Genomic DNA, 102847 nt, shown 5'->3' on the forward strand with positions numbered 1-102847 from the left:
TGTGGTGCGGATCAGCGGCGGGCTGGCTGGTCTATTCAAACGGCGGGCCAGCAAGGGGGCGAGGCTGGGTTCCTGCCGCGGCGCCAGCCACAGCGGCTCTTCCAGCGCCTCGGCCACACTGCCTTGCGGCCATACCTTGAATTCGGCCAGGCGCCTGAGAACCTTGTCGCGCGCCAGCTGTGCGCGCTGCGGGTGACGGTCCGGGCGCAAGCGGCTCGGCGCCTGCGGCAGCACCGCCAACAGTGCAGCCTCAGCGCGGGTCAGGTTCTGCGGCGACTTGCCCAGATACGCCCAACTGGCGGCAGCCACACCTTGCAGCGTGCCGCCGAACGGCGCCCGGTTCAGGTACAGGTCAAGGATCTGATCCTTGGATAAATGCCACTCAAGCTGCACCGTGCGCCATAACTGGCGAAGCTTGCCGGGCAGGGTACGTGAATGCGGATCAAGCAAGCGGGCAACCTGCATCGACAGCGTGCTGCCCCCTGAAAAAACCCGGGCCCCACTGAGGTTTTGCCAGCTGGCACGCCCCAGCGCCAGCGGGTTCACGCCGGGGTGGCGGTAGAACCAGCGGTCTTCGTAGGTCAGCAGCGCTTCCAGGTAATACGGCGAAACCTGTTCATGAGTGACCGGATAGCGCCAGACGCCGCTGGCATCGGCAAAGCGCCACAGCGGCGTGCCGTCTTCAGCCAGCACGACCCGCGCCAGATCATCCTTGGGTAGCGGCAGTGGCCACACGCGATCAGCCAGCCAGAGCAGCGCGATCAGCAGCAAAGTACCGCCTGCCAGCCATTTGAGTTTTTGCATGAGGCGCAGAAGAAATTCAGGTTTCAACACAAAGAGCCTTTATGATCCACGGAACCTGACACGCCTGGCGACGGCCAAAGCGAGCAGATCATCTTCTTCACGACCCCAATCAGGACGCACATATGCAGGTAGAAGGCTTTTTTGAATGGCTCGGACAAGCCATCGGCGCGGTGATTCGCTTCTTCATCGATGGCCTGGCGTGGCTGTTCAACGGGTTTACCCATGCCGGCGGAAACTTTGTCGACGGTCTGTCGCGTACGCTGGGCATGGACACCTCGCTGATCAGCATCGTTGCGCTGATCATTGGTCTGATGCTGCTGTATTCGGCCGTCAGGGCATTCATGCGTGCTTCGATCATCCTCGGGATCATTTGGCTGGCCCTGGGCCTGTGGTTGCTGAGCTGGATTATTCATTGATGGGTTGAGATGTCACCAGTGCGCTCCCTCTGCGGGAGCGAACGTGTTTGCGAAGGCTCTATTGCGACCGGTATATCTTCAGCAGATGTACCGGCCCTTTCGCGAACACGCGAAGCCTCGCCTGGTTCGCTCCCTCAGTTACACATTCGGATAAATAAATTAGCGATCATTTCCCCTTCACTACCATCTGCGCAGGCGTTTCACCCAGAGCCTGCCAGTTCGGGCGATACATCGACTCCACTTGCGGCGGCGGTACGCGGTAAGTGCCGGGCGTGACGGCCCGTGCCAGGTAGAGCAGATGCACGCTGCTGCTGCCGTCGATATCCAGCGCGGCCACGTAGCGATCGCCGCGGTATTCCTGATGCTTGATTCCGGCGTTTTCCATCGAAGCCCGGATGGTCTTCACCTCTTCGCTGGCGTCTTCCAGGCTGGCCGAGCTTTGCGCCAGGTTCTGGTTTTCCAGTTCCAGGCCTGCCGGCAGCAAGTCCACTACCAAGGCATCTGGCACACGCTGCTTTGCACCGATCTCCAGATGCACCAGCACCAGTTGCCCGGTTTTCAACGCGCCGACATTCAGCGGCGCGCCGCTCAGGTTTAGGTATTCTCGACGAATGCTCAGGTTCTCACCGCCGGACGCAGGTGCCTGGGCCGGATAGCCCGAGACCGTCAGCTGCTGATAGAGCGGCTCGCGTGCCTGGTTGTGAACCGACAGGGGCGAGGCCAGCAGAGCGCCATCCAGCTTGAGGCCTGGCTGCTTGTTGCTCAGTTCGCGGGTTTCGGTGCCGCTGGCGATACTTGCGGTCCAGTCCTGCTCCGGTTTGCTCAGCAGGTTACGACCGGCGAGGAACAGCGAGTTGCTTTCCTGAGTGGACAGGTAGCGGTTGGCCGCGACTTCATCGGCCAGGGCAAACAGACGCTCTTCGCGCTTGTCCTTGGCAAGGTCGTTCTCTTCCAGCAATGCAAGAATCAGCGCCTGATCGCGTAGCGAACTGCCATAGTCGGCCAGCCACTCGTTCTTGCGACCAACCGCCAGACCTGCAGTCAGGGCCAGATCGGCACGCGGCTTGTCGCCCATCTTCTCCAGCGCAACGGCCAGCTGCACCAGCGGCAGACCTGAGCGCGCATCGCTGCGGCGGTCGAACAGGCTGCGTAGCGCCGCCAGCGGCGCCTGTTGACTGCGCGACAGCACCAGACCTGCATACGCCTGGACCGCAAAGCGCGTATGTTCGGCGTTCTGGCTGTAATTGACCTGAATCTGCCCTGCATCCTGCAAATAGCGCAGCAGGCGTTCGTTGGCTTTTTTCAGCGCATCCGGCGGCACGGCAAAGCCCTGATCGCGGGCGCGCAGCAAGAAGTCCGTGACGTAGGCAGTCAGCCAGTACTCTTCTTCGCTGTCCGAGCCCCACAGCCCAAAGCTGCCGTTATAGCGCTGCATGCCCAGCAGGCGCTCGATACCGATCTCGACTTTGCGCTTTCGCTCGGCCTCCGGCTCGCCAGTCAGGCCCAGACGCTTGAGGGTTGCAGCGTCGGCATACAACGACGGGTAGAGGCCGCTGGCGGTCTGTTCCAGGCAACCGTATGGATAGGCTTTCAGTGCCCGGATCTGTTCGCCAAGGTTCAGCGGCGGACGGCTTGACAGCGACAGCAGCGCTTCACGTCCGGCAGGCTCGAAGGCCTCCAGCGCGCCTTCCGGCAGGCTCCAGGGCTGATCATTGAGAGTGGCACGGTAATGTTTGAGCATCGCCGGGTAGGCAGGACGCACGCCGACGGTCCATTCGCGGGTAAAGGCCGGCAGGTTTTCGCCCGGCAGATCGAGGCCTTCTACCTGCACCTTGATTTTGCCCTGACCCAGGCCGCCTTGCGCCAGCACTGGCACTTTCAGGGTGATGCGCTGGCCCTGTTTGAGCTGCAAGGGCTTGCTCTGATCACCCCCAGGGATGCTCAACTGGCCTTCGGCACTGATTTTCACGTCCAGTTTCTGCGCTTTGCCCGACAGGTTCGAAATATCCAGCGCAACGCTGGTCTGGTCGCCACCAGCCAAAAAGCGTGGCGTCGACAGTTCGGCGATGATCGGCGCAGCTACCACAGTTTTCGCTTCGGCCATGCCGTAACGGTCGTCGGTCCAGGCCTGAGCCATGATGCGCAGCTCACCGTTGAAGTCCGGTATATCGACGCTGGCTTCACCTTCGCCCGCCTCGTTCAATGTCACCGGCGCACTTTGCAGCGCGACGATGGTGACACTGGTATCCGGGCGTTTACCGCCCTTGGCCAGCGCATCGCCGCCAAACGCCATGCTGGCAAGACGACCCTGGCCCGCTTCGATCAACTGGCCATAGATATCCAGTTGGTCAGCACCGTACTGCTTGCGCCCGAACAGGCTGGCAAACGGATCGGGCGTTGCATAGCGGGTGATGTTGAGAATGCCGACATCCACTGCCGAAACCAGTACTCGTACCTCTTTGGGCACGCTGCCGTCAGCGTTTTTGGCGACAACCTTGAGCTTGAGCGGCTGTTTGGGACGCATCTTCTCGGGCGCGGTGACACTCAGCGCCAGTTTGCGCTGCGCGCGGTCCAGCGGCAGATGCAGCACGCCCACAGCACGCTTCGGCGTGACGTTGGCCTTGCGCTCGCCGGGACGAATCACCAGTGCGGTGACATACAGGTCATGACGCGTCCATTGCTTGTCCAGCGGGATTTCATACGACTTGCCTTCCGCAGGTACGTCGATTTCCTTCCACCACAGCGGGCCTTCGCTGGACTCGATCAACAGATAGCCCTTGCCCGCGGCCGGAGGCGTAACCGTCACTTTGGCGGTATCGCCATCGTTGTAGGCCGGTTTATCTAGCGCCAGCTTGACCTGATCCGGCCTGACCGCGCCGCCGTCGGTGTTGTCCTGCCAGCGATAGCCTGCCCAGAAGCGCAGGCTGCTGACCATGCCGGTGGACGGGTCTTCCACTTCTACGCGGTATGGACCCCATTCGACCGGGAAGCTGATTTTGGCGCTGGAATCCTTGGCGACAGTGAGGGTTTCCTCATTCAGGTTGAGGAATTTCTCGTTGAAATGGTAACTCCAGCCATCATCGGCCGAGTAGTTCCAGTAGTAGTCGCGGCGTTCACGTATCAGCCTGACCTTGACGTTATCAGCGGCCAGCTTGTTGCCCGCAGCGTCAGCCATCACGATTTCGAACTCGGCCGGGCCATCGCCATTGGTCTGGGCTTCGCCCTTTCCGGCTTCGTCGTCGTAATCGTCGTCGCCAGTGCTGCTGCCGAATAGCGCACGTACGCCGGGCAAATGCTCGGCGGGCCAGATTGGCTGCACCAGACGGCGGGTAATCGGACGACCGCCGGACTCCTGCAGGCTGGCCTGCAGAATCAGTTGCAGCGGAGACCGGGCCTGTGCCCATTGGCTCTGCACGGAGAGCGTCGCGTGACCTTCGGCATCCAGTGTGAAGGGTTCAAGCTCCAGGTCGTGCTTGAGGTCTGCTTCGGTGATCGAGCCGAACTGATAGCCCGGCAGTTTGCCCACCGCTTCGCGCAATGGACGGACGTAAACCTGGCCTGTCAGGGTGTTGCCTGAGGCTGGCGCGCCGTACAGGTAGCGCCCGGTGACGTCGAATTGAGGATTTTCAGCTGGCGCGACTGGCTCGTCGCTGCCTTTGAGTTCCAGCGCCAGGCGCTCTGGAAGAAAGTCTTCGACCTTGAACTCGTAGAGCTGAGGCTTGCCATCACCGAGGTCGAACACCAGCTGCCAGCGTCCGGTCGGTGCCTCCTCGGCAAGCTGCAATTGATATTGGTAGAAACCATTGCTGTCGGCTTCCCAGACAAACTTGCGGCTCACCTGATCGTCAGGACGGCGAACTTCGACGGTGATCGGTTGTGGTTTGACGTTTTTGCCATCGCCGTCGCGCAGCAGGCCGTTGAGCAGCACGGTTTCGCCGGGGCGATAGAGGTCTCGCGGTCCGAAAATGAAGAATTGCAGCGGATGTGCCTGCGGGCCGGAGATGTCGAACTCGGCCAGGTCCAGCGCCGAGCTGTTCAGGCGCAGCATGCTGGTCTGTTCATCCTTGTGCGCCAGCACCACCGCAGCCTTGGCAGGCAGCGGCAGTTGCGCATGGCCATCGCTGTCGGTCTTGCCCTGAGCGACGACCTTGCCACTGTCGTCATACACATCGACGTTGATATCGCCCAAGGCCTTGCCGCCCTCAAGCGCCTGAGTGAACACATCCAGGCGATTGCTGTAACGATGCACCGACAGACCGATATCGCTGAGGGTAAGCAGAGTGGCCGGTTGCGAGTAGCTGTAAGTGCCCGAGGCGCGCATCACCGCCAGGTAGACGCCTGGTTGTTGCAGGGCCTTGATACCGGCAATCGGCAGCAGTACGGTTTCGCGGGTATTGCGCGCGGGCTTAAGGTCGAAACGGCCGCTATAGACCAGATCGGCCATGGGCAGCAGTTCTTCCGAACTGTAGCTGGACAGGCTCGACGCGCCGTCCCATTGGGCAAGGAAGTTCGGCATCGAGTCGGGTTTGACCCGGAAGAACTCGACATCCACTTTATCGACGTTCAAGGCGATGACCGGCAGACCTTCAGCCAGTCGGGTCGGCAACAGGCTGCCACGGCTGGCAAAGCCGACGGTGGCTTGCAGGTCGCGGGTTTCCAGACGGCTGATGTATTCGTTTGCCAGTCCGGCCTTGTTGACTGCTTGCAGGCCTGCATCGACGGTCAGCACCAGCTTGCGCTGCGGCTCCAGATGGCGCAGACGCAGCTCCATGAGGTTGTCCGACAGCTCCCAGGCGCCATCGACCTTGCCGCTCTTGCTGTCCACCAGATGAAGTTTTTCAGCGAACTTCTGTTCCGGGTCCAGCGGCACGGAAAAGCTCACCGACAGCGCGCTGGCGCCGTCCAGCTGTATTTCCGATACGTCGATGACAGTCAGCTCACGACCCGCGTAACGCTTGCTGAGCGCAGCGAGGTCGACAGCGGATTTGGGCTTTGTATCGGTGATCGCTGCCTGTGTCGCAGGCGCCCCGGCGGCGGACGGTTTGTCCGTGCTGGAAGAATCACAGGCACTCAGCAGCGCGAGCGCGCAGGCCAGAAACAATCCTTTGTTTAACATGGGGCACTCGTCGGCAGCGGTGGAGAGGAGGCGACTATATAACAGTCGTGATGACAAGTATTACTGTCAGATTCAGCAGTCTGTGCCCGGACGCAGTTGCGCAGAGCGTGGGAAGGGTAGTCGGGATTATCTTTCCTTGCGCTCCAGCACAGGAATGCCTTGGCTGACGCTCTACGTCACAAATCTGCGCTTCCTCGTTACAATGCCCGCCTTGCCGGGAGTTCTTATGTCCACGTTGCTCACTGACTGGCGTCATCGTCCAACCCATCGTCGTGTCTGGTCGCTGGCGACGCCGATGATTCTGTCGAATATTTCCGTTCCGCTGGTGGCGCTGGTCGACAGTGCGGTGATCGGCCATTTACCCCATGCTCATCAGTTGGGTGCCGTGGCCGTCGGAGCGACGCTGTATACCTTTCTCGCCTGGGCGATGGGCTTTCTGCGCATGGGCACTACCGGTTTTGCCGCGCAGGCGGCGGGGCGTGGGGACAGTGCAGCGCTGCGCCGGATTCTCTTGCAGGGGTTGCTGCTGGCCGTCGGGTTGGCGTTCCTGCTGGGCGTTATCGCCTTGCCGTTCAGCCACCTGGCGCTGGCAATGATGCAGCCGTCTGCCGACCTGCAACAGATGACCCTGGATTTCTTCCACACCCGCCTGTTCGGTCTGCCTGCGGCGTTAGCCAGTTACGCACTGGTTGGTTGGTTTCTGGGCGCACAAAACGCCAGAGCGCCACTGGCCATTCTGCTCGTCACCAACCTGGTGAATATTGTGCTCAACCTCTGGTTCGTGATGGGGCTGGACTGGGGCGTGGTTGGCTCTGCACGTGCGTCCGTGCTGGCGGAATGGACCGGTGTGGTGCTCGGTCTGGTGCTGGCTCGCAAGACACTGCGCGCTTGGCCGGGCCGGATTGTATGGTCGGCCCTGAAGCTCTGGAGCAACTGGCGACCGTTGCTGGCGGTCAATCGCGACATTTTTTTGCGCACACTGGCCCTGCAATCGGTGATGTTTCTGATTACCGTGCAGGGCGCTCGTCTGGGTGACGCAACGGTTGCTGCCAATGCGCTGCTGCTCAACGGCCTGCTGTTGACGGCTCATGCGCTGGACGGGCTGGCGCATGCGGTCGAAGCGCTGTGCGGCCACGCCATAGGCGCGCGTGATCGCGACACCTTGCGGCGCTCGCTGGTAGTGGCGGGGGGCTGGTCGCTGATTGCCAGCGTGGGGTTCGCCTTGCTGTTTCTGATTGGCGGGCATGGTTTCGTCAGCCTGCAGACCGACATTCCCGAGGTCCGGGCAACGGCGATGACGTACCTGCCTTATCTGGCGCTGATGCCTTTGCTGGCTGTCTGGAGCTATTTGCTGGACGGTCTGTTCATCGGTGCCACTCGCGCCCGAGAAATGCGCAACGCGATGTTACTCAGCGCGGCAGGCATCGCGCCCTTCGCTTGGCTGGCTTCGAGCCACGGCAATCACGCGCTGTGGCTGACATTCCTGGCATTCACCCTGCTGCGCGGCCTGAGCCTTGGCATGATCGCCTGGCGTCTCACGCGCAAAGACGGATGGTTCGTTCACTGAGGCTTCGGCTTCGATTCTTCGGCTTCAGCATGTGTTTGAGGGGTGTGTTTGACGAACATGTCCACTTCGTCGGCCACCGGCGCCAGGCGACTCAACAGTTTGGCGAATGCGCCGACCAGCGTGCCGTGATTGGTGCGGGAGAAATACAGATCGCGCACCGGAACGCCCGCAGCACGCAGCTTTTGGGCCAGACCGCCGGTGTTGCGCTTGGGGTTGACCAGCGAGTCGGTGTTCGAGGCCATCAGCAGCGCAGGCGGCGCGTTGGCCGTAACGTGGTTGATGGGCTGCGAATCCGGCGGCGAGGCGGGAAAGAAGAACACCGGTTTCACGTCCGGGTTTTCGATGGGCAGGAAGTCGTAAGGCCCGGCCAGCCCGATCCAGCCGCTGAGAATGGAGGGTGATAACCCTTCACGAGCCAGCCAGCGAGGATCGAGTGCCAGCATTGCAGCGTTGTAAGCGCCTGCGCTGTGGCCCATCACGTATAGCCGGTCTGGGTCGCCGCCGTAGGTTTTTGCGTTTTTGTGAGCCCAGGCCAAGGCCTTGGCCGAGTCCTCCAGAAAACTCGGGTAACGCACCTGCGGATAGAGCCTGTAGTCGGCAATCACAACCACCATGCCACGTGCCGCTAGCGCTTCTCCGACGAAGGCGTAGTCGGCTTTCGAACCGCTGTTCCAGCTGCCGCCGTAAAAAAACACCACGACCGGCGCGTCGGCCGGTTTCGATTTAGGCGTGTAGATATCAAGCGAATTGCGCGGGTCCGGCCCGTAGGCGACGCCGTAGACGTGGTCGACCGGACCTGTCGGATTCAACGAATTAAGCAGCTTCAGCGGTGAACAGCCGGACAACGCTGCCAGTACTGCACCGGTCATCAGTGTCAGGAAAATCGCTCGGATCATGTAAAAGGGCTCTGGCAGGTAGTTCGGACAGTTCTGAGACAACCTCTCTGCGCCTCAGTGCCAAACAATTACCCCCTACGTCATTGGCTGGCTTCTGGATCACTTTCGATGTCGTTCGTTTTGCTGGTGAAGCTGATGCGCGGGCTGCTCAGCGTCATGCCGTCATGGTCGATGTGTACATGGCTGGCACCTGTGTCTACCGTCAGGCTGCTGCCTTCGTCGAGGTATACGGTTGGACCGTCGCCCAGTTGCAGCTCGGTCCCGGAGGTCAATGGCCAGTCGAGATGAATGTGCAGGTTGTCGATAGATTCTGAAGTAGCCTCGACAGGAACCTCGAGTGCCTGCTCTGGCATGTAACCGATGATCTGTGGCGGCGTTCGGTCGGCGTCGGGAAAGCCTATCAGCACGGCCATGCCGCTCCGGCATTCAAGGCTCAGGCCCGGAGCAAGGTGCAGCCAGCAGCTATCGGGTTTGCTTGCAGGCTGCGAGCACCATTCGAGGTGCACCGGTACGCGGCCCGAGGTATCAGGCCGTGTCGGTTCATCGCGGGTGCCGACGATCCAGCCCTGCTGCAAGGGCGCAACCGGATGGCGTGGCAGCGGTGCCGGCGTGCTGAACCCTGCTTCCCACGGTATGGCTTCAAACCGGTTCAGGTAACGTTCGGCTCCGCCTTCAGTAGCAGTAAAGCGGTGCCGGACCCCGGTGATCAGCCACAGACGATTCCAGCTTTTTTCCGGGTGCCCGGCCAGCGGCAGCAGTTGCCCGCAGGACACAAATGGCAAGGTGCTGCGCCCGGTGGCGTGCTGGCCTGCGCGGCTGCCGGGAACAGCGCTGTGCGCATCGGTGACGGCAAAGCGCGTCACCCCCGACTGCCCGGCAAACTGGCGCCAGGGTGCGATGGGGCTTCGCTGAAACCCGTGCAGGCCTGTGCCGAAAATCAGTTCGTGGCGGCGTCTGGAATGAATAAAGAGGTAGTGGATGTTTTCTTCTGCACACAGGCGCTGGACCAATTGCAGGTCGGACTCTTGATACTGAACGCAGCTTTCGCGTTCGTGGCAGTCGGTCCGCAGGTCAAAACGGAAGCTCTTTTTCAGGCCATGTTCTTCCATCACCTGAGTGATGATGCGAACGGCGCTCATGTGCTGGAACAGGCGCGAGTTGTGACGTAACCCGAGGCAGTTCAGACGTGGCCCCAGCCTCACGGTGTAACACTCCGGCCCGCTCTGATAATGCTTGCGTGTCGCCGCCTGGATCTGCCCGTGTGTGCCGTGCTGGTTGCCGAAGTTCAGGAAGGCAGGCAGGTACATGATGCTGGTCAGGTCCAGATAGAAGCCGTCGCCGATAATCTCTATCTCAAACAAAAACGGCTGGCTGATGGCTTCGGTCGCAGTGAATGAGAGCACTTCAAAACGGCGCTGCAGCCGGGCGATTTCCAGGCAAAGGAGCGGCACGCTGGCTGGGTCGGTCATAAAAGGTGTCTCTTCCGGGAATGCGGTCGAGGATTCTGGCGGAGAAGGCGGGTGGTGCAGCGCGAAGCGAGGTAGAAAAGGACGTTGCCTACAGAAATGGAGGCGGGGGACTACGCTGAATGGCTTGGCGAGCGGGACGAACGAGAAGCGTCCGGGGGGAATTCTCGTTCCCATCAGGCATGGGAACGAGAAATGACGAGCCTTTCCCTTAAATAGGGGGTCAGGACGACAGGTACGATGAACGCGTCAGCCCCAGACGCAAGGCGTCGAGGAAGTAGGTGCGCTCGCGCGGGGTGATCTTGGCGCTGGCGACTTTGTCCCGGTAATGGGTCATGAGTTCTTCCGGCGACAAATGCACGTAGCGCAGCATGTCTTCGATGGTGTCGTGGGTTTCGATACCGGCGTGGTAAACGCTGCCGTCCGGGTTCTGGTAGATGTTCACCGAATCGGTGTCACCGAACAGGTTGTGCATGTCGCCCAGAATTTCCTGATACGCGCCCACCAGGAAGATCCCCAGCAGGTAGTCTTCGCCTTCGTTCAGCGAATGCACCGGCATGCTGGTCTCGATGCTCTGCTCGTCGACGTATTGCTTGATCTTGCCGTCGGAATCGCAGGTCAGGTCCTGAAGCACGGCGCGGCGTACGGGCTCTTCGTTCAGGCGGTGCAGTGGCAGGATCGGCAGCACCTGGCCGATGGCCCAGGTGTCCGGCAGGCTCTGGAACACCGAGAAGTTGCAGATGTACTTGTCGGCCAGCTTGTCGTTGAGTTCGTCCAGCACCTGACGATGCGAGCGCTGACGGGCTTTCAGCGAGTTGTACAGGCGGCGGCAGACGGCGAAGTAGCATTGCTCGCCCAGTGCCTTTTCGGCCAGGCTGATCTTGCCGTCGGCATACTGGGCGGCGATGTCGCTCATGTAGTGCGTGGCGCGCCAGTAGGTTTCTGTGACCATCTCGATGTCGGTCGGGCCCAGCAGATCAACCAGCCATTGCACGGTTTCCGGCAGGCTTTCCTTGTCGGCGATTTCCGGAACTTCGTCGTTATGCTTCTCGACGTCGGTCACCTGAACCACCAGCATGGCGTGGTGAGCAGTCAGCGAGCGACCGCTTTCCGAGAAAATGTGCGGGTGCGGCAGGCCCTGCGCGTCGCAGAACTCCTTGAGCATGCCGACCACGACACCGGCGTAATCGTCCATGTCGTAGTTGATCGAGCTGGCGTTGCGCGAGTGCGTGCCGTCGTAATCGACGCCCAGACCACCGCCAACATCGATGTAATCCACTGGCAGACCAAGTTTGCGCAGTTCGCCGTAATAGCGGATCGCTTCCTTGAAGCCGTGCTGGTAGTCCGCCAGGTTGGCGATCTGCGAGCCCATGTGGAAGTGCAACAGACGAATGCCCTGATCCAGGCCTGCCTTGCGGAAACGCTCGACCACTGACAGCAATTGCGCGGCCGACAGCCCGAATTTGGATTTTTCACCGCCGGTGTCGGCCCACTTGCTGGACGCCAGAGAAGACAGGCGCACGCGAAGGCCGACCTGCGGGGCGACTTTCAGCTCGGCGGCTTCTTCGATGACCAGCTCGACTTCGGATTCTTTCTCGATGACGATGAAGACGTTGTGGCCCAGCTTCTGGCCCATCAGTGCAAGACGGATGAACTCGCGGTCCTTGTAGCCGTTGCAGACGATGGTGCCGCCTTTGGGAGCCAGTGCCAGCACGGCCATCAGCTCGGGCTTGGAGCCGGCTTCCAGGCCAATGGACACGTTTTGCGTGGCGATGATGTTTTCCACCACCGCTTCCTGCTGGTTGACCTTGATCGGGTACAGCGCGGTGTACTGGCTCTGGTACTCGAGGCGTGCAATGTTGCTGTCGAACGCCCCGGTCAGTTGACGCACGCGGTCTTGCAGGATGTCTGGGAAACGCACCAGCAAAGGCAGCGAAAGGCCGCTCTTGCGCAGGTTGTCGACCTGCTCGTAGAGGTCGATCGGCGAGCTGTCTGGCCCATTGGGACGAACTTCAACGCGACCGGCCTCGTTGATCGCAAAATAACCAGCGCCCCAATGGCGAATGCCATAAACGCTGCGGCTGTCTGCAACGGTCCATTGGCTGCCATCGTCTTTACGTGTGCGTCGTACGGACATCGAAGTCCCCTATAAAAAGTCGTTGCGCCAGCCTCAAGCCGGCTGGGCGCATTGTAATGAGTTGAAATGACGATTTGATTCGCGGGTTCAGCCGCCGGACTTTTTAGCCTTGAAGCCTTTCTTGACCAGCTCTGCCAGCAGTAATTCGACATGGTCGCCCTGAATCTCGATCACACCGTCCTTGAGCGATCCGCCAGTACCGCAGCGCTGCTTGAGGGCCTTGGCCAGCTCCTTGAGCGGCTCTTCGGCCAAGGGCACACCGCTAATGGTCGTGACAGTCTTGCCGCCACGCCCCTTGCTTTCACGGCGGACACGGGCAACACCATCGCCCTCCGGGAGAGCCGTCTGTTTGCACGTGCAGTCGGCAACGGGATGACGACAATCGGGGCAATGACGCCCTGCGTCGGTCGAAAATACCAGGCCACCCAAGGCAGCGAGGGAAGCGGCTTTTTTAGCCACGTAACATCCTCTTGTTGAGGACTGAAGACGGGTCGGGCCTTTAACAGCCATCGACCGCGAGGCCCCACTCTGGCAGGGGCAGCGCTACTGCAACGGCAGGGCCGATACAGTTTGAAAAGGTCGCGCAGTGTAACGGCAAACAGGCCCGTTGCTAAGGGGCGCAGGGTCCAATTTACTGAACCGCTGCTTTACCGGGCACTTCTTTACTGCCCCACCGGGATTTGCACCAGATAACGCTTCAGCGCAGCCAGCGAGTCCGGGCAGTAAGGCATTTGCCCGGCCTGACGCAGCACTTCAGGAACAGGCATGAAACGCGCTTCCTGCACTTCTTCAGGCTGGAGTATCAAAGGGCCGTCCCACACCGCCGAAAAGACCGCGCACCACAGGCGGTTACCCGGCTGATCAAAGAAAAACCGCTCATGTGCCTGCAACAGCACGTCACGTACACCCAGTTCTTCTTCCAGCTCGCGAGCAGCAGATTCGGCGTAGCTTTCATCAGGCTGGACCATGCCGCCGGCTGCCACGTCCCAGTAACCGGGATAAATAGCCTTGCTGAGGGTGCGTCGATGAACGCACAGTTCGCCTGCACTGTTGAACAGCAAAATGTACGTGCCGCGCCCGATCAGGCCTTGGTCGCGCAAATCGGAGCGAACCATCGGACCCAGCAGACGATCCTGCTCATCGACCCACGCGATTTGCTCGGCGTCCGAGGCGGCGCGGTGCGCGGCCTCGTTTGGCGGGATAGGCATCAGCCCTGGTTCAGCAACTGGCGAAGGTCGATCACGGCAGCATTGGCGCGTGAAATATAGTTAGCCATCACCAGCGAGTGGTTGGCGAACATACCGAACGGGCTACCGTTGAGGATCACCGGACTCCACATGGGTTCCTGCGAGGCCTCCAGCTCACGGATGATCTGGCGCACGCTGACCGTCGCGTTCTTTTTGGCGAGCACGTCCGCGAAGTCGACTTCGATGGCGCGCAACAGATGCGAAAGCGCCCAGGCCTGACCGCGTGCTTCATAGAACACGTTGTCAATGTGCAGCCACGGTGTTTCGACAATCTCTTCGTCCACCTGCGGCACTTCGCCCGGCTTGACTGAGATGTTGCTTTCGGTCTTCAGCGTACTGTTGAGCTTGACCCGGCCAACACTGGCCGACAGGCGTTGCGACAGCGAACCCAGGCGGGTACCGACATCGCCCAGCCAGTTGTTCAGGTTGTCGGCACGAGCATAAAACAGCGCGCCTTTTTGGTTGGGATCGGACAACCGCGCCTGATAACGGCTGAGGGCCTTTATGCCTTCTGCGTACTGAGACTCGCTGGACGGGAACATCCAGGTATCGTCCTTGACGTTGAAGAGCGGTTCGGCGCGGGCCAGATCGCTGTCTTCAGCAGACTGGGACTGCGAGCGGGCGAAGTCCTTGCGCAGCGCACGGCTCAGGTCGCGAACCTGGACCAGTACGCCGTATTCCCAGCTGGGAATGTTATCCAGCCATACGCCCGGCGGCAGCTTGTCATTCAGCAGGTAACCACCCGGCTTGTTAAGCAGGGTGCCGGCCACGGACTTGAGCGTCTCGACCGTGGTGTAGCCGATGACCATCTGTTTGCCTTCGCGCTCGGCTGCAGCCTGTGCATTTTGCTGCACAGGGAAGAGGGCGGGTTCCTTGCTCCAGTACCAACCGACCAATAATGCGACCAGCAGATAAATCAAGATCAGGGCGCCCAGAGCACGGCTGTAGAACAGGTTGCCCAGGTAACCGCGGCGTTTGACCGATGACGTATCAGCGGTGCGCTCACCCGCGCTGCCTGCGCGGTTTTTCCAATCCAGCATGGTAGGGTCCTTTCGATCTGATCTTGAGTTTAATGCTTCACGTGGTGTTCGACCGCAACCTTGTCTCAAGGTGCCAAGGTATCGAGTTTCAGGCTTGAAGTGGCAAGCCGGCAGGGCGATTTACTTGCAGCATTATTCTTATAGTCAAAGCCTATCAGCTCATTGATTTTGAGTAATGGCCAAGCGCCATCAAAATGTTGTCAAATAACTGGCTCACGACATCTTTAATGCGTATCCAAGGTGCTAGCATAGCGCCATCCTTCATCATGCCCAGCAAAACCACAGTAGCCCGAATATGACCGAGCCAGAAGATCCTAGCCGAGATCGCCTCAAGCATCATTTTGCACAACGGGTCATACACCAGGCGCGCCAGATTCTGGAAACGTGGCAGCGTCTGCAAAAAGCCGAGTGGTCGGCATGCCACATGGCTGAGCTCAAGGAATCGACACTGCGTCTGCAGCGTTTTGCCGAGCGTTTCGAACAGGCTGAACACATCGCTCTGGCGAACGAAATCTCTCAGGTGCTGGACGCCGTCGAAGCCAATCGCGGGCGCTTGAACAGCCACGTCATCACCGAACTCAATCGCTTGATGCAGCGGCTGTCGCGCACCGGGCTGCGGCATGGTGACAGGCTTGAGCAAACCTCGCTGCCTCCATTGCGCAAGCCTGTCTATATTGCGTTGCAGGACCATGAGCGCGCCGAGCGTCTGGCCAGGCAGCTCGAATTCTTCGGCCTGGCTGCCATGTCGTTGCACACGGTTAGCGATTTTTTGCACGCAATGGCTCAACGCCTTCCGGCGGCGATCGTCATGGATGTCGACTTCAATGGGCCCGGTCAGGGGCTCAAACTGGCTTCGCAGGCCCAGGAAGGGCTAGAGCACAAGCTGCCTCTGCTGTTTTTCAGTCTTAATGAAACGGACACGCCCACCCGGCTGGCGGCTGTGCGGGCGGGTGGTGAAGAGTTTTTGACCGGCACGCTGGAAGCTTCGAGCCTGCTCGAGAAGATTGAAGTGCTGACCTGCGTGGCCCAATACGAGCCTTACAAGGTGCTGATCATCGATGACTCCCGCGCTCAGGCGATGCACACCGAGCGCGTGCTGAATGCCGCCGGGATTGTCACGAAGGTCTTGCTCGACCCGATCAAGGCAATGTCCGAGCTGGCTGAATTCCAGCCGGACCTGATCATTCTCGACATGTACATGCCAGGCTGCACCGGGACTGAACTGGCCAAGGTCATTCGTCACAACGACCGCTACGTCAGCGTGCCGATCATCTACCTGTCGGCAGAAGACGATCAGGACAAACAGCTCGATGCCATGAGCGAAGGCGGCGATGACTTTCTCACCAAGCCGATCAAGCCGCGACACTTGATCACCACGGTTCGCAATCGTGCCGCCAGAGCGCGAAGCCTCAAGGCGCGGATGGTTCGCGACAGCCTGACCGGGCTCTATAACCACACGCATATCCTGCAATTGTTGGAAGATTGCAGTTTTAGAGCGCGACGCGAGGGCAAGCCGCTTTGCTTCGCCATGCTCGATATCGATCACTTCAAGAAGGTCAACGACAGCCATGGTCACCCGATGGGCGATCGGGTGATCAAAAGCCTTTCACTGTTTCTCAAGCAGCGCCTGCGCAAGACTGATTTTATCGGCCGCTACGGCGGTGAAGAATTCGCTGTGGTCATGCCGGACACCGATATCCATAGCGCTCACAAGGTGCTTGATGAAATCCGCCTGCGTTTCGCAGAAATCCATTATCCGGCGCAGCCTGCGGACCTGTCCTGCACCTTCAGCGCCGGGGTGGTGTCGCTTGGCGCGCATGTCGATAGTCTTAGCCTGGCATCCCAGGCTGACACGGCTCTGTATCGGGCCAAGCATGCGGGTCGCAATCAGGTGCATTCAGCCTTGGCGAGCGTGACGTTTCACACGGCGCGGTCGGAAATAGAGGCCTGAACCCGCTCAGCCCTGGCTTTCGGTCAGGTTATGCCGTTCACCGGACTGTCCCGGCGAAAAGGCCAGTGCCAGCTGGGTACGGTTGTGCATGTGGGTCAGGCGCAACACCTGCGATACATAAAGTTTTACAGTATTTTCAGTAATACCCAGCTCGCAGGCAATCTGGTAGTTGGTCAGCCCGGTGCTCACCAGGCGCGCCACGTCCTGCTGGCGGCGTGACAGCTTGGCCAGCGTTACGCGCATCTGCGCGTCGTTTTCCGGGCGTGGAGCGATTTTTTTCTCAGGCGGCGGCTTGCTCTGGACGTTATCCATATTTTGATAAATGTCCTCGATCGAAGCGGCCAGAAATCGCAACTTCTCGTTAAGCAGGCTTAATTGATGGTAATTGCGTTGCCGCTCGTTGAGCGCTTCGACCTGCAACTGGACGCCCTCCAGTAACTCGTCGAGATTCACCGGCTTCTGATAGTAATCGGCTATGCCGGCTCGCAAAGCCTTGATGACGTCCTTTTTCTCGGCTTGCCCGGTAAGCATGATGGCTTCGAACAGGTGCGACTTGCCGCCCGCCATCTTCATGGCTTCGACCATCTCGATACCATTCATGCCGGGCATTTCCAGATCACAAAGCACGATGCCGACCGTACTGTCATGAATGAAATGCTCGATGGCCTCAAGGCTGGAGTAACAGCGCACGCATGTATAACCATTGCCTTCCAGAAACTCGCAGAGTTCGTCGACAATTAACGGCTGGTCATCCACCACAAGCACTTTCATGTCCGGGAAGTTATTCACGTGCGACTCCATGCTGTTAAATTCAGTCAACCGTGACCTTTATCCATTCAGCAAACACCCACCGCAGAGTTGTTGCTGTACGCGACCGTACGTCAACGCAATGCATTAACCGTAGCTCTACTTTCCGACTATGTACATAGCATTGGTTTTACGTTCGATTAATGGAGCAGCCCGGCGCTGAGTAGCAGGCCGATCAATAAAAAGGGAGAAAAGGGAAGTTTGTCCGACGTCCTCGGGTTCAGGCAGGCGTAACGCTGCGTTACCCGCTGTGGCATGTGAGGCCATAGGTGTTTTCCTATAAAAAGCCACAGCAGCAGGGCGACGCCTGCGCTAACAAAAGTGCACAGCAGGTAGGCACTGTCGGAGGCAAGCGCCATGGCTGTCATCAGTTTGACGTCGCCAGCGCCCAGCCTGCCCATCATGTACCCGGGCAGCGTCAGGGCCAGCGCCAGTACCAGTGCCAGCCCAGCCTCGCTGGCTGGCGCACCCAGCCAGGCAACCCCTGTGAAACTCAGATACGCGGCGGCCAGCACCGCGCCGCCTATTGTCAGCCGGTTGGAAATTTCCTTGCGTCGCGCGTCCTGTTCGGCGCAAATTACAAACCAGGCCAGCAGCAGAAATAATTTCATCACGCAAAACATACCGGGTTCTCTAAAGAATCTATGCTGTGCTTAATCGCCAATGTCAGGGTAGACGTTGATATGAAAACCATTCCCATACATACACTGTACCGTCAGCAACGAGGGGCCGCCGCTATTGAATTTGCGGTGGTGTTCGTGGTGTTCTTTTCAGTGTTCTACGCGATGGTGAGTTACAGCCTGCCGTTGCTCATGATGCAGTCATTCAATGCTGCTGCCAGTGAGGCCGTGCGCCGAAGTGTGGCGCTAAGTCCGGCAGCTGCCAATTACAATGAGCTGCTGGTCGGTCAGGCGCAGAGTGCAGTGATGAACCAGTTATCCTGGATACCGCCCGCGCTGGGTTTCAGTGCCGATCACACTCATGTGACCTACACTGCGGGCGTGTTGACTGTCAGTATTCAGTATCCCAAAACCAGATTGACCCAAGTCCTGCCGCTGTTGAAGCTGCCCGGCGTCGGTGAGGTCCCGCGTCTGCCGACCTACCTGACTGCACAAGCGAGCCTGCAACTTGCCCCCTGAAAAAAATCGACTGAGCCGTTGGCTGGGCCGTGGCGAAACGCCGCCCGCAAGTCAGGCGGTGCCCGCTCCGAGCGAACCCGAACCGATCGGTGCCGACCTTTACGTGTTGCTCGATGACGAGGGCGCGATCAAAAGCGTCAGCCCGCACCTCGCGGCACGACTGGGCCTGGCTGCGCCGGCCTCTTCGACGCAACGGTTAATGAACTTGCTGTTGCCCAACAGCGCGCTGGTGGTTGAAGGCGTGCCGTCTGACTGGCAGGGGCATATGCTCGATCTGGATTTCAAAAGTGCTGACGCACATACCTTGCACGCCCGTGGATGGGTGCAGGCGCGGGGCAAAAGCTGGTTGTTGCAACTGCTTGATATCAGCGACCTGATGGAAGAGGCCAGTGCCGCCCGCAGCCGCCAGCAATGCTTGCGTTTTGCCGGGCAGATGGCCGAGCGCGTGCGTGTTTGCAATGTCGATCGCTTGACGGCTGTGGTCACCGAGCAACTGGAAGAGCTGGCGCAGTTGTGGCGCATCCCCTGTGTGGCGCTGGTTTTACCCGAGGTCAGTGGCGTTGGCTGGCGCGTCTATTGCCAGTACAGCGCGCATACAGCGCCTGAGTTATGGCAGGTCGGGCAGCGCTTGGGCATCGCGCTGGATATGTTCGATGCCGATGCCACCCGCCAATTGAGATTTGCTGACGGCATCGATCAAGGGCCGCTGCAAAGTGCCTTCGGTAACGCTGATGGTTTTCTGATCCCCCACAGCCGCGACAACGTTGCCAAGGCCTGGCTGATGTTCGGCTTCTACAATCCGCAGCAGCAGGCGCCGGACCTCGGGGAGCGCGAGTGGCTTAACCTGTGCTCTGCGCTGGCCGGCCCGGTGCTGTTCCGCTTGTCCGAGCAGCACAACCGTCACCATGTAGAACGTCTGGCGGTACTTCAGGATTTGCTCGGCACAGGCTGGTGGGAACTGATACCGGCCCGCGACGAAGTATTGCTGGCGCCGCAACTGGCCCGCAGCCTGCGCCTCGGCAACCGGGTCGAGAGCCTGTCGCGTCCGGACTGGCTGGCGCTGATTCATCCGGCCGATCGTCAGGAGCTGTCCAGTCGTCTGGCGCAGTTGCGTGACAAAGGCACGCCGCTGCTGCTCTGCGTTCGTCTGGCACAGAGCGACCCAGCTCAGGACATCCTCTGGTTCCGGATTCAGGGCCAGGCGTTGATCAGCGGGCAGGTGCAGCGTGTACTCGGTTTCATGCTGGATGTCAGTGACATAAAAAATCAGGAAACCGAGGCAGCTGCGGCGCACGCCAGGCTGGACAATCTCATCGCCAGTTCGCCAGCCGTGATTTACGTGCAGCGTTACGACCACGGCAATCTGGAACCAACCTTTTTCAGTGACAGCCTCACGCCTCTGCTGGGCTGGACGTTGGCCGAGTGCGTCGAGGGGCAACTGGCGGAATACATTCACCCCGAGGACCGGGACATCTGGTTCGAGCGCACCCGGCAATTGCTGCGAGAAGGGTTGGTCAGCAGGCGCTACCGTTTGCGTGACAAGAGTGGCAACTATCACTGGCTGCTGGACGAGGCGCGATTGCTGCGTGACGACCTCGGCATGCCGGTGGAAGCAGTGGGTCTGTGGCTGGATGTGACCGAAGCAACGCTGGCGGCCGAGCAAGTGCGCCAGAGCGAAGAGCGCTACCGCATTCTGGTCGAGGATTCTCCGGCGATGATCTGCCGCTATTCTCCGGACCTGGTGCTCAGTTTCGGCAACCGGCCGTTGGCCAACTACATGGAATGCACCCCCGAGCAGCTCACCGGCGTCAATCTGGGGGACTGGCTATCGGCAGAGCAGCGCGAGGCGTTCCTGCGACGAATCGGCCAGTTGACGCCGGAAGCACCGCTGAGCACCGAGGAGATCTGTATCGAGTTGCCCGGTCGCGAGTACGCCTGGTGGGTATGGGCCGACCGGGGGATATTTGATGAGCAAGGCACTTTGGTCGAGGTTCAGGCCGTGGGCCGCGACAACACCGATGTGCGCCGCTCCAGAATGCAGTTGAACCAGAGCGCGAAGATGGCGACTTTAGGGGAGATGTCCACCGGTCTGGCTCATGAGATCAATCAGCCGCTCAATGTCATGCGCATGGCCGTGGTCAACGTTCTCAAGCGACTGGGCCGTGGCGACGTGGATATCGACTACCTTACCGAAAAACTCAACCGTATCGACACCCAGGTGCAGCGCGCTGCGCGGGTGGTGGATCACATGAGGGTGTTCGGTAGGCGTTCTGAAGTCGAGGAGCAGCTGTTCGACCCGGCGCAGGCGGTAGAGGGCACGACCTCCATGCTCGCCGAAGGGATGAAGGGCAAGGGCGTGCAGTTGCGGGTCGGGAGCATGATCGAAGCCGTGCAGGTTCGCGGGCATGTCGATCAGCTCGAGCAGGTGCTGATCAACCTGGTGGTCAACGCCCGCGATGCCTTGCTGTCACGCCGTGAAAAAGACCGGGATTTCGAGCCGTGGATCAGCGTTGACGCCGAGCGTGATGAAAATATCATTCGGCTGGTGGTCCAGGACAATGGCGGCGGCATTGATCCGCGTTTGCTGGAACGCATCTTCGAGCCGTTTTTCACCACCAAGCCGGTGGGTGTCGGGACCGGCTTGGGGCTGTCCGTCAGTTACGGGATTGTCGATCAGATGGGCGGCCAGCTCAGCGTCAGCAATGTGGACGAGGGCGCGCGATTCAGGATCGAACTGCCGATATTCAATACCGTCTGAACGGTCATCTAGCGTGGTGTTTCAGAAACACCACGCTAGATGACAAGCGTCGCCTGACCCAGATTACAACTCAGGTTGGCGCCGACGTCGGCTGGCGCTATACCTAAGCCGAGGGCTTGAAACAGTGGGTCGACTGCCGAGGTCAGCAGCGGCTTGAGGGTGTTTTCGACAATGCCGTCCAGCGCCAGGGTCAGGCTGTTCAATATCGACGCTGTGCCGTTGATGACGGTGCCTAATACGGTGCCTGTTGCAGATTTGTAGACATTCACCTTGACGCTGGATACCACGCCGTTCAGTACGCTGCTGGGTGGTGTGGTTGCGATACCTGTCTGGAAATGCGGGACCTGGGTTATTTCCGGCAGGTTGGGCGTGCTGAAGGTCCTGTCGGTTGCCGCCGGACTGCTCAGCTGCGATTGGGAGACCGGGTCGAAGCTCAGGCCGATGCCGCCACCACCAAAAGGGACGCGCGCGGCACACGTTCCCAGTCCCGGAAGGCCCAGCGGTTTCTGGCAGACCTGGGTGCCGATATCGATCACCGGGATGGGCAGGGCTGTGACTGTCGAAGGGTCGACGCTCGCAGGGAAGGCATTGCTGTCGCTGATCTGCCCGACCTTGGCACTGAGCAATGCCGCTTCGGTGTGAACCTTGAGCGACTTGACCGTATTGCTGGTGCAGGTGAATCCGGTGACGTAGCTGTCGGCGCTGGCCAGCGACAGGCTCAGGTCGATTTTCGGCCCGGCGCTCGGCGAGGTGCTCGAGGTCAAAAACTTGATGTCGGTGACCATGCAGCTGGTCAGACCCAGCGCGCACGAGGTTGAGCCCAGCACGCCGGCAATGTTCAGGCCCAGAGCGTTGTTGAGGACCGGCGTCAGGCTGCCGACCACCGAGCCAGCCGTATTGACCAGCGAGGTGATAGTGCCTAGTACCGGCAGATTGATCGACACCAGCGCACGCATCTGTGCGGTACGTACGTAGATCCGGTTGGCACCGGTCCTGGGATTGAGCGGGTCGATCATGCTCGGGTCGCCGATGGCAGACAACTGAGGCGGCTCAACCACTTGAATGCGCGTTGTTATTTGCGCCAGACCCGCCACATTGATCTGCGTCGCGGCCGAAATGCCATTTTTATCGTTGGCCAGTTGCGCGATCCCCTGAACCAGGTCTATCAGGCGCAGCTTGGTGTTCAGAGCCGCGATGTCCGGGCTGCCTTGTATCGACAGCAACTCGCCCAGCACCACTCGGGTTGTGCCGCTGGCCAGCTTCAGTGCTTGCAGGCCGGCAATCGTTGCCGTCCCGCTCAGGGTGCCGCCAGGGTCAAGCACATTGATGGCGGTCTGGATCAACTGACTGACCGAAACGGAGGTGGCCAGTACATCGTTGTAGCCCACAGCCGTTACGTTGAGGTCGGTCTTGAGACGGTTCAAGTAGTTCAGAAGGCTTACATCGGTACTGGCGATGCCTTGCCAATTGGCGATGCCGAGGTTGAGCGAGCCGCCCAGCAGGCTGCCGATGACCGGGTTCAGAATGGCTGCACGGGTGCTGTCCACTGTCACCGCGGCGCTGCGAATGGTCAGCGCCGCCAGTGGCGCAGCACTCACGGCGACCGCCGTGGCGCTGAGCGTGATGTCCGCAGGCGTCGGCGTGCTGTCGAACAATGCACCGATACCCGCTGCAATGCTTCGTGGCACCGGGTGTGCCGCGACCACCTGAATGGCCTGAGTCTGGGTGGAATCAGCAACAAATACGCGTTTGCTCAAAAGGCCGAGAGCCAGGGCGCCGCACCGGATCACAAGAGTCCGGCCATCGGTATTCGGCGTAAAACCGTTGCGGGTGGCGCTCTGGTTGGCAAATTCCGGGGCTGTGGCCGCGCTGCCACAGGTGCCTCTGCGTCCGGAAGCTTCCAGCGCCGCGATGTCCGCGATGCGTTGCAGCGAGCGCTTCTCCAGATACAGCCTGCCGCTGTCCACTACCACCAGCGCGCACAGCAGCGCCAGGCCCAGTGTCAGCGCCGCCATCAGGCCGATTGCGCCACGCTGTCGGGCGGGTGTCGCTGTGTAATGAATCAGGTCGGACATCAGCACTCCTTCGACAACGCTGTCGCTCACTCGCCTGCTTCAGGGAGTGTAGTCAACGCGTCGAAAGAGCAATGGCAAAGTGCCGGATTTGCCAACGAGTGCCCGGTTGCACGGGCACCGTCTGGCTGAATGAATCGGCCGATGTTGCTGTTCAAATGCCGCTTAGTACTGGTAGCGCAGCACGGCATGCGACAGGGCGCGAACCGCAAATATACCGAGCAGCGCGGTCATTGCCGGCACGATCAGCCACCAGACGCGTACCGACATGGCAGGCAGGGACTGCTCGCGCTGAATGAACGCCAGGCTGGCCGCGCAAACGCAGAAGGCCAACAGCATTCCTGCCAGAATGTCCGTCGGCCAGTGAACCCCCAGGTAGACCCTCGACAAGGCAATGGCCAATGCCGGGATGCCGCCCACCAGCATCCAGGTCAGGCGCAAGCGGACCGGCTGGCCACGTCCGGCCAGCACGGCAAGCGTCATGAACAGCGCAAAGGCCGCAGAGCTGTGTCCGCTGGGCATGCTGTAGGTTGTCAGCGGGTCTACCAGCACTTCAGGGCGGGCGCGGGCAAAGAAGGTTTTCAGTACGCCGTTGGCGGCAGCGGTGCCCAATGTGGCTGCCAGGGCGAAGGCTGCATGGCGCCACTGCCTGGCGACTGCCAGTACTATGACCAGCAAGGATGCCGCCAGCAACTGGGCTTTGAAGTCACCGATGCTGGTGACGAACAGCACAATGTTCTGCGCGGCTTCGCTGCGGTGTTCCTGGATGAGTTTCATCAGGCCATTGTCGAAATCCGCCAAGTAAGGCCAGCCGATGAACAATGCTGCAACCAGTGTCAGGCTGAGCGCGGAGATCAGCTTGGTGGCGTAGCGTTTCTGGCGAATGCTGCTTTGAATGCTTAGCCCGAAGAGAACCGCAAGCCCAGTGCCGACCACAGCAGCTTCAGGCCAGAAGCCCTCCGGCAATGGCAGGCGAATGGCCGCACCGGCCGCCCAGCCCGGCATCAGATAGGCAATCGACCAGCCAGCCGCAGCCAGCACGCTGACGGCGGCGAAGCGCGGCAGCGGCATGTCGCACATGCCGGCGATCATCGGCAGCATGGGGCGCAAAGGGCCGATAAAGCGGCCAACCAGCAGGCTGGCTATGCCGTAGCGATGGAAGTAGCTCTCGGCACCGGCCATCCATTCGGGGTGCGTGCGCAGGCCCGGTAGTTGACGGATATTCTGATGAAAGCGGCGGCCGATGAAGTAAGAGACCGCATCCCCCAGCAGCCCGCCAAGAAAGCCCAGCAACAGCACTTCGCTCAACGGCAGAATGCCACTGCCAGCCAGGGCTGCGATGGCGAACATGATCACCGTGCCCGGCACAACGATCCCGACAATCGCGACACATTCCACAAAGGCCACTAAAAAGATCGCCACCGCCACCCAGGAGGGGTTCGCCGTCAGCCAGCCGGTCATGCCATTGAGCAGGTCGCCCATGGGTCAGTTTCCTTGATCATCGAGAAATAGATAGTCGCGGCCTTCGACCTGACCGCGTCTGAGAGGGTTCCGTGTGCAGAAACGGGCATAGCCCGAGTCCACGAAGCGATACATCAAATGCTCGTCGCGACCGCTGGGGATGCCCAGGCGGGTGGTCTGGATAATGCGTTCGGGCCTTTGGCCGACATCCTCGACCAGCAGCTTTTGCGGATCGAAACGCCTGGCGTCCCATTCGGGTACTTTCAGGCCGAGCGCTTTGCACAGCAGGGTCTGGCCAGCGCAGAGCCGTTGCGCCGGACGGATCGCGCCGCTGGCGTCAGGATTGTTCAGTTGCATCTGTGCCAGAGCGTTTTCGTCGCTGGTCGCGTCGGTCCAGGGGAACGCCGATTTGATCAATACCGCGTTGCCCGGCCCTTCGGCGCTGAAATTCAGGGAGTCGCCGCCGCGTGCGTAGTACATATAGATGTGGCCGCCGTCGAGGAACAGGGCCTTGCGCTTTTCGGTGTAACCCAGCGATGCGTGGCTGCCTTTTTCGGCGCAGTAATACGCTTCCGTCTCAATGATGCGCGCGGCCAGCCACAGTTCGCCTACCTTGTGGCGGATGACCTTGCCCAGCAGGTCACGGGCAAGTATTTGGGCATCGCGTTGGAAGAACAGGTCTGGAAGGGCTGTGGGCATGATCAGGCAGTACGTTGACAAGGTGCCCGATCATAACAAGCACAACTTTAATTGCAGCTGAATGTGTCGGTATTAAAAACTTTGTTGTTTCTTTAAATGACGAAATCGTGACATGCCATCCTGCCTGGTTCCGCATCTTCTGTACGAGCGCCGCTTGGTCATACCGCCGACGCGGGAAGCAGGACCAAAGTGGCGAGCGCTATCGAGCGAAGTGAATATGCGCACTGATATCGACCTTCCGCCTGTCCGCGCTGTCGTTCGCGCCCTGCGACAGCTATAATCAGCCGCTTTCCTCTTTGCCAAGACCTCTGAGACCATGACTGAGTCCGTTCTTGACTACATGACCCGCCTGGGGCGCGCCGCCCGCGAAGCATCGCGCGTGATCGGTCGTGCCAGTACTGCGCAGAAGAACCGTGCCCTGCAAGCCACTGCGGCCGCGCTGGACGAGGCTCGCGACGAATTGTCCGCGGCCAATGCGCTGGACCTGGCCAACGGTCAGGCTAATGGCCTTGAGCCTGCCATGCTGGAACGTCTGGCCCTGACCCCCGCACGCATCGACAGCATGATCGTCGGGTTGCGTCAGGTCGCCAGTCTGGCAGACCCGGTGGGCGCGATCCGCGACATGAGTTATAGGCCTTCAGGTATTCAGGTCGGCAAGATGCGTGTGCCGCTTGGCGTTGTAGGCATCATCTACGAATCGCGTCCGAACGTGACCATCGATGCGGCCAGCCTGTGCCTGAAGTCGGGCAATGCGACCATCCTGCGCGGCGGCTCTGAAGCCATTCACTCCAATCGTGCCATTGCCGCCTGCATCGAGCGCGGTCTGGCCGAGGCGGGTTTGCCTGCTGCCGTGGTGCAAGTCGTCGAAACCACTGATCGCGCTGCGGTCGGTGCGTTGATCACCATGCCCGAATACGTCGATGTGATCGTTCCGCGTGGCGGCAAGGGGCTGATCGAACGTGTCAGTCGCGACGCACGCGTGCCGGTTATCAAGCACCTCGACGGCATCTGTCACGTCTACGTCAGTGCCCACGCCGACCTGGCCAAGGCCCAGCAGATTGCCTTCAACGCCAAGACCTACCGTTATGGCATCTGTGGCGCGATGGAAACCCTGCTGGTAGATCAAACCGTTGCCGCAGAGTTCCTGCCGCCGATGGCTGCACAGTTTCGCGAGAAGGGCGTCGAGCTGCGCGGCTGCGAGCGCACCCGTGAGCTGATCGACGTCATTCCGGCCACCGAGGAAGACTGGCACACCGAGTATCTGGCGGCCATCCTGTCGATTCGCGTGGTGTCCGGGCTGGACGAAGCCATCGAACACATCAATCATTATGGCTCGCATCACAGCGATGCCATCGTTTCCGATCACCAGAGCCAGATTCGCCGGTTCATGGCCGAGGTCGATTCCAGTTCGGTCATGGTCAATGCGCCAACGAGTTTCGCGGATGGCTTCGAATACGGATTGGGTGCCGAGATAGGCATCTCTACTGATAAGCTGCACGCCCGCGGTCCTGTGGGGCTGGAAGGCCTGACCTGCGAGAAGTACATCGTGATCGGCGATGGCCAATTGCGCGGACAAGCCTGACTTGAAAAGCCCCATGACAGCGCTGCCCAGACGTATCGGCATGCTCGGGGGCACGTTTGACCCGGTTCATATCGGCCACTTGCGCGGTGCGCTCGAAGTGGTCGAATTGCTCGAACTCGATGAGTTGCGCCTGACGCCCAGCGCCAGGCCACCGCATCGTGACATGCCGAGCGTTACGGCTGAGGACCGTCTGGCGATGGTCCGCAGTGCGGTTGCAGGTGTGTTGCCCTTGACGGTGGATGACCGTGAACTGAAGCGGGACAAGCCGTCGTATACCCTCGACACACTGGAATCGATGCGCGCCGAGTTGGCGCCTCAGGACCAGTTGTTCCTGTTGCTGGGTTGGGATGCCTTTTGCGGGCTGCCAACCTGGCACAGGTGGGAAGAACTGCTGGAGCACTGCCATATCGTGGTGCTGCAACGCCCGGACGCAGACAGCGAGTCGCCGGATGCCATGCGCAACCTGCTGGCGGCACGCGCAGTCAGCGACCCGAAGGCCCTGAAAGGGCCGGGTGGACACATTACATTCGTCTGGCAGACGCCTTTATCGGTGTCTGCCACCCAGATCCGTCAACTGCTGGCCAGCGGTAAGTCGGTACGTTTTCTGGTGCCAGACGCGGTACTGGCCTATATCGATGCGCGCGGGCTTTACCGTGCGCCGAACACTGATGGGTCGTCCTGAAACTGCTTTGATCGATAAGCGTTTGGACGGTCCCACACATACGAGCTGAATGAGTTTTATATGACAAAGCAAAAAATGAGCAGTGAAGAAGTCATCAATGTTGCGATCGCAGCGCTTGAAGAGGTCAAGGGTGCCGACATCCTGACCATCGACGTGCGCGACAAGACCAGCATCGCCGACTACATGCTGATCTGCACCGGTACGTCCAACCGTCAGTTGAACGCACTGGTCGACAACGTTCGTGACAAGGTCAAGGCTGCCGGCCTGAAATCGCTGAGCGAAGAAGGCAAGGGCGACAGCGACTGGGTTCTGCTGGACCTGGGTGATGTGATCGTTCACGTGATGACCGCTGCAGCACGCCAGTTCTACGACCTTGAGCGTCTGTGGCAGGGTGCCGAACAAAGCCGTGCTGCCAGCGCTGCGCACCACACTCCGGGCAACGAATAAGGCCTTGATGTGCGTTTGCGTCTGATTGCTGTCGGTTCGCGCATGCCCAAGTGGGTGGAAGAAGGTTGGCATGAGTACGCCAAGCGGATGCCCTCAGAGCTTGCGCTTGAACTGGTGGAAATTCCGCTCAATACCCGTGGCAAGAACGCTGATGTCGCGCGCTTTATCCGTCAGGAAGGCGAGGCGATGCTGGCCAAAGTGCAGCCGGGTGAGCGAATTGTCACACTGGAAGTGCATGGCAAGCCGTGGAGCACCGAACAGCTTGCGGTCGAACTCGATCGCTGGCGCCTCGATGCACGCACGGTCAACCTGATGGTGGGCGGCCCCGAGGGGCTGGCGCCTGAGGTCTGCGCGCGCAGTGAGCAGCGCTGGTCGCTGTCGCCGCTGACCTTGCCGCATCCGCTGGTGCGCATCCTGATTGGCGAGCAGATGTATCGCGCCTGGACAGTCCTGTCCGGGCACCCTTATCACAAGTAGCATCGCCTTTATTGTGAACACGGCCTAAATGTCTCAACCGATCCGCCTCAAAGACCACGAAAAAGACGCACGTCTGGTGCGCGGCAGGGTCGTGTTCGGTGCAGTGGCGGTCGTGTTGCTGGTGTGCGTCCTGATCGCGCGTCTGTATTACCTGCAGGTCATTCAGTACGACTATCACTCGACGCTGTCGGAAAACAACCGCGTTCACGTTCAGCCTATTCCGCCCAGCCGAGGGCTGATCTACGACCGCAACGGCGTTGTGGTGGCAGACAACCGGCCCAGTTTCAGCCTGACCATGACCCGCGAGCGTGCCGGTGAGTGGTCCAGCGTGCTCGACACCATCGTTGAGATCCTGCAGCTCACCCCCGATGACCGGATCATTTTTGAAAAACGCATGAAGCAGGGGCGCCGACCCTTTGAGCCAGTGCCGATCCTGTTCGAGCTGAGCGAAGAGCAGATCGCGCTGATTGCGGTCAATCAGTTCCGCCTGCCAGGCGTCGAAGTGGTTGCGCAGTTGGTCAGGCATTACCCGCAAGGGCCGCACTTTGCCCACTCGGTCGGCTACATGGGGCGGATCAACGAAAAAGAGCTCAAGAGCCTCGATCCGATCAACTACAGCGGCACCCACCATATCGGCAAGACGGGCATCGAGCGCTTCTACGAGCCTGAGCTGCATGGTCAGGTCGGCTACGAAGAGGTCGAGACCAACGCTCGTGGTCGCGTGCTGCGAGTGCTCAAACGTACTGATCCCATTCCCGGCAAGGACATCGTCCTGAGCCTGGACATCAATCTTCAGGAAGCTGCCGAGGCCGCGCTTGGCGGGCGTCGCGGTGCAGTGGTGGCCCTGGACCCTGCTACCGGAGAAGTGCTGGCGATGGTCAGCGCTCCCAGCTTCGATCCCAACCTGTTCGTGACCGGCATCAGCTTCAAGGCTTACGCCGAGCTGCGCGATTCCATCGACCGGCCGCTGTTCAACCGCATTCTTCGTGGCCTGTATCCGCCGGGTTCGACCATCAAGCCTGCCGTGGCAATTGCAGGTTTGGACTCCGGCGCTGTGACGCCTGGCTCGCGGGTATTCGATCCAGGGTATTACCAGTTGCCCAACTACGATCACAAATACCGCAACTGGAACCGTACCGGCGACGGCTGGGTAGATCTTGATACAGCGATCATGCGTTCAAATGACACGTACTTCTACGATCTTGCGCACAAAGTAGGTATTGATCGGCTTGCCACCTACATGAACAAGTTTGGCATCGGGCAAAAGGTGTCGCTGGACATGTTCGAGGAATCGCCAGGCCTCATGCCTTCGCGTGAGTGGAAGCGCGCCACGCGCCGTCAGGCCTGGTTCCCTGGCGAAACGCTGATTCTCGGGATCGGTCAGGGCTACATGCAGGCGACACCGCTACAACTGGCCCAGGCAACTGCGCTGGTGGCCAACAAAGGTGTGTGGAACCGTCCGCATCTGGCCAGAACCATCGAAGGCAAGGCGCCTGTCGACGAGAACCCGATGCCGAACATCGTATTGCGTGATCCGGCCAACTGGGAACGCGTCAACCACGGCATGCAACAGGTCATGCACGGTGCGCGAGGCACGGCACGCAAGGCTGCCGTCGGCGCGCAATACCGGATTGCCGGCAAAAGCGGTACGGCGCAGGTCGTCGCCATCAAGCAGGGCGAGAAGTATGACCGCACCAAGGTTCAGGAGCGTCACCGCGACCACGCCTTGTTCGTGGGGTTTGCTCCAGCCGACAACCCTAAAATCGTCGTCGCGGTGATGGTCGAGAACGGCGAGTCCGGTTCCGGCGTTGCGGCGCCTGTGGTGCGGCAGGTCCTGGACGCCTGGCTGCTTGACGAAAACGGCCATCTCAAGCCTGAGTACGCCGGTTCCCTGAATCTGGAGGCTGCGGCCCGTGAAGAGTAATTTCGACCGCATCCTGTCCAGCGAAGACGTGATGCGCCGCCGCGCCACGTTCCTGCAGCGCATTCATATCGACGGTCCGTTGTTGATTCTGCTGCTGACCCTCGCGGCAGGCAGCCTGTTCGTGCTGTATTCGGCCAGCGGCAAAAACTGGGACCTGCTAATCAAGCAGGCCAGTTCGTTCGGTATCGGTCTGGTCGCGATGGTAGTAATTGCCCAGCTCGAGCCAAGGTTCATGGCGCGCTGGGTGCCCGTGCTTTATGTGATCGGCGTTCTGTTGCTGGTGGTTGTGGATGTAATGGGCCATAACGCGATGGGGGCGACCCGATGGATCAATATTCCCGGCGTGATCCGTTTTCAGCCTTCGGAATTTCTGAAGATCATCATGCCGGCGACCATTGCCTGGTACTTGTCCAAGCGCACGCTGCCGCCGCACCTCAAGCACGTAGCGGTGAGTCTGGCCCTGATTGGCGTGCCGTTCATTCTTATCGTGCGTCAGCCCGATCTTGGCACGTCGTTGTTGATTCTGGCTTCCGGCGCTTTCGTGCTGTTCATGGCGGGCCTGCGCTGGCGCTGGATTCTAAGTGTGCTGGCCGCAGCCGTGCCCGCAGCAGTCGCCATGTGGTTCTTCTTCATGCACGACTATCAGAAGCAGCGCGTACTGACGTTTCTGGACCCGGAAAGCGATCCGCTGGGCACCGGCTGGAACATCATCCAGTCCAAGGCCGCCATCGGTTCAGGCGGGGTATTCGGCAAGGGTTGGTTACTCGGCACCCAGTCGCACCTCGACTTCCTGCCGGAAAGCCACACCGACTTCATTATTGCGGTACTGGGCGAGGAATTCGGGCTGGTGGGGATCTGCGCGCTGCTGATCATCTATATGCTGCTGATCGGTCGCGGGCTTGTCATTACCGCGCAGGCCCAGACATTGTTCGGAAAACTGCTAGCCGGGGCGTTGACCATGACGTTTTTTGTTTACGTTTTCGTCAACATCGGTATGGTCAGTGGCCTGATGCCCGTGGTGGGGGTGCCGTTGCCCTTCATTAGCTATGGCGGAACTTCGCTTGTGACCCTACTGTCAGCGTTTGGGGTTTTGATGTCGATCCACACACATCGTAAATGGATCGCTCAGGTTTGATTAAGGTGAACAACTCAATGCAAGCAATGCGTAACTGGGCTCGATATGCTCCGGTGGTCGGCCTGGTGGGCATCCTTGGGTCGGTGCAGGAAGCGCTGGCCGGTGACTATGACGGCTCGCCCCAAGTGGCTGAGTTCGTCGGTGAAATGACCCGCGATCATGGCTTTGCCGGTGAGCAGTTGATGGGCCTGTTTCGTGAGGTCGAGCGCAAGCAGGCCATTCTCGATGCAATTTCCCGCCCGGCCGAACGGGTCAAGCTGTGGAAAGACTATCGTCCGATGTTCATCACCGATACGCGCATCGCGCGAGGCGTGGACTTCTGGCGGCAACACGAGGCTGCGCTGGCACGTGCCGAGCAGGAATACGGCGTACCTGCGCAGATCATCGTCTCGATCATTGGCGTTGAAACGTTTTTCGGTCGCAACACCGGCAATTACCGGGTGATCGACGCCTTGTCGACACTCGGTTTCGATTACCCGCCACGCGCTCCGTTCTTCCGCAAGGAGCTGCGCGAGTTTCTGCTGCTGGCTCGCGAGCAACAGGTTGATCCGCTGACCCTCAAAGGCTCGTACGCCGGGGCGATGGGGCTGCCGCAGTTCATGCCGAGCAGTTTCCGCGCTTACGCAGTGGACTTCGACGGCGACGGTCATATCAATATCTGGACCGATCCGGACGACGCTATCGGCAGCGTCGCCAGCTACTTCAAGCAGCATGGTTGGGTCGCGGGTCAGCAGGTGGTCAGTCGTGTCACTGTACGCGGCGATCGGGTTGACGAGGGCTTGAGTCCTGCGCTTGATCCGGTAATGTCGGTTGGGGAGTTGCGAGGGTTGGGCTGGGCGAGTCATGATGCGCTGCGCGACGACATGCCGGTGACGGCGTTCCGTCTTGATGGCGATAATGGTCCTGAATACTGGCTGGGTCTGAACAATTTTTATGCAATTACCCGTTATAACCGCAGTGTGATGTACGCCATGGCCGTGTATCAGCTGTCTGAATCGTTGGTTCAAGCTCGAGGCGTCAAGTAATGCGGGCAATGCCAATCCGTCAATCATTAAAGCTGCTGGCGTTGAGTGGCCTCGCGTTGCTGGTTGCCAGTTGCTCCTCGCCATCGCGCACGACCAGTACGCAAGCGCCGAAAGGCGGTGCCGTCGTGCGCTCGATGCCGGGGCTGGACATCAACCGTGCCCACAAGGACGGCGCGCCGTGGTGGGACGTGGATGTTTCACGCATCCCCGATGCGACGCCGACCCTGCACACGGGTGTCTATAAGGCCAACCCGTATACCGTGCTGGGCAAGACCTACTTTCCGATGAGCGATTCCAAGCGCTACGTCGCGACGGGCACCGCGTCCTGGTATGGCACCAAGTTTCACGGGCAGAATACCGCCAATGGCGAGGTGTATGACCTGTACGGCATGAGTGCCGCACACAAGACCCTGCCGTTGCCCAGCTACGTCAAAGTGACCAATCTGGACAACAACCGCACTGTGATTCTGCGCGTCAACGACCGCGGCCCGTTCTATTCGGACCGGATCATCGATCTGTCCTACGCAGCAGCGAAAAAACTCGGTTATGCCGAAACCGGCACTGCACGGGTCAAGGTCGAAGGTATCGACCCTCAGGAGTGGTGGGCACAACGTGGCCGACCGGCACCGTTGCTGCTTAATCAGCCGCAGGTGACTGCCCAGGCCACGCCGCCCGCGCTGTCCACCTCGACCGGAATCGTCGAGCAGTACACGCCGCCACCCCAGCAGCACGCAGCACCCGTCGTGCCCTTGCAGGTTGACGCAAAAAAAAACGCTTCAGGACAAGCCGCTGGGCTGTTTCTCCAGGTGGGAGCCTTCGCCAATCCGGACGCTGCGGAACTCCTGAGGTCGAAACTGAGCGGGATGGTTCGAGCGCCGGTCTTCGTCAGCTCGATAGCTCGCAATCAGCAAACGCTCTATCGGGTGCGGATGGGACCGATCGACACGCCGGGTGAAGCCCAGCAGCTGCAAAACAGCGTTAGGTCGGCCAATCTGGGTCAGCCAAGCGTAGTGACATCGGATCAGTAAGTTTTTTCGACAGTCGCCCTCCGGCAATATCGGAGGGCGAAATGCAGTCGCAGGCGGCGCACATTTGCCCAAGGGCAGGCGTTGCAGGTAACTGCCACAAGGTCGTGTGTCGAACAGGCGACTTTGTCAGCCAGGGTAACAGCCTGGCGCCACGAGCCGTACCGAGGCCTTTTCGTCTCGCCGGTCTGTTCAGTTTTGCCCGCAAGGGCATGTTTGCCCATTAGGATTCTCGAGAGACGGATGAACATCACCACCTTTGCAAAACGCTTGTGCCTGCTTGTTCCACTGATAATCACCCCGGCTGCGTGGGCTGCTGAGCAGATGACGCCTGCCGCACCGCAACTGGCGGCCAAGGCCTACGTGCTGATGGACGCCACCAGCGGTAACGTTCTGGTCGAGAACAACGGTGACCAGCGTCTGGCGCCTGCCAGTCTGACCAAGCTGATGACCGCTTACATCGCGACCCTGGAAATCCGTCGCGGCCAGATCGGTGAAAACGATCCGGTGACCATCAGTGAAAACGCCTGGCGCACAGGCGGTTCGCGGATGTTCATCAAGGTGGGCAGCCAGGTAACCGTCAGCGATCTGCTGCACGGCATCATCATCCAGTCGGGTAACGACGCCAGCGTCGCTATTTCCGAGCACATTGCCGGTAGCGAAGATGCGTTTGCCGACATGATGAACAAGACGGCTGCCGACCTTGGCATGACCAACAGCCACTTCATGAACCCGACCGGTCTGCCGAATCCGGAGCACTACTCGTCGGCTCATGACATGGCGATTCTGGCCCGTGCCATCATTCACGAAGACCCGGCTCACTATGCGATCTATTCGCAGAAGGAGTTCTTCTGGAACGGCATCAAACAGCCTAACCGCAACCTGCTGCTGTGGCGTGACAAGACTGTTGATGGTCTGAAGACCGGTCACACTGATGAAGCCGGTTACTGCATGGTTTCTTCGGCTGTTCGTGACGGCATGCGTCTGATTGCCGTGGTGTTCGGCACCAACAGCGAGCAGGCTCGTGCGGCCGAAACCCAGAAGTTGCTGACTTACGGCTTCCGTTTCTACGAAACCCAGAACTTCTATCAGAAGGGCACCGAGCTTGCTCAGGCCACTGTCTGGAAAGGCACCGAGCGTCAGGTCAAGGCCGGTCTGGCTGAAGATCTGAGCATGACCATGCCGAAGGGCGACATGAAAAAGCTGTCTGCCAGCATGACCATGAACCCGCAACTGGTTGCACCTATCGCCAAGGGCGACGTAATCGGCAAGGTTGAAGTCAAGAAAGACGATCAGGTGGTTCGCACCTCCAATCTGGTCGCGCTTGAAGCCGTCGAGGAAGGTGGCATTTTCCGCCGCGTGTGGGATAGCATTCGCCTGTTCTTCTACGGCCTGTTCAACTGACCTTCCAGTAACTACTGCCGACCTTCTCGCCGCCCGCTCATGATCTGAGTGGGCGGCGTGTCCGTCGTCACGGCTTGTGAGACCTTTACTGCCATGACCGATACCGACATCAAGTCGCACAAAATCGAATTTCCCTGCAATGACTACCCGATCAAGGTGATCGGCGACACCAGTGTGGGTTTTACGGCTGCCGTGATGGAAGTGCTTGAAAAGCACGCCACGGTCGACCTCAAGACGCTCGCTGAACGTCAGAGCAGCAACGGCAAATACACCACCGTCCAGTTGCACATCGTCGCCACTGGCGAAGATCAACTGCGCGATATCAATAGTGCCCTTCGCGCTACGGGTTTCGTGCACATGGTGCTGTGATGGGCGGTGCCTTGGGCTTTCGTGATCTGGGGCTGATCGATTACGAAACCGTTTGGCACGCCATGCAGCGCTTCACCGACGGACGTGGCCGGGACGCTGCTGATGAGGTCTGGCTGGTCCAGCACCCGCCAGTCTTCACCCAGGGACAGTCCGGCAAGCCCGAGCATTTGCTGCTGCCGGGCAATATTCCTGTCGTACAGGTCGATCGTGGCGGCCAAGTGACTTATCATGGCCCGGGCCAACTGGTGGCTTACCTGATGCTTGACGTCAGGCGCCTTGGTTTCGGCGTGCGCGATCTGGTCACCCGGATCGAGAACACGCTGATTGCCCTGCTGGCCGATTATGGCGTTGCGGCAGCCGCCAAAGCCGACGCTCCGGGCGTGTACGTCGATGGCGCTAAAATCGCGTCGCTCGGCCTGCGTATCCGCAACGGTTGTTCGTTTCATGGTCTGGCGTTGAACGTCGACATGGATCTGGAGCCGTTCCGCCGCATCAATCCTTGCGGCTACGCCGGACTGGCCATGACCCAACTGAGCGATCAGGCAGAGCAGATAGAATTTTCCGAGGTAAGTGTCCGACTGCGCATGCAGCTCGTCAAACACCTCGACTACGCTGAGCAGGCGACCCTTACGGGCGGAATAAACCATTATGACTGACACCGTGCAAACCCTGATCCCGACGCTTGACGTTTCCGAGCGTGTGGCCCGTCCGAAAGTCGAAGCGGGCGTCAAGCTGCGCGGAGCGGAAAAGGTTGCGCGCATCCCGGTCAAGATCATTCCAACCGTCGATCTGCCGAAAAAGCCCGACTGGATCCGCGTTCGTATCCCGGTTTCTCCGGAAGTCGACCGTATCAAACAGTTGCTGCGCAAGCACAAGCTGCACAGCGTCTGCGAAGAAGCCTCCTGCCCCAACCTGGGCGAATGCTTCTCCGGTGGCACCGCGACCTTCATGATCATGGGCGACATCTGCACCCGTCGTTGCCCGTTCTGCGACGTGGGCCACGGCCGTCCGAAAGCACTCGACGCCGACGAGCCGAAGAGCCTCGCCATTGCGATTGCTGACCTGGGTCTGAAATACGTGGTGATCACCTCGGTAGATCGCGACGACCTGCGTGATGGCGGTGCTCAGCATTTTGCCGACTGCATCCGCGAGATCCGTCTGTTGTCACCGGGTGTCCAGCTTGAAACGCTGGTACCCGATTACCGTGGGCGGATGGACGTGGCGCTGGAAATCACCGCCGCCGAGCCGCCTGACGTGTTCAACCACAACCTGGAAACCGTGCCGCGCCTCTACAAGGCTGCGCGTCCGGGGTCGGACTATCAATGGTCGCTGACACTGCTGCAACGCTTCAAGCAGATGGTCCCGCACGTGCCAACCAAGTCCGGGCTGATGCTGGGGCTGGGCGAGACCGACGAAGAAGTCATCGAAGTCATGCAACGCATGCGTGAGCACGACATCGACATGCTGACCCTGGGTCAGTACCTGCAGCCTTCGCGCAACCACCTGCCTGTGCAACGCTTTGTCCATCCGGACACGTTCGCCTGGTTCGCCGAAGAAGGCTACAAGATGGGCTTCAAGAACGTTGCTTCAGGCCCGCTGGTACGCTCTTCGTACCACGCCGACGAACAGGCCAAGATCGCCAAGGCGATGCTCTGACAGCGAGCGCTAAAACAAAAAGGGTCAGGTAGCGATACCTGGCCCTTTTTTGTTTTATCTGATCATCGTGCCCATGCTCCGCGTGGGCATGCAGTTCTGGACGATCTGCGTCCTCTCGGTTACTGCCCGACAGGCTTGCGAAGCGCTTCCAGCAACTCATGCGTCGGATACCCGTCTGCAGGCCAGCCGAAGGATTGCTGGGCGCTGCGGATTGCCTTGCGTGTATTGGCCCCGATAATGCCGTCTGGCGCGCCTGCGTCGTATTGACGGGCCGTGAGGAGGGTTTGCAGTTCGATGCGCTCAGAGCGGCTCAGCGGCAGGTCTCCGCGCGGCCAGCTGCCTACCACATAGCCTGCGCCCTTGAAGCGGTCGGACAGCAGGCTGATCGCCAGCGCGTATGACGTGGAATTGTTGTACTTGAGGATGGCGCGAAAGTTATCCAGTACCAGAAATGCCGGACCACGGTAGCCGGCAGGCAACAGCAAAGCGGCCTGCTGCTGGCTGGCCGCAACCGGGATCGCTGAGCCGTCGGGCTGTTTCAGGCCCAGTTGCTGCCATTCGGCAAGGCTCTTGCGGGTGGTCGAGTCGGCCAGGGAATAATCGAAACCAGTGCCCAGCACCACTTCAAAGCCCCATGGCTGACCACGCTGCCAGCCAGAGCTTTGCAGGTAGTGAGCAGTGGAGGCGAGGGCGTCCGCCGGTGTATTCCAGATATCCCTGCGGCCATCACCGTCAAAATCCACGGCGTGTGTGTTGTAAGTGGTCGGTATGAACTGGGTCTGGCCCATCGCACCGGCCCATGAACCGAGCATCTTGTCCGGGGTAATGTCGCCATGCTGGATGATCTCCAGCGCGGCCAGCAACTGGCTCTGTGCGAAACCTGGGCGACGCCCCTCATAGGCCAGTGTCGCCAATGAACGGATGACGGACTGCGTACCCTGGAACGAGCCGAAGTTACTCTCCATGCCCCACACCGCGACCAATGCCTGACGGTCCACGCCATACTGTTGCTCGATTTTTTGCAGATCATCGGCGTACTGCGAGAGCAGCGCCTGACCCTTGCGCACACGCACAGCGGAAATCGCGCCGTCTAGGTATTCCCAGACCGGGCGGCTGAACTCTGGCTGGCTGCGGTCTGCCTTCACTACGCTCATGTCGGGTGTGACGCCGGCAAACGCCAGGTCGAATACGTCTGCACGGATACCTGCTTTCAACGCCTGAGCGCGAAAGCCGGCCTGCCATTCGCTGAAGCTGACGGCGGGCTGAATGGTGAGGGTGTCATCGACGACCAGCGCTGGCGTGGGGGCCACGGCAGGAGGGTTTGTCTGCACTTTGCTGGATTGAAGAGGCGTGGCATCGGCTGCAGTGGGTTTTTCTGCGCAGGCTACCAGGGCAATAAGGCTGGAGGCAGCGATGAGTTGGCGCAGCTGCGGGCGATGGGTAAAACGAGAAGGCATGCTTGAGTCCAAGGGTATTACCGGTAGGTGCAGACCATAACACGGCTAAGCGGTGGAAAGCGCCTCGGAGATGTTGCTCTATATCACGCAGCCATAAAGCAGGAAGCCTCCCAGCTTTTAGACTGGAAGGCTTCGCGGCGGTAGCTGCCTTTGCCCTTGGAGGGTTGTTCCTGACGACTGCGGAACAATGGCTGGGCGATGATCGATTTGGCCTTGTTCGGCCGTTTTGGCTTGCTCATGGCGGGTACTCCTGATGGGTGTTGTAAAGCGCCGCAAATCATCAGGCAGATCCGCGGTTGTGTCTAATAGTCGTGTGCTATGGCGATCAGCGCAGAGCGTAGGGACGAGAGGATACGCGTAGTGTCAGGTCCATGCCCTAAGTCAGGCAGGCGGCAGACTGAACTGATGAAACAGCGCCATTATGATGAGGGCCAAGATGGCCATTCCGACTCCGGTTGCCCAGTTCGCGGCCGGGGTTTCTGTAAACCAGGAGCCTTTTGCAGGGTATTTGCCAAGCGTCAGGAGTTTTACGATCGGCCATCCGACCGGATAGAAAATGGCACGACCAACGACTTCAAAAAGACCTGTAGGTATGTCGCACATGAGGCCTACTCCGCAGGCAACGCCAGTCGCTGTCCGGCCATCAGCAGCGCCAGTCTGCTCAGGCTGCTCCACGGCGAACCTGCCGCCTGGCCTTTGATCTGCGCGTCAATGCGCTGTGCATCCATCAGCAGCTGGCTCCAGCGTTTCGCCGAATGGCGTTGCAAGGCTTTGCTCATCAGCGGCTTGCGCTTGTCCCAGATCGGTGGGCGGGCCGAGCTGAACACCTTGTCGAGCGGCACGCCCTGGCTGAACTGCTGGGACATGTTGGCCAGCGCACGCAATTCGCGGGTCAGCGCCCAAAGGATCACGGGTGTTTCTACGCCTTCGCCGCGCAGGCCTTCGAGCATGCGTAACGCGTGGGCTGCTTCGCCGTTTAGCACCGCATCGGTCAGGCCGAATACGTCGAAACGCGCACTGTCAGCGACGGCAGCCTGCACCGTCTCGACAGTAATCTGGCCTTCTTCGGCCATCAATTTGAGCTTTTCGATTTCCTGCGCGGCGGCGAGCAGATTGCCTTCAACCCGAGCTGCGATCAGCTCTACCGCATCCTGGGTTGCGGCCAGTCCGGCCTGAGAAAGACGCTGGCGAATCCATTGCGGCAACTGGCCGATGTCCACTGGCCAGATTTGCACGAATTGGGTTTGCGCACCGTCGATCAGTGCCTTGCCCCATTTGGTCTTTTGCGCGCTGCCATCGAGCTTGGGCAGGCTGATCAGCAGTAGCGTGTCTTCGGCAGGCCGTGCGCAGTATTCCATGAGCGCCGCAGCACCTTTGTCACCGGGCTTGCCCGAGGGCAGGCGCAGCTCCAGAAGACGACGCTCGGCAAACAGCGACATGCTCGCGCCTGCCTGTAGCAGGGTGCCCCAGTCGAAGCTGGCGTCAGCGCTGAAGACCTGGCGTTCATCGAAGCCTTGCTGACGTGCGGCGGCGCGAACTGCGTCGGCTGCTTCCTGGCAGAGCAACGGGTCGTCGCCGCTGATCACATAGACAGGCGCAAGCGCACCTTGCAGGTGCTTACCCAATTGGGCGGGGGCGAGTTTCATGAGTCAGAGCATGTCGGGGCCAGATCACTGGCCCCGGACACTTACCTGGCCGGAACTTCGACAGGCGACTGCTGAGGCGTCTCGTCACGGATCCGCTGAGCGGCTTCCAGTGCGTCGGCTTCGGCCTTGGCAACCGCATCGGCCTTGGCCTGCAGTTCGTCAAGACGTGCCGGGGTCAGCTGTTGCAGGCGTGCCATCAGCTTCTGGATCAGGTCATTGCGCATTTCCTGACGTACCTGCGAAGCTTCCTGATCGGAACCGGTCAGGTTATTGCCGTCGTGTACGTAGGAGCGGTCCGCGCTGACTTTGCTGTCCAGCAGTACACGATCCCGGTCGCCATGCACTTCATAGGTCAGGGTGGTGGTCAACTGGTACTCGGCAGAACGGCCCGAACCGGAATAGCTGATGGTGCGCTGGGTTTCAGCTTCGTTGGTCAGGATCAGCTTGTAAGGCGCGCCGGTATAAACCTTGACGCCGGAACTGGTCAGCAGGCGTGTCAGTTGGGTCACGGTCTCGCCGTAGGCGTTGCGCGCGCTGACATCCAGCTCTTTGAGCGCAAGCTCTGTCGTACCGGTGCCACGCAGATGGAAGCCACAGGCACTCAACAGAACAGCCAGGCCCATCACCAGCAAATTGCGTTTGATCATCTTGATGCTCCCCTTGAATCCGTTTGGGCCGCAGTGCGTGCCCTGGAAATATAGTCGGCGCCCGGCATTCGCAGGGCGCCCGATCCAATCAGCTTGCGACGATGTTGACCAGTTTGCCAGGCACGACAATCACCTTGCGTATGGTCAGGCCATCAGTGAAGCGCAATACGTTTTCGTTGATGCGTGCGGCCGCCTCGACTTCTTCACGGCTGGCGCTGGCAGGCATCTCGATATGGCCGCGCAGCTTGCCGTTTACCTGGATGACCAGTTGCAGGCTGTCCTGCACCAGAGCCTCTGCGTCGAACACTGGCCAGCCCGCATCGATGACCGGCTCGCCATGGCCCAGTTGGGTCCACAGCTCGTGGCTGATGTGCGGCGTAATCGGTGCCAGCAACAGGGTGACCGTTTCCAGGCCTTCCTGCAGCAATGCGCGATCCTGCGCAGTGGCCTGCGGGGCTTTTTCCAGCACGTTCATCAAGGTCATCACTTGCGCGACGGCCGTGTTGAATTTCTGGTTCTGGCCAATATCCTGGCTCGCCTGTTTGATGGCCTGATGAATCGAGCGGCGAACGGCTTTCTGTTCGTCGGTCAGTGCTGCAACGTCGAGCGAGCCCGGCGCGCCCTGGCCGACGTGTGCCTGTGCCAGACGCCACACACGACGCAGGAAGCGATGCGAACCTTCTACGCCCGAATCAGACCATTCGAGGCTCATGTCAGGTGGCGAGGCGAACATCATGAACAGGCGGCAGGTGTCGGCACCGTACTGGTCGATCATGGTCTGCGGGTCGATGCCGTTCTTTTTCGACTTCGACATCTTTTCAGTGCCGCCGATTTCAACCGGCAGACCGTCGCTGGTCAGTGTGGCGCTGATGACCTTGGCCTTGGCGTCTCTTTCGAGGGTGACGTCGGCCGGGTTGATCCAGGTCTTCTTGCCGCTGGTTTCCATGCGGAAATAGGTTTCGGCGTTGACCATGCCTTGAGTCAGCAGGTTCTTGAACGGTTCGTTCGACGTCACCAGGCCTTCATCGCGCATCAATTTGTGGAAGAAGCGAGCGTAAAGCAGGTGCAGGATTGCGTGTTCGATACCGCCGATGTACTGATCAACCGGCAGCCAGTGGTTGGCAGCGTTCGGCTCGACAAGGCCACCTTCGTAATGCGGCGAAGCATAACGCGCGTAGTACCAGGAAGACTCAACGAACGTGTCCATTGTGTCTGTTTCACGCTTGGCCGGTGCGCCGCACTTCGGGCAACTGCATTCGTAGAACTCGGGCATGCGCGCCAATGGTGAGCCTGCGCCGTCCGGCACCACGTCTTCGGGCAGGATAACCGGCAACTGGTCTTCAGGGACCGGCACGTCGCCGCAGGTGTCGCAATGCACGATCGGGATCGGGCAGCCCCAATAACGCTGACGGCTGATGCCCCAGTCGCGCAGGCGGAACTGGGTGCGCGACTGGCCCAGGGATTTCTTGACCAGCGCGGCTTCGATGGCATCGAATGCGTCCTGAAAATTCAGGCCGGTGAACTCGCCGGAATTGATTAGCGGGCCTTGTTCGTTGTACTCGGCTTGCCACGGCGCAGGCGTTTCATCGCCAGCACTGGTGCGTACTACGGGTTTGATCGGCAAGTCGTATTTGCTGGCAAATTCGAAATCGCGCTCATCGTGCGCAGGGACTGCCATGACAGCGCCATCGCCGTAATGCATCAATACATAGTTGGCGACCCACACCGGCAGTTTTTCGCCGGTCAGCGGGTGCTCGACGAGCAACGAGGTCGGCTGGCCTTTCTTTTCCTGCGTGGCGACGTCTGCTTCAGCAACGCTGCCGCCTTTGCACTCATCGATGAAAGCCTGCAGGGCCGGGTTGCCCTGCGCAGCCAGGGTGGCCAGCGGGTGTTCAGCGGCAACGGCAACATAGGTCGCGCCCATCAGGGTGTCCGGGCGGGTGGTGAAGACTTTCAGTGCGCCTGCTTCGCCAATGGAGGCCTGATCGTACGGGAACTGCACCTCCATGCCGCGCGACCTGCCGATCCAGTTGCGCTGCATGGTCTTGACCTGTTCAGGCCAGCCCGGCAGCTCGTCGAGGCTTTCGAGCAGCTCGTCGGCGTAGGCAGTGATCTTGAAGTAGTACATCGGGATTTCGCGCTTTTCGATCGGCGCGCCGGAACGCCAGCCACGGCCGTCGATGACCTGCTCGTTGGCCAGTACGGTCTGGTCGACCGGGTCCCAGTTCACGGTGCCGTTCTTGCGATAGATCACGCCTTTTTCGAACAGGCGAGTGAACAGCCATTGTTCCCAGCGATAGTAATCGGGCTTGCAGGTAGTGACTTCACGTGACCAGTCGACCGCCAGACCCAGGCTCTTGAGCTGGTTCTTCATGTAGGCGATGTTTTCGTAGGTCCACTTTGCTGGCGCGACGTTGTTGTCGATCGCGGCGTTTTCAGCCGGCATGCCGAATGCGTCCCAGCCCAGTGGTTGCAGGACGTTCTTGCCCAGCATGCGCTGATAGCGGGAGATCACGTCACCGATGGTGTAGTTGCGCACATGGCCCATGTGCAGCTTGCCGCTCGGGTAAGGGAACATCGACAGGCAATAGAAGGTGTCCTTGCCTAGCTGTTCACTGACTTCAAAAGACTTTTGCTCATCCCAGAAGGTTTGGGCGGCGGCTTCGATTTCGCGGGGCTGATAGAGTTCGTGCATGGCTACTTTTGACTAAAGATTAGTGACCCTTGACCTCTTCATTGCTTCGCCGAGTCAGGTCGGCACCGCGGGACGGACAATTGCAACTGTCTGTGCGGTGCGTTCGGGCTCAAGAGCACGGAAGTGGAATTACAGGAAGCGCCGTAGCATACATGAGGGCCGTCTATCGAGGGAAACCCTGATTGCCTCTGACAAGGGCAAAGCCCGTCTGACTGCTCTATCTGGCCGTTGGTCGCAGTCCCCGGCCTGTTTTCGAAGCAGCGCTAAGCTCAACGTCGAGGGTGATGATTATCTTCGAAGAGGTGAGCGGATGACTGAGTTGCAGCACGCGGTAAGTACATCTGAGCTTTACGAACGTTTGATCGATCGTCTCGGGCTTGCACTTGAAACGGCACGTACATCGTTGCGGCTCCGAAACGAGTTGCCCGCCGAGCTTGAACTCCAGGGCTTGAGTTGTGCCGAGTTCGAGTGGATAAAGGCCTATCTCGAGAAGGACGTGATGGCGACCAGTGCAACTGCCAGCATCAAGGGCAGCTACGCGACATCGTCAGAGCATAGCCGGTTGATCAATGCGCCCAAAGCAACGGCCACTATCATCTGGCTGAAAGACAAGCGGCGGGCGAAGGCGACGGTGCGGCTGGGCCGTCACAGCTAAGCTTTACATTTCTGTCTATCACGCGGGCTGAGGGCCTGCTCCTTCCGGCATTGTTGCCAGGCTTCAAACATTCTAGGCTGCGGACATCTCTGGAGATGTCCTGATGCCTTTGCGCTATTTGCTCAAAACCCTCTTGCTGCCGCCCGGCATTCTTTTTCTATTGCTGATCGCCGCCTGGTGGCTGCGCCGATCTCGCCCGCGTCTGGCCGCTGCCTGCTTTATCGTCGGGCTGGGTGGGCTGTGGCTGATGAGTCTACCGGTGGTGGTGGAGTTTTCCGCTCGCCAGCTTGAGCAAACAACCCCGTTACCCCGACAGCAATGGCCGATATTGGCGCAGCAGGCCGACGCTATCGTGGTGCTAGGCAATGGGCGTGAACGCAACTCTCCGACCTGGGGCGCTGACAGGCCCACCGGTCTGGGGCTGGAGCGGCTGCGTCTGGCGGCTCGCCTGGCGAAAGAATCCGGGCTGCCGATCATGACCGCGGGCGGCCTGCATTTTGATCAGCCGCCCAGCGAGGCGTCCATCATGGCGCAATCGCTGCAGGAGGACTTCGGTGTGACGGTGCGCTGGCAGGAAGGGCAGAGCCGCACGACATGGGAAAACGCCACGATGGCCGCCAGGGTTTTGCAGCCGTTGGGCATCAAGCGTGTGGTGCTGGTTACTCAGGCCTGGCATATGCCTCGCGCTCGCTGGAGCTTCGAGCAGGCCGGTTTTACCGTGGTGAGTGCGCCGGTCGGCTTTCTTGGCGTGGACAATGCCCGGCCTTTTGGCGGCTGGCTACCCGAGAGCCGGGTGTTTACTCAAAGTGGGGTGTTGCTCAACGAAGCGGCTGGCCTGCTGGTGTACCCGTGGATCTATGAAAACAAGCACTGACCTGAAGCCGATTCCACCTGAAGACAGGCGAAACCGGCGTCATGTCTTTCACTCAGACCGTCTTGGAGATCCGTGCCGCCATCAACGCCCAGCCAAACAGCAACAGGCAGACGATTGCCAATGGCCATGAACGCCATTGCAGGTAAGGCGTGAGCTGGTGCATGGGCACCACTTCTCCATACAGCACGCCGCGCTCGAATTGCGGAATCTGTACCGTGATTTTGCCAAACGGATCGATCAGCGCAGTCACGCCGTTATTGGTGGCACGAATCATCCAGCGACCGGCTTCGAGGGCGCGCATCTGGGCCATCTGCAAGTGCTGCAGCGGGCCTATAGAGGTGCCGAACCAGGTGTCATTGCTGACTGTCAGCAACAGGTCGCTTTGCGCCGACAGGCCTGCGGCGAACTCGGGGTAAACCACTTCGTAGCAGATGAACGGCGCAATCTGATAACCCTTGGCCTGCAACAGCGCCTGATCGTTAGGGCCTCGAGCGAAGTCCGACATCGGCAGGTCGAAGAAAGAGATCAGCCCGCGAAGCAGGTCTTGCAGCGGCACGTATTCACCGAACGGGACAAGCTTTTGCTTGTAATAAGTGCCATCGCCCTGGCCCGTTACAGTGATGCCGTTGTAGTAGCGATACTCGCCACGCCCTGTCGGTTCGCGCACTGGCACGCCGGTGATCAGCGCCGCGCCACGGTCCGAAGCGAACTTGCCCATCATTGCCAAGTAGCCCTCAGCGCTTTCCTTGAGAACCGGTATGGCGGTTTCGGGCCAGACGATCAGGTCTGCCTGTTGCGAGCGGAATGTCATGTCCCGATACAGCGCCAACTGGTCGTTGAGCTTTTGCGGGTCCCATTTCATGCTCTGTTCGATATTGCCTTGCAGCGCCGCGACCTTCAGCGGTGGGCCGGAAGGGGAAGTCCACGCATGATTCTTCAGGGCCAGCCCTGTGACCCACGGGGCCAGCAACAGCAGCACGCCCATGGCCAGAAACGATTTGCGTACCCGTAAGCGGTGCAGGTTGCACAGCAATGCCGCAGTCAGGCCGAGTGCAAACGAAATCAGCCAGACGCCGCCCAGCGGCGCGAGCCCGGCGAGCGGTGCGTCAAGCTGGCTGTAACCGGAATAAAGCCAAGGGAAACCGGTAAGAAACCAGCCGCGAAACGCTTCCTGCCACAGCCATAGCGCTGCAAAGGCCAGTGAATCAGCCAGAGGCGCTTCATTGCGCCGCAGCCAGCGCGCCCAGACCCAGGCGGGCAGGGCGAAGAAAAAGGCAATGGCGGCGATGAACAGCAGCATCAGCAAGCCTGCCAGCAGCACCGAAGCCCCGCCGTAGGTATGGATGCTCACGTAGATCCAGCTGGTGCCAGCGCCATACAGACCGAAGCCATAACACCAGCCGCGCACCAGGGCCTGGCGCGGATTCAGCTCGCGCAACCCCAGATAGAACATCGCCACCGCCACCAGCACCAAGGGCCAGATGTCGAACGGCGCCAGGGCCAGTGTCGTGAGTCCGCCGGCCGCCAGGGCCAGCAGATTACCGGGCCAGCCGGGGCGGGTTATCCAGCGCATGTAGATTCCTTAAAACGGCATCAAGTTGTTGCAGACGGTGATCACGGGCGTGAGATCGGGCTTACACGCAGCAAATGAATGCGACGGCTGTCGGCGCTCAAAATGCGGAAACGATAGGCGCCTATCTCGGTGATTTCGGCGCGCTTGGGCAGATGGCCGAACGCATTCATCACCAAACCCCCTACGGTGTCGAACTCGTCATCCGAAAAGCTGCTGTCGAAGAACTCGTTGAAATTCTCGACCGGCGTCAGCGCCTTGACCAGGAAGTCACCGCTTGGCAGGGGCTTGATGTAGCTGTCTTCCTCGACATCGTGCTCATCTTCGATGTCGCCGACGATCTGTTCCAGCACGTCTTCGATGGTCACCAGGCCTGCCACGCCGCCGTACTCGTCGATGACGATGGCCATGTGGTTGTGGTTGGCGCGGAACTCGCGCAGCAGCACGTTAAGACGCTTGGATTCGGGCACGAAGGTAGCCGGACGCAGCAGCTTCTTGACGTCGTCGCTGTCACCGTCAGCCTTGAGGATAAGTGGCAGCAGGTCCTTGGCCAGCAGCACGCCGAGCACGTCGTCGTGGCTTTCGCCGATCACCGGATAGCGCGAATGCGCCGCATCGATGACCGCAGGCAAGAATTCGCGGGGTGTCTGGGTCGCCTTGATGCTGATCATCTGCGAGCGCGGCACCATGATGTCGCGCACTTGCAGGTCAGCCACCTGAATGGCGCCCTCGACGATGGCCAGCGCTTCGCTGTCCAACAGTTTGTTCTGATGGGCTTCGCGCAGCAGCTCAAGCAGCTCCTGGCGGTTTTTCGGCTCATGGACAAAGGCCTGGGTCAGTTTACCCAACCATGACTTTTGCCCGTTGCTCGATCGATCTTCGCTCATAGCCCTTACTCGTGGTCCTTGCTGGGTGTGTCTGAATGGGGGAGGTCGGCACTTTCGTCGTCGGCATAAGGGTCGGGGTAGCCCAACTCCTCAAGCAACGTTCGTTCCAGTGCTTCCATTTCTTCTGCTTCTTCATCATCGAGGTGGTCGTAACCCAACAGATGAAGGCAGCCATGAATGACCATGTGCGCCCAGTGCGCGTCGATGGACTTGCCCTGTTCGGCTGCTTCGCGGTTGACCACCGGTACGCAGATGACCAGATCGCCCAGCAACGGGATGTCCAGCATGTCATCTGGAACGTCCGCCGGGAAAGACAGCACATTGGTGGCGTAATCCTTGTGCCGCCAAGTGTGATTGAGCTCGCGGCCTTCGGTTTCGTCAACCAGCCGGACAGTCAGCTCGGAATCGGCACTGCGCTGGCGCAGGCCCATTTCACACCAGAGGCGGAACTGGGCTTCGCTGGGTGCGCTTGTTTCGCTTGCGACCTGCAGATCCAGCTCAAGCATCGCGGTTCTTGTCCCGTGAGTAGCTGTTGTTGCCCGACGGGCCATCGCTGAGCCGGTCATCGAAGCGCTCGTAGGCTTCCACGATGCGCTGCACCAGCGGGTGGCGAACCACATCCTTGGGTTTGAAATGCGTGAAGCTGATGCCCGGCACATCCTTGAGCACATCGATGACGTGCGTCAGACCCGACCGGGTGCCCTTGGGCAGGTCGACCTGGGTGATGTCACCGGTGATCACGGCTGTGGAGCCAAAGCCAATACGGGTCAGGAACATCTTCATCTGCTCGACGGTGGTGTTCTGACTTTCGTCGAGAATGATGAAGCTGTTATTAAGGGTGCGTCCGCGCATGTAAGCCAGCGGTGCGACCTCGATGACCTGTTTCTCGATCAGTTTGGCGACGTACTCGAAGCCGAGCATCTCGTACAGTGCGTCATACAACGGGCGCAGGTACGGGTCGATCTTCTGCGCCAGATCGCCGGGCAGGAAGCCAAGCTTCTCGCCAGCCTCTACAGCCGGGCGCACCAGCAGGATGCGGCGGATCTGCTCGCGCTCCAGTGCATCGACTGCGCAAGCCACCGCCAGGTACGTCTTGCCAGTACCCGCAGGGCCGATACCGAAGTTGATATCGTTGCTGAGCACTTCCTTGACGTAACGCTGCTGATTCAGGCCGCGCGGGCGAATCATGCCCTTTTTGGTTCGCAGCGAGACGCCGACTTCGGCGGCAGGGTGGTTGTCCAGGCCGTCAACGCCGGATTCCTGAAGAAACAGGTGCACCATATCCGGCGTCAGCTCGGTACCTTTGGTTTCCCGGTACAGGCGGCGCAGAAGGTTCTCGGCGGATTGGGTTTGTGAGGTCTCGCCAATGAGTTCGAACTGATTGCCGCGGTTGCGGATCTCGATGTCCAGGCGTTGTTCGATCAGGCGCAAGTGCTCGTCGAGTTGCCCGCACAAGTTGGCGAAACGATGGGCCTCGAAAGGCTCGAGGGTGAAGCGATGAGGTTCTATGGGTGCGTTCAAGGTCGTTTAATGGCCGTCCGGCGGCAATTTGAATGTATTGAAGAATACCCTCTGGCGGTGGTTGTGCGAAAGCTTTGCCTCGTTAAAGGCCGCGCCAGGAGTTCACCGTGCTCAAGGGTAGGGACCGCACAGAAACGAATTCATTCGGCGATTCGTTTCTGCGGCGGGATGCACGCCTTACTGTAGCAGTGAGCCACGCAAGGAATGAGGCTGTGCATCATCGATGTGTACATCGGCAAACTGCCCGATCAGCTGGGGATTATCGCAGCGGAAGTTGACGATCCGGTTGTTCTCGGTGCGGCCTTGCAGTTCGCCCGGGTCTTTCTTCGAATAGTCGGTCACCAGAATGCGCTGTGTGCTGCCTACCATCTGTCGGCTTATCTCGAAACCCTGCTGGTTGAGGCGATGTTGCAGGGCTGCCAGGCGCTCTTTCTTGAGGGCTTCCGGCGTGTCGTCCTTCAGGTCGGCGGCTGGCGTGCCGGGGCGCGGGCTGTAGATGAACGAGAACGAGAAGTCGAAACCCACGTCCTCGATCAGCTTCATGGTGTTCTCGAAATCTTTTTCGGTCTCGCCCGGGAAGCCGACGATGAAGTCCGAACTGATGCTGATTCCCGGCACCGCAGCCCTGAGTTTGCGCAGCCTGGATTTATATTCCAGCGTGGTGTGGTTGCGCTTCATGGCCGCCAGAATGCGATCGGAGCCTGACTGCACCGGCAAGTGCAGGTGCTTGACCAGCTGCGGCACGTCGGCATGAGCCTGGATCAGGCTGTCGGAGAACTCCAGCGGGTGCGAGGTGGTGTAGCGGATGCGATCAATGCCATCGACGGCGGCAACGGCCCGGATCAGGTCAGCCAGATCTGCGACGCGCCCGTCATGGGTGTTGCCGCGATAGCCGTTGACGTTCTGGCCCAGCAGGGTGACTTCGCGCACGCCGTAGTCGGCCAGGTGAGTGACCTCGCTCAGCACGTCATCGAACGGTCGGCTGACTTCTTCGCCACGGGTGTAGGGCACTACGCAGAAGGTGCAGTACTTGCTGCAGCCTTCCATGACCGACACATAAGCGCTCGGGCCATCGACACGAGGCTCTGGCAGATGGTCGAATTTTTCGATTTCCGGGAACGAGACATCGACCTGCGGCAATCGGGTAATGCGGGCCGCGTCGATCATTTCCGGCAAGCGATGCAAGGTTTGCGGGCCGAACACCACGTCCACATAGGGCGCGCGGTCGCGAATGGCGGCGCCTTCCTGGCTGGCAACGCAACCGCCGACGGCAATTACCATCTCGGGGTTGGCCAGCTTCAGCTCGCGCCAGCGGCCGAGCTGTGAATACACACGATCCTGGGCGCGTTCGCGAATCGAGCAGGTATTGAGCAGAATTACGTCGGCGTCTTCCGCGCGAGCGGTGACTTCCAGAGCCTGATGTTCGCCCAGCAGATCGACCATGCGCGAGCTGTCGTACTCGTTCATCTGGCAACCGTGGGTTTCGATGTAAAGCTTCTTGGCCATGCGTGATCATCAACCGATTCAGTGAACCGCGCATTATAAGGATGAAGGGCTCGGGTTCCTAGCGTTGGCTGTCCGATGGACATGCTATAGTCCGCGCCCCTTTTTCATCTCTGATCGTTACCCGCCCGTTATGACCAAACGCGAAGCTCCAATCTACAAGGTGATTTTTCTCAACCAGGGACAGGTGTTTGAAATGTATGCCAAGCAGATCTATCAAAGTGATCTGTGGGGCTTTCTGGAAGTGGAAGAATTCGTCTTCGGCGAACGCACGACTGTCGTGGTCGACCCGAGCGAAGAAAAACTCAAGGCCCAGTTTGAGGGCGTTGTGCGCAGTTTTGTGCCGATGCATTCGATCGTGCGTATCGATGAAGTCGAGCGCATAGGCACGCCAAAGATCAGCGAAGCACGCGGCACCAGCAACGTGATGCCGTTCCCCGTGCCGATGCCGGAAAAATAGCAACACAGGTTATGAACAGCGATTGCCCTGAGCGAATCAGGTCAGGGCAATGGGGAGAACGGGCTGCGACCTTCGGCGGTCTGCAGTTCGAGCAGGTATTTGCGGAATATCTGGCCCAGCACTTGAGTCGCCACTTCCAGCTCGTCACGCTGCATTTTTGCCGATACTTCGTCTGCGGCATCCAGCGCTTCTTCAGAACCGTTGACGGCGGCCATTTTCAGCACGATATACGCCTGAATGTTATTGGCCTGCACACCTTCGCCACGGCTGAACATCAAGCCCAGTTGATACTGCGCCTGGGCATGGCCCTGCAGCGAAGCCTGCTCGAAGTAACTCAGCGCCTGCGGCAAATCGCGAGGTGCATTCTTGCCCTCGTAATAGAACTCACCCAACTCGTATTGTGCCTGCGCATCTCCACCCTGAGCGGCCTGCTGACAGGCTGCGAGTGCTGCGGGCAGGTTTTCTGGCTGTGTATTCAGGGTGCAACGACCCATCGCCGGAATTAACAACGAGTTGCCGCCGGCATTGGCCAGCAGAGGATAGACAAGCAACAGGCAGCCCAATACAAGGGTGCGGCCGGTGCGGTTCATGGGAGTCGACTTACCTCTGAAAAAGGTGCGGGCATGCCCGACCAGCTAAACGGGCTGGCTGCGCATTATGAAATAAGCTGAGCCAACCTTACAAAGTCTTTACGGATTTTCTGCTGCACGGCTGGAAAAAACCCGTCTTGAGTGAGGCATTGCCCTGAACAAGACTTCCTGTGCCGTGTATTTGCAGTTTGCGCACTGCATTGTAGAAGCAAAATACACACTTAACGTTCCGTTTCATTCACAAGCTTCACGTGCGCCGGTTCAATGACACCTTGCGCACGCGAGCCTGGCGAACTTATTTCAACGCAGCAAAAGCCTTTTCAGCAGCATCCAGTGTCAGCTTCAGCTCTGCATCGCCGTGGGCAATCGAGGTGAAACCGGCTTCGAAAGCACTTGGCGCCAGGTAGACACCGCCGTCGAGCATCATGTGGAAGAAGCGCTTGAAGCGGTCGGCATCACTGGTCATCACGTCTTCGAACGTTACGATTTCGCTGGCCTCGCTGAAGTACAGGCCGAACATGCCGCCTGCCTGTGTGGTGACGAACGGGATGCCCGCTGCATCGGCGCGCTGCTGCAAGCCCTCCAGCAGGCGGCGGGTGTAATCGCTCAGTTCATCATGAAAGCCCGGACGGCTGATCAGGCGCAAGGTGGTCAAGCCGGCGGCCATCGCCAACGGGTTGCCCGACAGTGTGCCTGCTTGGTAAACCGGGCCCAGCGGGGCGATGTGCGACATGATTTCTCGTTTGCCACCGAAGCAACCGACCGGCATGCCACCACCGATGATCTTGCCGAAGGTGCTCAGGTCGGGCGTCACGCCGTAGTAAGCCTGCGCGCCGCCGAGGGCGACACGGAAACCGGTCATCACTTCGTCGAAAATCAACACCACGCCATGCTCGTCGCACAGGGCGCGCAGCCCTTGCAGATAGCCCGGCGCAGGCGGCACGCAGTTCATGTTGCCAGCCACCGGTTCGACGATGATGCAGGCCACTTCCTGACCGACCTCTGCCAGCAGCTCACGCACAGCGTCCAGGTCATTGAACGGTACGGTCAGCGTGTGTTTCGCGAAAGCGGCGGGTACACCGGGGGAGCTCGGCACGCCCAGCGTCAGTGCGCCCGAACCGGCCTTGACCAGCAGACTGTCGGAATGACCGTGGTAGCAGCCTTCGAACTTGATGATGCTGTCGCGACCAGTGAAGCCTCGGGCCAGACGAATCGCACTCATGGTGGCTTCAGTGCCCGAGCTGACCATGCGGACCATTTCCATCGAAGGCACCAGTTCGCAAACCAGATCGGCCATTTCGGTTTCCATAGCCGTCGGCGCGCCGTAGGACAGCCCGTGTTCCAGCTGGTTACGGACGGCGTCGAGCACTTCCGGGTGGCTGTGGCCAAGAATCATCGGGCCCCAGGAGCCTACGTAGTCGACATAGCGTTTGTCGTCTTCGTCAGTCACGTAAGCGCCGGCAGCGTGCTTGAAGAACAGCGGCGTGCCGCCCACGCTCTTGAAAGCGCGAACCGGCGAATTGACGCCACCGGGGATGTGTTTTTGGGCGTTGGCGAAAAGTGTTTCGGAACGGGACATGATCTGGTCTCTGCTTTGAAACGGGGAATTCGTGTCTACGCTGGGGTCAGCCGAGGCGGGCAGCTTTATACCGGGCTGCTTTATTGGGTGGCGTGAGCCAGAGAAGGCGCAGGAACGCGCACTATATCAAATGCCGGGCAGCGCATGCTTGCCCCGGTCGCTCCCACAAGAGCGAGCCGGGCAGTTATCAAGAGCGTGGGAATAGTTCGCGACGCTTGGCGAGGCCTTGTGCGCGGTTAGGCGTACTGTGTCACCAGCCCGAATATTCGTGACGCAGAGCGTCACGAACTGCATGCCAACGCGGAGCATTGGCACGATGGTCAAGCGGCTAAAGTCCATCGTGGCTTGATTGATACCATAGAATCTCCAGCTGCTTCGACCAGTGTCCCAAGCGGGCTTGCAATGCTTACAACAGTGCCGTGAATGCCTTGGCCCGCCTGGTGACTTCCCGGGAAGTCTCGGCGCCGAACAGGCCGTGCACGACGGCCAGCAGGTCTGCACCGTGCTCGACCAGTTGCGGGGCGTTTTCCAGGGTGATGCCACCGATTACCGCTATCGGCAGATGGACCTTGGTGCGCACCTGAGCGATCAGGTCCAGCGGCACTGCCGGGGCGCCTGGTTTGGTCTGCGAGTTGAAGAATCGGCCAAAGGCAACGTACGTCGCGCCGTCTGCCTTGGCTCTTTCAGCCAGATCAAGGCTGCCGTGACAGGTCGCGCCGACAATTGCCTTGTGCCCCAACAAGGCGCGTGCATCCGGCAACGAGCCGTCGGTCTGCCCCAGATGTACCCCAACCCCCAGGCGCGCCGCGAGTTCGGCGTCGTCGTTGATGATCAGGCGGGTCTTGTAGCGTTCACACAGCTTCAACAGTTCGGTGGCTTCGCGCAGCCGGCGAGATTCGTCGTGGGTCTTGTCACGGTATTGCAGCAGGGTAACGCCGCCTTCCAGTGCTGCCTCGACATAAGACAGGAACCTGCCAGTCAGCAACTGGCTGTCGGTGATGGCATACAGGCCACGTAGTTTCATGCATCGAGCCTCATGGCAGTGCGTTACGAACAGAAATCCAGTGGTAAGCGACGAGGCACAAACTGCCCTCGGCCCAGCTGCTCGGCGTCCCGCAGTGTGCGCCATGTGTAGTCCAGTGCCGACTTAACGGCGCTGACCCGCTCTTCGCCCTGTGCGAGACGCCCGGCCAACGCGCTGGCCAGCGTGCAGCCCGAACCGTGATAGCTGCCGGGCAGGCGTTCGCAGACAAAGGTGTGGGTCTGCCCACCGCGTATGTAAAGACGGTTGTGAATTTGCTGCTCGTCGCCATGGCCGCCAGTGATCAGCAGGTATTCACAGAAAGGCAGTAGTTTTTCTGCGCACTCGTCTGCTGTACCGTCTGCAAGCTCGGCGAGGATGCGCGCCTCCGGAAGGTTTGGCGTGGCAATTGCACACAATGGCAGTAGCCGCTCACGCATGGCGTAGCCCACCTCGTCCTTGCCCAACCGTCCGCCACCGCCCGCTCTCAGGACCGGGTCGCAGACCATTGGCAAATGCGGGTTGGCTTGCAGCAGTTCGACAACGGTGTCGACCATCTCCAGCGAGCCGAGCATGCCCAGCTTGACGGCAGCCACACACGAGTCGTTGAGAATTGCATTGGCCTGTGCCATTACCCATTCGCGATCCAGCACGCGAAAATCGCTGACATCTACCGTGTCTTGCACAGTGAGTGCGGTAATGGCGGGAGCGGCATGACAGCCTTGGGCGAGCAGGGCTTCGATATCGGCCTGTATACCGGCACCGCCACTAGGGTCGTGGCCGGAAAGGCAGAGGACAACGGGACGGGAACTGTAGATATTCATGGTGGGCGAGCTTATCACTAAACCTTATGACGACCGCTCGCGGATACCGTGTTTTTATCAGGCCGGTGAGGCGCGCGGCCAACTGCAAGATCAGACAAATCAGCGTGAAGAAATTTCATGTTTGCGCGCAGATGTCCGATATAGAGCTGTTAAGTCGATTTTCGAGGCGGTACTGTCTTTGCGCTATTAGCGGCTATGCTTCACTGGTATGGCTGATTATCGTCGGTCTGCAGCTTTTCTTATGGCGAATTTCGCCGGTGCATATTCACGTTCAACTGTCTGTTTGAATCATTAGCCTGTTTCAAGGATAGAAATTTGCGGGACGTCGTCATCAATGGATGGATTGAATGCGACGACCTACCTTGGGGCTTCAATGCGCTATCTGTTGATCATTCTGGCTTTTTGGCTGCCGTTGCAGGTGCATGCAGTCGAGTTTGATGAAAACACTCGTTTTCTGCCGCTGGGTCGTGCCCTTCAGGTATTTGAAGACCCGACCGGTGAAGCTACTATCGAAAGCGTCAGCTCTGCAGCGCTGGCGGATGCGTTCAAGCCCTTGCGTGGCGGGACCTTCAATGCCGGTTATTCACGTTCGGCTTTCTGGCTGAAAGTCGAGCTGTCGTATCGGCCTGTCGGCACCGAAACCCATAACGAATGGCTTCTGGAACTGGCCTATCCGCCAATGGACCACATCGACTTCTACGCCCCGGATGCCAACGGAAACCCCAGACTGACCTGGCAGACCGGCGACATGCTGCCTTTCTCCAGCCGCCAGTTCGCCCAAAACAACTACCTCTTTCAACTGGACTTGCCAGCGGGGCAGACGCGTACGGTGTATCTGCGCATTCGCAGCGAAGGCTCCGTTCAGGCGCCGCTCAATCTCTGGTCCTCGCACGCCTATCTCGAATCGCAGCCCTCCAAGATTTACGTTTTCGGCCTGATGTATGGCGTATTGCTGGGGATGCTCGTCTATAACCTGTTCATCTACGTCAGCGTTCGTGAACGCGACTACCTGTATTACCTGCTGTATGTCGCTTCGTTCGGGCTTTACCAGATGTCGATCAATGGCGTGGCGATCGAGTACTTGTGGCCTGACAGCCCTTGGTGGGCGAACGCGTGCACGCCGTTTCTGATGGCGGTGGCCACTTTGTTTGCCTGTCAGTTCTCGCGCAGCTTTCTGGTCACCGCCCAGCTTGGGCGCTGGCTTGATCGCCTGTTGCTGGCGATCATTGGTGCAGCGGTGCTGGTGATGGGCATGGCCCTGTTTCTTGGCTATGGACCGGCGCTGCGCTCGGCAACCTATCTGGTGATGGCGGGCACGCTCACGATTTATCTGGCTGGCATCGTCGCCGTAATGAAGGGCGAGCGCGTCGGACGCTATTTTGTGCTCGCCTGGTCGGTCTTTCTGGTCAGCGGGCTGATTTTCATGCTCATGCTGCTGGGCTACCTCCCCAATACATTCCTGACTCTCTATGCCTCGCACATCGGCACTGTGCTGGAAATGGCATTCCTGTCCATGGCGCTGGCAGACCGTATCAACCACAACCGGCGTCAACAGGCACAGACATTGCTGGCTGCCGGTCAGGACCTTGAACGCCTCAATCTGCAACTGGCCACCAGCAACCGGTTGAAAGATGAATTTCTCGCCACGCTGACCCACGAGTTGCGCACGCCAATGAACGGCGTGATCGGTTCGCTGGAAGTCATGCAGACCCTCGATATGGACGACGAGGTCGAGATGTATCAGCAGACGGCGGCCAGTTCTGCCCGGGACATGATGTGCATGATCAACGGCATTCTGACGCTTACCGAACTTCAGGCCGGCGTGCTGTATGCCCATTGCGACGCCTTCGCGCCGCTTGATCTGGTCGACAGGTTGCGTGATCGCTTCAGTGGCGTGGCTCAGTCAAAGGGCTTGATGCTGACCCTTGATGTGGACGATAAGCTGCCTCCAGGCATTCGCGGCGATGCCGCCAAGCTCTATCAGTGCATCGAATGCCTGATGGACAACGCGATAAAATTCACTCGCAAGGGCCGGGTGCAGGTTCGCTTCAGCGGTCATCCACGGGACCTTGAGCGCATGGACCTGCGCGTCGAAGTGATGGACAGCGGTATCGGCTTCAGCCAACTGGATGACGCCGTGCTGTATCAGCATTTCTTTCAGGCCGATGGCTCGATGACCCGCGAATATGGCGGGCTGGGTATCGGTCTGGCGATCTGTCGCAAGCTGGCGGAGCTGCAGGGCGGCGAATTGAGCCATCGTTCCGAGCCTGGCAAGGGCAGTTGCTTCACGTTGAACATTCCGGTGCTGATGGTTGTGCCGGGCGCTGTGCGCAGGGCACCGCAGTTGAAAGCGCAGTGGGGCATATGAGCGCGCGGCTGCAATAACATTCCGGTATGGCTGACCGTCGAAACCTCTGACGTTTCGGCGCCTATGCCACTGTCGCCCGCATCGGGTGCGTGATTCACTATCTGCCGGGTGCGCATGCAAACAGGCAGGAGATGACCCATGACCCTGAGGCCATTCGCTGAAACTCATCTGGTCACCAATCAGCCGCCATCGCTGGACGGCGTAAATCTCTACCGCATTGACCTGCCGCTTCAGAAATGGAGCCAGCGATACGGAGCATGTTGGGCGCAGGCGCGGATCGACGCTTATGGTGCGCTGGCGGGCGGGCCCTTGATGGCTGCGGGTTTTCTGGCAAATCGGAACAAGCCTGTGTTTGCCAGCCACGACCGTTACGGGCATCGCATTGACCTTGTCGAGTTTCACCCGGCGTATCACCAACTGATGAGTACTGCCATCGAGCATGGCATTACTTCACTGCCGTGGACCGAACCGCAGCCCGGCGCTCACGTCGCACGCGCCGCGATGAGCTATCTGCACACGCAGGCCGACCCCGGCAGTGGCTGCCCGCTGACCATGACCTTTGCCAGTGTTCCGGCGTTGAGGCAGCAGCCGGGCCTGGCCGACATCTGGCTGCCCAAGGTGCTGTCCACTCAGTACGACCCCCGCAATGTCGGTATTGCGCACAAGGCCGGTGCGACCATTGGCATGGCGATGACTGAGAAACAGGGCGGCACCGATGTGCGGGCCAACACTACACGCGCTTTTCCGGCAGGTGTCGGCGGCCCAGGCAAGGCCTATGAGCTGGTGGGGCACAAGTGGTTCTGCTCTGCGCCGATGTGCGATGCGTTTCTGACTCTGGCGCAGACTGGAAAAGGGCTCAGTTGCTTTCTGCTGCCCCGCCACAGGCCTGATGACACCCGCAACGAGTTTTACATTCAGCGTCTGAAAGACAAGCTCGGCAACTGGTCCAACGCCTCCAGCGAAGTAGAATTTCGTGGCGCGCTGGCGTGGATGATCGGCGAGGAAGGACGCGGCGTGCCAACCATCATCGAAATGGTTGCGATGACCCGTTTCGATTGCATGATCGGCTCGAGCGCCCTGATGCGTCAGGCGCTGACCCAGGCCACACACCATTGTGCGCACCGAGCGGTGGGCGGTCGACTGCTGGCCGGGCAACCGCTGATGCAGAACGTGCTGGCTGACCTGGCGTTGGAAAGCGAGGCCGCGTTGGCGCTGACCTTGCGCCTGGGCCGTGCGCTGGATCATCTGGATGATGACCACGAAAGGCGTTTCGTCCGGCTAATCACGGCAGTGGGCAAATACTGGATCTGCAAGCGTGCCCCGGCCATGATCAACGAAGCCGCCGAATGCCTGGGCGGCGCGGGCTATGTCGAAGACAGCATTCTGCCCCGGCTGTACCGCGAGGCCCCGGTCAATTCGACGTGGGAGGGCTCCGGCAATGTGCAATGCCTTGACGTGCTGCGCACACTGTCCAAAGAGCCCGGCGCACTTGATGCGCTGTTCGACGAACTGGGCGACGGGCATGGCGACCGGCACTTGGCGTTGCATATCAGCAAGCTCAAAACGGCATTTCACGACACTGGCGACATTGAGTATCGCGCCCGGCAACTGACGGAAGACATCGCCGTTGCTGTACAAGGCAAGCTATTGCTGGAAGCTGGCAATGCAGCGGTCAGTGATGGTTTTATTGCTGGTCGAATAGCGTCAGTTGGGCGGGTATATGGCGCCCTGCCACGAGGGGTCGACGTAGAAACATTACTGCGAAGGTCTTCGCCGCAGGTGGCATGAGCACGCGAACCCGTTACGATGCACGACTGCAAGATCAGACAGGACATGAAACGTGACCCAAGCCTTTGTTGTCGTAGACACCGCCGAGCAAGCCGTCGAGCGGCTTGCCGAGCTGCACGAACGTGCGACCAGCGCGTTGAGCCAGGCGCTCAAGCGCTACCTGAAAGACCGCGTCGAGCCGACCGCCGAAGAACGTGCGCAGTTCCGCTATCCGGAGCTGCGCCTGGTATACAAATGCCACGGTGAAGTCCCGCTGACGACCCGCGCTTACGCCAAGGTCCAGCTGCCGGGCACTTACAGCGTCACTGTCACGCAGCCCAAGGCATTCAAAAAGTATCTGCTGGAGCAACTGGTTCCGCTGATGAGCGACTTCACCGTGACGGTTGAAGTCGGTATGAGCGAGCAGAACATCCCCTATCCCTACGTGGTGGAGCAGGGTGACGAGCTGGCGGGCACCGGCGTGACCGCTGCTGCGCTGGCGCGGGTCTTCCCGAGCACCGACCTGTCCGCCGCGACCGATGGTATTGCCGATGGCCTTTATGACTGGGCCAATGTCGATCCGCTGCCACTGGCGCTGTTCGATGCCGCACGGGTGGATTTCTCTCTGCGCCGCCTGGTGCATTACACCGGCAGCGACTGGCGTCATGTTCAGCCGTGGATTCTGCTGACCAACTACCACCGTTATGTTGACCAGTTCATTCTGCATGGCCTGGAAAAACTCCGTGAAGACCCGCGCTTCGTGCGCATGGTCCTGCCGGGCAATGTGGTAGTGGACAAGAGCATGGGCGTTGACGAAGCCCAGGCGATTGTTGCCAGCGTGGTCTGGCACCGCTACCAGATGCCGGCTTACCACCTGATCGCCGAAGACGGCCATGGCGTGACGCTGGTCAATATCGGCGTAGGCCCTTCCAACGCCAAGAACATTACCGACCACCTGGCGGTGCTGCGTCCGCACTGCTGGCTGATGATCGGTCACTGTGGTGGCCTGCGTCAGTCGCAGACCATCGGCGATTACGTGTTGGCCCATGCCTACATGCGTCGTGACGGTATTCTCGACCGCGTGCTGCCGCCGCACATTCCGATTCCGGCCCTGGCCGAGGTGCAGCTTGCCTTGCAGGAGTCTGCTGCGCAGATTACCGGCGAACGTGGCGAAGAGCTCAAGAAGCGTCTGCGCACCGGCACCGTGCTGACGTACGACGATCGCAACTGGGAGCTGCGCTGGGCGCAGGAACGGCCGTTGATCAACCTGTCCCGCGCGGTGGCGGTGGACATGGAAAGCGGCACTATCGCCGCCCAGGGTTATCGTCTGCGAGTACCTTACGGCACGCTGCTGTGCGTTTCCGACAAGCCATTGCACAGCGAAATCAAGCTGCCGGGTTCGGCCAATGCGTTTTATGAGCGTGCGGTCAGCCAGCACTTGAAGATCGGCATTGCTGCGCTGGACCTGATGCGCACTCAACTGAACTCGCTGCACTCGCGCAAACTGCGCAGCTTCGATGAGCCGCCATTTCGTTGATGGCTGTTCGTTAATAGGTTGGTATTTGCAGAAAGGGCCACTAAAGTGGCCCTTTCTGTTTTCCGATTGCCCATTCCCATGCCCCGCACTCAACGCCCTGTTTCCCGACGCGCTACTCCCGGCCCGGCGAATGCTTCCCGCCGTGTCGCCAAAGCGCCGCCAGCCGAACCGAAGCTGATCCTGTTCAACAAGCCTTTCGACGTGCTGACGCAGTTCAGTGACGAAGGTGGTCGGGCCACGCTCAAGGACTTTATCGACATTCCCGGCATCTATCCGGCAGGGCGGCTGGACCGCGACAGTGAAGGTTTGCTGCTGCTGACCAACGACGGTCAGTTGCAGGCGCGGATTGCCGATCCGAAGCACAAGCTGGCCAAAACCTATTGGGTACAGGTCGAGGGCGAGCCGAGCGAAGCCCAATTGCAGCAATTGCGCGACGGTGTCCAGCTTAACGACGGCCCGACCTTGCCGGCCGAAGCTCGGCAACTGGAAGAGCCGCAGCTCTGGCCTCGCAACCCGCCTGTGCGCTTTCGCAAAAGCGTGCCGACCAGTTGGCTGGAACTGGTGATCAAGGAAGGGCGCAACCGGCAGGTAAGGCGCATGACTGCCGCAGTCGGGTTGCCCACTTTGCGGCTGGTGCGAGTCAAAATCGGCAACTGGACGCTCGACGGGCTGGATCAGGGCCAATATCGCGAAGTCGCTGCACAGCTATGAGTCAGCTGCGCAGGTGAATCAGCGGCATTTCCGTGCTGGCCAGCACCTGATTGAGCACGAAACTCGACTTGACGCTGGTCACGCCCTCGATACGCGTCAGGTGTCCCAGCAGCAGCTTCTGATAGTGATCCATGTCCGGCACCACCACTTTCAGCTGATAGTCCGCGTCCATGCCGGTCACCAGGCTGCACTCCAGGACCTGCGGCAGATTACGGATGTGCTGCTCGAAATTCTCGAACCGCTCTGGCGTGTGTCGGTCCATGCCGATCAATACGTAGGCGGTCAGGTTCAAGCCGAGTTTCTTGCGATCCAGCAGGGCGACCTGACGCACGATGTAGCCGTCGTCCTCCAGCTGTTTCACCCGACGCGAACACGGTGAAGGCGAAAGACCAATTCGTTCGGCCAGCTCCTGGTTGGAAATGCGCGCATCCCGCTGCAGTTCCGCCAAAATGCTCAGGTCATATCTGTCGAGCTTACTCACGGTGCATCCCTTAATGAGTTCAATTGCGCTGGATTATTCATCTGAAGTCAAAAATTGCGCAAGTGATGTTTTAATCGGCAATATTAGCAATCTTCGGCCACCGCATCGGGCCTATTCTTTTAAGCGTAATCACTGCCCGGACACAGCGTCCAGCGCGACCCGCCCAATCAGGCCGGTCGCGGCCTACCACCCGACAGGGTGTGCAAGGCCCCCGGGCTACATACTGTCCAGAAGACGGCATGCGGTGAGCCGACGTCAAAAGCGTTGCGCAGGACGACGAAATATCTCAAGGGGGCCACAGGGTCCCCTTTTCTTTGTCTGCTGATAAAGTGCGCAGAACGGCGCTACGCTTCAGCAGTCTTAATAACGTCTACCCGCGTCCGAGTGAGGAAAGCATGAAATCTGGCATCTGGCAGTTTGCGGGGGTAAGTCTGTTGTGTCTGAGCATCGGCGCTCATGCATGGGCCGACGAGCGTGATGAATCTCGGCAAAACCAGCTGTATGGCAGCCCCGGTGAAAACGGGCAGCAGCGCCAGCAGCAACAGCAACAACAACAGCTCTACCAGCAGCAGAACAATCAGCAGCGCCAGATTCAGCAACAGCAGAATCAGCAGCGCCAGGTCGAGCGTGAGCAGCAACAGCAGATCAATCAGCAACAGCTCAATCAACAACGCCAGATCCAGGAACAGCAGACCCAGCAGCGCCAGGTCGAGCGCCAGCAACAGCAGCAGATTCAGCAGCAACAGCTACAGCAGCGCAACGTCGAACGTCAGCAGCAACAGCAGATCGAACAGCAGCAGCGCGATCAGCAACGTCAGATTCAACAACAGCAAAACCAGCAGCGCCAGCAGTTGCGCCAGAGTCAAGACAATCTGCCTATCCAGAGCGGGCCGAAAGAGGTCTGGCAAAGCCAGCCACCGCGTGAGGGTTACTATCAGGACATCCCGCGCGGCAATAACCGCAACTGGCAGGCCGGTCGCCCCAATGATCACTGGGAAGGTCGTCCGGACGGGCGCGGCAACGGCTGGGGGCCAGGCCCGCAATATCGTCCCGGCCATGCGATAGATCGCGTCCCGGGCGGCTATTCGCGCATTCCCTATCGCGGACAGGATTTCTACTATTCGCAGGGCTACTGGTATCGCCCGCAAGGCCCCCGCTATGTTGTGGTGACGCCGCCGTATGGCGTTCGCGTGAGCAGACTGCCTTCCTATTCACAGGAAGTATGGGCCGGCAGCAGCCTGCTGTTTCTGGCCGCAGGTACTTATTATGCGTATCAGCCTGATACTCAGGATTATGTAGTGGTCAATCCGCCGCAGAACGACGCGGGTTATCAGGCCCCGGCCGAGCAGCAGAGCAACGGCTACGACCCGGTTGCCTATCCTCAGAACGGTCAAAGCCCGCAACAAGTCGAACTTGATCGTTACCAGTGCTACCGCTGGGCCGCCGAGCAGAGCGGCTTTGACCCGGCCAATTTTTCCGGCCAGCCGCCGCCTGACGTAGTCGACCTGTATCGCCGCTCGATGGGCGCGTGTCTGGCAGGGCGCGGTTACAGCGTCAATTAGGCTCGTCAGGCGTTACTGTTCCTGACCACTTCCTGCGGGTCGGCGTGGACCAGCACTTCGGCTTTCGGGAACTGCTCGTGAATTGCATCGGCGACCTTGTCGCACAGCGCGTGGGCCACCGACAGGGTCAACGCCCCCGGTAATTCCAGATGCAACTGCACGAACCAGTGATTGCCGGAAATTCGTGTGCGCAGATCGTGCGCCCCGAGAACACCCGGCACACTGCAGGCGAGTTCCAGCATGCGGGTGCTGACATCCGCCGGCAATTCTTCGTCCATCAGCACCGAGACGGTTTCGCGGGCGATTTGCAGGGCGCTCCACAGAATGTAAAGCGCGATGCCCAGGCCAAAGTAGGCATCCAGCTGTTGCCAGCCGAAATAAGCCAGGGTCAGGGCCACCAGAATGCTGGCGTTGAGTAACAGGTCAGAGCGGTAGTGCAGCGAGTCGGCACGAATCGCTGCAGACCCCGTCGCCTTGATGACCCGCGATTGCAGAGTGAGCAGTGCCAGCGTCAGTGCGATGGAAATAACCATGACCACCATGCCCAGCAACGGCGCGCCCAAGGGCTCGGGGTTCTGGATGCGCTCGATTGCCTGAACCGCGATCAGCACGCCACTGACGGTGATGAACAGCGCCTGTGCCATGCCTGAAAGCGCTTCCGCCTTGCCATGACCGTAACGATGATCATCATCGGCGGGACGCAGCGCGTAATGCACCGCGAGCAGGTTGAGGAACGACGCTGCACCGTCGAGCAACGAATCGGTCAGACCGGCCAGCAGGCTTACCGATCCGCTCAGCCACCAGGCCACGCCCTTGGCCAGAATCAGCGTCACGGCAACCGCCAGCGAGGCCCGGGTCGCCAGACGCAGCAGTCGGGAATGTTCGGCAGTGGTGCTCATGACGCTTTTCCTTGAACGGTATGTGTATCAGGCCGCCGGGACCAGACCCAGTGAAGCCAGCTGCTCGACGCTGCCTTTGTGCTGAATCAGGCGTGGGTCATTCAATGGCAGCGAGCGGCCCAGTTCGGTTTCGATGATGGCTTGCAGCTTGGTGTTATCGACGCTGCCGTCGGCCTTGAGCGCTTTTTGCAGCTTCTGCGGATCAATCTGCGCGTGCTCGCCTGGCGCGTAATAGATTGCACCTGTCGCGAAGTCCACTGCGAACGCGATCACACCGGGGACGATGTAGAACAACAGCGCGAACGCATCCAGCGCCGCAATGGCCGGGTCAACCTTGCCATCAATCTGACCCCGGCGGTCCGGATAGAAAATACTGCCGCAGGCAGAAATCTGAGTCAGCAACGTGGCGACCAGAACGCCACCGATCAAGCGAGAAGGAATGCGCATGGAAAGCTCCTGAAATGAAGAGGGCAACTATACAAGGCAATGGCTGCAAGGCTAAGACTATTGAGCGATGGGAGTGGTTCTGCGGCTGATGAATATCGATGCTCGTGCCTGTCCTCTGTGCTGAGCGTTACACACAAGCCTTGAACGCCCTTAAAACAGGCTTCTGCCCGCAGTGCGTTTGCTGCCGGTCCCCTGCAGATCGGAAGCACGTTTATCACAAGAGCGAGCCGTGCAGTTATCAAGATCGTCCCGACGCTCTGCGTGGAAATGCAGTTCGCTACGCAGCGCGTCGCACATCAGCCGCAACGCTTGTTTCAGGCCGCACAAGATGCAGGCGCGCGCCAGGCCTGCTGCATTCTAACGCGGAGCATTGGCACGATAGTGATTGGCGTACTCCAGCCTCAAACCAGGGATAAGCGCTCAACGGCGTCAATACTGCCCTCGACGATCATCCACTGAAAACAACTGTGCTTTGCCGATGCCCCTTACCGATCACGATTAACATCTGGTTTACTGTGCCCAAGATAATTACAAAAACCCAGGAGTCATGTATGCAACCGATTCGTCTCGGTCTGGTGGGCTACGGCAAGATCGCTCAGGATCAGCACGTGCCCGCCATCCACGCCAATCCCGCGTTTCAATTAGTGGCTGTTGCTACCCAGGGTCAGCCGTGTGCCGGGGTGGAGAACTTCAAGTCCTTGAGCGAACTGCTTGAAAGCGGCCTGGACGTTGATGCAGTCGCGTTCTGCACGCCGCCTCAGGGACGATTCACGCTGGTGCAGCAGGCGCTGGCCGCAGGTAAGCATGTGCTGGTTGAAAAACCGCCCTGCGCCACATTGGGCGAAGCGATGGCATTGGTGCAGCAGGCAACGGAGCAGGGCGTCAGCGGTTTTTTCGCCTGGCATTCGCGATACGCGCCCGGTATCGAGGCCGCGCGTGACTGGTTGTCGCCCCGTACCCTGCACAGCGTACAGATCGACTGGAAAGAAGACGTGCGCAAGTGGCACCCAGGCCAGGCGTGGATCTGGCAACCTGGTGGTCTCGGCGTATTCGATCCAGGTATCAATGCCCTGTCGATCGCAACCCATCTGTTGCCGCTTCCATTGTTCGTAGCGGCTGCCGAACTGCGCGTACCCAGCAACTGCCAGTCGCCAATTGCCGCTTCGATCAAGATGTCCGATACCCGTCAACTCGATGTCCGCGCAGAGTTCGACTTCGATCACGGCCATGATGAGCTCTGGAGCATCGAGATTCGTTGCGCTGAAGGCACGTTGCGACTGGATAACGGCGGCGCGCTGTTGAGTATCGATGGCGTGCGTCAGGCCGTTTCGGAAGAGGGCGAGTACGCAGCTGTATATCGTCACTTTCAACGCCTGATCAGCAACAAGGCCAGTGACATGGACCTGCAGCCATTGAGACTGGTCGCGGACAGTTTTTTTGTCGGCAGTCGCGTGTCGGTTGAACCGTTTTACGATTAACCGCCTCTCAGGTACACGCGGGAGCAAGCATCGTGCTGGTTCTCGCCACCTCAGCCTGACTAGAGAGTGAAACGTGGACATCAAACAGCTTTGGCCATTCAGCGAGCAAGAGTTGGTGGAAGTGCGTCGGTTCAACAAAACCCTCGCACGTCTGCCACGCTTTCGAATCCGCAACCGCGTCACGCCTTTGGTGATCCAGACATTGTTGCGTGTGAGTCAGGTTGGCGGCGCCCTCAAACCTTCAAGGCATGGCCTGCGAATCGAAAAAAGAGTGGTCAGCACCAATAACGTTCCGGTGCCGGTGCGAATTATCAAGCCGCGGGGCACGCCCAAGGCCGTAGTGCTGGATATTCATGGGGGCGGCTGGGTGATCGGCAACGCGCAGATGAATGACGATCTGAATGTCGGCATGGTCAATGCGTGCGATGTAGCTGTTGTCTCGGTTGATTATCGTCTCGCGTTATCAACCCCCGTTGAAGGCCTGCTGGACGATTGTTTCTCTGCTGCTTGCTGGCTGTTGGGCGACTGTGAAGAGTTTGCCGGGCTGCCCGTCATCGTCGTCGGCGAATCAGCGGGCGGGCACTTGGCTGCCGCCACTTTGCTCAGGCTGAAAGCCAGGCCCGACTTGCTCGAGCGCGTCATCGGTACGGTGCTGTATTACGGCGTCTACGACCTGACCGGAACACCGAGCGTGCGCACTGCAGGCCCCGATACGCTGGTGCTGGACGGCCCGGGAATGGTCAGCGCAATGCGCTCGCTCACCCCCGATATCAGCGACGAAGAACGCCGCGCCCCGCCGTTATCGCCACTCTATGGCGACCTGACCGACCTTCCGCGCGCATTGATGTTTGTCGGGGAGATTGACCCTCTACTGGACGACACGCTGCAAATGGCTGAGCGCTGGTCAGACTCGGCGAACGTTGAAATGCATCTTTTGCCTGAGTGTCCGCATGGGTTTATCCACTTTCCGACCGCATTGGCGCGCAAGGTTCTTGCGCGCACTCATGAATGGATAAACGAGCGGACTGCGGCGCTGGCCTGAGCCCTTTGCCTCAGGCTATCTCCGAGACCCACTTCGATACCGGGTCGCCGCTGCTCAAACCGGGCTGCACGAGGCCGTCGATCATGAACGTCGGCGAGACGTGAATGCCGTTCTGTCGTGCATATTTGGTGTGCCACTTCACAGCCTGTTCAAGCTCGGGATTGGCAAACGCTTCGGCCAGCGCCAAGCCGCTGTAACGTTCGATTCGCGCAATGATGTCATTGGGCGTGGCATCGAGGTTTGGCCCGCCAGCATGGTGTTCAAACTCGAACTCTTCGCGATGCGAGGCAACCGCGGTCATCACCGCCTTGGCGCTTTCCTTGCCGTCTTCCAGAGTTGCTGCCGCCAGAATGCAGCGCACGATGACCCCGGAAAATATGTGCCAAGGCTGAGATTGCAGGCGAATTTTGACAGTGACCCTGTCTTCCCCGGCTTGCGCCAGCAGCTCGTCGAGCTTGAAGAAGGCCTTCACCGAAAAAGGGCAGGTTGGCTCAAGGAATACTTCGAACAGGCGAGGCCCGTGGCCCCAGGAAAGTGAGTCTGACTGCATGCTTGTGTTTCTCCTGTCGATGATTGCGCAAGAGGCGCGTGGAGACTGATTTACGCGGTCTGTCGACCCTGCGCTTTTGAGAGCTGCTCAGGCGGGGAGTTCGATTTTCAGGCCAGCAACTCGGTTATCCACCTTATCTGCTGCGCAACCTCCTGCATTTTTTCTTCGGGTACTGCCCTCTGTGCTTTGGCAAAGCTGCTCAGTGTCTTCTGTTTTTCACCCAACAACCGTTGCCATTTGAGCAAGAATGCGGGGCTGCGCGCCTGCATCTGCAGAGGGCCGAAATACAGCTCTTTTGCGGTGTACTTCACTGAGCCAGTGCATTCGGCGACGATGATTTCGTAATCGAAACGGTTTTCCCGCAGCACCTCCTCGCCGACGATGCGGTAGCCATTCTCCATCAGCCAACGGCGCAGCGGCTGTTCACCACCGTTGGGTTGCAGGATCAGGCGCTCCTGACCGCTCAGGCGCGCCTTGCCGCTTTCGAGGATGTCGCGAATCGTCTCGCCGCCCATGCCACAGAGGCTGACTGCAGTGATCCCGTCTGCCGCCTCGATCGCCGCCAGGCCATCAGCCAGACGTACGCTGATCTGTTGATCCAGATCGTTCTCGCGCACCGTGCGCTCGGCAGCGCAAAACGGCGTCAACGCTACTTCGCCTGCTACCGCCGCCGCGATGACCCCACGGTTCAACAGTGCCACCGGCAGGTAGCCGTGATCCGAGCCGATATCAGCCAGCCGCGCGCCTTTCGGCACATGCAAGGCAACGCGCTCAAGGCGCATGGACAATGTCTGTTCTTTCAATCGCCACACCTTTTAACCGGAAACATCCGACACTGTTGGCTGGATCGGGGCCGCGATTCTGTCGGGCAACGCTGCGCATTTCAACTTTCCACGAAAAAGCCCACGACTCGACCCGCCCCTGTCGCTCGCGTAGGCTTGCCGTTTTACGTACTTGGCAGAGCAGAGACCTCATGGCAAACGCAGACATTACCTTCACTCCCGACCCGGATGCGGACTCCATTTCCTCTGATGTTGCCGATTTCAACGGCCTGCTGGTCAGCACCCAGATCCCGACTCGACCCGACGGCAGCCTGGAATTGGGCGACATCAGCGAACAAAGCGAATGCACGCTTCGCGCCTTGAAAGACGCATTGGAGCGCGCGGGCAGTTCGATGGATCGAGTCATGCATCTGACCATCTACCTGACCGACATGGCAGATCGCGCGGCATTCAATGAAGTGTACAAACGCTTCTTCAAAAAACCGTGGCCTGTTCGGGCAGCGGTGGGTGTGGCTGCGCTGGCAGTGGATGGAATGCGTGTGGAAGTGACAGCGATGGCGGCCAGGGCTGGCTGATGCCCGTCGTTTCTGATTAGTGACTCTCGTGCCAATGCGCTGGTACACATTTCAGCGAATATTGTTCAGAACTGATGAGGCTTAGCGCGACTGTCAGCGTTTAGTAACAGTAAACATAAGGAGATGTATGTGAGGTCGGGCCGCAGGCTGTTGGTGATCGCCGTTGGGGTAGTCGTATCAGGTTTCATAGGCAAAGCCGTCTATGAGGCCTTGCCCGGTGATATGGGTAGTGACCATATAAATGTCGTTTGCAATGAGGTTGTTATCGGCCGCTTCGATGGCGACGGTAGCATTGATGACACCAAAAATAAAACGCGGAAGTGCTCTTCAGGTATGCGCGCTATCTCTACTAATTATGTGGTTCTTGACGACGATGTCTATTGGATGAGTCAGGTGCGTTATAAAGAAAAGCCCTGCATTACTGGGGCCGGTGATGCCTCAGGAGCGATTAGTAATTTGTCGTTTTCATGCCTGTTCTCGAAGCAAGGTCAGATCAACTCGATCGAGGCGCGTGAGCTTCATCTGGTGGCTCATAACTCGCCTGCTTTTCAGTCGATGGAGGGCAGTCTAAAGGGGCTTACTGATTGGCAGCTTGATCAGTTAGCCTATTATGCAAAGGACGATTCTTCTGTTTACTACCGTGGACGAAAGTTAAAAGGGGCAAAGCCAAATGACTTTTCGGTAATCTTCCCTTTTGGTGATGATAAGAGATGGTATAAGTACCCTGTTGCCGTAAGCGGAAAAGAAAAGTTTATCGGGGGTATGGGCGTCGGAAATATTGATTTATATAATTTCCGTCTATTTATCCCTGTTGCCTGCCCCGGGCATGGACTCTCTGTCTGTACAAGCTATAAAGACGTAAACGTTTTTTTTGAATACGGCAACTGGGATCAAGGTCTGCTGGGGCAGGTAGGGGATGATGTTATATTTCTGTATACCTACGGCGTTGAGCGGTTCGCTGATATGGCATCTTTAGACACATTTATGTTCGCGACCAGCAAGAAAATGTATCTATACACCAAGGCACAGTTTTATGAGCTGGGTACCCAATATCCTTTTGATAGGAAACTGATACCGATGGACATGAATGATTTTGAGAATAATCGTTGGTGACCCGATTCTTTTCATTTTCAACGGCACACGTTTTTCGGCGTTGACAACAGAAGGAATCCCCACCTGCTCATCGCATTGACGCTGCCTATCATGAAGCAACCTTCGCTCGCGACAAATGTGCATGGCTGATAATTGATGGCGTCGGGATTGAACAGTGGCTAGCTGTTCACCTCAATCATGCAGATGTCTCCAGATATGGTCTTTCGCTGCTTTGGCTGTTGTATGACGAAGAAGATGCCTTGGTGAAGAGACGTTTTATCCCTGGAGCGGATGGCTCATCGACAATTGTTCCGCTGCTTGTATTCAATGAGGACATGGATTTTGACAACACGACGCTGGTCACAGAGCAGGTTATAAAAGATGACACGGTGCATTGGGTGCGTTTTGGCTGGAGTGTTTCGGATGGACTGAAAGTCGGCATTTCGACTCGATGGAACGCTGGCGGTGAGCCTGTGAGCTTTGCTCTGGACGAGTTTCGGGCAGCGCTGGAAAAGCTCGATGAGCTTATCGAAACGCACGTGCCCAATCGCTGAGTCGCCGCCCCTAAAAGTCTGATGCGAATATTGATCCCACCGTGGAACCAGATCTCGTTGCTTGCCAGCAAGGCGATATCAGTTCCCGGGGAAGCCTATGATCAACCTCACCCACATTGCGTCTTCATTGGCGCGGGCAGCGCTCAGCGATTCGACAAAGCCGAAAATGGAGCGCGCGATAAACGTCGCGAGCCACATCGCTGGCAAAGTCGCGCTGCAGATCACCAGCTCATTACTGGAGCAGAAAGGTCTGCTTAACGAGCGTCAGCAGAAAGGGCTCTCGATGATTCTCAAGGCCTTGAGCGGCAAGGAGCCGTTGAACAATGTCGAGACGCACGAAGGGGGAGGCCTATTCAATCTGGCGCGAGCCGCCTTCGACGTGGCCAGCGTTGTCTGGGAGCGCGACAAGTCGATGCATAACGTGATGAGCTTTCTGGGCGTCAGCGACAGCAAGGGCAAGATGTTGTTCTCTCTGGGCAAGAAGCTGGCGGATGCAATGGCCAAGTCTGAGCCTGGCAAGGACAACAGTGAAGCCACTAATGCGCGCCTTGCCTATTTCTCCAGCAACTTGAAACTGAACAAGTTGATGAGCGACCTCACTGACCAGGTTTTCAACAAGATTCGCCAGTCGAACGGTGCTCGCGTGCGACGATCCACACCCGGCCCATCCTGGAGACCTGACGGCGCTCAGCAGCAAGCGCGTCCTGGCACTCGCCCACAAGCCTGCAGTGCGCCGCCGCCCAAAGCAGAGCCACGACCTGCGTCGGGCCGACCTGACGGCCACCAAAAGCAGGCACGCCCGGAAACACCGCCTCGTGCTCGATCGCGGGCCAATAGCACTCGGCCACCGCTGCCGAAAGCAGAACCCAGTGCAGGCGGCGAACGGCCTTCAACGGCGCGGCCTAATAACACATCGGCTGCTGACGCATCTGCCAGGGTGGGCGATTCCGCGCCTGCCAAGCCGCCCGTCAAGCCGTTGTACGAGCACCTTGGCCTCACTGACATGTCGGTAGATGTATCCGCCGTTAAAAAGGCTTACAGAGATGCCGCGCTGAAGAACCACCCTGATAAAAACCGCTGCAACGAGGCCGAAGCGGCCTAGCGTTTCAAAGTCATTTCAAATGCGTACAAGATTTTGTCCGACCCGGAGTTGCGCAAGGATTACGACAATGGCCGTATCAATGAGGCTGGTAATAGGGCATGGGTAGATGTTCCGGTCTGACTCCACGCTCAAGGCGGCGCCGTTGAGCGGCGGGTGCCGCGCGTAAGCAGTCAAGATAACTAAACGCTGCTCTTCGCCGATCACACCGAAAAGTGCTCTTCCACTGTATCGGAAAAATGCGTGCAGTTTATCCGGGCAAAACGCTGGTAATCGCGAGTCACCGAAAACGCCGAGCCCGGCATTAGCAGGATGTTGTGTTGCTCAAGTTTCGTCATGAATGGCTTCAGGTCAGGGATGTCCGGGTGATAGGCCCATATGAACATGCCACCTTGCGGCGCCATATCAAACTTCCAGCCCCGTTCAAGTAATGAGCGCTGTGTCTGTACCTGTTGGCCGATGAGCCTTTGCTGCACATTCTGCATATGCCGTGCGTAAGTACCGTCTGCCAGAATGGTATTGACGAACCGTTCGCAAAACGCTGGAACGGCGACGCAAGTCAATAGTTTCAGGCGTGTCAGGGGTTCTATGAGGCCTTGTGAGCAAGCGATATAGCCCACGCGCAACGATGCGGAAAGACACTTGGAAAAACTTCCGACATAAATCACTCGCTCCAGGTTGTCCAGCTCGGCAAACGTCTGGCGAACCACCGGGCTGAAGTCGCCGTATACGTCATCTTCGACCACATAAAACTCGTGTTCTACGGCGAGACGCAATACCTTGAAAGCGTTATGCGGACTAATGTTGCTGCCGGTCGGGTTGTGAAAAGTGCTATTGCAGAAGAAGGCTTTAACAGTGTGCTTTGCCAAGTAACTTTCCATCTCGGCAATGTCGGGACCGTCTTGAGTCCGGCGCACGCCTACAACGTGACCGCCTGCCAACTGGATCAACCTGATCAGGTTTCCATTCCCCGGCTCGTCCACGAATACATGATCCCCCGGCCTGATCAACAGCCTTGCCACCAGGTCCAGACCCTGCGTCGCCCCCAGCGTAGTAAGAACCTGCCCCGGTCTGATATCGATACGCGTCAGGCGCTTTATATGCACGCAAAGTTGCTTGCGCATTGGAAGGTATCCGGAAACGTCGCCGTATTCGGCCAGTGAGCTCTGTTCCAGCCTCGCGGTGCGCCGAATGGCCTTGGCTAGCAATTCTGTATCTCGCCATGCCGGTGGCAACCAGCCGCATCCTAATTTGTTGTAGTGGGGCCCGGCTTGCAAAAGCTTGAATAGGGGATCCTCGGCCACCCATTCGGGCTCATTGGGGGGATTCTCGTGCGATATACCTCCCGTTACAAAATAGCCGCGTCCGGGAGACGCCGTTAGGACGCCTTCGCTTACTAAACGTGCATAAGCAGACACCACATCGTGATAGCTGACGTCAGCGGATGCGGCCAGTTTTCTGATTGAGGGCATGCGTTGCCCGCCAAGCCACTCGCCTGATTCAAGGCGTTGCTTCAACGAGTCGTAGAGAGAATTTAGGCTCATAGGGGGGCAGCAGACTGATAGGAAAAACACCCTAACAGTTACCTGGAAAGCTTGTCGACTGTGTGCCTTCAAGGCGCCAGCTAATGCCAAGATGGGTCTATCGGCGTAAAGGCCGTTAAAAACCACATCCTAAAGCCCCGCAAACCAGAAAACTGGATATCGAGATAATGCCGTATCTGGACACACAGGCCGCACGGCCTTCCAGGCTCTCTGCCACACCCGATCATGAATCATTTCAGCTAATAAGGAATCTCGTCATCGCCGCGTTACTTGAGTGCTGTTCTGTTGATGAGTTTAATGAGCTGAAAAAGACACCTCTCATTGAATGTGTTACCCAGCAGGCCCATGAAGACTTAATCATGTTCGCAAGTAAAGACCCTGCGGCAGGTTCTGATCCACTCTTTATCGCAAGAACCTACACATCGTATGCTGCAGTGATGCATTACCGGCTTGCCAGCTGGGTCAATCTTAATGCTGCTCAACTGTGCATTTTCCGTAACCAGTCACTCGCTGCTGTTATTTCCAGAAGAGGAAAAATGCTTTCGGGCGCCGAAATACACTTTCGTAGTCGTATCGGCGCCCGACTAATAATTGATCACGGGTATGGAACTGTCATTGGTGAAACCTCTTCCATTGGTGACGATTGCTATATTCTTGGGGGCGTCACACTGGGCGCGCGAGGTATTAGCAGTAATGCTGCAACACCCCGTCATCCTAGAATTGGAAATCGCGTACAGATCGGTGCGTTTGCGAGTGTTTTGGGGCCTGTGGAGGTGGGGGATGATGCTTTCATTGGTCCCGGTTGTATTATCACTAAAGACATTCCCTCTGGTGCTAGGGTACAGGTTAAAACAATGTTGCAGGTGGTGACGGCGCAATGAAAAATACTGCCATAAACCAAGATGTGTTACGCAGTACCAGAAAGCTTTACTATCAAGATCAGTATTTGATGTCTGCACGTGCCACAGTGACCCGAGTACAACTTGATGCTATTGAAGTAGACCGCACCGTTGCTTATCCGGAGGGCGGTGGTCAGGAGGCGGATTTTGGTACGATCGAACTTCGCAGTGGTTTGGTGCGGTTTATAGGAGCCAAAAAACTCTACGGCACCCCTATTCGGTTAGAAGGTTTTAAAGGGGGGAAGTTGGGTGGGATTATTCTTCATATGGTTCACCCGGACGATTTGCATTTGCTTGATAAGATAAATGAAGGCATGACTGCTCATGTTAAAATCGATATTCTTCGTCGCGCGCGATTAACCCTTTCACACACCGCTAGCCATTTTTTATATGCTGCAGCAGTGAGTTTGCGCAAAGAGCTTAAACAGTGGACCCTGGGCTGTCATATTAAAGAAGATTCGGCACGGTTCGATTTCCTTGTGGAAAAACCTTTCAGTATTGAGGAGGTCAGTGAAATAGAGCGTCGGGCGAATGAGTTGATCGTCCGCAATAAGATAATCGAGAATTATGCAGTGCAAGGATTAGAGGATGCACGGATGTGGGTTTACCAAGGCATAGAGATTCCGTGTGGTGGCACTCACTTGGACTCTCCTCAAGCAATAGGGCATTTAAGCGTTCGTCGTAAGCGCTTGGGCAAATGTAAAGAGCGACTTATTTGTGATTTTCCTGGTGCGGTGATTGATTTATCTCCGTATCATGGGCAAGCCTTATGACAAGTAATCTTCCCAAACATACATATCTTTATTTCGCCGCACAATCCATCAACCTGACCACGGCAGTTATGTCAGTGACTATGGCTGCCATTGTGGGCTCAGCGCTCGCACCTGACGCCAGGTTTTCAACGGTACCGTATGGGTTCCAGTTTCTATTTTTGATGCTCGCTACATACCCTGTCTCGCGATTGATGAGTCGCATCGGTCGTAAAAAGGCATTCATGCTTGGTGCAATCCCGTTGGTAATATCTGGCATTACGGGATTTTGGGCTGTTGATCATCAGCATTTTCCAATGCTGGTGGTTAGTCATTCTGCGCTTGGAGTTTATATCGCATTTGCCAACTTCAACAGGTTCGCGGCAACCGATAATCTAGAACAACGACTAAAGCCAAAAGCTCTCTCGTTGGTCGTGGCTGGAGGAGTCATTGCCGCCTTGCTCGGGCCAGCGTTGACTGGGTTGCTTAGGGATCTGGGTGGCTACCCTCTATTTTCCCTATGCTACGCTTCATTTGTAGGGTTGGCGGCACTGTCTTTGTTTATTACCGTATTCCTGCCAAGTGATCCTATTTTACCTGCACGTTACAATGCAAATGACCGGCTTGCCAAAAACCTCCCGTGCTCAATGAAACCACCGGTAATGGTTGCCATGACAGTCGCGGCGATAAGCTATGGAATCATGAACTTGCTGATGATTCAGGCTTCTATGCACATGAAACATCTGCATCAAGATTTTTCGGATATCCGCCTTGCGATTCAGTGGCATGTGATCGCCATGTTCGCGCCCTCCTTTTTTACAGGCGCTATCATCCAAAAACTCGGAATAAAAACTACTATCTGCGTGGGCCTGATGATGTTGATTGCCTGCGCGGCCATGAACATGGTTTCAAATGGTTATGAGACACTAACTATTTCACTCATCGTTCTTGGTTTGGGCTGGAACCTGACTTACGTCGGAGGCGGTGCACTGCTGGCTCATGCCTTGCAGGATAGCCCTGGCGCCATGCAAGTGCAGGGTAAAAACGATCTCGCCATCGCCGTTTTTGCAACAATTGGCGCCTTTACTCCATCACTCTTGCTAAGTACCGTGGGGTGGGTTGGCACCAACGTTATATGCGTTGCTCTGTGCGTAGCATTGTTAGCGGTAACGGTCAGCTTGCTGAGTCGAAAGCCGGAATCAAATGGCTCATGACAGGAGGCGACAAGTGAGCAAACTTATCAGAACGGGTGGTAGAATTTTGACAAAGTTGGAGATGAACAACCCCGGAGGTAGTCACAAATACCGTGCGGCCAGTTTCATCATAGAGCACGCCTTGCACACCTGCAGGATTATCCCAGGGATTACTACGGTGATTGAAAAGACTGGCGGTAATTTTGGATTTGGTTTGATAGCTGCTTGTCACAAGCATGACATTCCAGTTGAGTTGGTAGTGGGCCTGGGTTTCAGCCAGATCAAAAGAGATCTCTTGGAATGCTTTGGCGCCAAGCTGATTGGAAAGGATATGCTGGCCGCTGGTGCATCGCCAAAAGAGGTCGTTACCTACCATTTGAAGCATCAGACAGAAATGGGAAAGTCGTACTATTACACTGACCAGTTTAACAACTATGTCGGGATCGAAGCCCACCGTTATCAGACCGCTTCTGAACTCGCATGCCAACTGGCAGAGTCTGGTGTTGGCAGACGTTTGCTGTTTGTAGGTTGCGCAGGTACTGGTGCAAGCTTTACAGGTATAACCTTGGGTTTGAAAGATTTTGGCTTTGACGTTTCGACTGTGTTGGTTGAGCCCTCTGGCTGCGATTCGAGGAGAGGTGTTTTTTTGGAACATCGTCTTGAAGGAATGGCGGTTGGCGTCTGTCCGCCTTTTTTGGACTGGTCTCTGGTGAACGTCCGACGTCATGTTAAGCATGTGGAGATGTTAGCCGCGCAACGATGTTTCTATATGCAAAGCGGTACGTTTGTTGGTAATACCTCCGCGGCTTGCCTATCAGCCGCGCACAATCTGGCCAGCCTTCCTGAATATGCTGATACCACGCTGGTTACCATTGCTTACGATTCTGGGCTTTGGTATCACGACTTGCAAAAATCTGTAACGCAGACGGCTGCTTGATTGTTCAACAGATAATGCCGGAAAGTTCGATCCGGCCGCAAACATTGACGTGTTGTAAGCATGGCGATCAATAGTTCGCCCGATTTTTGATTCTGCGTCCTGCTATAAGCCTGCTCACTCTCTTGTACTCCCACCCCGGTATACTCCCCCGCATCTCTCTGGGAGCTCCCATGATTCAGTTACCCATCGACACCGTGCTGCCAGCCCTGCGCCAGGCCCTGACCACACGCCATGAAGCCGTGCTTGAAGCCCCGCCCGGTGCGGGCAAGACCACGCGGGTGCCGCTCGCGCTGCTTGGGGAAACCTGGCTGGCCGGGCAGACCATTTTGATGCTGGAGCCGCGCCGTCTTGCTGCGCGTGCGGCGGCGGAACGGTTGGCCAGTGAGCTGGGCGAGAAGGTGGGCGAAACTGTGGGTTATCGGATTCGTCTGGAAAGCCGTGTGGGGCCGAAGACGCGTATTGAAGTGGTCACCGAGGGGATTCTTACGCGTCGTTTGCAGGACGATCCGGCCCTTGAAGGCGTAGGGCTGCTGATTTTCGATGAGTTTCACGAGCGTAGCCTGGACGCCGATCTGGCGCTGGCCCTTAGCCTCAATGGCCGCGAGCTGTTTCGTGATGATCAACCGCTGAAAATCTTATTGATGTCGGCAACGCTGGAAGGCGAGCGGCTTTCGGCGTTACTGGACGATGCGCCAGTGGTGCGCAGTGATGGGCGGATGTTTCCAGTAGCGATGCAGTGGGGGCGTCCTTTTCAGCCGGGTGAGTTTATCGAGCCGCGTGTCGTGCAGACGGTGCTGGATGCGCTGGGCAGCGAGTCCGGCAGCCTGCTGGTGTTTCTGCCGGGGCAGGTCGAGATTCGTCGGGTCAACCAGCAGTTGGCGGAAGCGCTGGGCGAGCGCGCCGATATTCTGCTCTGCCCTTTGCATGGTGAGCTTGACCTCAGTGCGCAGCGCGCGGCCATTGAGCCCGCGCCCAAGGGGACACGCAAGGTGGTGCTGGCGACCAATATCGCCGAAACCAGCCTGACCATCGACGCGTGCGTGTGGTGATCGATGCCGGATTGGCGCGGGTGCCACGTTTCGATCCGGGCAGCGGTATGACGCGCCTCGACAACCAGCGTATCTCACGGGCCAGCGCTACTCAGCGGGCCGGACGGGCAGGGCGACTGGAGCCAGGCGTTTGTTATCGGCTGTGGTCCGAGGCGCAGCACGATCAGCTGGCTGCCTACGGGGCGGCGGAAATTCTTCAGGCAGACCTCGCCGGGCTTGCGCTGCAACTGGCGCGCTGGGGCGTCACGCCTGCGCAACTGGTCTGGCTCGACATACCGCCAGCCGCAGCTTATGCACAGGCGCAGGACCTGCTGGTACGGCTTGAGGCACTTAGCTATCAGCCGGGACAACTGCCAGCCCTGATGCCCCACGGTCAGGCGATGGCCGAGCTGCCCGCCCATCCGCGCATCGCGCACTTGCTGCTGCGCGGCCATGCGTTGGGCCTGGGCGAGCTGGCCTGTGACGTGGCCGCGCTATTGGGCGAGCGCGATATCCTGCGCGGCGGCGGTGCGGATCTGCATAGCCGCCTGACCTTGCTGGCGGGCAGCGAGCGTGCTGCGCGTGGCGCACAAGGCGGCGTGCAGAGAGCCAAGCAGCTTGCGCGGCAATATCGAGGATACCTGCGCGGCGCAGCAAACAGCCCGGTCAGCGATCCTGACCATCCACGCTGGCTGGGTGCTCTACTGGCGCTGGCTTATCCGGATCGCGTGGCGCAACAACGTCGCGCTGGCGGCGCTGAATATCGGTTGGCTAATGGTCGTGCGGCTCTGTTCGCCGAGGCCGACGCACTGATGAAACAGCCGTGGCTGGTCATCGCAGACCTCGGCAGCCGCCAAGGCCAGCGCGAAGAACGCATCTACCTCGCCGCCGAGTTTGATCCGGCATTGTTCGACTCCGTGTTGGCCGAGCAGGTCATTACCTTGGACCAGATCGACTGGGACGAGCGCGAAGGCGTGTTTCGCGCAGAGCGACAGCGCAAAGCTGGCGAACTGATCATCAGCCGCGAACCACTGATCGGACTCGACGAGGCAGCCCGCAGCCATGCGTTGTTGGCGCTGGTGCGTCGCAAAGGTCTGGAACTGCTGCCCTGGACGCCGGAACTGCGTCAGTGGCAAGCGCGTGTCGCGCTGCTGCGCAACCTCGATGTCGACAAAAACGCAACAAGCGAATGGCCCGACCTGAGCGACGCACAACTGCTGGCGACACTCGAAAACTGGCTGATGCCCTATCTGGGTAAAGTCACCCGACTCAGCCATTTCGGCCAGCTCGACCTGTCATCCATCCTGCGCAACCTCCTGCCGTGGCCTCTCCCGCAACAACTCGAAGCGCAGGCCCCGCAGACCATCCAGGTGCCGTCCGGCTCGAATATCCGTATCGACTACAACGAACAGCCGCCTGTTCTCTCGGTGCGGCTGCAGGAGTTATTTGGGTTATCCGATACGCCACGCATCGCTAGCGGGCGGCAGGTGCTGAAGCTGCATTTGTTATCCCCGGCGCGTCGTCCCGTGCAGGTTACTCAGGATCTGGCTAACTTCTGGCGGTCGACCTATATCGATGTGAAAAAGGATTTGAAAGGGCGGTATCCGAAGCTATCACGCAACGTTCATCAATTGGCATATGCGTGAAACGTTGGAGTATTGACATTTTTGTTGGAAAAATATTGCCTAACGTTTATCATTGACGTTCTAGCGAATTGGGTATTCAGTGGCTGCTTACGAAAACACAGATCATGAAGGGCGTTTAGTTCTCATCCCCCAAGTAATCGATGCTTTTGCTGATCTTTGCTTTGGCGATACACCTGAGGGTTCAATCCCTGTAACCATTTTTGGTGTTGGCAGGCAAATAAACGGCTTTCAGGTAAACGAGGCAATTGGCGATACTGCAGATAGAGCCATCTTCAACATGCCTTTTTTATTTCATCGCAATGGAGAACCTTGGAAAGAAGCAAATTCTTTTCTTCTCAGTCTTGTAAAAAACAAACATGTAAGCAGTCGTCCAGCAGACGAAGCAAGACGAAAGGCTAGTCGGTTACTCGACTATTTAATATTTACTGAGAATAATAATATCCATTGGATGGACTTCTCCGGGCGACGAATAGTTCATAGACCGACGTATAAGTATCATCTGTATTTATTCCAGCTCCTAGAGCGTGGGCCTGCTGTGGCCAATCAGTATACTAGTGTTGTTTATCAGTTTTATAAATTTGTTTCAATGCATTGGCACCCTATTGATATTGCCAGGGTTGATTCGGTTCGCGAGATAAAGGTAGCTATAGAAAATAAATATGGGTTCACCCGGCAAATCACCGTAGAGAAAAGAAGTCAAACGCAGAAGACTAACAAAGGTAAGGTGGTGCCGATTGGGTTGGTGGACGACGAAGGTGAATGCCTAAGGCCATTGACGAATCCGGAACTTTCAGATTTGCTATCCCTTTTCGATTCGGGGGGGTGGGATGCGCAAGAGCGTCTCATTATCCTGTTGCCCTTGCTGACCGGGTCACGAAAACAAACTGTTCTAACGCTTCGAGTAAAACACGTTGAGGCGTTGATGCAGGGCTTGCGTACCCCTAAGGGTACGTACCTGTTGAAGGCTGGGCCTAGGACAGGGATTGATACTAAAGGCAACAAGCCTCAGACCCTACATGTCCCGGAGCAACTAGCCGAAGACTTGCTAACATATGTTAGAAGCGCCTATGCAAAAAACCGCAGGAAACGCTTTCAGTTGAACTATGCAACAGATTATCCTCATCTTAAAAGTATTCCAGACGAAGACATGTACGTGTTTTTGTCGGAGCAGGCTAACTGTTATTATATGGCTTCAAATGACCCGCGTTTTCCATTCATTAAGACTAGGCCGCTAGGTGCCGTAGCCGATACTCTTAAGAAGAAAATAAAACGCTCTGTGTCGTCCAGTTTTCCCCGAGGTTTTACTTACCACTGGCTTCGCGCAACGTTTGCTTATCAACTTTATCAGCACTTGATTCCTCTCTTGAAGGATGGGCATCTGCTGTCTGGAGAGGATATCTCCATCATTCAGTCACGCATGCATCATGAGCGCCGCGAGACCACTGAAAACTACTTAAAGCTCTTCAAAATGACGCCTGATAAGATTCGCGCCCAGGAAGATTATGAGGGTGTACTATTCAAAATGTCGTCCTATAGCGATTTGATTTTGGTTGATGATAATGCTTGATGCTTCACAGGTACGTAAACTTCATGTTGTTCGACTTCCTGAAATTGCCGATCAACGAGAGATTCTTCACCCGGAACTGATGGCCCTCAATCTCGATCATAGAGTAAGTCCGCTCGATGTTGGGATTTATGTGTATTCTGTCCGCGCAAAGACGGATAAGCCTAGAAAGTATTTGGTTGATGTGAAATCAGTGGTTCCGAGTCGACGTAAGATGCTTTTGGCTTTTTTGGAAAAACATTATGTTTCGAACTCATCCCACAAGTCGATTGAGACAGATTTCAAGTATCTTGATCGTGCTGTTAACTGGTGTGATGAAAATGGCCATTCTGCGGTGTTCTGTAATCCTGCTGCCGCTCGAGCAGCTTACGTAGAATATTCGAATTTCCTGTTTCAGGAAATTCTTAAACCCAACGGTATGGCGCCACTTACGGCACAGCTTCGCCAAGGAATTTTAAGGCGTATCCTCCAACTTCAGTTTCCAGAAGCCAGTAAAAATATTATTTCTAGTGTTCCTCCTATTAAGACGAGGCGCGATGGGCTGACGCCGCCTGAAGATGGGGATGTAAAAAAGTACATAGATATCACCTTGAATATTGCCTTTCAGTTCTCAAGGTTTTTGGTTGACGGAGCCCCCTTCCCATTTAAATTTCAAACTAATGAATATCATGCTCATCTTTTTCCTGGCAATGGAAAGCCTATTACACCTCACACTAAGGGAAAGCATGAGTATCAGGCGTATAACTACGAAGATGGGCGTATTTTTTCCACTGAAGAATTGAAGAGTACGTTTCCTAATCTTTCCTTGGGTGAACTTAAAAAGGCTGTGGAACGTGCTCAAAACCTGATGGTCGAGGTTAATGCTGATTTATATCATCCCTTCCGGTTGCGAATCGCAACCATGGCCATGAAAGCCTACGCCTGTTTGCTGAACTGCGTGGTTGGTGCTAACTCAAGTGAGTTTATTCAGTTTCTGCATGATGATGCAGTCGAGCTTGTGAAGTCTCCGTTGAAAAACGAACTGTCGGCAGTGAAGCTAAGAGCGAAAGGCTTGAATGTCACCTATACGGTCGGGCGTGGGCCTGGTATTCAAATCTTGCGCGAGTATCTCAGGTTTCGGGAGTGGTTTTTAAACGGTCGTAAGAGTGAGTTACTTTTTTTTCAGTTGCTCGGATGGCAGTATATTCCAAAAGAACCTAGGCCGTTAGAGGAAAACTTTTCGTCCACGTTTTTTAAGCGTATTGAAGGGGTGTTCGTGCCGGAAGGCACAAAAAATATCCCGCCGGTGTTGGTTCGTAAGTTTAAAAGTCTTACGCTTCATCAGTTGAAGCATTCGCCGCTTTTGGTGGGTGCGGTTATGAATCATAGTTCGCGAACTAATGTTCAGTCTTATGCGGGAACTACGAGCGCTAATTCAAGGGCGGAGTTCGGCAAATACTGGGCCGCCATTAAGAAGGCCGCTGCGCGGATTAAAGATTCAGAGCACGCTCCAGGTGTTTCTATTGCGGTAGGACACTGTGATTCAATTGATAGTCCCGAGAAAGATGTTTCGGTAGTTGCGATTGAACCAGATTGCAAAACCCAATATGGTTGTTTATTTTGTGTTCACTATGTTGTTCATTCCGATGAGTTGGATATTCATAAGCTTCTGAGCTTTCAGTACGTAATTGAGGGCGTGAGGGCCAATGCTCCCGACTTTGAGTTTTCTGAAGAGTTCTTCAAGGATGTAGTTATTCGCATTGATTTTATTTTAGAAGCTGTTTGCAAACGCTCTCCTGAAATAGCAAGTCTAGTTGGTACTATGCGGAAAAAAGTTTTCAGGTTGGGAATCCTCACGCCTTTTTGGGAAAGGCGGCTGCAGCGTTATGAAAAGATGGGGATTTATATCTGATGGTTGACTTCTATGAAGGTGTCGTTAATGAAACTCAGCCATTCGACGCAGCGGGTTCAATTCCTGTTGATCCAACTTGGAGGCCTTCGGCTGATTTCGTCATTTGTCGCAATGTCGATGGTGAAGTTACAGCATGTTACGGCGGAGCGAAGTGGGATCTTAATCCCATAAGGCTCAAGGCAAATCGCATCGCCATGATCGGGTTTAATAGCATTTTCAAAAAGTATGACTCTGGCCAGAGTTGTCTTGTAAAGGAAGTGAGGTATCTCTTGTTTTGCTTGTTTTTCTATGTTCAGACCGGACATCTAGGAAGGATGAGCGCGGGGATGCTAGGCCAATATTTTTTGACTTTACGAACAGCTGCGCGCTATTGCTGGGATCAAGAAGCCAATCCGCTGGTAGGTGTCATAAGTCTCCAGCAGTTATTTTCTAATCCGGCCTATCTTAATGCCTATAGTAAATGGATGGCTAGGGAGAATATAGGGAGTACTCAGCGAAGGCTCACTAAGTCCCTTATTTCGCATATGGTCGCCATTGGCGAAGAGCGTCTAGGCTATAAGCTGCATGGCGTCTTTAATATTGACTTTTGCGCTGTCGCAGAAGTTCAGCATCAGCATCCAGTAATTCCGACAAAGATATATCTCGGGGTAATTAATTCTGTTGGCGATTGGATGGATTTCATTTATCCAAAGAGGAAAGCTATTGAGCATTTCCTAGATTGCTTCATAAGTCCATATTACGGATATACAGAAGCCCATCAGAAAACTATGTTCGGAGGGCCGGATGTAGTCGAGCCGGAATTTGATCAGGCTTTGCGACTACATAAGCTTGATAAGATTTTCACCGGAGATTTGAATTGCGCTGGTCGAGGTGTATTGTCTTCGGCTATTCTAAAAGTGCAATGGATTCTTAAGACGGTCATTCATATCTACACAGGTATGCGTGACCAGGAAGTAATGCTTCTGCCCTACAACTGTATCGACGTCGAGGAGGTTGTTGCTGCGACTCTTGATGAGGATGGAGTGAGTCGAGATAAACCGAAAATCGTGAAGGTGCTTTCGAGTACGACTAAATTCACTGGATATCGTAAGTCCTCGTCTTGGTTGGCTACGGATGAGGTTGTACGTGCAGTTGAAATTGCTCGCTCCATTTGTCGAGCGATCTCCAATTTATTCGGAGTTCGCCCAGAGGATATGCCTCTTTTCCTCAATCCAGCGATTATTAATAGGCGTGAAACGAAAGTAGGCGTGCCGACATGGAACGACGTGTCGAAGCCGAAGTTTCTTTTGAATCAGCTAGTAATCACAGAGTCTGACTTTCAGGAGTTGCAGGCTACCGACCCTCTCCGAGATTTCTTAAGCGCGGCAGGTTTCAGTATTGGTTCGCCATGGTCATTTACAAGTCATCAGTTTCGCCGGTCGCTGGCTTTTTATGGAAGTAATAGTGGATTTATCTCTCTCCCCACTCTTCGAAAGCAGTTCAAGCATCTTTCTGTTCAAATGACGCGCTATTATGCGAATAACTTCTCAAGGCTCAAAACTATTTTTGGGTACTACGATGAGGAGGTAGGTGACTTTGTACTGCCTAAGCATCATGTGCTTTTCGAATATCAAATTGGCATGCCTTTAAATATCGCATATGATCTTCTTTCTCACGCGTTTGGAGACGGTGCGCAACTTTTTGGGGGAACTGGAAGCTACATTTCCACTCAGCGCAAAAAGATGCATGAGAGTGGTATTCATATTGCTACTCTGAGGAAGAAGACGGAAAACCAAGCATTAGATGGCAGGATCTCTTTTAAAGTTACCTTGCTGGGTGCCTGTACATACCCTGGAAAGTGCGACTCCTATCTTTTGGGGGATATTACATCATGCTTGTCTTGTGCAGATGGCATCATTGAACGAGATAAGCTGGAAGAGGCCATCGGTGACAGCGAGGCGGATCTGTTGCTATATGAGCCTGGTTCAGGCGAGTACCAGGTTGTTGAGGCCGAGTTGACAAGCTTAAAAAAATTCCACCAGAAATTCATTGCGGTTGTTGAGGTATAGCGTATGGCCGGTACTGGATTAAATGCTTGCAGGGAGGCTTTCGAGAGACTAAAGCTCGGTCAACCTCGAGTTGCAGCCCATATGGGATTGGATCCTACAAGAATTACTGCAGGTATTGTGAGTTTCGAGGCGGGCTTTGATCGTGGCTATCTGAAAAAAGACCGCAATAATCATAAGCAGTTAATTGCAGAGGTTGAAGCGTATCGCAACAGTTTCGGTACAGTCAGCTCTTCTAAAGCGTTACAAATAAAACGAGCTAATGATAAGGCAACGAAGGCTCATGCCGAGCTCGAAGTTGTGAAAGGCCAGCTTTATCAAGTCATGACGCAGAACATTCAGCTAGTGGAACGCGTGCGTTACCTCGAAGAACAACTGAAGAGCCTTAATAATATTGCTAAGCTGAATGTCACTCAAATACGAAAGTAGCCTCATTGATGAAGTGGTGTGCGCCTCTTCTTTGCAGAGGCAAGGATGTGCCAATAGCCCCATGTTCCGCTTTCTCGTGCCGAAGCTATATGTCAGGCGTCGCCTGATATTGGTTCATGATTTTCCCGTTTTATTTACCTCAAGACCGAACTGCTAATTCAGATCCACCGGGTATACTACTCTCTTGATTTGGGAGCTCCGATGATTTCTCTGCCTATCGACCTCGTTTTGCCAGACCTGCGAGAGGCGCTGGTCAACCGCAATGAAGTGATCCTTGAAGCGCCTCCAGGTGCGGGCAAGACCACTCGAGTACCTCTGGCGCTGCTGAACGAATCTTGGCTTGGCGACCAGAAGATCTTGATGCTCGAACCTCGGCGACTGGCCGCTCGGGCCGCTGCTGAACGCTTGGCGAGTGAATTGGGAGAGAAGGTTGGGGAAATTGTCGGCTACCGCATTCGCCTTGAAAGCAAGGTAGGGCCGCGCACTAAGATTGAAGTGGTCACGGAAGGTATCCTGGCTCGCCGGCTCCAAGATGATCCTGCGCTGGATGGTGTTGGCGTGGTCATCTTCGACGAGTATCACCTGCGCAACCTGCACTCTGACCTTGCACTGGCTCTTTGCCTGAGTGGCCGTGACCTGCTACGTGATGACCCACCACTGAAACTGCTCCTGATGTCCGCAACGCTGGAGGGAGCTCGTCTTTCTAAGGTTTTGAACAATGCTCCTGTGATCACCAGTGAAGGCCGGATGTATCCGGTCTCCACGATCTGGGGCAGCCCGTATCAACCGGGTGAGCGTATCGATGCGCGAGTTACGGACACCTGCTTAGCCGCCATCAATGAGCAGCAGGGAAGCATCCTGGTTTTCCTTCCTGGGCAGGCAGAGATTCGTCGAGTAGCCGATTTTCTCGAAGAGCAACTCAGCAACCGTTCAGACGTGACCGTATGCCCGCTGTATGGAGACCTTGATCTCAATGCCCAGCGCGCCGCGATAAATCCGGCACCAACTGGCTCGCGGAAGATCGTTCTGGCCACAAACATTGCTGAGACCAGTTTGACCATCGAAGGCGTAAGAGTGGTCGTGGACAGCGGCCTTGAGCGAGTACCAAAATTCGATCCTCGCAGTGGTATGACTCGCCTCGACACTCAGCGCATCTCGAAGGCCAGCGCTACTCAGCGTATGGGGCGAGCAGGGCGCTTGGAGCCAGGTGTGTGCTATCGCCTATGGTCGGAAACGCAACACGAGCAAATAGCCGGCTACAGCACCCCTGAAATCCTGCAGGCGGATCTCTCAGCCTTGGCACTTCAGTTGGCCCGATGGGGAATGAAGCCAGAGGAAATGACTTGGCTCGACCAACCTCCGTCAGCTCCCTTCGCCCAGGCCAGAGACCTGCTGAAGCGCCTAGGCGCACTCGATGCTGCTGGCCAGCTCACATCGCACGGATCCGCCATGAGCGAGCTTCCAGCGCATCCACGGATCGCTCACCTTCTCATCAAAGGCAATGCGATGGGGCTGGATGACCTTGCGTGCAACATTGCCGCGTTGCTGGGTGAGAAAGATATCCTGCGCGGTGCAGGCGCCGATCTTCACACTAGGCTGAGTGCCTTGTCAGGCGAGCATTACTCACGTCGAGGTGGTGGTTCCTTCCAGCGGGTAAAACAGTCTGCTCGGCAGTATCGATCCCTGCTGCGTGGGAGGGCCGCCATCCCTGTTAGTGAGCCCGATCACCTAAGGTGGGTAGGGTGCCTACTGGCATTCGCTTACCCTGATCGAATCGGTCTCCAGAGGCGTGCGAATGCCTCTGACTACCGTCTCTCCAACGGGCGGGCTGCTGTGTTCTCAGAGCCTGATGCTCTCACTAAACATGAGTGGCTAGTAGTGGCCGATCTGGGTAGCCGGCAAGGGCAGCGCGAGGAGCGGGTCTACCTTGCGAGCGATCTCGATCCTGCTTTGTTCGATGGCGAGCTGGCTGACCTTGTAGGGTCAGTCGATGAGGTTGACTGGGACGAGAGGGAGGGGGTACTCAAGGCTGAGCGGCAGCTAAAGGTGGGGCAGTTGGTACTGTCCGCAACACCTTTGCCAAGCCTTGATGAGCAAGCTCGTTCGCTAGCCTTGGTCAATCTGGTGAGGCGCAAAGGCATCGAACTTCTGCCTTGGAACCCTGAGTTGCGCCAGTGGCAAGCGCGGGTTGATATGCTGCGTCAGCTGGATATCCAAAATGGCCAAGCAGAAAGCAAGTGGCCTGATCTCAGCGATACCAGCCTTCTAGAAACGCTGGAAAAGTGGCTCGCACCGTACTTGGGCAAAGTCACGAGGCTCAGCCACTTCAGCCACCTGGATCTGTCATCGATTGTCATAAATCTTCTGTCTTGGCCGCTTCCACAGGAGTTGGAGACTCAGGCACCTCTGACCATCCAGGTGCCGTCTGGGTCGAATATCCGAATCGACTATTCGCAGCATCCTCCGATCTTGGCTGTGAGGCTGCAGGAGCTTTTTGGTCTGTCAGATACACCTCGGATTGCCCAAGGTAAACAGCTCCTGACGTTGCATCTTTTGTCGCCGGCGCGGAGGCCTGTACAGGTCACCCAAGATCTAGCCAATTTCTGGCGCAGCACCTACGTGGAAGTGAAGAAGGATCTTAAAGGCAGATACCCAAGACACTACTGGCCCGAAGATCCATTAGTGGCTGAGGCGACGGCCAACGCCAAGCCCCGAAAGTCCTGACCTTCGGGCCAAATCATCCTCACGTCAGGCCCGCTTCTTCGCCTACCGTCGCAGGCAAAATAGCCTAAGGCCATTAGGCGTGGACGTCACATGTGTTTTTCCATGGCCTTGGGCATCAAAAGCGATGGAAGTAGGTGATGGACTCAAGCAATGCGGGGGGCGTACCTATGCCACGCACCTGCAGGCATTGTCTTACACGACTAAGCCGGACGCCACCGATGCGGGTAGCGTCGTAGGCATCACATCCGTCCAGAACCACAATTTCGATCCACCTGATCCTTCGCCGCTTTTTGTACACCCTCCGGTGGTAGCTACTACCGGAGGGTAGCAATCTAGTAAAGTCTAGAGGATCTAATCTGTCTTTCCTTGAGATACTTTATGAACGGTGAGTTAACTGAAGAAGAAATGCGGCGCGCGCTGTTCGGTGAAACTGCTTCCCCTATTCCGGACGTCGCCCCCACACAGGTAGAGGAGGCCGTACTTGACCGGCGACAAACCTGTCTCAGCTGAGTTTGTGGCGTCCGTGCTGTCCCGGCAACTGGATGATTTGGAGCCTACCCTGACACGCCATGGCTATCGCATCAAGGATCTGGTCGAGCAGTTCGACGCCAAGCCTACCGAGATCAAGGCACTGTTTAGTAACGCACTCGATCCGGCTCGCACTACAGAACTGCGCGACTGGATGCTGGCGGCGGGGTTGCCGATCTGAGGCTCGGGCCAGTTGCAGTTGATCTGCCCGAAGCCACGCTTGTCGCAGGCCATTGCAGGTAGCATTGCAGGACAGCGCATTCAGCTAAAGAGCAGCCATGAAAGTAGGGATAGCAGTAACAATTACATTCGGGGCTTTTGTTAAGTGGATGCCGAACTCAGATACCGGCAAAGACAAAAGCCAAGACATATACAAATTTTCGCAGGGGGCTGCGATAATAGAGCAGTTCGGGAATGCCCATCTGCGCAGAGTAAAGCTCTGGCGTCGTCCACGTTTGCGGGGAACCAAATCCGCCTCAAAGTCCACTCAAGCCTACGTCATAGGAAGATACAATAAGGGATCGGAGTTTCGAGCAGCAGAGCTATTGTGCAGAACTTGTGAGCGCCGTCATTGTGCTATGGATCAATTTTTAGAGGCCGGCATGCAAACCTATATACCCTATCCAAAAAACCCTCCCACCGTTGGTACAGTTCTGCTGACTTCCTATGGCTCATTCGCCCATGAAAACGAGATACCTAAATCTTGTGCTGCCGACGCTTTAAGAGTAGGCAAAGAGCTCGCTGATGGTTTCGATGGCGAGGTTCATCATCTAGGCGCTCTGATGCTGATGATTTCCGACTTTCCAGCAGAGCCGCTGCTGAAAGCATCTGCTGCTAAGAAAGGTTCTTTGCTAGGAATTACTTCGCTTGGCTACCTATTATCCTATGGATCTACTGGTGAAAAAGCGAAGCGAATCATCGAAGCAGGTTGTGGTATTTTTCTCGTCAGAGTGAGTGGTGATATTGAAAACCCTAAAGCAAAAATTGAAGTTTATAGCTCTTGGTCTGAATACCAGAAGTTCCTTGAACCCATTTTGAAGACAGGTGACTTTTATCCAGTGAAAACGTCGTCGTTTTCCGAATAACAGTTATTGAGGGCTGGGTTGGAATCCGGCACAAAAACGTCGCCGTTACAGGTCTAAAAAGGGGATCATTGCCACTCGATGCGCGACCGGCGCAGGCCGGGCAGCCATGAAACTGCGAGGCATCAACCTATACTCTCAGCACCAATGCAAGCTTGTATTGGTCGCTGGTTTCGGTCTGCACGTACGCCTCAAGCGTTGTCCGTAAACCCTCGTGCTGCTTGGTCGGCTCGATAAAGCCACCGTCTGGTGGACTCCAAAATCATCGATTTTTCAGTCGCATTTAATCTTGGTCGGCCGCGCTCTATTGCAGGTCGAAGCGGATGAATGCGGGTTCGTTTGCAGTCAACACTGGTTCGCGGAGCCAGATAGACTCAATTAATGTCGGTCGAAAAACGCGATGATTACAGGTCGGCGCCATTTCGATTGCAGATCGTTACAGCTACAGACTGCTATTTGGTCACCAACGAACGCCCCCGGCTCTTTACGACAAACTGGCCAGCAGCTTTAAAGTCATGGTCACACTGACCTGCATCGGAATATGCTTGCGGGCTGACTTTTCAGACAACCCTAGCACACGGCAAGGAGGATAAGACGGCAAAGGTTCGTGTGTAGTATTCAAAACCCTACACATCGAGAGGGCAGCTAGAAAAAGAATATGCTTCGTCACCGGCTCAGCTGACAGGCATGACAGAGTGACCACCAAGTATTGTCTTCACTCTGCCAGGCCATCGTCGCTGCCAAACAAGGAGGCCTGTTTCCTGTAGGCATTTGCCGTGGGTCAATCCGGGACTGCCGTCGACTGGACAAGCGCAGATTTGGATAAAGCGGACATCAATAATTTTGCTTTCTCTGGATGCGTTACATCATCTGGACCTACTTGCTCTAGAACACCAAATCCCTCTGAGTGTGTAGCTTTGGGTTTAAAGAGCAGTTTCGCCGCGCCCGGGACTGAGGCCATTAATGTCAGAAGATCATACAGGTTTAGCTCCGTCACTTTAGGCCAGATATCATCAAACGACCTCTCTTTATTTTTATCCATCTGTGCTGCTTCAATCTGTGCATTCGGCATGAACGTCCGAAAGAACCACGAGTCATCCAACCCAGGAAGCAATCCAGCTTGAATACCTTCCCAGAGGCCTTTCAACGCACTCTTCTGAACGTCTCTCAGGTATTGGCCTACTGGGTGTGCAAGCATCTCGCGCTGTGCAGAAGTCAATAACGTTGGCGCACTTTTCGATCGCTCCAAAGCTGGGCTGCTCATACTTTTTTGCTGAGGAAGTGCTGATTACACGCTACTTTCCGATGGGGTACGTGATATCTGTTTTGATTGATCTAGGATGAGGCGTGAAGTGGTACAGACTGTGGTGATAGAGGCAGCCCGTGTTCAGCACGGATGGAGTTCTCTGAAGGCTTTTTTGTAACTGAATAACGATAATTCTCTAGTCCAGCGGCGTGCAGCTCCTCTTTGCCAGAACCTGTCCGGGGATTATAGCGGGCCCCGTCATCGGCTAAGGAACTGCCACTCAAAATATGTCGAGCATTGACAAACTCATGAGCCAATGTCGTTATCTTGTCCACATTGTCCATTCCGAGGTGTAACGGCGAGCTATTTTGGTTTAAGCGGATACTTGCTTTGTTTGGTGATCAGCTAATAATCGCATTGCTTCCTTCGCCCTTAGTAAAGGTTCCCTTTCGTGAAAGGTGTGATGCAATGCACTTATTCTCGGTGAGATCTTTTGGTTTGTACTTTTCCAGTTGTCTCCTGCTCAGAACAGGTTCCGTATAGCATTGGTTATTTATTTCAATCTCTTTTAGGGTTATTTTTCTTTCTTTTTGACTGCTAAGGGTAGATATTTTTCGCAAAAGTTTATCGCCAGAGGGACCTGCGTTGGTATGGTCCAGCGCCTCCTCTGCCTTTTCTTTGAAAGCGTTCGCTGCAGTAAGATCATTGCTAAGAGGCGCAATATAGATGCCTGGGTATCGCGATGGGGTTATCATAAGTTTCCCTGATAGGTGGTCAAACTAATCTAATAAGTAAGTGATTTTTGAAGCTTCTCAATGAGCGCTGAGTGATGGATGGATCTAGTTTTCTGGTAATTTTTCGAAAGTTTATTCTAAAGCTTGTGCCGCTATTGTTTTCATAGTCGCACACTACAAGTGCATCACTGTAATTGTGCTTCTGATAAGTATGTTTGCATTTTTTGAATGATATTCCATTTCACAGGTGGCCTCATTGTTTGAAAATTAACGTGCGTCGGGCGTAACTCTTATTTAACTGCGACAATGCAGATGTGGTTTCCCTCTGGAAGCCAAGAAGCCACTTCGATCTGGATTGTCGGACGTTTCGACGTAGATGCCAATAAAGCTAGTTGGATTAATGCGGGGCATGGGGGGAGTCCAGTGATCACGGAGAGGCTAAGTGGCTCCGTGTGGGAAGATAGTTCCATCCTCCATGACCTCGCTTCAACGGAATCGCTGTCGCCTTGGCTGCTCGGCTGCTCGCAGGTCCTGTAGTTTTGTAGCTGTAGTGGCTTGCAATCGAAAACGGCAATGCTCGCAATTAGTGCGCATTTCGGATCAGATAACTATGACAATCTCTGACTCATGTTAATAGTTAGTTGATTTTGTCTAGCGGACAGTAAACCGTCCAGAGCGTCGGCAAGATGAACAACCTGAATGCGTTCTGGGCTGGCGCTGGAGAACGAAGAAAACTTACTAGTGGAACTCTACGCTTGGCGATGACCACGTATGACCACGTATGACCTTGTAAAATGAGCTAATGACCCGCAGCACATAGGATATGTAGATTATGCAAATAAAGAACAGTCATCTCTATTCAGCTTCAAGAATGGTGCAGAATACTTTTAATGCCTCGCCTAAGATGGAAGTAACTAATGCAATAGCAAAAAATAATGAACCTGCTGCGCTGAGCGCTACGCAAACTGCAAAGACACACGAAGGCGATTCAAAAGGCCAATCCAGCAATAACTCTAAATTGCCCTTCCGCGCCATGAGGTACGCTGCATACCTTGCAGGCGGCGCCTACCTCTACGATAAAACTGCCAATAATTTTTTTCTTTCTACCACTTCTCTGCATGATGGCAAAGGTGGTTTTACCAGCGATGCCAGGCTTAACGATGCACAAGATAAAGCGCGAAAGCGCTACCAAAACAACCATAGCAGCACTCTTGAAAATAAAAACTCGCTTTTAAGCCCGCTTAGGCTTTGCGGAGAGAATCAGTTCTTAACGATGATTGATTATCGTGCAGCAACTAAGATTTACCTCTCCGACCTAGTTGACACGGAGCAAGCGCACACATCAATTCTGAAGAATATTATGTGCCTGAAAGGTGAGCTTACCAATGAAGAGGCAATAAAAAAACTCAACCCGGAAAAAACACCAAAAGACTATGACCTTACAAATAGCGAAGCCTATATAAGCAAGAACAAATATTCTTTGACCGGCGTTAAAAATGAGGAGACGGGATCTACTGGTTATACATCTCGTTCTATCACAAAGCCATTTGTGGAAAAAGGCCTGAAACACTTTATAAAAGCGACTCATGGCGAAAAAGCTCTCACGCCCAAGCAGTGTATGGAAACTCTTGATAACTTACTTCGAAAAAGTATCACGCTCAACAGTGATTCCCAATTCGCAGCAGGCCAGGCACTTTTGGTTTTCAGACAGGTCTATGCGGGTGAAGACGCTTGGGGGGATGCGGAACGGGTCATATTGAAAAGCCATTATAATCGGGGCACTGTACTCCAAGATGAAGCTGATAAAATAGAACTAAGTAGGCCGTTCTCAGAGCAAGATTTAGCAAAGAACATGTTTAAGAGGAATACCAGCATTGCAGGGCCAGTGCTCTACCACGCATATATTTATATACAAGAAAAAATCTTCAAGCTACCCCCCGACAAAATAGAAGATTTGAAACATAAATCAATGGCAGACTTGAAAAACCTGCCTTTGACTCATGTTAAGCTTAGCAATTCCGGTGTGGGATTTGAAGACGCCTCAGGGTTAGGAGACTCGTTTACAGCTCTCAACGCGACGTCCTGTGTTAATCACGCAAGAATAATGAGTGGTGAGCCTCCCTTGTCAAAAGATGATGTTGTGATTCTGATAGGTTGCCTCAACGCCGTATACGACAATTCGAGCGGAATAAGGCATTCTCTCCGCGAAATTGCACGAGGGTGCTTTGTGGGTGCTGGTTTTACGGTCCAGGACGGTGACGACTTCTACAAACAGATCTGCAAAAACGCCTCTAAGCAGTTTTACAACGGCTAAAGTGTGGGGACGGTCGACATAAAGCATGCCGATCGTCCCTCCGGTCTCAGGATGGTTGTCGCCTCTCAGATGTTTCCTAGGGTTTGTCTGAAAAGTTGCTTTGAATTCCCAGAGCGTCATATCGGCTGCAGTCGAAGCCGACTTTGAAAGCGCGACGCAATTCAGCCGAGGCTACACGCGGGTACCCGCTTGGCCGCTCCTCGTGTAGTCCGGCAGATCGCGGCGACTATGGTTCAGGGGGCGGGCTGACGCGGCGAGTCGCGCACAGCCAGGTCTTGATACGGAATACGTTCGGCCAACGGAGCCTCACCATATCCAAGCTTCCGAGCCAGCGCGGGAATTGCCTCAAAGCTGGCATTCATGCCGTTGACAATCGCAGATCCCACATGGCGCAGGAACTCGCTCCGGGGAGCCAGCATTTGATGTAGCTCCTCTGCGGAAATGTTACGGTCTCCAGCTTCCATTTGCTGGCTGGCCCGCGCAAGAATGGTTTGTACCACGCGTGCATGCTTTGCATTGTCGGAATCAAATAGCCCGGGAACGTTGACACGCCCTCCTAGCGCCAACGCGTTCAGAGCGATGGCTTCGATTGGATTGAAGACGGCGCTCCGAAAAATACGCAGTACCTGTTCTGACAGCAGCCCGGTTGCCTTGTTGCTGGCAATCAGTGGAATCATCCCGACAATCGATGCCAGCCCCATGGACTTGACAGCGGTGCTTTCACCCGGAGCGATATCCAGCGCATGGCGCGTCATCCGCTCAATCGTCTCTTTGGTGTCCACCCCCTCGCCGGGATGAGCCATCACGCCGTCCTTCATGCTTTGGAACAAGCCAGCACGCATCAGCTCTTCACTTTCCTTGACCTCGGGTGGAATACCGGAGGCGGCGCCAAAGATTGCCGCTTCAGTTGTCACCGAGTTTGCGGCAAGATCGCCGACTCTGGATTTGAAGCCTGCATACTGCAAAACATTATTGGGGAATGAGACCACCGATGAGATGGCGCCGGCCTTCAACGCCTTGGGGAGTAGATCGCTCATGGACCACTCCTCACCTTTCATACCCTTGATGATGGCAAGTACGCACATGGTGTCCATGGACTCGATCATCAAAGGAGGCACCGAATCGATCCCGGCCAATTGCAGGGCATATTGACTGGGTGAGAAGTTTTTGCCGAAGATGGCATTTTTCAACAGTTCCGAAGCTCCAAGCTCCCATGCCGAGCCGAGTATGCTGCTGACCCCGATGCTGCCGGCAAGACCGCCGAGTTGAAACTCTTTCTTGGTGGCGACGTGCAACAATTCCTGTGCGCCTAGGCGTACCTTAAGATCATCGTCCCCCTTCAGCTTCTGGTTGATGAACGCTGAGAGGACATCGTCATTAGACGTGATCGTGGGAGCACACGAGGCGAGAAACGCTTTCGCGCTATTCTGGCCGATCGATGCGTTTGGGCCAAATGCCGCAGCACCCTGCTCAATGGCCTTAAGCAATAACGGGATATGGATGTCTGCGTTGATATCCTCATCTGCCCGCTCCGACGAGTTTGTAACGGACATCAGTTGCGCCTTCTCCACCGTGAAGGCATCTTTGAATTTCTTAAGTGCTTGCTCAATATCTCGAGTTGGCCGCATTTCCAGCTGGACTCCGTCAATGCTAGCGGCCTGTGGTGGGAATGCCTGGTCGGCCTGCGCGAAGGCTAGCAGTGCGTGCACTACCGGGTTATCGGAAACAAGGCTGCCAGAGTCCCTGCGGACTGATCCGATATGCACGGGCTCTGGCTGTGATGGCGGACGAGAATGTGCTCGCGAGCTCAGTAACGGACTTTCCAAGCCACTGCCATCTACTGCATCTTGTGAGAGAACGCGACTCATACCTAGATGGGTCCGTTCACTCAAGGCTGAAGATGCTGAGCCATGTGCAGGCGGTGGGCTGGGCACATCGAAGGATATGGATCTCGAAGAGCCATGCAAATGGGCACTGACGATGTCGTACTCCGATTGATCATTTAATCGGGCCTGAACCGTCAGCTCGTTATTAATCAAGCGTTCGGTTCTCACGGTATCGGTATCGGTGCTGGTGTCAGCTGGCAGGCATACTGGCGCTTTATAGGTTACTTGCTTGTCGTTACTGGATTGAAATTGAAGTGTGCCATCCTGCAGAGCGTTGCGTACCAGTGATGCAATGCGTTGGTGTTCGGCATTAGCTGAAGGGCGTTTTAGAGCCTGGTGAGCGCCTGGGCTCAATTGAGAGGGTGAAATCCTTTTAGGGTGAGATTGCTGGGCCTGAGGGCCCACAGCGTCTAATGGCCGACCGCCACTGATTAGGGGAGTTGTAATGCTGTGTTGAGTAGATTGTAGAGGATTCATAGAGCTATGAGCTGTCCCGGATGAATTAATTGGATCCCATATGTGGTCACAAGGGCTCGTGGGTTCCGAAGACAAACTCAAAACTGACGAATGCGTTGATCTGGAAGCATCACGCTGACGTGGACATGTAGTGGTCAACTCATCCCGGAAACGACATTGAGTCTTTTTTCGTACAAAGCTGGTGCGAGTCCGTTATTGAACTGGTGTCACTTGCCCACCTGGCGGCGCCTATTCCAGTGCTGGTGATACTCCAGAGCGCCTGTAGGAGCAGCTTGCCGAAGGCCTATCAGCTATCGGGAAAAAGACGTCGCTCAGCATCAGCTACCACCGGCCTGACCAAGGGAGATGCACGCGGAAAGTGCTGCAGTGCCCTTCTCGGGACACCAGGGTTCAGGAATGACCCAAGAGACGCGTCTTGGGTGAGAACGTCATCGAGCGTGCTGGCTTCGTTGACCGTCTTCTGCGGCAGCCTCATTTCCAACATCAGGACCATGCTGGAACGGAACAAGGCGTGATCATCAGTGAGCAAGATCGAAGAGCTCGGGATGGACTACGTATATCTCCAGTAAAGCGTATCCCCGGAGCACTTTTGGTCAAAATGGACGATGGGCGCTAGCCCATTACGCCTTTAAGGTCGATTCATGGTTGAGCGTGGGCCGTCTCCTTGAACGATCAGATGGCTTGCATCCCGATGCTAAGCCCATGGCGAAGGTGACTCTCTTGGAAAAAAATTATGGCACCCGCTGTCGGGTTTTTGCTTTGATGTGTGGAGGGTAAAATGAGCGCCTATCTTATTGGTAAAATGAGTATCACCGACCAAGCTCGGTATGATAATTACAAGCGGCTAACGCCTGACATTGTGAAAGCTCATGGAGGCCGCTTCATCTCGAGAGGAGGCCAGAAGTTTCTTTTGGAAGGAGAGGCTGAAAGCCGTCGTGTGGTGATTGTAGAGTTCCCTTCAGTTGAGGCAGCACAGAAGTTCTACAATTCTGAAGAGTATACAAAGGCTAGATACCTCCGCGAAGGTGCAGCCGACGAGATGCAATTGTTCATTGTGGAGGGAGTGGATAACTAGAATTTACGCCATGAGCTCTTAATATAATCATGAGTAAGAAAAATGCCACTTCGGAAGATATCTAAAGTATTAACGCTATAAGAAGATCCTCGTACTAACCTGTTTGTCTTTATGCGGCCCATGCTTGCTGCAACAAAATATCCTCCTTTGGGTTTATCCAAGAGCAGTGGCAGAGAGACCCCGAACGATGCAAGCATTATCCAAACCACTACTTAACGGGACTTAAGGAAACTCTGAAGAAGACCTGATTAGCACTGTAGATGAGATGTCCTTAGTTTTCACGATCTGCATTGGTAACTCCCTGCTCGATCTCAGGGCGCGAAAAGCTCCCTCTCCTAGTGGCCAAGCCCGCCTTGTGGCGGGCTTGGTGGTGCAGCGGTTTTTCCGTTTTCTCTGTTGTCGTCTTGAATCTGTCTTCGGAACCCCACAAGCACTTATGACCACGCATTAGGATCCAATGCCTTTCGTCAGCCAATTACTCAACCGAGATAGTTCATACAGCTATGAATCCCCTGCAACCTATTCAGCACAGCATTACAAATTCCCAAATGAGTGGTGGTCAGCAATTAGAGGCGGAGGGCTCTCAGGCCCACAATTCCTATTCCCATCCTGACAGGATTTCGCTTTCCCAATTGAGCCAAAGCGCTCACCTAGCTCTAGATCACCTTTCAACTCAGCCTAATACCGATCACCAACGCGTTGCATCACTGGTACGCAACGCTGTGCAGGACGGTAAGTTCCAACTTCAATCCAGTAACGACACGCAAGTAACCTATAAAACTTCAGTCTGTCCGCCAGCTAACGCCGACACCATGGGGGCCGCCCACTTAATTAATAACGAGCTGACGGTTCAGGCCCGATTAAATGATCAACTTGAGTACGACATCGTCAGCGCTCATTTGTATGGCCCTTCGGAAGCCATATCCATCGATGCATCCAGTCCTCCCTCGGCCAACGATCTAGCGTCCTCTGGCTTGAGCGAACGTACGCATCTAGGTATGAATCGTGTCCTCTTACGCTACGCGGTGCCCCCTCGGGAAACCGAAGACCAATGTGTTATGGTGATCGACAAAATGCCCCCCCCCAAACACGGCAAAATGTCTTTCTTCCGTACCACTAATGACTTGAGCAAACTGCCTTTGGGAATGGAGACGGGCGGGTTGTCCGACCTGAAATTGGCTGGTTGTGAACGTATTTCTTCCGTCGAGCAGGTGAAGAGTATCCGCGCAGCGCTTGGAGGCGGGCCGCTCACCGTACTAGATCTGCGCGAAGAATCTCATGCGATTGTCAACGGTTTGCCTATCACCTTACGTGGCCCGATGGATTGGGCCAACGCCGGCCTATCCCAGGTTGACGGAGCGGCACGTGAAAGTGCCATGATTACAGAACTGAAGCGCACTAAGTCTTTAACGTTGGTCGATGCCAATTATGTAAAAGGTAAAAAAAGTAATCCTCAAACGACAGAACTGAAAAATTTGAATGTCCGGAGCGAGCGAGAAGTCGTTACAGAGGCCGGCGCGACCTATCGCCGCGTGGCCATTACCGACCATAACAGGCCTAGTCCGGAAGCGACCGACGAGCTAGTAGACATCATGCGCCACTGCCTGCAGGCAAATGAGTCGCTAGTTGTGCACTGTAACGGCGGTCGGGGCCGTACTACCACGGCTATGATAATGGTCGACATGCTTAAGAACGCTCGTAACCATTCCGCAGAAACCCTCATCACGCGTATGGCCAAGCTAAGCTATGACTACAACATGACGGATCTAGGCAGCATTTCTGCACTCAAGCGGCCATTCCTAGAGGACAGACTAAAATTTCTGCAGGCCTTTCACGACTATGCCCGCAACAACCCAAGCGGATTATCTCTTAATTGGACACAGTGGCGCGCAAAAATAGCGTTAGAATGATAGGCCCAGCCCTTTAGTGTTTCTCGCGCTAGCTGTCACCAGCTCTAGGTAAGGCTCATCACATGTCCACAATTAGCCTATCTGCTGGGTACTGGTGTCGCCGCTGATGCAGAGTTGACCCAGCTGCCGAAATTTCGCTGACCCAAACTTCTGCTCCGTAAAGCGTTAGCAGGTCTGACCTTGGGCTGAATACTTATGGGGCAACGCCAAGTCGGCACATGGGTCAATTCTGCTTCAGCGGTATCATCCTACGCATCGCTATGAAGCCATGAAGCTCCTTTCATAGCGTCAGCTTGATGCGTAGGCATTTGAAATTTCTATGTACCGAGGGAACGTGTCCGCTGTTACGGCCACTTAGTACAGATATTGCTATCTACGGATGTAATCATGAGCTTATCGCCGACGCTGCAAAAGCTAACTAATATATTGGGCCCGACAAAAAATGCCAAGCCTGTCACAGAGGCTATCCAGTGGCAGGAAGGCATGGATATAACGCTGCATGTCAGCGGCGACAGCCTTACCTTACTAGCTAAAATCATAGAACTGCGTACAGACCCTAAAGACGACATTTTATTGCGCAAGCTGCTTACCCATACGTTTCCGGGCCTGCGTCTGCGCCGTGGCGCGCTTACCATCAACCCTGATGAAAGTGCCCTGGTTTTCTCTTATGAACACGATTTTCACCTTCTGGACAAAGCCCGTTTTGAGAGCCTGCTGGCCAACTTTGCTGAAACGGCGCAGGAGCTTCGAGACACAGCGACACATTTTCGTTTTAACTGAGGAAAGAGTATGTTGGATAAAGTGGGGAACAGTGCTCGTGTAGATAATGCCCCGCATGTCGAAGCGCCTGCAGGGGCGGAGCCTATGCGGTTTGATGCTGCCCGAGGCCAGAAGCCCAAAGCCCCTATGGATGCACCGTCATCATTACGTTTGCGAGCGATAGCAGGTGGCATGCCCAGTGAAGAAGCAGGAACGACTGCACCTGCTGACGTGAATCAGCCTCCACCTGCTGATGTTCGTCCAGAAATGGGTGTAGGTCCTGTGAGACTCTTCGTTAAACTGATGGTAGGAACTCTGGCGCTGTCGACAGGAGTCCGTTTTGCAAGATACCCAGGTGATTTCGCGAAGGATCCGGGAGGCAGTGTATGGGCAGCAATCAATCTGCAGCATCGCTCGAGCGTCACACATCTTGAACAAGGCAATAAGACGGTTCTTGAGCGTTTCGGTGCACATATTCCAAAAGACAGTGCGTGTTTCAAAGCTCGCGCTGACGTCACACACGATGTTCCCTCAGGCGTGGCAGGGCAGTGGAACCACAAAACCCAACGGGTAAAACTGAACCCTAACATTCATTTCGAGAGCCATCCGGCACAGGTCGCCGGACATGAGTTCATACACTGTTACACGCATCCTGAGTTTGTCGAACGCCATATAAAACATCCGCACTGGAAAGCCCTGAACGAAGGGTTGACGACTCGTTTGACAGAGAAACTGCCAGACCCTAAGCGTCTCTTGCCCATTCCCTTGGCAAAGGATCCCTATCATGGTTTCAAGCTGTCCACCGGGGACTCCTGGCCGGATGCGGCCAGGCGAATCGAAGACGAAGTTGGCGAAGATGTGTTGTTGAAAGCGTTCTTTGGCGGCGATGACCAGGCTATTAGTGAAGTAGCTAAAGCCGCTGCTCAGATCTACCCCAAGATTGCCTCACGTATTACCGAGAGGGAGTTGTATCAAGCGGGCAGCATGCGTGGAGGACAACAGCTGGCCGAGTGTTACGTAGGTGCTTTGCTCAAAAACGGTCAGAAACTGCCTGACAGTTTTACGAATTATCTGCTACCTGTATTTAGCTATTCAGATATAAGCCCTGGTCACGCGAAAAAAATACAGGCGCAAGCGGAAAAAAGTCAAAAGCGGATGGGAATTGTGTTCGATACAGCGTTTTTTTCACCTGACCTGAAGACCCAGAGACTGGCACTTGGCATGCTACGGGAGGACCTGCTGATGCACTGGAAAAAAGTTATTCCGGATAGAAAGTAAATGTATAGGGAGGGTCTGAAGTAGGCATCGATTTTTGCCGCTATCATGGCCTGAGGTTTAAAAAAAGCCCGCCCGATTAGATAATCAGACGTTTTCCGCTCTTAACTCATCGAGTTTCCTACAAACAGCACCTTTACAAGGCGTTTTTCCGCATTACAGGCGCACCTCTCACATCGCCAGCAGCCGTTTTCAAACCATCCAGAGGTTCGACAAGGCAAACAGAGTGGCCTGTTGCGCGGTGTTTTTAGCCAGCCCGCGAAACCGGACTTTCGTATAACCAAACTGGCGCTTGGTGTAGAGGGGGAGCCTACAGAATTCGGAAAAAATCGTACGCTAAGGTTTTCCTACTGTCCGTCAGGGTCAACCGCGACCCACGCTTTTGCGCCGTTGTAGTCATCACCGCCTTGTGCCATGTAGACCAGCCCGGCCAGGTCCACGGCGTATGCGCCTGGTCGTTCGCTTTCTGGATCGCGCAGTTCGTTTTTCCAGCCATACACTTCGCCTTCCCACATCGCTGGCTAGAATCGCTTGGTAGACCTGCTGGGCAACCTTCTCGTATTCGGTGCTGTTATTTACGTCGAGCACTGCGGACTCCCTATCTGCTTTTGGCGGACGCGAAACCGCGCCCTGGTACTGCCAAAGCCCGCGACTGGGCGAGCTGGTAGTGCAGCGATGGAACCGTTAACGGCCCAGCGACTACACAGCTTTTTGTAAATCCAGTTCAACTGGAGTGT

Annotated in this window: 81 protein-coding genes and 6 pseudogenes; 48 read left to right on the forward strand and 39 right to left on the reverse strand. The window is 56.9% G+C overall.

The features are described from left to right. Positions 1–831 (reverse strand): transglycosylase domain-containing protein (locus ALO43_RS05245; protein ID WP_174518490.1); only part of this gene is annotated, 831 nt, incomplete at its 3' end. A 95-nt stretch (positions 832–926) separates the two neighbouring features. Between ALO43_RS05245 and ALO43_RS05250 the strand changes: the two genes are divergently transcribed. Continuing rightward, positions 927–1220, forward strand: a complete 294-nt coding sequence (locus ALO43_RS05250) for a hypothetical protein (RefSeq protein ID WP_005888694.1) — start codon at positions 927–929, stop codon at positions 1218–1220. Between the two features lie 166 nt (positions 1221–1386). On the opposite strand, the gene ALO43_RS05255 is transcribed toward ALO43_RS05250, so the two are convergent. After that, positions 1387–6336, reverse strand: a complete 4950-nt coding sequence (locus ALO43_RS05255) for an alpha-2-macroglobulin family protein (RefSeq protein WP_054997212.1) — start codon at positions 6334–6336, stop codon at positions 1387–1389. 226 nt (positions 6337–6562) lie between these two features. On the opposite strand from ALO43_RS05255, the gene ALO43_RS05260 reads away from it, so the two are divergent. Beyond that, complete coding sequence (locus ALO43_RS05260; protein ID WP_054997213.1) at positions 6563–7903, forward strand: MATE family efflux transporter; 1341 nt, start codon at positions 6563–6565, stop codon at positions 7901–7903. Here the strand turns inward: ALO43_RS05260 and ALO43_RS05265 are convergent. From ALO43_RS05265 to ALO43_RS05290, 6 genes are all read right to left on the reverse strand, one after another. Further along, a complete protein-coding gene (locus ALO43_RS05265) occupies positions 7897–8799 on the reverse strand; it encodes an alpha/beta hydrolase (protein WP_054997214.1) in 903 nt (300 codons plus the stop codon). The genes ALO43_RS05260 and ALO43_RS05265 overlap by 7 nt on opposite strands. Positions 8800–8879: 80 nt before the next feature. Further along, the gene (locus ALO43_RS05270; RefSeq protein ID WP_053481353.1) at positions 8880–10268 is read right to left on the reverse strand and encodes a type VI secretion system Vgr family protein; all 1389 of its coding nucleotides are present in this window, start codon (positions 10266–10268) and stop codon (positions 8880–8882) included. A gap of 220 nt (positions 10269–10488) precedes the next feature. Continuing rightward, positions 10489–12402 carry an arginine decarboxylase gene (gene speA, locus ALO43_RS05275; RefSeq protein WP_005888700.1) on the reverse strand — a complete coding sequence of 638 codons (1914 nt, stop codon included), beginning with the start codon at positions 12400–12402 and terminating at the stop codon, positions 10489–10491. 87 nt (positions 12403–12489) lie between these two features. Continuing rightward, positions 12490–12861: a translation initiation factor Sui1 gene (locus ALO43_RS05280; protein WP_005888701.1), complete on the reverse strand. Its 372-nt coding sequence runs from the start codon at positions 12859–12861 to the stop codon at positions 12490–12492. Positions 12862–13064: 203 nt separating this feature from the next. Next, complete coding sequence (locus ALO43_RS05285; RefSeq protein WP_054997215.1) at positions 13065–13610, reverse strand: NUDIX hydrolase; 546 nt, start codon at positions 13608–13610, stop codon at positions 13065–13067. Next, positions 13610–14689 carry a DUF2333 family protein gene (locus ALO43_RS05290; protein WP_005888703.1) on the reverse strand — a complete coding sequence of 360 codons (1080 nt, stop codon included), beginning with the start codon at positions 14687–14689 and terminating at the stop codon, positions 13610–13612. Before ALO43_RS05290 ends, ALO43_RS05285 begins: the two co-directional genes overlap by 1 nt. Before the next feature lie 295 nt (positions 14690–14984). Between ALO43_RS05290 and ALO43_RS05295 the strand changes: the two genes are divergently transcribed. Next, positions 14985–16640, forward strand: coding sequence for a response regulator (locus ALO43_RS05295; protein ID WP_054997216.1), 1656 nt, complete (start codon positions 14985–14987; stop codon positions 16638–16640). 6 nt (positions 16641–16646) lie between these two features. On the opposite strand, the gene ALO43_RS05300 is transcribed toward ALO43_RS05295, so the two are convergent. Then, positions 16647–17441 (reverse strand): response regulator transcription factor, encoded by a 795-nt coding sequence (locus tag ALO43_RS05300; protein ID WP_201769831.1) that lies wholly within the window; start codon positions 17439–17441, stop codon positions 16647–16649. 146 nt (positions 17442–17587) lie between these two features. Beyond that, positions 17588–18058 carry a prepilin peptidase gene (locus ALO43_RS05305; protein ID WP_054997226.1) on the reverse strand — a complete coding sequence of 157 codons (471 nt, stop codon included), beginning with the start codon at positions 18056–18058 and terminating at the stop codon, positions 17588–17590. 72 nt (positions 18059–18130) lie between these two features. Here ALO43_RS05305 and ALO43_RS05310 point away from each other — a divergent pair, with 72 nt between their 5' ends. Then, positions 18131–18586 carry a TadE/TadG family type IV pilus assembly protein gene (locus ALO43_RS05310; protein WP_005888708.1) on the forward strand — a complete coding sequence of 152 codons (456 nt, stop codon included), beginning with the start codon at positions 18131–18133 and terminating at the stop codon, positions 18584–18586. After that, positions 18576–21344, forward strand: coding sequence for a PAS domain-containing sensor histidine kinase (locus ALO43_RS05315; RefSeq protein ID WP_005888709.1), 2769 nt, complete (start codon positions 18576–18578; stop codon positions 21342–21344). The genes ALO43_RS05310 and ALO43_RS05315 overlap by 11 nt, the downstream gene beginning before the upstream one ends. A gap of 35 nt (positions 21345–21379) precedes the next feature. Here the strand turns inward: ALO43_RS05315 and ALO43_RS05320 are convergent, their stop codons facing one another. From ALO43_RS05320 to ALO43_RS05330, 3 genes are all read right to left on the reverse strand, one after another. Further along, positions 21380–23419 carry a pilus assembly protein TadG-related protein gene (locus tag ALO43_RS05320; protein WP_005888710.1) on the reverse strand — a complete coding sequence of 680 codons (2040 nt, stop codon included), beginning with the start codon at positions 23417–23419 and terminating at the stop codon, positions 21380–21382. A gap of 162 nt (positions 23420–23581) precedes the next feature. After that, positions 23582–24898, reverse strand: a complete 1317-nt coding sequence (locus tag ALO43_RS05325; RefSeq protein WP_024670323.1) for a bifunctional DedA family/phosphatase PAP2 family protein — start codon at positions 24896–24898, stop codon at positions 23582–23584. A gap of 3 nt (positions 24899–24901) precedes the next feature. Beyond that, positions 24902–25576 (reverse strand): DNA-3-methyladenine glycosylase, encoded by a 675-nt coding sequence (locus ALO43_RS05330; protein WP_024670322.1) that lies wholly within the window; start codon positions 25574–25576, stop codon positions 24902–24904. 316 nt (positions 25577–25892) lie between these two features. On the opposite strand from ALO43_RS05330, the gene ALO43_RS05335 reads away from it, so the two are divergent. From ALO43_RS05335 to lipA, 12 genes are all read left to right on the forward strand, one after another. Continuing rightward, the gene (locus ALO43_RS05335) at positions 25893–27158 is read left to right on the forward strand and encodes a glutamate-5-semialdehyde dehydrogenase (protein WP_005888715.1); all 1266 of its coding nucleotides are present in this window, start codon (positions 25893–25895) and stop codon (positions 27156–27158) included. A gap of 22 nt (positions 27159–27180) precedes the next feature. Beyond that, complete coding sequence (nadD, locus tag ALO43_RS05340; protein ID WP_167346611.1) at positions 27181–27840, forward strand: nicotinate-nucleotide adenylyltransferase; 660 nt, start codon at positions 27181–27183, stop codon at positions 27838–27840. A 60-nt stretch (positions 27841–27900) separates the two neighbouring features. Further along, on the forward strand, positions 27901–28287 hold the full coding sequence (gene rsfS, locus ALO43_RS05345) for a ribosome silencing factor (protein WP_002555337.1): 387 nt from the start codon (positions 27901–27903) through the stop codon (positions 28285–28287). Between the two features lie 9 nt (positions 28288–28296). Continuing rightward, positions 28297–28764, forward strand: a complete 468-nt coding sequence (gene rlmH, locus ALO43_RS05350) for a 23S rRNA (pseudouridine(1915)-N(3))-methyltransferase RlmH (RefSeq protein ID WP_002555336.1) — start codon at positions 28297–28299, stop codon at positions 28762–28764. Positions 28765–28792: 28 nt separating this feature from the next. Continuing rightward, positions 28793–30688 carry a penicillin-binding protein 2 gene (mrdA, locus tag ALO43_RS05355; protein WP_005888721.1) on the forward strand — a complete coding sequence of 632 codons (1896 nt, stop codon included), beginning with the start codon at positions 28793–28795 and terminating at the stop codon, positions 30686–30688. Positions 30689–30719: 31 nt separating this feature from the next. Then, the gene (gene rodA, locus ALO43_RS05360; protein WP_005888724.1) at positions 30720–31823 is read left to right on the forward strand and encodes a rod shape-determining protein RodA; all 1104 of its coding nucleotides are present in this window, start codon (positions 30720–30722) and stop codon (positions 31821–31823) included. A gap of 17 nt (positions 31824–31840) precedes the next feature. Beyond that, positions 31841–32848, forward strand: coding sequence for a lytic murein transglycosylase B (mltB, locus tag ALO43_RS05365; RefSeq protein WP_005888726.1), 1008 nt, complete (start codon positions 31841–31843; stop codon positions 32846–32848). Continuing rightward, entirely contained in the window at positions 32848–33876 is a 1029-nt protein-coding gene (locus ALO43_RS05370; protein WP_005888728.1) for a septal ring lytic transglycosylase RlpA family protein, read from the forward strand. The genes mltB and ALO43_RS05370 overlap by 1 nt, the downstream gene beginning before the upstream one ends. A 240-nt stretch (positions 33877–34116) precedes the next feature. Continuing rightward, positions 34117–35277, forward strand: coding sequence for a D-alanyl-D-alanine carboxypeptidase family protein (locus ALO43_RS05375; RefSeq protein WP_005888730.1), 1161 nt, complete (start codon positions 34117–34119; stop codon positions 35275–35277). A gap of 93 nt (positions 35278–35370) precedes the next feature. Beyond that, positions 35371–35646 carry a DUF493 domain-containing protein gene (locus ALO43_RS05380; protein ID WP_003340907.1) on the forward strand — a complete coding sequence of 92 codons (276 nt, stop codon included), beginning with the start codon at positions 35371–35373 and terminating at the stop codon, positions 35644–35646. Then, the gene (gene lipB, locus ALO43_RS05385) at positions 35646–36302 is read left to right on the forward strand and encodes a lipoyl(octanoyl) transferase LipB (RefSeq protein ID WP_005888732.1); all 657 of its coding nucleotides are present in this window, start codon (positions 35646–35648) and stop codon (positions 36300–36302) included. The genes ALO43_RS05380 and lipB overlap by 1 nt, the downstream gene beginning before the upstream one ends. Further along, the gene (gene lipA, locus ALO43_RS05390; RefSeq protein WP_005888734.1) at positions 36295–37302 is read left to right on the forward strand and encodes a lipoyl synthase; all 1008 of its coding nucleotides are present in this window, start codon (positions 36295–36297) and stop codon (positions 37300–37302) included. Before lipB ends, lipA begins: the two co-directional genes overlap by 8 nt. 119 nt (positions 37303–37421) lie before the next feature. Here lipA and ALO43_RS05395 read toward each other — a convergent pair whose 3' ends face one another. The 6 genes from ALO43_RS05395 to leuS all read right to left on the reverse strand — a co-directional run bounded on the left by ALO43_RS05395 (position 37422) and on the right by leuS (position 43747). Further along, positions 37422–38759, reverse strand: coding sequence for a lytic murein transglycosylase (locus ALO43_RS05395; protein WP_024670319.1), 1338 nt, complete (start codon positions 38757–38759; stop codon positions 37422–37424). A gap of 83 nt (positions 38760–38842) precedes the next feature. Beyond that, positions 38843–38998: an alternative ribosome rescue factor ArfA gene (arfA, locus tag ALO43_RS05400; protein ID WP_003376569.1), complete on the reverse strand. Its 156-nt coding sequence runs from the start codon at positions 38996–38998 to the stop codon at positions 38843–38845. A gap of 142 nt (positions 38999–39140) precedes the next feature. After that, entirely contained in the window at positions 39141–39362 is a 222-nt protein-coding gene (locus tag ALO43_RS05405) for a hypothetical protein (RefSeq protein ID WP_053481346.1), read from the reverse strand. A 5-nt stretch (positions 39363–39367) separates the two neighbouring features. Further along, the gene (gene holA, locus ALO43_RS05410) at positions 39368–40405 is read right to left on the reverse strand and encodes a DNA polymerase III subunit delta (protein ID WP_024670317.1); all 1038 of its coding nucleotides are present in this window, start codon (positions 40403–40405) and stop codon (positions 39368–39370) included. A gap of 41 nt (positions 40406–40446) precedes the next feature. After that, the gene (locus tag ALO43_RS05415; protein ID WP_005888742.1) at positions 40447–41052 is read right to left on the reverse strand and encodes an LPS-assembly lipoprotein LptE; all 606 of its coding nucleotides are present in this window, start codon (positions 41050–41052) and stop codon (positions 40447–40449) included. An 88-nt stretch (positions 41053–41140) separates the two neighbouring features. Then, positions 41141–43747: a leucine--tRNA ligase gene (gene leuS, locus ALO43_RS05420; RefSeq protein WP_054997217.1), complete on the reverse strand. Its 2607-nt coding sequence runs from the start codon at positions 43745–43747 to the stop codon at positions 41141–41143. Positions 43748–44057: 310 nt separating this feature from the next. Here leuS and ALO43_RS05425 point away from each other — a divergent pair, with 310 nt between their 5' ends. Together ALO43_RS05425 and ALO43_RS05430 are read left to right on the forward strand one after the other, a co-directional pair. Further along, positions 44058–44402 carry a hypothetical protein gene (locus tag ALO43_RS05425; protein WP_005888749.1) on the forward strand — a complete coding sequence of 115 codons (345 nt, stop codon included), beginning with the start codon at positions 44058–44060 and terminating at the stop codon, positions 44400–44402. 103 nt (positions 44403–44505) lie between these two features. Further along, positions 44506–45276, forward strand: coding sequence for a YdcF family protein (locus ALO43_RS05430; protein WP_054997218.1), 771 nt, complete (start codon positions 44506–44508; stop codon positions 45274–45276). Positions 45277–45328: 52 nt separating this feature from the next. On the opposite strand, the gene lnt is transcribed toward ALO43_RS05430, so the two are convergent. The 5 genes from lnt to miaB form a co-directional block, all read right to left on the reverse strand. Next, positions 45329–46849, reverse strand: a complete 1521-nt coding sequence (gene lnt, locus ALO43_RS05435) for an apolipoprotein N-acyltransferase (RefSeq protein ID WP_024670314.1) — start codon at positions 46847–46849, stop codon at positions 45329–45331. Positions 46850–46890: 41 nt separating this feature from the next. Continuing rightward, on the reverse strand, positions 46891–47733 hold the full coding sequence (locus ALO43_RS05440) for an HlyC/CorC family transporter (RefSeq protein ID WP_005888757.1): 843 nt from the start codon (positions 47731–47733) through the stop codon (positions 46891–46893). Between the two features lie 5 nt (positions 47734–47738). Then, positions 47739–48239 carry an rRNA maturation RNase YbeY gene (gene ybeY, locus ALO43_RS05445; protein ID WP_005888758.1) on the reverse strand — a complete coding sequence of 167 codons (501 nt, stop codon included), beginning with the start codon at positions 48237–48239 and terminating at the stop codon, positions 47739–47741. Then, on the reverse strand, positions 48232–49254 hold the full coding sequence (locus tag ALO43_RS05450) for a PhoH family protein (RefSeq protein ID WP_005888759.1): 1023 nt from the start codon (positions 49252–49254) through the stop codon (positions 48232–48234). The genes ybeY and ALO43_RS05450 overlap by 8 nt, the downstream gene beginning before the upstream one ends. A gap of 177 nt (positions 49255–49431) precedes the next feature. Then, on the reverse strand, positions 49432–50760 hold the full coding sequence (miaB, locus tag ALO43_RS05455; RefSeq protein ID WP_005888760.1) for a tRNA (N6-isopentenyl adenosine(37)-C2)-methylthiotransferase MiaB: 1329 nt from the start codon (positions 50758–50760) through the stop codon (positions 49432–49434). 130 nt (positions 50761–50890) lie between these two features. Between miaB and ALO43_RS05460 the strand changes: the two genes are divergently transcribed. Next, positions 50891–51217 carry a DUF1820 family protein gene (locus ALO43_RS05460; RefSeq protein ID WP_005888761.1) on the forward strand — a complete coding sequence of 109 codons (327 nt, stop codon included), beginning with the start codon at positions 50891–50893 and terminating at the stop codon, positions 51215–51217. A gap of 41 nt (positions 51218–51258) precedes the next feature. Here the strand turns inward: ALO43_RS05460 and ALO43_RS05465 are convergent, their stop codons facing one another. From ALO43_RS05465 to ALO43_RS05480, 4 genes are all read right to left on the reverse strand, one after another. Continuing rightward, entirely contained in the window at positions 51259–51807 is a 549-nt protein-coding gene (locus tag ALO43_RS05465; protein ID WP_005888762.1) for a tetratricopeptide repeat protein, read from the reverse strand. Positions 51808–52102: 295 nt separating this feature from the next. Next, positions 52103–53386 carry a glutamate-1-semialdehyde 2,1-aminomutase gene (hemL, locus tag ALO43_RS05470; protein WP_005888763.1) on the reverse strand — a complete coding sequence of 428 codons (1284 nt, stop codon included), beginning with the start codon at positions 53384–53386 and terminating at the stop codon, positions 52103–52105. Between the two features lie 406 nt (positions 53387–53792). Further along, positions 53793–54410, reverse strand: a complete 618-nt coding sequence (gene thiE, locus ALO43_RS05475; protein ID WP_005892444.1) for a thiamine phosphate synthase — start codon at positions 54408–54410, stop codon at positions 53793–53795. A gap of 23 nt (positions 54411–54433) precedes the next feature. Next, on the reverse strand, positions 54434–55231 hold the full coding sequence (locus tag ALO43_RS05480) for a hydroxymethylpyrimidine/phosphomethylpyrimidine kinase (protein WP_024670313.1): 798 nt from the start codon (positions 55229–55231) through the stop codon (positions 54434–54436). A 373-nt stretch (positions 55232–55604) separates the two neighbouring features. Between ALO43_RS05480 and ALO43_RS05485 the strand changes: the two genes are divergently transcribed. From ALO43_RS05485 to ALO43_RS05500, 4 genes are all read left to right on the forward strand, one after another. Beyond that, a complete protein-coding gene (locus tag ALO43_RS05485) occupies positions 55605–57599 on the forward strand; it encodes a sensor histidine kinase (RefSeq protein WP_005888765.1) in 1995 nt (664 codons plus the stop codon). Between the two features lie 138 nt (positions 57600–57737). After that, positions 57738–59387 (forward strand): acyl-CoA dehydrogenase family protein, encoded by a 1650-nt coding sequence (locus ALO43_RS05490; protein WP_054997219.1) that lies wholly within the window; start codon positions 57738–57740, stop codon positions 59385–59387. Between the two features lie 52 nt (positions 59388–59439). After that, positions 59440–60903, forward strand: coding sequence for an AMP nucleosidase (amn, locus tag ALO43_RS05495; protein ID WP_005888770.1), 1464 nt, complete (start codon positions 59440–59442; stop codon positions 60901–60903). A gap of 78 nt (positions 60904–60981) precedes the next feature. Then, entirely contained in the window at positions 60982–61614 is a 633-nt protein-coding gene (locus ALO43_RS05500) for a pseudouridine synthase (protein ID WP_024670309.1), read from the forward strand. A gap of 1 nt (position 61615) precedes the next feature. Here the strand turns inward: ALO43_RS05500 and ALO43_RS05505 are convergent, their stop codons facing one another. Beyond that, a complete protein-coding gene (locus tag ALO43_RS05505; protein WP_005888773.1) occupies positions 61616–62095 on the reverse strand; it encodes an Lrp/AsnC family transcriptional regulator in 480 nt (159 codons plus the stop codon). 395 nt (positions 62096–62490) lie between these two features. On the opposite strand from ALO43_RS05505, the gene ALO43_RS31315 reads away from it, so the two are divergent. Continuing rightward, complete coding sequence (locus tag ALO43_RS31315) at positions 62491–63657, forward strand: DUF6515 family protein (RefSeq protein WP_080268194.1); 1167 nt, start codon at positions 62491–62493, stop codon at positions 63655–63657. Positions 63658–63662: 5 nt separating this feature from the next. Here the strand turns inward: ALO43_RS31315 and ALO43_RS05520 are convergent, their stop codons facing one another. Together ALO43_RS05520 and ALO43_RS05525 are read right to left on the reverse strand one after the other, a co-directional pair. Further along, positions 63663–64556 (reverse strand): cation diffusion facilitator family transporter, encoded by an 894-nt coding sequence (locus tag ALO43_RS05520; RefSeq protein ID WP_024670307.1) that lies wholly within the window; start codon positions 64554–64556, stop codon positions 63663–63665. Between the two features lie 27 nt (positions 64557–64583). Continuing rightward, positions 64584–65003, reverse strand: a complete 420-nt coding sequence (locus ALO43_RS05525; protein WP_005888782.1) for a hypothetical protein — start codon at positions 65001–65003, stop codon at positions 64584–64586. Between the two features lie 551 nt (positions 65004–65554). Here ALO43_RS05525 and ALO43_RS05530 point away from each other — a divergent pair. Next, positions 65555–66481, forward strand: coding sequence for a Gfo/Idh/MocA family protein (locus tag ALO43_RS05530; protein ID WP_053931559.1), 927 nt, complete (start codon positions 65555–65557; stop codon positions 66479–66481). Positions 66482–66554: 73 nt separating this feature from the next. Then, on the forward strand, positions 66555–67523 hold the full coding sequence (locus ALO43_RS05535; RefSeq protein WP_005888788.1) for an alpha/beta hydrolase: 969 nt from the start codon (positions 66555–66557) through the stop codon (positions 67521–67523). Between the two features lie 10 nt (positions 67524–67533). Here ALO43_RS05535 and ALO43_RS05540 read toward each other — a convergent pair whose 3' ends face one another. Both ALO43_RS05540 and ALO43_RS05545 read right to left on the reverse strand, forming a co-directional pair. Next, on the reverse strand, positions 67534–68073 hold the full coding sequence (locus ALO43_RS05540; RefSeq protein WP_054997220.1) for a DsbA family protein: 540 nt from the start codon (positions 68071–68073) through the stop codon (positions 67534–67536). A gap of 107 nt (positions 68074–68180) precedes the next feature. Then, positions 68181–68876, reverse strand: coding sequence for a tRNA (adenine(22)-N(1))-methyltransferase (locus ALO43_RS05545; protein WP_005888794.1), 696 nt, complete (start codon positions 68874–68876; stop codon positions 68181–68183). A gap of 170 nt (positions 68877–69046) precedes the next feature. On the opposite strand from ALO43_RS05545, the gene ALO43_RS05550 reads away from it, so the two are divergent. The 4 genes and pseudogenes from ALO43_RS05550 to ALO43_RS05565 all read left to right on the forward strand — a co-directional run bounded on the left by ALO43_RS05550 (position 69047) and on the right by ALO43_RS05565 (position 72298). Further along, entirely contained in the window at positions 69047–69430 is a 384-nt protein-coding gene (locus ALO43_RS05550) for a RidA family protein (protein ID WP_024670303.1), read from the forward strand. A gap of 123 nt (positions 69431–69553) precedes the next feature. Beyond that, positions 69554–70543 (forward strand): DKNYY domain-containing protein, encoded by a 990-nt coding sequence (locus ALO43_RS05555; RefSeq protein ID WP_054997221.1) that lies wholly within the window; start codon positions 69554–69556, stop codon positions 70541–70543. Positions 70544–70761: 218 nt separating this feature from the next. Then, entirely contained in the window at positions 70762–71076 is a 315-nt protein-coding gene (locus ALO43_RS05560) for a hypothetical protein (RefSeq protein WP_024670301.1), read from the forward strand. A gap of 97 nt (positions 71077–71173) precedes the next feature. Further along, positions 71174–72298: pseudogene (locus ALO43_RS05565) on the forward strand (J domain-containing protein). Between the two features lie 80 nt (positions 72299–72378). Here ALO43_RS05565 and ALO43_RS05570 read toward each other — a convergent pair. Next, positions 72379–73719 carry an aminotransferase-like domain-containing protein gene (locus tag ALO43_RS05570; RefSeq protein ID WP_005888802.1) on the reverse strand — a complete coding sequence of 447 codons (1341 nt, stop codon included), beginning with the start codon at positions 73717–73719 and terminating at the stop codon, positions 72379–72381. A gap of 167 nt (positions 73720–73886) precedes the next feature. Here ALO43_RS05570 and ALO43_RS05575 point away from each other — a divergent pair, with 167 nt between their 5' ends. The 12 genes and pseudogenes from ALO43_RS05575 (at position 73887) to ALO43_RS31320 (ending at position 90437) form a co-directional block, all read left to right on the forward strand. Then, positions 73887–74600 carry a serine O-acetyltransferase gene (locus ALO43_RS05575; protein WP_005888803.1) on the forward strand — a complete coding sequence of 238 codons (714 nt, stop codon included), beginning with the start codon at positions 73887–73889 and terminating at the stop codon, positions 74598–74600. After that, positions 74597–75391 carry an alanyl-tRNA editing protein gene (locus ALO43_RS05580; RefSeq protein ID WP_005888806.1) on the forward strand — a complete coding sequence of 265 codons (795 nt, stop codon included), beginning with the start codon at positions 74597–74599 and terminating at the stop codon, positions 75389–75391. The genes ALO43_RS05575 and ALO43_RS05580 overlap by 4 nt, the downstream gene beginning before the upstream one ends. Beyond that, entirely contained in the window at positions 75388–76581 is a 1194-nt protein-coding gene (locus ALO43_RS05585) for an MFS transporter (protein ID WP_054997222.1), read from the forward strand. The genes ALO43_RS05580 and ALO43_RS05585 overlap by 4 nt, the downstream gene beginning before the upstream one ends. A gap of 13 nt (positions 76582–76594) precedes the next feature. Continuing rightward, positions 76595–77497, forward strand: coding sequence for a pyridoxal-phosphate dependent enzyme (locus ALO43_RS05590; RefSeq protein WP_005888810.1), 903 nt, complete (start codon positions 76595–76597; stop codon positions 77495–77497). Between the two features lie 170 nt (positions 77498–77667). Next, a pseudogene (gene hrpB, locus ALO43_RS05595) lies at positions 77668–80171 on the forward strand (ATP-dependent helicase HrpB). Positions 80172–80250: 79 nt separating this feature from the next. Next, entirely contained in the window at positions 80251–81738 is a 1488-nt protein-coding gene (locus ALO43_RS05600) for a site-specific integrase (RefSeq protein WP_011105143.1), read from the forward strand. Beyond that, positions 81731–83626 carry a hypothetical protein gene (locus ALO43_RS05605; RefSeq protein WP_024689911.1) on the forward strand — a complete coding sequence of 632 codons (1896 nt, stop codon included), beginning with the start codon at positions 81731–81733 and terminating at the stop codon, positions 83624–83626. Before ALO43_RS05600 ends, ALO43_RS05605 begins: the two co-directional genes overlap by 8 nt. Then, positions 83626–85674: a site-specific integrase gene (locus ALO43_RS05610; RefSeq protein ID WP_011105141.1), complete on the forward strand. Its 2049-nt coding sequence runs from the start codon at positions 83626–83628 to the stop codon at positions 85672–85674. Before ALO43_RS05605 ends, ALO43_RS05610 begins: the two co-directional genes overlap by 1 nt. 3 nt (positions 85675–85677) lie before the next feature. Continuing rightward, complete coding sequence (locus ALO43_RS05615) at positions 85678–86100, forward strand: hypothetical protein (protein ID WP_005888823.1); 423 nt, start codon at positions 85678–85680, stop codon at positions 86098–86100. A 201-nt stretch (positions 86101–86301) separates the two neighbouring features. After that, entirely contained in the window at positions 86302–88824 is a 2523-nt protein-coding gene (hrpB, locus tag ALO43_RS05620) for an ATP-dependent helicase HrpB (RefSeq protein WP_054997223.1), read from the forward strand. Positions 88825–89305: 481 nt separating this feature from the next. Then, positions 89306–89533: a hypothetical protein gene (locus ALO43_RS05625; RefSeq protein WP_005888829.1), complete on the forward strand. Its 228-nt coding sequence runs from the start codon at positions 89306–89308 to the stop codon at positions 89531–89533. 97 nt (positions 89534–89630) lie between these two features. After that, entirely contained in the window at positions 89631–90437 is an 807-nt protein-coding gene (locus ALO43_RS31320; RefSeq protein WP_226992658.1) for a hypothetical protein, read from the forward strand. Between the two features lie 778 nt (positions 90438–91215). Here the strand turns inward: ALO43_RS31320 and ALO43_RS05635 are convergent. Continuing rightward, positions 91216–91623 (reverse strand): annotated as a pseudogene (locus tag ALO43_RS05635) (type III secretion system effector XopQ); the annotation flags it as partial. Positions 91624–91769: 146 nt separating this feature from the next. Further along, positions 91770–92435, reverse strand: a pseudogene (gene xopG / locus ALO43_RS32025) (XopG/HopH/AvrPtoH family type III secretion system effector). 811 nt (positions 92436–93246) lie between these two features. Between xopG and xopAG the strand changes: the two are divergent. Next, positions 93247–94728, forward strand: coding sequence for a XopAG/AvrGf1 family type III secretion system effector (gene xopAG, locus ALO43_RS05640; protein WP_054997224.1), 1482 nt, complete (start codon positions 93247–93249; stop codon positions 94726–94728). A 233-nt stretch (positions 94729–94961) separates the two neighbouring features. On the opposite strand, the gene xopB is transcribed toward xopAG, so the two are convergent. Beyond that, complete coding sequence (xopB, locus tag ALO43_RS05645; RefSeq protein ID WP_080268025.1) at positions 94962–97091, reverse strand: XopB/HopD1 family type III secretion system effector; 2130 nt, start codon at positions 97089–97091, stop codon at positions 94962–94964. A gap of 778 nt (positions 97092–97869) precedes the next feature. Here xopB and cmaL point away from each other — a divergent pair. From cmaL to ALO43_RS05670, 4 genes are all read left to right on the forward strand, one after another. Then, positions 97870–98166, forward strand: coding sequence for a coronamic acid biosynthesis protein CmaL (cmaL, locus tag ALO43_RS05655; protein WP_054997225.1), 297 nt, complete (start codon positions 97870–97872; stop codon positions 98164–98166). Between the two features lie 503 nt (positions 98167–98669). Continuing rightward, on the forward strand, positions 98670–100076 hold the full coding sequence (locus ALO43_RS31805; protein ID WP_011105134.1) for an effector protein hopD2: 1407 nt from the start codon (positions 98670–98672) through the stop codon (positions 100074–100076). Between the two features lie 387 nt (positions 100077–100463). Further along, entirely contained in the window at positions 100464–100856 is a 393-nt protein-coding gene (locus ALO43_RS05665) for a CesT family type III secretion system chaperone (protein WP_007251972.1), read from the forward strand. A 9-nt stretch (positions 100857–100865) separates the two neighbouring features. Continuing rightward, positions 100866–102113 (forward strand): type III effector, encoded by a 1248-nt coding sequence (locus ALO43_RS05670; RefSeq protein WP_226992657.1) that lies wholly within the window; start codon positions 100866–100868, stop codon positions 102111–102113. Between the two features lie 189 nt (positions 102114–102302). Here the strand turns inward: ALO43_RS05670 and ALO43_RS29960 are convergent. Further along, positions 102303–102404, reverse strand: a pseudogene (locus tag ALO43_RS29960) (IS5/IS1182 family transposase); the annotation flags it as partial. Between the two features lie 53 nt (positions 102405–102457). Then, a pseudogene (locus ALO43_RS30885) lies at positions 102458–102625 on the reverse strand (hypothetical protein); the annotation flags it as partial. Between the last annotated feature and the right edge of the window lie 222 nt (positions 102626–102847).

It is taken from the genome of Pseudomonas tremae (assembly GCF_001401155.1).
Taxonomy (GTDB): domain Bacteria; phylum Pseudomonadota; class Gammaproteobacteria; order Pseudomonadales; family Pseudomonadaceae; genus Aquipseudomonas; species Aquipseudomonas tremae.

What these genes read in the sequence shown, in the direction of transcription:
- ALO43_RS05250 (WP_005888694.1), top strand. Translation starts at nt 927, where the DNA reads ATGCAGGTAGAAGGCTTTTTTGAATGGCTCGGACAAGCCATCGGCGCG.
- ALO43_RS05255 (WP_054997212.1), bottom strand. Translation starts at nt 6,336, where the DNA reads ATGTTAAACAAAGGATTGTTTCTGGCCTGCGCGCTCGCGCTGCTGAGT.
- ALO43_RS05260 (WP_054997213.1), top strand. Translation starts at nt 6,563, where the DNA reads ATGTCCACGTTGCTCACTGACTGGCGTCATCGTCCAACCCATCGTCGT.
- ALO43_RS05265 (WP_054997214.1), bottom strand. Translation starts at nt 8,799, where the DNA reads ATGATCCGAGCGATTTTCCTGACACTGATGACCGGTGCAGTACTGGCA.
- ALO43_RS05270 (WP_053481353.1), bottom strand. Translation starts at nt 10,268, where the DNA reads ATGACCGACCCAGCCAGCGTGCCGCTCCTTTGCCTGGAAATCGCCCGG.
- speA (WP_005888700.1), bottom strand. Translation starts at nt 12,402, where the DNA reads ATGTCCGTACGACGCACACGTAAAGACGATGGCAGCCAATGGACCGTT.
- ALO43_RS05285 (WP_054997215.1), bottom strand. Translation starts at nt 13,610, where the DNA reads ATGCCTATCCCGCCAAACGAGGCCGCGCACCGCGCCGCCTCGGACGCC.
- ALO43_RS05290 (WP_005888703.1), bottom strand. Translation starts at nt 14,689, where the DNA reads ATGCTGGATTGGAAAAACCGCGCAGGCAGCGCGGGTGAGCGCACCGCT.
- ALO43_RS05295 (WP_054997216.1), top strand. Translation starts at nt 14,985, where the DNA reads ATGACCGAGCCAGAAGATCCTAGCCGAGATCGCCTCAAGCATCATTTT.
- ALO43_RS05300 (WP_201769831.1), bottom strand. Translation starts at nt 17,441, where the DNA reads ATGGAGTCGCACGTGAATAACTTCCCGGACATGAAAGTGCTTGTGGTG.
- ALO43_RS05305 (WP_054997226.1), bottom strand. Translation starts at nt 18,058, where the DNA reads ATGAAATTATTTCTGCTGCTGGCCTGGTTTGTAATTTGCGCCGAACAG.
- ALO43_RS05310 (WP_005888708.1), top strand. Translation starts at nt 18,131, where the DNA reads ATGAAAACCATTCCCATACATACACTGTACCGTCAGCAACGAGGGGCC.
- ALO43_RS05320 (WP_005888710.1), bottom strand. Translation starts at nt 23,419, where the DNA reads ATGTCCGACCTGATTCATTACACAGCGACACCCGCCCGACAGCGTGGC.
- ALO43_RS05325 (WP_024670323.1), bottom strand. Translation starts at nt 24,898, where the DNA reads ATGGGCGACCTGCTCAATGGCATGACCGGCTGGCTGACGGCGAACCCC.
- ALO43_RS05330 (WP_024670322.1), bottom strand. Translation starts at nt 25,576, where the DNA reads ATGCCCACAGCCCTTCCAGACCTGTTCTTCCAACGCGATGCCCAAATA.
- ALO43_RS05335 (WP_005888715.1), top strand. Translation starts at nt 25,893, where the DNA reads ATGACTGAGTCCGTTCTTGACTACATGACCCGCCTGGGGCGCGCCGCC.
- rsfS (WP_002555337.1), top strand. Translation starts at nt 27,901, where the DNA reads ATGACAAAGCAAAAAATGAGCAGTGAAGAAGTCATCAATGTTGCGATC.
- mrdA (WP_005888721.1), top strand. Translation starts at nt 28,793, where the DNA reads ATGTCTCAACCGATCCGCCTCAAAGACCACGAAAAAGACGCACGTCTG.
- rodA (WP_005888724.1), top strand. Translation starts at nt 30,720, where the DNA reads ATGCGCCGCCGCGCCACGTTCCTGCAGCGCATTCATATCGACGGTCCG.
- mltB (WP_005888726.1), top strand. Translation starts at nt 31,841, where the DNA reads ATGCAAGCAATGCGTAACTGGGCTCGATATGCTCCGGTGGTCGGCCTG.
- ALO43_RS05370 (WP_005888728.1), top strand. Translation starts at nt 32,848, where the DNA reads ATGCGGGCAATGCCAATCCGTCAATCATTAAAGCTGCTGGCGTTGAGT.
- ALO43_RS05375 (WP_005888730.1), top strand. Translation starts at nt 34,117, where the DNA reads ATGAACATCACCACCTTTGCAAAACGCTTGTGCCTGCTTGTTCCACTG.
- ALO43_RS05380 (WP_003340907.1), top strand. Translation starts at nt 35,371, where the DNA reads ATGACCGATACCGACATCAAGTCGCACAAAATCGAATTTCCCTGCAAT.
- lipB (WP_005888732.1), top strand. Translation starts at nt 35,646, where the DNA reads ATGGGCGGTGCCTTGGGCTTTCGTGATCTGGGGCTGATCGATTACGAA.
- lipA (WP_005888734.1), top strand. Translation starts at nt 36,295, where the DNA reads ATGACTGACACCGTGCAAACCCTGATCCCGACGCTTGACGTTTCCGAG.
- ALO43_RS05395 (WP_024670319.1), bottom strand. Translation starts at nt 38,759, where the DNA reads ATGCCTTCTCGTTTTACCCATCGCCCGCAGCTGCGCCAACTCATCGCT.
- arfA (WP_003376569.1), bottom strand. Translation starts at nt 38,998, where the DNA reads ATGAGCAAGCCAAAACGGCCGAACAAGGCCAAATCGATCATCGCCCAG.
- ALO43_RS05405 (WP_053481346.1), bottom strand. Translation starts at nt 39,362, where the DNA reads ATGTGCGACATACCTACAGGTCTTTTTGAAGTCGTTGGTCGTGCCATT.
- holA (WP_024670317.1), bottom strand. Translation starts at nt 40,405, where the DNA reads ATGAAACTCGCCCCCGCCCAATTGGGTAAGCACCTGCAAGGTGCGCTT.
- ALO43_RS05415 (WP_005888742.1), bottom strand. Translation starts at nt 41,052, where the DNA reads ATGATCAAACGCAATTTGCTGGTGATGGGCCTGGCTGTTCTGTTGAGT.
- leuS (WP_054997217.1), bottom strand. Translation starts at nt 43,747, where the DNA reads ATGCACGAACTCTATCAGCCCCGCGAAATCGAAGCCGCCGCCCAAACC.
- ALO43_RS05425 (WP_005888749.1), top strand. Translation starts at nt 44,058, where the DNA reads ATGACTGAGTTGCAGCACGCGGTAAGTACATCTGAGCTTTACGAACGT.
- ALO43_RS05430 (WP_054997218.1), top strand. Translation starts at nt 44,506, where the DNA reads ATGCCTTTGCGCTATTTGCTCAAAACCCTCTTGCTGCCGCCCGGCATT.
- lnt (WP_024670314.1), bottom strand. Translation starts at nt 46,849, where the DNA reads ATGCGCTGGATAACCCGCCCCGGCTGGCCCGGTAATCTGCTGGCCCTG.
- ALO43_RS05440 (WP_005888757.1), bottom strand. Translation starts at nt 47,733, where the DNA reads ATGAGCGAAGATCGATCGAGCAACGGGCAAAAGTCATGGTTGGGTAAA.
- ybeY (WP_005888758.1), bottom strand. Translation starts at nt 48,239, where the DNA reads ATGCTTGAGCTGGATCTGCAGGTCGCAAGCGAAACAAGCGCACCCAGC.
- miaB (WP_005888760.1), bottom strand. Translation starts at nt 50,760, where the DNA reads ATGGCCAAGAAGCTTTACATCGAAACCCACGGTTGCCAGATGAACGAG.
- ALO43_RS05460 (WP_005888761.1), top strand. Translation starts at nt 50,891, where the DNA reads ATGACCAAACGCGAAGCTCCAATCTACAAGGTGATTTTTCTCAACCAG.
- ALO43_RS05465 (WP_005888762.1), bottom strand. Translation starts at nt 51,807, where the DNA reads ATGAACCGCACCGGCCGCACCCTTGTATTGGGCTGCCTGTTGCTTGTC.
- hemL (WP_005888763.1), bottom strand. Translation starts at nt 53,386, where the DNA reads ATGTCCCGTTCCGAAACACTTTTCGCCAACGCCCAAAAACACATCCCC.
- thiE (WP_005892444.1), bottom strand. Translation starts at nt 54,410, where the DNA reads ATGAAACTACGTGGCCTGTATGCCATCACCGACAGCCAGTTGCTGACT.
- ALO43_RS05480 (WP_024670313.1), bottom strand. Translation starts at nt 55,231, where the DNA reads ATGAATATCTACAGTTCCCGTCCCGTTGTCCTCTGCCTTTCCGGCCAC.
- ALO43_RS05485 (WP_005888765.1), top strand. Translation starts at nt 55,605, where the DNA reads ATGCGCTATCTGTTGATCATTCTGGCTTTTTGGCTGCCGTTGCAGGTG.
- ALO43_RS05490 (WP_054997219.1), top strand. Translation starts at nt 57,738, where the DNA reads ATGACCCTGAGGCCATTCGCTGAAACTCATCTGGTCACCAATCAGCCG.
- ALO43_RS05500 (WP_024670309.1), top strand. Translation starts at nt 60,982, where the DNA reads ATGCCCCGCACTCAACGCCCTGTTTCCCGACGCGCTACTCCCGGCCCG.
- ALO43_RS31315 (WP_080268194.1), top strand. Translation starts at nt 62,491, where the DNA reads ATGAAATCTGGCATCTGGCAGTTTGCGGGGGTAAGTCTGTTGTGTCTG.
- ALO43_RS05520 (WP_024670307.1), bottom strand. Translation starts at nt 64,556, where the DNA reads ATGAGCACCACTGCCGAACATTCCCGACTGCTGCGTCTGGCGACCCGG.
- ALO43_RS05525 (WP_005888782.1), bottom strand. Translation starts at nt 65,003, where the DNA reads ATGCGCATTCCTTCTCGCTTGATCGGTGGCGTTCTGGTCGCCACGTTG.
- ALO43_RS05530 (WP_053931559.1), top strand. Translation starts at nt 65,555, where the DNA reads ATGCAACCGATTCGTCTCGGTCTGGTGGGCTACGGCAAGATCGCTCAG.
- ALO43_RS05540 (WP_054997220.1), bottom strand. Translation starts at nt 68,073, where the DNA reads ATGCAGTCAGACTCACTTTCCTGGGGCCACGGGCCTCGCCTGTTCGAA.
- ALO43_RS05550 (WP_024670303.1), top strand. Translation starts at nt 69,047, where the DNA reads ATGGCAAACGCAGACATTACCTTCACTCCCGACCCGGATGCGGACTCC.
- ALO43_RS05555 (WP_054997221.1), top strand. Translation starts at nt 69,554, where the DNA reads ATGTATGTGAGGTCGGGCCGCAGGCTGTTGGTGATCGCCGTTGGGGTA.
- ALO43_RS05570 (WP_005888802.1), bottom strand. Translation starts at nt 73,719, where the DNA reads ATGAGCCTAAATTCTCTCTACGACTCGTTGAAGCAACGCCTTGAATCA.
- ALO43_RS05575 (WP_005888803.1), top strand. Translation starts at nt 73,887, where the DNA reads ATGCCGTATCTGGACACACAGGCCGCACGGCCTTCCAGGCTCTCTGCC.
- ALO43_RS05580 (WP_005888806.1), top strand. Translation starts at nt 74,597, where the DNA reads ATGAAAAATACTGCCATAAACCAAGATGTGTTACGCAGTACCAGAAAG.
- ALO43_RS05585 (WP_054997222.1), top strand. Translation starts at nt 75,388, where the DNA reads ATGACAAGTAATCTTCCCAAACATACATATCTTTATTTCGCCGCACAA.
- ALO43_RS05605 (WP_024689911.1), top strand. Translation starts at nt 81,731, where the DNA reads ATGCTTGATGCTTCACAGGTACGTAAACTTCATGTTGTTCGACTTCCT.
- ALO43_RS05610 (WP_011105141.1), top strand. Translation starts at nt 83,626, where the DNA reads ATGGTTGACTTCTATGAAGGTGTCGTTAATGAAACTCAGCCATTCGAC.
- ALO43_RS05615 (WP_005888823.1), top strand. Translation starts at nt 85,678, where the DNA reads ATGGCCGGTACTGGATTAAATGCTTGCAGGGAGGCTTTCGAGAGACTA.
- hrpB (WP_054997223.1), top strand. Translation starts at nt 86,302, where the DNA reads ATGATTTCTCTGCCTATCGACCTCGTTTTGCCAGACCTGCGAGAGGCG.
- ALO43_RS31320 (WP_226992658.1), top strand. Translation starts at nt 89,631, where the DNA reads ATGAAAGTAGGGATAGCAGTAACAATTACATTCGGGGCTTTTGTTAAG.
- xopAG (WP_054997224.1), top strand. Translation starts at nt 93,247, where the DNA reads ATGCAAATAAAGAACAGTCATCTCTATTCAGCTTCAAGAATGGTGCAG.
- xopB (WP_080268025.1), bottom strand. Translation starts at nt 97,091, where the DNA reads ATGAATCCTCTACAATCTACTCAACACAGCATTACAACTCCCCTAATC.
- cmaL (WP_054997225.1), top strand. Translation starts at nt 97,870, where the DNA reads ATGAGCGCCTATCTTATTGGTAAAATGAGTATCACCGACCAAGCTCGG.
- ALO43_RS31805 (WP_011105134.1), top strand. Translation starts at nt 98,670, where the DNA reads ATGAATCCCCTGCAACCTATTCAGCACAGCATTACAAATTCCCAAATG.
- ALO43_RS05665 (WP_007251972.1), top strand. Translation starts at nt 100,464, where the DNA reads ATGAGCTTATCGCCGACGCTGCAAAAGCTAACTAATATATTGGGCCCG.
- ALO43_RS05670 (WP_226992657.1), top strand. Translation starts at nt 100,866, where the DNA reads ATGTTGGATAAAGTGGGGAACAGTGCTCGTGTAGATAATGCCCCGCAT.